The organism is Dorea sp. YH-dor226 (assembly GCF_039832105.1).
Lineage (GTDB): Bacteria > Bacillota > Clostridia > Lachnospirales > Lachnospiraceae > Dorea_A.
Genome location: NZ_JBDOHS010000002.1, coordinates 57,672 through 173,014, shown reverse-complemented (window position 1 = coordinate 173,014; position 115,343 = coordinate 57,672). Strand labels below are relative to the sequence as shown.

Annotated in this window: 113 protein-coding genes, 2 pseudogenes and 1 other annotated feature (1 of these 116 only partly in view); of the genes and pseudogenes, 110 read left to right on the top strand and 5 right to left on the bottom strand. The window is 42.6% G+C overall.

Annotation, left to right across the window (positions count from 1 at the left end; translation table 11 throughout):
- Together ABE547_RS02665 and ABE547_RS02660 are read left to right on the top strand one after the other, a co-directional pair.
- On the top strand, window positions 1–855 hold the 3' portion of the coding sequence (locus ABE547_RS02665; protein ID WP_347377319.1) for a DNA polymerase IV. It extends 354 nt beyond the left edge of the window; 855 of the gene's 1,209 nt are visible here — the last part of the coding sequence; its start codon lies beyond the left edge, outside the window; its stop codon occupies window positions 853–855.
- Window positions 856–985: 130 nt separating this feature from the next.
- Window positions 986–1,855 carry a YitT family protein gene (locus tag ABE547_RS02660; protein WP_347377318.1) on the top strand — a complete coding sequence of 290 codons (870 nt, stop codon included), beginning with the start codon at window positions 986–988 and terminating at the stop codon, window positions 1,853–1,855.
- A gap of 125 nt (window positions 1,856–1,980) precedes the next feature.
- On the opposite strand, the gene pepT is transcribed toward ABE547_RS02660, so the two are convergent.
- Window positions 1,981–3,198 carry a peptidase T gene (gene pepT, locus ABE547_RS02655; RefSeq protein ID WP_347377317.1) on the bottom strand — a complete coding sequence of 406 codons (1,218 nt, stop codon included), beginning with the start codon at window positions 3,196–3,198 and terminating at the stop codon, window positions 1,981–1,983.
- Between the two features lie 156 nt (window positions 3,199–3,354).
- Here pepT and ABE547_RS02650 point away from each other — a divergent pair, with 156 nt between their 5' ends.
- The 14 genes from ABE547_RS02650 (at window position 3,355) to lgt (ending at window position 18,762) form a co-directional block, all read left to right on the top strand.
- Window positions 3,355–4,821 (top strand): UDP-N-acetylmuramoyl-L-alanyl-D-glutamate--2,6-diaminopimelate ligase, encoded by a 1,467-nt coding sequence (locus ABE547_RS02650; RefSeq protein ID WP_347377316.1) that lies wholly within the window; start codon window positions 3,355–3,357, stop codon window positions 4,819–4,821.
- On the top strand, window positions 4,811–7,039 hold the full coding sequence (priA, locus tag ABE547_RS02645) for a primosomal protein N' (RefSeq protein WP_347377315.1): 2,229 nt from the start codon (window positions 4,811–4,813) through the stop codon (window positions 7,037–7,039). Before ABE547_RS02650 ends, priA begins: the two co-directional genes overlap by 11 nt.
- Before the next feature lie 17 nt (window positions 7,040–7,056).
- Entirely contained in the window at window positions 7,057–7,530 is a 474-nt protein-coding gene (gene def / locus ABE547_RS02640; RefSeq protein ID WP_347377314.1) for a peptide deformylase, read from the top strand.
- A gap of 1 nt (window position 7,531) precedes the next feature.
- Window positions 7,532–8,482, top strand: coding sequence for a methionyl-tRNA formyltransferase (gene fmt / locus ABE547_RS02635; RefSeq protein WP_347377313.1), 951 nt, complete (start codon window positions 7,532–7,534; stop codon window positions 8,480–8,482).
- An 83-nt stretch (window positions 8,483–8,565) separates the two neighbouring features.
- A complete protein-coding gene (locus ABE547_RS02630) occupies window positions 8,566–9,270 on the top strand; it encodes a zinc metallopeptidase (protein WP_347377312.1) in 705 nt (234 codons plus the stop codon).
- Between the two features lie 31 nt (window positions 9,271–9,301).
- A complete protein-coding gene (gene rsmB, locus ABE547_RS02625) occupies window positions 9,302–10,612 on the top strand; it encodes a 16S rRNA (cytosine(967)-C(5))-methyltransferase RsmB (RefSeq protein WP_347377311.1) in 1,311 nt (436 codons plus the stop codon).
- The gene (gene rlmN / locus ABE547_RS02620) at window positions 10,605–11,675 is read left to right on the top strand and encodes a 23S rRNA (adenine(2503)-C(2))-methyltransferase RlmN (RefSeq protein ID WP_347377310.1); all 1,071 of its coding nucleotides are present in this window, start codon (window positions 10,605–10,607) and stop codon (window positions 11,673–11,675) included. The genes rsmB and rlmN overlap by 8 nt, the downstream gene beginning before the upstream one ends.
- Window positions 11,653–12,396, top strand: coding sequence for a Stp1/IreP family PP2C-type Ser/Thr phosphatase (locus ABE547_RS02615; RefSeq protein ID WP_347377309.1), 744 nt, complete (start codon window positions 11,653–11,655; stop codon window positions 12,394–12,396). Before rlmN ends, ABE547_RS02615 begins: the two co-directional genes overlap by 23 nt.
- A complete protein-coding gene (gene pknB, locus ABE547_RS02610) occupies window positions 12,390–14,438 on the top strand; it encodes a Stk1 family PASTA domain-containing Ser/Thr kinase (protein ID WP_347377308.1) in 2,049 nt (682 codons plus the stop codon). The genes ABE547_RS02615 and pknB overlap by 7 nt, the downstream gene beginning before the upstream one ends.
- 32 nt (window positions 14,439–14,470) lie before the next feature.
- On the top strand, window positions 14,471–15,349 hold the full coding sequence (gene rsgA / locus ABE547_RS02605) for a ribosome small subunit-dependent GTPase A (RefSeq protein ID WP_347377307.1): 879 nt from the start codon (window positions 14,471–14,473) through the stop codon (window positions 15,347–15,349).
- A 2-nt stretch (window positions 15,350–15,351) separates the two neighbouring features.
- Window positions 15,352–16,014 (top strand): ribulose-phosphate 3-epimerase, encoded by a 663-nt coding sequence (rpe, locus tag ABE547_RS02600; protein ID WP_347377306.1) that lies wholly within the window; start codon window positions 15,352–15,354, stop codon window positions 16,012–16,014.
- Window positions 16,007–16,672, top strand: coding sequence for a thiamine diphosphokinase (locus ABE547_RS02595; protein WP_347377305.1), 666 nt, complete (start codon window positions 16,007–16,009; stop codon window positions 16,670–16,672). Before rpe ends, ABE547_RS02595 begins: the two co-directional genes overlap by 8 nt.
- A gap of 99 nt (window positions 16,673–16,771) precedes the next feature.
- A complete protein-coding gene (gene ychF / locus ABE547_RS02590) occupies window positions 16,772–17,872 on the top strand; it encodes a redox-regulated ATPase YchF (RefSeq protein WP_235248451.1) in 1,101 nt (366 codons plus the stop codon).
- Window positions 17,873–17,901: 29 nt separating this feature from the next.
- The gene (lgt, locus tag ABE547_RS02585) at window positions 17,902–18,762 is read left to right on the top strand and encodes a prolipoprotein diacylglyceryl transferase (RefSeq protein WP_347377304.1); all 861 of its coding nucleotides are present in this window, start codon (window positions 17,902–17,904) and stop codon (window positions 18,760–18,762) included.
- 88 nt (window positions 18,763–18,850) lie between these two features.
- On the opposite strand, the gene nagB is transcribed toward lgt, so the two are convergent.
- Window positions 18,851–19,585 (bottom strand): glucosamine-6-phosphate deaminase, encoded by a 735-nt coding sequence (gene nagB, locus ABE547_RS02580; RefSeq protein ID WP_347377303.1) that lies wholly within the window; start codon window positions 19,583–19,585, stop codon window positions 18,851–18,853.
- Window positions 19,586–19,882: 297 nt separating this feature from the next.
- Here nagB and ABE547_RS02575 point away from each other — a divergent pair.
- From ABE547_RS02575 to ABE547_RS02175, 81 genes and pseudogenes are all read left to right on the top strand, one after another.
- A pseudogene (locus ABE547_RS02575) lies at window positions 19,883–20,293 on the top strand (N-acetylmannosamine-6-phosphate 2-epimerase); the annotation flags it as partial.
- A 280-nt stretch (window positions 20,294–20,573) separates the two neighbouring features.
- Complete coding sequence (locus ABE547_RS02570) at window positions 20,574–20,885, top strand: SymE family type I addiction module toxin (RefSeq protein WP_347377302.1); 312 nt, start codon at window positions 20,574–20,576, stop codon at window positions 20,883–20,885.
- 29 nt (window positions 20,886–20,914) lie between these two features.
- On the top strand, window positions 20,915–21,700 hold the full coding sequence (locus tag ABE547_RS02565; protein WP_347377301.1) for a ParA family protein: 786 nt from the start codon (window positions 20,915–20,917) through the stop codon (window positions 21,698–21,700).
- Entirely contained in the window at window positions 21,690–22,679 is a 990-nt protein-coding gene (locus ABE547_RS02560) for a ParB/RepB/Spo0J family partition protein (RefSeq protein WP_347377300.1), read from the top strand. Before ABE547_RS02565 ends, ABE547_RS02560 begins: the two co-directional genes overlap by 11 nt.
- Window positions 22,672–22,947, top strand: a complete 276-nt coding sequence (locus ABE547_RS02555; protein ID WP_347377299.1) for a hypothetical protein — start codon at window positions 22,672–22,674, stop codon at window positions 22,945–22,947. The genes ABE547_RS02560 and ABE547_RS02555 overlap by 8 nt, the downstream gene beginning before the upstream one ends.
- A 207-nt stretch (window positions 22,948–23,154) precedes the next feature.
- Window positions 23,155–23,349, top strand: coding sequence for a helix-turn-helix domain-containing protein (locus ABE547_RS02550; RefSeq protein WP_347377298.1), 195 nt, complete (start codon window positions 23,155–23,157; stop codon window positions 23,347–23,349).
- Between the two features lie 24 nt (window positions 23,350–23,373).
- On the top strand, window positions 23,374–24,459 hold the full coding sequence (locus ABE547_RS02545) for a DNA cytosine methyltransferase (RefSeq protein WP_347377297.1): 1,086 nt from the start codon (window positions 23,374–23,376) through the stop codon (window positions 24,457–24,459).
- Between the two features lies 1 nt (window position 24,460).
- Window positions 24,461–25,678, top strand: a complete 1,218-nt coding sequence (locus ABE547_RS02540) for a DNA cytosine methyltransferase (protein ID WP_347377296.1) — start codon at window positions 24,461–24,463, stop codon at window positions 25,676–25,678.
- Between the two features lie 11 nt (window positions 25,679–25,689).
- Window positions 25,690–28,353 carry an AAA family ATPase gene (locus tag ABE547_RS02535; RefSeq protein ID WP_347377295.1) on the top strand — a complete coding sequence of 888 codons (2,664 nt, stop codon included), beginning with the start codon at window positions 25,690–25,692 and terminating at the stop codon, window positions 28,351–28,353.
- Window positions 28,354–28,367: 14 nt separating this feature from the next.
- Window positions 28,368–29,825, top strand: coding sequence for a hypothetical protein (locus ABE547_RS02530; protein ID WP_347377294.1), 1,458 nt, complete (start codon window positions 28,368–28,370; stop codon window positions 29,823–29,825).
- Between the two features lie 2 nt (window positions 29,826–29,827).
- Window positions 29,828–30,283 (top strand): very short patch repair endonuclease, encoded by a 456-nt coding sequence (locus ABE547_RS02525; protein ID WP_347377293.1) that lies wholly within the window; start codon window positions 29,828–29,830, stop codon window positions 30,281–30,283.
- Between the two features lie 2 nt (window positions 30,284–30,285).
- Window positions 30,286–32,172 (top strand): XRE family transcriptional regulator, encoded by a 1,887-nt coding sequence (locus ABE547_RS02520; RefSeq protein WP_347377292.1) that lies wholly within the window; start codon window positions 30,286–30,288, stop codon window positions 32,170–32,172.
- Between the two features lie 109 nt (window positions 32,173–32,281).
- Window positions 32,282–33,289: a helix-turn-helix transcriptional regulator gene (locus ABE547_RS02515; RefSeq protein ID WP_347377291.1), complete on the top strand. Its 1,008-nt coding sequence runs from the start codon at window positions 32,282–32,284 to the stop codon at window positions 33,287–33,289.
- Window positions 33,286–33,468, top strand: a complete 183-nt coding sequence (locus ABE547_RS02510) for a hypothetical protein (RefSeq protein ID WP_347377290.1) — start codon at window positions 33,286–33,288, stop codon at window positions 33,466–33,468. Before ABE547_RS02515 ends, ABE547_RS02510 begins: the two co-directional genes overlap by 4 nt.
- 192 nt (window positions 33,469–33,660) lie before the next feature.
- Window positions 33,661–33,795 (top strand): hypothetical protein, encoded by a 135-nt coding sequence (locus ABE547_RS02505; RefSeq protein WP_347377289.1) that lies wholly within the window; start codon window positions 33,661–33,663, stop codon window positions 33,793–33,795.
- Between the two features lie 262 nt (window positions 33,796–34,057).
- Window positions 34,058–34,225, top strand: a complete 168-nt coding sequence (locus ABE547_RS02500) for a hypothetical protein (protein ID WP_347377288.1) — start codon at window positions 34,058–34,060, stop codon at window positions 34,223–34,225.
- Window positions 34,226–34,377: 152 nt separating this feature from the next.
- Window positions 34,378–34,536 (top strand): hypothetical protein, encoded by a 159-nt coding sequence (locus ABE547_RS02495; protein WP_347377287.1) that lies wholly within the window; start codon window positions 34,378–34,380, stop codon window positions 34,534–34,536.
- A gap of 109 nt (window positions 34,537–34,645) precedes the next feature.
- Window positions 34,646–35,215, top strand: coding sequence for a sigma-70 family RNA polymerase sigma factor (locus ABE547_RS02490; RefSeq protein WP_347377286.1), 570 nt, complete (start codon window positions 34,646–34,648; stop codon window positions 35,213–35,215).
- A gap of 97 nt (window positions 35,216–35,312) precedes the next feature.
- Window positions 35,313–35,528, top strand: a complete 216-nt coding sequence (locus tag ABE547_RS02485) for a hypothetical protein (RefSeq protein WP_347377285.1) — start codon at window positions 35,313–35,315, stop codon at window positions 35,526–35,528.
- On the top strand, window positions 35,516–35,923 hold the full coding sequence (locus ABE547_RS02480) for an rRNA biogenesis protein rrp5 (RefSeq protein WP_347377284.1): 408 nt from the start codon (window positions 35,516–35,518) through the stop codon (window positions 35,921–35,923). The genes ABE547_RS02485 and ABE547_RS02480 overlap by 13 nt, the downstream gene beginning before the upstream one ends.
- A complete protein-coding gene (locus ABE547_RS02475) occupies window positions 35,923–37,044 on the top strand; it encodes a DUF2800 domain-containing protein (RefSeq protein WP_347377283.1) in 1,122 nt (373 codons plus the stop codon). The genes ABE547_RS02480 and ABE547_RS02475 overlap by 1 nt, the downstream gene beginning before the upstream one ends.
- Window positions 37,045–37,058: 14 nt before the next feature.
- The gene (locus ABE547_RS02470; RefSeq protein ID WP_347377282.1) at window positions 37,059–37,622 is read left to right on the top strand and encodes a DUF2815 family protein; all 564 of its coding nucleotides are present in this window, start codon (window positions 37,059–37,061) and stop codon (window positions 37,620–37,622) included.
- A gap of 66 nt (window positions 37,623–37,688) precedes the next feature.
- A complete protein-coding gene (locus ABE547_RS02465; protein WP_347377281.1) occupies window positions 37,689–37,898 on the top strand; it encodes a hypothetical protein in 210 nt (69 codons plus the stop codon).
- Between the two features lie 58 nt (window positions 37,899–37,956).
- Complete coding sequence (locus ABE547_RS02460) at window positions 37,957–39,939, top strand: DNA polymerase (RefSeq protein ID WP_347377280.1); 1,983 nt, start codon at window positions 37,957–37,959, stop codon at window positions 39,937–39,939.
- 111 nt (window positions 39,940–40,050) lie between these two features.
- A complete protein-coding gene (locus ABE547_RS02455; RefSeq protein ID WP_347377279.1) occupies window positions 40,051–41,142 on the top strand; it encodes an ATP-binding protein in 1,092 nt (363 codons plus the stop codon).
- A gap of 4 nt (window positions 41,143–41,146) precedes the next feature.
- On the top strand, window positions 41,147–43,435 hold the full coding sequence (locus tag ABE547_RS02450) for a S8 family peptidase (protein WP_347377278.1): 2,289 nt from the start codon (window positions 41,147–41,149) through the stop codon (window positions 43,433–43,435).
- 177 nt (window positions 43,436–43,612) lie between these two features.
- Window positions 43,613–44,395: a phage antirepressor KilAC domain-containing protein gene (locus ABE547_RS02445; RefSeq protein ID WP_347377277.1), complete on the top strand. Its 783-nt coding sequence runs from the start codon at window positions 43,613–43,615 to the stop codon at window positions 44,393–44,395.
- 2 nt (window positions 44,396–44,397) lie between these two features.
- Window positions 44,398–44,841 (top strand): DUF4406 domain-containing protein, encoded by a 444-nt coding sequence (locus tag ABE547_RS02440; protein ID WP_347377276.1) that lies wholly within the window; start codon window positions 44,398–44,400, stop codon window positions 44,839–44,841.
- The gene (locus ABE547_RS02435; protein ID WP_347377275.1) at window positions 44,822–47,152 is read left to right on the top strand and encodes a virulence-associated E family protein; all 2,331 of its coding nucleotides are present in this window, start codon (window positions 44,822–44,824) and stop codon (window positions 47,150–47,152) included. Before ABE547_RS02440 ends, ABE547_RS02435 begins: the two co-directional genes overlap by 20 nt.
- Window positions 47,153–47,380: 228 nt before the next feature.
- A complete protein-coding gene (locus ABE547_RS02430; protein WP_347377274.1) occupies window positions 47,381–47,662 on the top strand; it encodes a VRR-NUC domain-containing protein in 282 nt (93 codons plus the stop codon).
- Window positions 47,643–49,019, top strand: a complete 1,377-nt coding sequence (locus tag ABE547_RS02425; protein WP_347377273.1) for a DEAD/DEAH box helicase — start codon at window positions 47,643–47,645, stop codon at window positions 49,017–49,019. Before ABE547_RS02430 ends, ABE547_RS02425 begins: the two co-directional genes overlap by 20 nt.
- Entirely contained in the window at window positions 49,003–49,239 is a 237-nt protein-coding gene (locus ABE547_RS02420) for a hypothetical protein (protein WP_347377272.1), read from the top strand. Before ABE547_RS02425 ends, ABE547_RS02420 begins: the two co-directional genes overlap by 17 nt.
- A gap of 57 nt (window positions 49,240–49,296) precedes the next feature.
- Window positions 49,297–49,713 (top strand): hypothetical protein, encoded by a 417-nt coding sequence (locus ABE547_RS02415; protein WP_347377271.1) that lies wholly within the window; start codon window positions 49,297–49,299, stop codon window positions 49,711–49,713.
- Window positions 49,714–49,918: 205 nt separating this feature from the next.
- On the top strand, window positions 49,919–50,278 hold the full coding sequence (locus ABE547_RS02410) for an HNH endonuclease signature motif containing protein (protein ID WP_347377270.1): 360 nt from the start codon (window positions 49,919–49,921) through the stop codon (window positions 50,276–50,278).
- Between the two features lie 106 nt (window positions 50,279–50,384).
- Entirely contained in the window at window positions 50,385–50,855 is a 471-nt protein-coding gene (locus ABE547_RS02405; protein ID WP_347377269.1) for a phage terminase small subunit P27 family, read from the top strand.
- Window positions 50,855–52,483 carry a terminase TerL endonuclease subunit gene (locus ABE547_RS02400; RefSeq protein ID WP_347377268.1) on the top strand — a complete coding sequence of 543 codons (1,629 nt, stop codon included), beginning with the start codon at window positions 50,855–50,857 and terminating at the stop codon, window positions 52,481–52,483. Before ABE547_RS02405 ends, ABE547_RS02400 begins: the two co-directional genes overlap by 1 nt.
- Before the next feature lie 13 nt (window positions 52,484–52,496).
- Complete coding sequence (locus ABE547_RS02395; protein ID WP_347377267.1) at window positions 52,497–53,813, top strand: phage portal protein; 1,317 nt, start codon at window positions 52,497–52,499, stop codon at window positions 53,811–53,813.
- Window positions 53,813–54,559, top strand: coding sequence for a head maturation protease, ClpP-related (locus ABE547_RS02390; RefSeq protein WP_347377266.1), 747 nt, complete (start codon window positions 53,813–53,815; stop codon window positions 54,557–54,559). The genes ABE547_RS02395 and ABE547_RS02390 overlap by 1 nt, the downstream gene beginning before the upstream one ends.
- A gap of 77 nt (window positions 54,560–54,636) precedes the next feature.
- Window positions 54,637–55,857, top strand: coding sequence for a phage major capsid protein (locus tag ABE547_RS02385; protein WP_347377265.1), 1,221 nt, complete (start codon window positions 54,637–54,639; stop codon window positions 55,855–55,857).
- Between the two features lie 104 nt (window positions 55,858–55,961).
- On the top strand, window positions 55,962–56,240 hold the full coding sequence (locus ABE547_RS02380; RefSeq protein ID WP_347377264.1) for a head-tail connector protein: 279 nt from the start codon (window positions 55,962–55,964) through the stop codon (window positions 56,238–56,240).
- Between the two features lie 14 nt (window positions 56,241–56,254).
- Window positions 56,255–56,596: a phage head closure protein gene (locus ABE547_RS02375; RefSeq protein ID WP_347377263.1), complete on the top strand. Its 342-nt coding sequence runs from the start codon at window positions 56,255–56,257 to the stop codon at window positions 56,594–56,596.
- A gap of 1 nt (window position 56,597) precedes the next feature.
- A complete protein-coding gene (locus tag ABE547_RS02370) occupies window positions 56,598–56,978 on the top strand; it encodes an HK97 gp10 family phage protein (RefSeq protein WP_347377262.1) in 381 nt (126 codons plus the stop codon).
- A gap of 2 nt (window positions 56,979–56,980) precedes the next feature.
- On the top strand, window positions 56,981–57,304 hold the full coding sequence (locus ABE547_RS02365; RefSeq protein ID WP_347377435.1) for a hypothetical protein: 324 nt from the start codon (window positions 56,981–56,983) through the stop codon (window positions 57,302–57,304).
- A 14-nt stretch (window positions 57,305–57,318) separates the two neighbouring features.
- Window positions 57,319–57,903: a major tail protein gene (locus ABE547_RS02360; RefSeq protein ID WP_347377261.1), complete on the top strand. Its 585-nt coding sequence runs from the start codon at window positions 57,319–57,321 to the stop codon at window positions 57,901–57,903.
- A 63-nt stretch (window positions 57,904–57,966) separates the two neighbouring features.
- Window positions 57,967–58,344, top strand: coding sequence for a hypothetical protein (locus ABE547_RS02355; protein WP_347377260.1), 378 nt, complete (start codon window positions 57,967–57,969; stop codon window positions 58,342–58,344).
- The gene (locus ABE547_RS02350) at window positions 58,341–58,514 is read left to right on the top strand and encodes a hypothetical protein (RefSeq protein ID WP_347377259.1); all 174 of its coding nucleotides are present in this window, start codon (window positions 58,341–58,343) and stop codon (window positions 58,512–58,514) included. The genes ABE547_RS02355 and ABE547_RS02350 overlap by 4 nt, the downstream gene beginning before the upstream one ends.
- Before the next feature lie 14 nt (window positions 58,515–58,528).
- Window positions 58,529–61,360: a phage tail tape measure protein gene (locus tag ABE547_RS02345; protein WP_347377258.1), complete on the top strand. Its 2,832-nt coding sequence runs from the start codon at window positions 58,529–58,531 to the stop codon at window positions 61,358–61,360.
- 3 nt (window positions 61,361–61,363) lie between these two features.
- Window positions 61,364–61,726 carry a hypothetical protein gene (locus ABE547_RS02340; protein WP_347377257.1) on the top strand — a complete coding sequence of 121 codons (363 nt, stop codon included), beginning with the start codon at window positions 61,364–61,366 and terminating at the stop codon, window positions 61,724–61,726.
- A gap of 16 nt (window positions 61,727–61,742) precedes the next feature.
- Window positions 61,743–63,665 (top strand): hypothetical protein, encoded by a 1,923-nt coding sequence (locus ABE547_RS02335; protein WP_347377256.1) that lies wholly within the window; start codon window positions 61,743–61,745, stop codon window positions 63,663–63,665.
- A 6-nt stretch (window positions 63,666–63,671) separates the two neighbouring features.
- Window positions 63,672–65,072, top strand: a complete 1,401-nt coding sequence (locus ABE547_RS02330) for a hypothetical protein (protein WP_347377255.1) — start codon at window positions 63,672–63,674, stop codon at window positions 65,070–65,072.
- 84 nt (window positions 65,073–65,156) lie between these two features.
- Window positions 65,157–65,585: a phage holin family protein gene (locus tag ABE547_RS02325; RefSeq protein WP_347377254.1), complete on the top strand. Its 429-nt coding sequence runs from the start codon at window positions 65,157–65,159 to the stop codon at window positions 65,583–65,585.
- A gap of 2 nt (window positions 65,586–65,587) precedes the next feature.
- Window positions 65,588–67,000 (top strand): leucine-rich repeat protein, encoded by a 1,413-nt coding sequence (locus tag ABE547_RS02320; protein ID WP_347377253.1) that lies wholly within the window; start codon window positions 65,588–65,590, stop codon window positions 66,998–67,000.
- Window positions 67,001–67,067: 67 nt separating this feature from the next.
- Window positions 67,068–68,030, top strand: coding sequence for an N-acetylmuramoyl-L-alanine amidase (locus ABE547_RS02315; RefSeq protein WP_347377252.1), 963 nt, complete (start codon window positions 67,068–67,070; stop codon window positions 68,028–68,030).
- A 146-nt stretch (window positions 68,031–68,176) separates the two neighbouring features.
- Window positions 68,177–68,416: a DUF6870 family protein gene (locus tag ABE547_RS02310; RefSeq protein WP_347377251.1), complete on the top strand. Its 240-nt coding sequence runs from the start codon at window positions 68,177–68,179 to the stop codon at window positions 68,414–68,416.
- Between the two features lie 131 nt (window positions 68,417–68,547).
- Window positions 68,548–70,182, top strand: a complete 1,635-nt coding sequence (locus ABE547_RS02305) for a recombinase family protein (RefSeq protein ID WP_347377250.1) — start codon at window positions 68,548–68,550, stop codon at window positions 70,180–70,182.
- Between the two features lie 10 nt (window positions 70,183–70,192).
- Complete coding sequence (locus tag ABE547_RS02300) at window positions 70,193–71,908, top strand: recombinase family protein (protein WP_347377249.1); 1,716 nt, start codon at window positions 70,193–70,195, stop codon at window positions 71,906–71,908.
- Window positions 71,901–73,520: a recombinase family protein gene (locus tag ABE547_RS02295; RefSeq protein WP_347377248.1), complete on the top strand. Its 1,620-nt coding sequence runs from the start codon at window positions 71,901–71,903 to the stop codon at window positions 73,518–73,520. The genes ABE547_RS02300 and ABE547_RS02295 overlap by 8 nt, the downstream gene beginning before the upstream one ends.
- Before the next feature lie 120 nt (window positions 73,521–73,640).
- Window positions 73,641–73,850, top strand: coding sequence for a helix-turn-helix transcriptional regulator (locus ABE547_RS02290; RefSeq protein WP_347377247.1), 210 nt, complete (start codon window positions 73,641–73,643; stop codon window positions 73,848–73,850).
- A gap of 61 nt (window positions 73,851–73,911) precedes the next feature.
- Window positions 73,912–74,997: a hypothetical protein gene (locus ABE547_RS02285; protein WP_347377246.1), complete on the top strand. Its 1,086-nt coding sequence runs from the start codon at window positions 73,912–73,914 to the stop codon at window positions 74,995–74,997.
- Complete coding sequence (locus ABE547_RS02280) at window positions 74,990–75,190, top strand: hypothetical protein (protein ID WP_235249036.1); 201 nt, start codon at window positions 74,990–74,992, stop codon at window positions 75,188–75,190. Before ABE547_RS02285 ends, ABE547_RS02280 begins: the two co-directional genes overlap by 8 nt.
- 85 nt (window positions 75,191–75,275) lie before the next feature.
- The gene (locus ABE547_RS02275) at window positions 75,276–77,237 is read left to right on the top strand and encodes a DUF262 domain-containing protein (protein WP_347377245.1); all 1,962 of its coding nucleotides are present in this window, start codon (window positions 75,276–75,278) and stop codon (window positions 77,235–77,237) included.
- A gap of 1 nt (window position 77,238) precedes the next feature.
- A complete protein-coding gene (locus tag ABE547_RS02270) occupies window positions 77,239–79,575 on the top strand; it encodes a DUF262 domain-containing protein (RefSeq protein ID WP_347377244.1) in 2,337 nt (778 codons plus the stop codon).
- Window positions 79,576–79,670: 95 nt separating this feature from the next.
- Window positions 79,671–79,952 (top strand): annotated as a pseudogene (locus ABE547_RS02265) (N-acetylmannosamine-6-phosphate 2-epimerase); the annotation flags it as partial.
- Window positions 79,953–80,031: 79 nt separating this feature from the next.
- Complete coding sequence (locus ABE547_RS02260) at window positions 80,032–80,952, top strand: dihydrodipicolinate synthase family protein (RefSeq protein WP_347377243.1); 921 nt, start codon at window positions 80,032–80,034, stop codon at window positions 80,950–80,952.
- Between the two features lie 32 nt (window positions 80,953–80,984).
- Window positions 80,985–82,490, top strand: a complete 1,506-nt coding sequence (locus ABE547_RS02255; RefSeq protein ID WP_347377242.1) for a sodium:solute symporter — start codon at window positions 80,985–80,987, stop codon at window positions 82,488–82,490.
- A gap of 15 nt (window positions 82,491–82,505) precedes the next feature.
- Window positions 82,506–82,958, top strand: coding sequence for a YhcH/YjgK/YiaL family protein (locus ABE547_RS02250; RefSeq protein ID WP_347377241.1), 453 nt, complete (start codon window positions 82,506–82,508; stop codon window positions 82,956–82,958).
- Window positions 82,959–83,098: 140 nt separating this feature from the next.
- Complete coding sequence (locus ABE547_RS02245) at window positions 83,099–83,989, top strand: ROK family protein (protein WP_347377240.1); 891 nt, start codon at window positions 83,099–83,101, stop codon at window positions 83,987–83,989.
- Between the two features lie 13 nt (window positions 83,990–84,002).
- Entirely contained in the window at window positions 84,003–84,866 is an 864-nt protein-coding gene (locus ABE547_RS02240; protein WP_347377239.1) for a MurR/RpiR family transcriptional regulator, read from the top strand.
- A 26-nt stretch (window positions 84,867–84,892) separates the two neighbouring features.
- Complete coding sequence (nagA, locus tag ABE547_RS02235) at window positions 84,893–86,071, top strand: N-acetylglucosamine-6-phosphate deacetylase (protein ID WP_347377238.1); 1,179 nt, start codon at window positions 84,893–84,895, stop codon at window positions 86,069–86,071.
- A 117-nt stretch (window positions 86,072–86,188) separates the two neighbouring features.
- Entirely contained in the window at window positions 86,189–86,794 is a 606-nt protein-coding gene (locus ABE547_RS02230) for a GDSL-type esterase/lipase family protein (RefSeq protein ID WP_347377237.1), read from the top strand.
- Window positions 86,795–86,961: 167 nt separating this feature from the next.
- Window positions 86,962–87,255 (top strand) — a binding site (T-box leader).
- 143 nt (window positions 87,256–87,398) lie between these two features.
- The gene (locus tag ABE547_RS02225) at window positions 87,399–88,037 is read left to right on the top strand and encodes a DUF3267 domain-containing protein (protein WP_347377236.1); all 639 of its coding nucleotides are present in this window, start codon (window positions 87,399–87,401) and stop codon (window positions 88,035–88,037) included.
- 29 nt (window positions 88,038–88,066) lie between these two features.
- On the top strand, window positions 88,067–89,290 hold the full coding sequence (tyrS, locus tag ABE547_RS02220) for a tyrosine--tRNA ligase (RefSeq protein ID WP_347377235.1): 1,224 nt from the start codon (window positions 88,067–88,069) through the stop codon (window positions 89,288–89,290).
- 35 nt (window positions 89,291–89,325) lie between these two features.
- Window positions 89,326–90,834, top strand: coding sequence for a zinc-ribbon domain-containing protein (locus ABE547_RS02215; protein WP_347377234.1), 1,509 nt, complete (start codon window positions 89,326–89,328; stop codon window positions 90,832–90,834).
- A 225-nt stretch (window positions 90,835–91,059) separates the two neighbouring features.
- Window positions 91,060–92,982: a WG repeat-containing protein gene (locus ABE547_RS02210; RefSeq protein WP_347377233.1), complete on the top strand. Its 1,923-nt coding sequence runs from the start codon at window positions 91,060–91,062 to the stop codon at window positions 92,980–92,982.
- Window positions 92,983–92,992: 10 nt separating this feature from the next.
- Window positions 92,993–95,299, top strand: coding sequence for an FHA domain-containing protein (locus tag ABE547_RS02205; protein ID WP_347377232.1), 2,307 nt, complete (start codon window positions 92,993–92,995; stop codon window positions 95,297–95,299).
- A gap of 13 nt (window positions 95,300–95,312) precedes the next feature.
- Window positions 95,313–95,792 (top strand): FHA domain-containing protein, encoded by a 480-nt coding sequence (locus tag ABE547_RS02200; protein ID WP_347377231.1) that lies wholly within the window; start codon window positions 95,313–95,315, stop codon window positions 95,790–95,792.
- A gap of 4 nt (window positions 95,793–95,796) precedes the next feature.
- Window positions 95,797–97,800: a protein kinase gene (locus tag ABE547_RS02195; RefSeq protein WP_347377230.1), complete on the top strand. Its 2,004-nt coding sequence runs from the start codon at window positions 95,797–95,799 to the stop codon at window positions 97,798–97,800.
- Complete coding sequence (locus ABE547_RS02190) at window positions 97,800–97,925, top strand: hypothetical protein (RefSeq protein ID WP_268827686.1); 126 nt, start codon at window positions 97,800–97,802, stop codon at window positions 97,923–97,925. The genes ABE547_RS02195 and ABE547_RS02190 overlap by 1 nt, the downstream gene beginning before the upstream one ends.
- Window positions 97,926–97,938: 13 nt before the next feature.
- A complete protein-coding gene (locus tag ABE547_RS02185) occupies window positions 97,939–99,018 on the top strand; it encodes a hypothetical protein (RefSeq protein WP_347377229.1) in 1,080 nt (359 codons plus the stop codon).
- A gap of 18 nt (window positions 99,019–99,036) precedes the next feature.
- Window positions 99,037–99,300, top strand: a complete 264-nt coding sequence (locus ABE547_RS02180) for a zinc ribbon domain-containing protein (RefSeq protein ID WP_347377228.1) — start codon at window positions 99,037–99,039, stop codon at window positions 99,298–99,300.
- 23 nt (window positions 99,301–99,323) lie between these two features.
- The gene (locus tag ABE547_RS02175) at window positions 99,324–99,836 is read left to right on the top strand and encodes a flavin reductase family protein (protein ID WP_347377227.1); all 513 of its coding nucleotides are present in this window, start codon (window positions 99,324–99,326) and stop codon (window positions 99,834–99,836) included.
- A gap of 91 nt (window positions 99,837–99,927) precedes the next feature.
- Here the strand turns inward: ABE547_RS02175 and ABE547_RS02170 are convergent, their stop codons facing one another.
- Together ABE547_RS02170 and ABE547_RS02165 are read right to left on the bottom strand one after the other, a co-directional pair.
- Entirely contained in the window at window positions 99,928–101,238 is a 1,311-nt protein-coding gene (locus ABE547_RS02170) for an alpha-amylase family glycosyl hydrolase (protein ID WP_347377226.1), read from the bottom strand.
- Window positions 101,239–101,340: 102 nt separating this feature from the next.
- Window positions 101,341–102,705 (bottom strand): MATE family efflux transporter, encoded by a 1,365-nt coding sequence (locus tag ABE547_RS02165; RefSeq protein WP_347377225.1) that lies wholly within the window; start codon window positions 102,703–102,705, stop codon window positions 101,341–101,343.
- 317 nt (window positions 102,706–103,022) lie between these two features.
- On the opposite strand from ABE547_RS02165, the gene rplM reads away from it, so the two are divergent.
- The 7 genes from rplM to ABE547_RS02130 all read left to right on the top strand — a co-directional run bounded on the left by rplM (window position 103,023) and on the right by ABE547_RS02130 (window position 108,217).
- A complete protein-coding gene (rplM, locus tag ABE547_RS02160; RefSeq protein ID WP_347377224.1) occupies window positions 103,023–103,451 on the top strand; it encodes a 50S ribosomal protein L13 in 429 nt (142 codons plus the stop codon).
- Between the two features lie 27 nt (window positions 103,452–103,478).
- A complete protein-coding gene (gene rpsI, locus ABE547_RS02155) occupies window positions 103,479–103,871 on the top strand; it encodes a 30S ribosomal protein S9 (protein ID WP_347377223.1) in 393 nt (130 codons plus the stop codon).
- A gap of 760 nt (window positions 103,872–104,631) precedes the next feature.
- Window positions 104,632–105,135 (top strand): YkgJ family cysteine cluster protein, encoded by a 504-nt coding sequence (locus ABE547_RS02150; RefSeq protein ID WP_347377222.1) that lies wholly within the window; start codon window positions 104,632–104,634, stop codon window positions 105,133–105,135.
- Entirely contained in the window at window positions 105,132–106,853 is a 1,722-nt protein-coding gene (locus tag ABE547_RS02145) for an SWIM zinc finger family protein (protein WP_347377221.1), read from the top strand. The genes ABE547_RS02150 and ABE547_RS02145 overlap by 4 nt, the downstream gene beginning before the upstream one ends.
- Before the next feature lie 71 nt (window positions 106,854–106,924).
- A complete protein-coding gene (locus ABE547_RS02140; protein ID WP_347377220.1) occupies window positions 106,925–107,185 on the top strand; it encodes a DUF4160 domain-containing protein in 261 nt (86 codons plus the stop codon).
- A gap of 18 nt (window positions 107,186–107,203) precedes the next feature.
- A complete protein-coding gene (locus ABE547_RS02135) occupies window positions 107,204–107,479 on the top strand; it encodes a DUF2442 domain-containing protein (RefSeq protein WP_347377219.1) in 276 nt (91 codons plus the stop codon).
- 510 nt (window positions 107,480–107,989) lie between these two features.
- Window positions 107,990–108,217 carry a tautomerase family protein gene (locus tag ABE547_RS02130; protein WP_347377218.1) on the top strand — a complete coding sequence of 76 codons (228 nt, stop codon included), beginning with the start codon at window positions 107,990–107,992 and terminating at the stop codon, window positions 108,215–108,217.
- Between the two features lie 85 nt (window positions 108,218–108,302).
- Here ABE547_RS02130 and ABE547_RS02125 read toward each other — a convergent pair whose 3' ends face one another.
- Entirely contained in the window at window positions 108,303–109,436 is a 1,134-nt protein-coding gene (locus ABE547_RS02125) for an SLC13 family permease (RefSeq protein ID WP_347377217.1), read from the bottom strand.
- Window positions 109,437–109,858: 422 nt separating this feature from the next.
- Here ABE547_RS02125 and ABE547_RS02120 point away from each other — a divergent pair, with 422 nt between their 5' ends.
- The 6 genes from ABE547_RS02120 to ABE547_RS02095 all read left to right on the top strand — a co-directional run bounded on the left by ABE547_RS02120 (window position 109,859) and on the right by ABE547_RS02095 (window position 115,342).
- On the top strand, window positions 109,859–110,824 hold the full coding sequence (locus ABE547_RS02120) for a D-2-hydroxyacid dehydrogenase (protein ID WP_347377216.1): 966 nt from the start codon (window positions 109,859–109,861) through the stop codon (window positions 110,822–110,824).
- A 123-nt stretch (window positions 110,825–110,947) separates the two neighbouring features.
- Window positions 110,948–111,751, top strand: coding sequence for an SDR family NAD(P)-dependent oxidoreductase (locus ABE547_RS02115; protein WP_347377215.1), 804 nt, complete (start codon window positions 110,948–110,950; stop codon window positions 111,749–111,751).
- 33 nt (window positions 111,752–111,784) lie between these two features.
- Entirely contained in the window at window positions 111,785–112,354 is a 570-nt protein-coding gene (locus ABE547_RS02110) for a TetR/AcrR family transcriptional regulator C-terminal domain-containing protein (protein ID WP_347377214.1), read from the top strand.
- Between the two features lie 143 nt (window positions 112,355–112,497).
- Window positions 112,498–113,643, top strand: coding sequence for a lactaldehyde reductase (gene fucO, locus ABE547_RS02105; RefSeq protein WP_347377213.1), 1,146 nt, complete (start codon window positions 112,498–112,500; stop codon window positions 113,641–113,643).
- A 337-nt stretch (window positions 113,644–113,980) separates the two neighbouring features.
- The gene (locus ABE547_RS02100) at window positions 113,981–114,367 is read left to right on the top strand and encodes a hypothetical protein (protein ID WP_347377212.1); all 387 of its coding nucleotides are present in this window, start codon (window positions 113,981–113,983) and stop codon (window positions 114,365–114,367) included.
- An 87-nt stretch (window positions 114,368–114,454) separates the two neighbouring features.
- Window positions 114,455–115,342 (top strand): hypothetical protein, encoded by an 888-nt coding sequence (locus ABE547_RS02095; RefSeq protein WP_347377211.1) that lies wholly within the window; start codon window positions 114,455–114,457, stop codon window positions 115,340–115,342.
- Window position 115,343 lies beyond the last annotated feature (1 nt).

The window sequence follows — 115,343 nt, the reverse complement described above, 5'->3', positions numbered from 1 at the left end:
ATTGCTGGACGGTTTCATTCGCCTGTGGAAGGCGCACTGGAGATCAAGAATGAAGTGTATCGGAGATTTGGATTTACGGTAAATATCGGTATATCCTGTAATAAGCTTCTGGCGAAGATGGCATCTGATTTTGAAAAGCCGAATAAAGTACATACATTATTTCCGGAAGAAATTCCGGAAAAGATGTGGCCGCTTCCGATTGGGGAGCTCTATATGGCAGGCCGCTCCAGTGTAGAGACGCTGCAGAAGCTGGAGATTCTTACAATCGGGGATCTGGCCCATACGGATCCTGTGATACTGGAACTGCATCTGAAGAGCCATGGCAGAAAACTGTGGGAATTCGCCAATGGGATCGATCATTCGATGGTAGAGACGGAAAAGGCGGAGGCAAAAGGAATCGGTAATTCTACGACACTGCCAAAAGATGTGGTTACGGAAGAGGAAGCAAAAGCCGTATTGAAAGAACTGGCAGCCAGTGTGGGAGGCAGACTGAGAAAAGCAGGGCAGAAGGCGGGAATGTTAAGCGTTGAGATCAAGTATCATACATTTGACAGTGTTTCGCATCAAAAACAGATTGAACGTCCAACCAATCAGGATGCAGATATCTATGAAATATCAGTGGTACTTTTCCGGGAGTTGTGGAATCGGGAACCGATCCGACTTTTGGGGATCCGCAGTTCCAAACTTTCAGAAGAAGGAGAACCGGAACAGCTGAGTCTGTTTGACATGGAATTTGAGCCGGAAGAAAAACGAAAGAAAAAGCGGCAGTTGAATGCGGCACTGGAAAAGATCCGGGGAAAATACGGCACAGACATTGTGACGAAGGGCCCTGGAAAATCACCCCTTGACAAGTAAATTAATTGTAGCTATACTTAATCACATAAGAGCAGTTGCGGATTATATTATATATAGTTTGCGGCTGTTTTTTTGTGCATTGGGGAAAAAAGAGATTTGATAATCAGTCGGGTAAAGGAGTGGAATTGGTATGAAGACAATGAATTGGAAAGAGGTAATGATTGACATACTTGTAGATATTGGGGCAAGTATCCTGATTGCGGTAGGTGTATATAATTTTGCATTGCATGCGAACTTTCCGGTTGCAGGTTTTTCGGGGATCGCGATAATTTTGTATCACTTGTTTGGACTTCCGGTCGGTGCGGGAACAATTCTGTTGAATGTTCCGGTGTCGATCTTCTGCTATAAATTCCTGGGGAAACAGTTTTTCCTGAAGTCTGTAAAATCGATGATCATATCATCTTTCTTTATGGATTATGTAGCGCCTCTGTTTCCGGTCTATGAGGGAAGCCGGTTTCTGGCTGCACTCTGTATGGGGATACTGGCGGGCGCAGGCTACGCCATCATCTTTATGAGGGGCTCCTCCACCGGCGGTCAGGACTTTATCAGTGTTGCAATCAAAAAAGTGAAGCCACATATTACACTGGGAATTATTACATTTGGACTGGATATGTGTACGATTATCCTGGGAACCATATTGGTATTTAAAGATGTAGATGGACTGATATACGGTATTATCGTAACCTATCTGATGGCGATCGTTATGGACCGGATCATGTACGGAATTGATGAAGGAAAGATGACACTGATCGTGACGGAGCATGGAGAGGAAGTCGCAAAGCGGATTGATGAATATTCCGGAAGAGGTTCTACTATCCTGAAGGGAGTGGGAAGCTACTCGAAACAGCCAAAGGATGTAGTGATGTGCGCCTGCAATAACAAGCAGATGTATACCATCAAAAAAATGGTACATGAAATAGATCCGAAAGCATTTACAATCATTATGGAATCCAATGAAGTAGTGGGAGAAGGGTTCAAAGAAGAAATCTCGGAGATCTGATCACTGATCGGTCTGTGTGATTTTGGAAAATGTATACGTAATGAGGGACTGTCGCAGATGTAGAAAGCTCATAGGGAGTATTCTATATGTTGCAGCAGTCCCTTTGTTATGTAATAGAAATGATTTTATTCAGCGTATAATTTTACGAGTTCTGTAATAACGTCTACACTCTTATCCATGCCTTCAACGGTAATGTGCTCATATGGGCCATGGTAAGCGTGTCCGCCGGTTCCGAGATTCGGACAAGGAAGACCCTTGAAGCTTAACTGGCATCCGTCTGTGCCGCCACGGATTGGGATTACCAGCGGTGCAACATCGGCTTTTTCGCAGGCAGTTTTTGCATTGTCAACCAGATGCATGCAGTCTGCGATAATCTCTGCCATGTTCTTATACTGATCCGTAATGGTGAGAGTTACGGTGCCTTCGCCCCATTTCTCATTCATGTCTTTCTCGATCAGTCTGAGTGTGCGCTTTCTCGCTTCAAAGAAGTTCTTGTCATGATCTCTTACAATATAATTCAGAGTTGCTTCTCCAACTTCACCGTTCATACTTGTCAGATGATAGAAACCTTCGTAATCCTCGGTTCCGCGTGGTGTTTCCATACCCGGAAGCATAGAGTTGATCTCCATGGCAACAAGGCTTGCATTGATCATGGTATCCTTGGAAGTACCAGGATGAACATTGAATCCCTTGATGTGGAAATCTGCCTTGCAGGCATTGAAGTTCTCGTACTGAATCTCGCCCTCTGTACTTCCGTCCAGTGTGTATGCATAGTCAGCGTTGAAACGCTCTACATCAAAGTGAGATGCGCCGGTACCGATCTCTTCATCCGGAGTAAATGCAACACGCAGTGGACCGTGTGGGATATTTTCGTTCTGCAAACGCTCGATCATTGTAAGAATCTCGGCAATACCGGCCTTGTCATCGGCTCCAAGCACGGTGGTTCCGTCAGAAGTAATGAGTGTCTGTCCTTTCAGATCCTTCAGGTGAGCAAAGGTCTCCGGGCTTAAGCTGATTCCGCTGTCCCCAAGAGCCAGTTCTTCTCCGTCATAGTTTTCTGTGATGACTGGTTTGATGTCGTGATCACAGAAGTCGGATACGGTATCCATATGAGCAATAAATCCGATGACCGGTTTGTCTTCATAGCCTTCGGTTGCAGGAAGTTTTCCATACAGATAACACTGGTCGTCCAGGAAGACGTCTGTAAGTCCCAGTTCTTTCATCTCTGCTTCCAGGACTTTTGCCAGATCAAACTGGCATTGGGATGAAGGTACCGTATCACTGTTTTCATCACTTGGTGTACGGATGACTACATATTTTAGTAATCTTTCATAAGCTTTCATAGTAACATTCCCCTTTTCATGTATAATTGTTTTTCTCATAATACTATAGCACAATTTTTTCTTTGCTGCACAAAGAAATGATGATATACTGTAAAAAGAATATTGCGAAGTGTTACAGCGAAGCAAATGATTCGATAACGAAGGAGGCATGATGCGATGAAGTTAACTCAGTTGTTAGAACGTTTACAATATGAAGTAATACAGGGAAAGGATGATATTGAGATCACGGAGCTGATCAATGACTCACGGAAAGTGACAGACGGAAGTGTGTTTGTGTGTATCAGCGGAGCAGTGTCTGACGGACATGCTTATGTGCAGGAGGTCGCGGACAAAGGAGCAGCGGCAGTGATCGTGGAAAAGGATGTGGAGGCACCGGAAGATCTTACGGTGATCCGTGTGGAAGATACCCGTTATGCGCTTGCACTGATGTCGTGTGCATACTTCGGATATCCGGCAGAGAAGCTGAAAGTCATCGGAATTACGGGAACCAAGGGAAAGACGACGACAACTTATATGGTAAAGTCCATTCTTGAAGGAGTCGGACATAAAGTAGGACTGATCGGTACGATCGAAGCCATCATCGGAGATAAAACGATTCCGGCCAATAATACAACTCCGGAGTCCTATACGATCCAGAAGTATTTTGCACAGATGGTAGATGCCGGATGTGACAGCGTTGTAATGGAAGTGTCCTCGCAGGGACTGATGCTGCACAGAACAGCCGGAATCCCGTTTGAGATCGGAATCTTTACGAACCTTGGAGAAGATCATATCGGACCGAATGAACATAAAGATTTTGAGGATTATAAGCGTTGTAAAGGACTTCTGTTCAGACAATGCAGGATCGGAATTGCCAATGTGGATGATCCGTGGTATGAAGATGTGTTCCGGGGAGCCACCTGTCAGGTGGAGACCTTTGGATTCTCTGAAAAGGCAGATCTTCGTGCGACAAATGTAGAACACATTTCAAGACCGGGGTATCTGGGAGTAAAGTATCATGTAAATGGACTTATGGATTTTGATGTAGAGATTGACATACCCGGAGATTTCAGCGTGTATAATTCTCTGACCGCAATTGCAGTCTGCAGACATTTTGCAGTGCCGGAGGATCATATTCAGCAGGCACTGAAGGTGGCAAAAGTAAAAGGCAGGATCGAGATGATCAAGGTGTCTGATGATTTTACGCTGATGATCGATTATGCACACAATGCAATGGCTCTGGAGAGCCTTCTTCTGACACTCAGAGATTACCATCCGGAGAGAATCGTCACCGTATTCGGGTGCGGAGGTAACCGCTCGAAGACACGACGTTATGAGATGGGAGAAGTTGCCGGACGTCTGTCTGACTTTACGATCATCACATCGGATAATCCGAGATTTGAAGAGCCGCAGGCAATCATAGATGATATTATTATCGGAATGGAAAAGACGGATGGATCCTATATTGCGATCTGTGACAGAAAAGAAGCAATCAAGTATGCGATTGAACACGGGCAGCCGGGAGACGTCATTATCCTGGCCGGCAAAGGACACGAGACATATCAGGAGATCAAGGGAGTAAAATATGATATGGACGAAAGAGTCCTGATTCAGGAAGTATTAGAGGAGTTACATGTACGCTGATATTATTATCGATATTACGCACGAAAAATTAGATAAGATATTTCAATATCGCATCCCCTCTCAGTTGGAGGGGATGCTTAAGGTTGGTACGGAAGTTGTTGTTCCTTTTGGGAGAAGCAATAAAGAGACCAGAGGATACGTTGTGGGCTTTTCGGAAAGCACGGAGTATGACACTGCCAGAATGAAAGAGATCCTGAAGGTCGCTGAAAAGAGCGTTGCGATAGAAGCGAAACTGGTAGCCCTTGCTGCGTGGATGAAAGAGTATTATGGCGGAACGATGATTCAGGCATTGAAAACGGTGCTGCCAATTAAAAAAGAAGAAAAAGTCAGAGAAAAACGGCGTCTTCGGCTTCTTTTGGATGAGGAAGAGGGGAAAAGACAGCTGGATATTTATCTTCATAAGAATCAGAAAGCGAGAGCAAGACTTCTGGCAGCGCTTCTGGAACAGCCGGAACAGGATTATGATCTGATGATTCGGAAGTTGAATGTGACGAGATCCGTGGTAAGAGCACTGGAAGAGCAGAAGGTTCTGGCGTTGGAATCTGAAAAGACATACCGTAATCCGATTCATTACAGAAAAAGAGAACAGAAGAAATATGTCCATACAAAGGAACAGATCCATGCGATGGAGCGGTTCCGGGAAGACTATCGCGCGGGAGTCCGGGATACGTATCTTTTATACGGAGTAACCGGAAGCGGTAAGACAGAGGTCTATATGGAGATGATTGCTGAGGTGCTGAGGCAGGGAAAGCAGGTGATCGTTCTGATTCCGGAGATCGCGCTGACGTATCAGACAGTCATGCGTTTTTACAGTCGTTTCGGGGATCGTGTGTCTGTTCTCAATTCCAGGATGTCACAGGGAGAACGCTATGATCAGATCGAACGTGTGAAGGCAGAAGAGGTGGATGTGATGATCGGGCCAAGGTCAGCGCTATTTACACCATTTTCCAATCTGGGTCTGATCGTGATCGACGAGGAGCAGGAGGGTGCTTACAAAAGTGAGCAGGTGCCGAGGTATCATGCAAGGGAAACTGCGATCAGACGTGCCGAAATGGAAGGCGCAAGTGTAGTGCTTGGCTCAGCAACGCCTTCACTGGAAGCTTTCTATGCATGTCAGTGTGGAAAGTATCAGATGCTGAAACTGACGGAAAGAGCAGGAAATACACATTTGCCGCAGGTCTATATTACGGATATGAGAGAAGAACTGAAACGTGGGAACCGGTCGATACTGGGAGATCGTCTGAAGGAGATGATGCGTGAGAGGCTGCAGAAGAAGGAACAGATCATGCTGTTTTTGAACCGCAGAGGATATGCGGGGTTTGTTTCTTGCAGAGCCTGTGGATATGTAGTAAAATGTCCTCATTGTGATGTGTCTTTATCTGCACATCGGGGAGGAAAGATGGTATGCCATTATTGTGGATATGAGATGCCGTCTGTATCCAGGTGCCCCTCATGCGGATCTTCTTACATTGGTGGATTCCGGGCAGGAACACAGCAGATTGAAGATCTGGTGAAAAGGGAATTTCCGGAAGCGAGAGTGCTTCGTATGGATATGGACACCACCAGAACAAAGGAAGGACATGAACAGATACTGGAATCCTTTGCAAGTGAAGAAGCGGATGTTCTGATCGGAACACAGATGATCGTAAAAGGCCACGATTTTCCGAATGTTACGCTGGTTGGAATCCTTGCGGCGGATATGTCTTTGTACGCAGATGATTACCGGTCGGGAGAACGTACCTTTCAGCTTCTGACACAGGCGGCCGGAAGAGCCGGCAGGGGGAATCGGCCGGGAGAAGTGGTGATACAGTCGTATAATCCGGAGCATTACAGCATACAGATGGCAGCAAAGCAGGATTACGAAGGGTTCTATGAAGAAGAGATGCGGTACCGGGAACTGATGGGTTATCCGCCGGTCTCTCAGCTTCTGGCAGTATTAATGACAGGTGCAGATGAGGAACAGCTTGAGCTGGCGGCAGAGTACCTGAAAAAATATGTGAGTCATATTGACCGTAACCGGCAGATTCAGATCATCGGACCGGCAAGGCCTTATGTAGGCAGGGTAAATGATGTCTATCGTCTGGTACTCTATCTGAAGTGTGAAGAGTATCAGGTTCTTATGGAGACTAAGAATCAGATGGAGCGTTATATAGAGATTAATCGGGGATTTGCATCGCTGAGAATTCAGTTTGATTTTAACCCAATGAATATATTTTAGCAAAAGGAGAGAATAATATGGCAATTAGAACGATTCGAGAACTTGGAGATGAGGTTCTCACAAAAAAATGTAAGGAAGTTACCAAGATGACCCTTCGAACGAAGATTCTGATCAATGATATGCTGGATACCATGTATGAAGCGATGGGGGTAGGTCTTGCGGCACCACAGGTGGGTATCCTGAAACGCATCGTAGTGATTGATGTGGGAGATGGACCGATTGTTATGCTCAATCCACAGATCATAGAGCAGAGCGGAGAGCAGACAGGAGAAGAAGGATGCCTGAGTGTTCCTGGAAAAGCCGGAGTCGTGACTCGTCCGAACTATGTGAAAGTCAAAGCACTGAATGAAGAGATGGAAGAGATTGAGCTGGAAGGTGAAGGACTTCTTGCAAGGGCATTCTGTCATGAGATCGACCATCTGGAAGGAAAGATGTATGTAGAGCTTGCAGAGGGTGGAATCCATGATGTGAGTTACGGGGAGGAAGAATAGAATGAAAGTGATATTTATGGGAACTCCTGACTTTTCGGTGGGAACCCTGGAAGCACTGGTGGAAGCCGGGCATGAGGTGGTGCTTGCCGTGACGCAGCCGGACAAGCCCAAAGGGCGAGGCGGTAAAATGCAGTATACACCGGTGAAGGAAGCGGCAGTCCGTCATGGGATTCCGGTATTCCAGCCGAAAAAGGTGCGGGAACAGGCATGTATAGAAGAACTTCGAAGATATGAAGCAGATGTGATGGTAGTCATTGCTTTCGGGCAGATTCTTCCAAAAGAAATTCTGGAAATGACACCATATGGATGTATCAATGTACATGCATCACTTCTGCCGGCATATCGTGGAGCTGCTCCGATACAGTGGGCAGTGATCAACGGAGAAAAGGTATCCGGTGTAACAACCATGCAGATGGATGAAGGCCTGGATACCGGAGATATGATCATGAAGAAAGAGATTGTATTAGAGGAACATGAAACCGGAGGAAGTCTTCACGACAAGCTTGCGCAGGCAGGGGCAAGGCTCTGCGTGAAGACGCTGGAAGCACTTGAAAACAAAACGGCTGTCTGGGAAAAACAGGGAGAAAGCACAACGGAATATGCAAAAATGCTGGATAAAAAGCTGGGAGATATCGACTGGAGCAAGGATGCAGTGTCGATTGAGCGGCTGATCCGCGGACTGAATCCGTGGCCAAGTGCATATACAGACTGGAATGGAAAGGTAATGAAGATCTGGGAGGCAAAGGTCGTAAAAGAGCAGACATCCGAAGCCTGCGGCACGATCGTTCGCGTGGAAAAGGATGGATTCCTGGTACAGACAGGTGACGGACTGCTGAAAGTACTGGCTCTTCAGATACCGGGCAAGAAGCGTATGGAAGCAGATGCTTTTTTAAGAGGCTATCCGGTGGAAGCGGGGACCAGACTTTCTTCAGAAATCATTAAGAATTGTTAAAAAAGTATGAAAAGCAGTTTTTCTGCCAGTTTTTCATATATACTATAAGAAAGATATCAGATGAATGGTAAGGAGGCAGAAATATGTATTATCCAATGTATTTTGATCCGACATATATGCTTGTATTATTGGGTGTGGTTCTCTGCATGGCAGCTTCGGCAAAGATGAATTCGACCTTTAACAAGTATTCAAGAATAAGAAATCATTCCGGAATTACCGGAAGAGAAGCTGCAGAACAGATTCTTCACAGATCCGGTATCTATGATGTGAGAGTGGAGCATGTGTCCGGCAATCTGACAGATCATTACGATCCGAAGAATAAAGTGTTAAGATTGTCAGATGCAACATATAATTCCGTTTCTGTTGCTGCACTCGGAGTAGCGGCACATGAGTGCGGACATGCCGTACAGCATGCGACTGGTTATGCACCTTTAAAGATTCGCGGCAGTCTGGTGCCGGTGGCTAATTTCGGAAGTACGATCGCATGGCCGCTGATCATCCTCGGACTGTTTATTGGCGGCAATTCATCGTCGCTTCTGATCAACCTTGGAATACTGGCATTTTCTCTTGCTGTGTTATTCCAGATTGTGACACTTCCGGTAGAATTTAATGCATCCAGCCGTGCACTTCGGATCCTTGGAGGCAGCGGTCTGCTCTATGAGGATGAAGTGAAGGATACCAGAAAAGTTCTGACGGCAGCAGCGCTTACCTATGTAGCCGGTGCTGCTTCTGCAATCCTGCAGCTTTTACGTATTATATTGCTGACGGGCGGCAGAAGAAACGATTAGGCGAGAAGAGGAATGAGATGGAGGATAAGCTATGGCGTCGTCTGTGAATGAGCGGGAACTTGTGCTGGATACGCTGTTAATGATCACGAAGGATGGGGAATACAGTCACATTGTTCTGAAAAATGTTCTGGACCAATATCAATATCTTGAAAAAAAGGAGCGTGCGTTTATCACGAGAGTGGTAAATGGCACGCTTGAACGCATGATAGAAATCGATGCAGTCATCAATCAGTTTTCCAAAGTAAAAGTGAATAAGATGAAACCGGTGATAAGGACTATTCTGAGATTGTCAGTATATCAGATGCTGTATATGGACAGTGTGCCGGATTCTGCCGTATGCAATGAGGCGGTAAAGCTTGCACAGAAACGGGGATTCGTGAACCTGAAGGGATTCGTCAACGGTGTTCTTCGAAATATAGGAAGAAATAAGGACAGGATACAGTATCCGGATGAGAAGGATACGCTGGCATGGCTGTCGATGCGATATTCTCTGCCGGAATGGATTCTGAAAGAATGGCTTGCCGTATATGACAGGGAGACTGTGGAGCGTATGGCAGCGGAATTTCTGGAGGAAAAGCCATTGACAGTCAGATACAACGAAAGAAAGATCGGTCGGAAAGAATTCCTTCATAGACTGGAAAAGGAAGGTGTGACCGTGAGGGAGGATCCGGACGTCCCCTGTGCAATGTATCTGTCAGGATATGATCATCTGTCTGCACTTCCAAGCTTTCGGGAGGGACTTTTTCAGGTACAGGACTTAAGCTCCATGCAGGTTGCGCTGTGGGCAGATCCCGGAAAGGATGATTATGTCATAGATGTGTGTGCGGCTCCGGGGGGCAAAGCACTTCATATCGCAGAGCTTTTGGATGGTACCGGTCATGTGGAAGCCAGAGATCTGTCAGAGTACAAGACAGGGCTGATCCGGGACAATATCTTAAGAAGCGGACTTACGAATATCGAGGCGATCTGCAGGGATGCAACGGTGGATGATGCAGACGCTGCAGGAAAGGCTGATATCGTAATTGCGGATCTTCCGTGTTCGGGGCTTGGAGTTCTCGGAAAAAAGCCGGATCTGAAATATAAGATGACCGAACAGATGCAAAAAGATCTGGAGAAGCTTCAGCGTCGGATACTGTCTGTTGTACAGACATATGTTAAGCCCGGCGGGAAGCTGCTGTACAGCACCTGTACGATTAACAGAGGAGAGAACGAGGAGAACGCCTGCTGGTTTCAGGAGACATTTCCGGAATTCCGTCTGGTAAGAGAGAAGCAGATGCTCCCGGGAAACGATGCCGGTGACGGATTCTATATTGCAATGTTTCAGAGGAAAAACCATGAATAAAAAAGATATATGTTCCTATAATTATGAAGAATTAAAAGAAGAAATGTTAAGTATCGGTGAGAAGGCGTTTCGGAGCAAACAGATCTATGAGTGGCTTCATGTGAAGCTGGCCGACAGTTTTGAAGAGATGACCAATCTCTCGAAAGGCCTGCGGGAAAAACTGGATGCGCAATATGAGATCCGTAAGGTAAAGATGATCGATCATCAGATCTCGGAAGTAGATCCGACGGAAAAGTTTTTGTTTGAACTGAATGACGGCAATATGATCGAAAGTGTTTTAATGAAATATAATTATGGTAATTCCGTATGTATTTCTTCGCAGGCGGGATGCCGGATGGGATGCCGTTTCTGTGCATCCACGATTGGCGGTCTGGAGAGAAATCTGGAACCTTCCGAGATGCTCAGACAGATCTATCATATCCAGAAGGTATCCGGAGAGAGAGTATCGAACGTGGTGGTTATGGGAACGGGAGAACCACTGGATAATTATGAGAATTTTGTGAAATTTATCCATATGCTGAGCGATGAACATGGACTGAATATCGGGCAGCGTAATATTACGGCATCGACCTGCGGAATCGTACCAAATATGAAACGACTGGCAGAAGAGGGGCTTCAGATCACGCTTGCACTGTCACTTCATGGTTCCAGCCAGGAAAAACGAAAGAAGCTGATGCCGGTAGCTAATAAGTATCAACTGGAAGAGGTTCTGGAAGCCTGTGATTACTATTTTGAAAAAACAGGAAGAAGAATCACATTTGAATACAGTCTGGTCAAGGGTGTGAATGATCAGCCGGATGACGTCAGAGAACTGACGGCGATTCTGAAGAAAAGAAACTGTCATCTGAATCTGATTCCGGTCAATCCGATCAAAGAAAGAGATTTTAAGAAACCGGACAGGAAAAATGCCCTGGAATTCAAAAATAAACTTGAAAAAAACGGAATTAATGTTACTATAAGAAGGGAAAGAGGCTCTGATATTGACGGGGCCTGCGGACAGCTGCGGAGACGACATGCTGCCGCCGATAAAGGAGAAACAGATGAAATTATATGCAATGACTGATGTAGGAAGAAAACGCGAGGTCAATCAGGATTATGTATATGTGACGGATCAACCGATTGGTCCATTTCCCAACCTGCTTGCGGTTGCCGATGGAATGGGAGGCCACAAGGCGGGAGATTTTGCGTCCAAATATACAGTGAATGTGTTGAAAGAGGAACTTCAGCAGACGCCTCTGAATAAGCCTGAGGAGATCCTGCGCAATGTAGTCAGTGTTGCAAACCATAAGCTGATTGAAGCTGCGGCAACTGATATTAAACTGGAAGGAATGGGCACGACGCTGGTTGCTGCGACAATCGTTGGTAATACACTGTATTTCGCAAATGTGGGAGACAGCAGGCTATATCTGATCAATGATAAGATTCGTCAGCTTTCCAAGGATCATTCCCTTGTAGAGGAGATGGTTCGTCTCGGAGGAATCAAAGCTGAGGAGGCCAGAAACCATCCGGACAAGAATATTATTACACGGGCAATCGGAGTAAAAGAAGACGTAGAAGCAGATATCTATGAATATCGTCTGAAAAGGGGAGATACGATATTGATGTGTACAGATGGACTCAGCAATATGGTAGAAGACGAGGATATGTTTGACATTGTAAAGGGTGCCCGGGATGTAGTAGAAGCAGTGCAGATGTTGATTGAAAAGGCAAATAGCAATGGTGGGAGAGATAATATAGGGGTTATCATAGCAGAGCCACTTGCAGATGAGGTGAGTGTATGGTAAAAGATGGAATATTTCTGGGAAAACGATATGAAGTACTCAGCAAAATCGGTGCCGGCGGCATGGCAGATGTCTATAAAGGCAAAGATACCATGTTGAATCGTTACGTGGCGATCAAGGTATTAAAGAAAGAGTACAAAGAAGATGAGAATTTTGTGCGTAAATTCCGTTCTGAAGCACAGGCGGCAGCGGGGCTTATGCATCCGAATATTGTGAATGTATACGATGTTGGCGAAGACCGCGGCCTGAATTATATGGTCATGGAGCTGGTCGAGGGAATTACGTTAAAGGAATACATTGAAAGAAAAGGCAGATTGTCCCATAAAGAGACGATCAGTATTGCAATACAGATGTGTAGCGGTATTGGCGCGGCACATGCGGCAAATATCATTCACAGAGATATTAAGCCGCAGAATATTATTATATCCAGAGATGGAAAGGTAAAAGTAACGGACTTTGGAATTGCCAAGGCGACAACTTCCAATACGGTCAGTACCAATGCAATGGGTTCCGTTCATTATACCTCTCCGGAGCAGGCAAGAGGTGGATTCAGTGATCAGAAAAGTGACATCTATTCTATTGGTATTACACTCTTTGAGATGGTAACGGGACAGGTGCCATTTGATGGAGATTCTACCGTAGCGGTTGCGATGAAGCATCTTCAGCAGGAGATCACGCCGCCTTCCGATCTGGTTCCGGATATTCCGTACAGTCTGGAACAGATTATATTAAAATGTACGCAGAAAAATTCTGAACGCAGATATAAGAGTACCGGGGAACTGATTCAGGATCTGAAGCGTTCACTTGTAGATCCGGACGGCGACTTTGTAGTAATTCCGCCACTTCGGAATGCAGATACAGTCATTATCACGGATGATGAACTGGATAATATCCGCAGTTCATATGATGACGATGATGATTACGACGACGAATATGATGATGAGTATGATGATGACGATTACGACGATGATGACGATGATGATTACGACGATGATTATGTGCCAAGACGTGGGAAAAAAGGGAGATCTTCCGATGAAGTAAATCCACGTATGGGTAAGGTCATGAAGATTCTGACGATCGTTGTCGCTGTGATCATTGTATTCATACTGGTATTTACCATTGGTAAAGCAGCAGGTGTGTTCAAGTTTGGACCTTCACTCAGTTCTGAGGACACAGAAGAAAAGGTCAAAGTGCCAAACGTTGTGGGAATGACGGAAGAGGAGGCAAAAGAAACTCTGAATAAAAAGGGCCTTGGCTTCAAGGTGGATGAACGGAAAGAATCCAAAAAATATGAAGAAGGAACAGTATCCGAGCAGAAAACAGAGGCTGGAGAAAGAGTAGCGAAAAACACAACGATCCATGTGGTGATCAGCTCAGGTCTGGTCGGAGATAAGATTCCTGTTCCGGATGTAAGTGGAAAGAGTGAAGATGAGGCTCAGAAGGCATTGAAAAATGCGGGATTCAATAAGATATCTTCCGAGTTTGAATACAGTGACGATGTGGAAGAGGGAAAAGTGATTGGAACCACACCGTCAGCAGGAGCAGAAGCAACCAAGGAAACAGAGATCGTTATGAAGGTCAGCAAGGGAAGCGATAAGAAGACGGTTCCAAATCTTCTCGGAAAAGAAGATTCCGAAGCACAGAGTATGATCAAGAGTGCGGGACTGTCTGTCGGCAAAGTGACGTATGATTATAATGACAGTGTTCCTAAGGGACAGGTGGTATCACAGTCAGTGGAAGCGGGCTCTAAGGTCGCAGAAGGTACAGAGATTGACATTGTGGTAAGTAACGGAGCAAAACCGGAAGAGAAGATTCAGGTGCAGAGTTTTGTCGGAAAGGCGGAAAGCGAACTGAAAAACTGGGCTGCATCCAATGGTCTGTATACCAATGTATCCGGTTCACAGCACAGCGATACTTATCCAAAAGGATGTATCATCTCCCAGAGTCCACCGTCCGGAAGCGTATCCAAGGGTGAGACGATCAGTTATATCATCAGCCTTGGACCAAGCCAGTCCGGTGATTCGGAAGGAACAGATACGAATTAATAACAGAAAGAATAGTCAGACAGGATTATTTTATGCAGGGAAAGATTATAAAGGGTATTGCAGGATTCTACTACGTTCATGTAGTAGAATCCGCTGTTTATGAATGCAAAGCAAAAGGTGTGTTTCGAAAGGAAAAAGTAAAACCTCTGGTAGGTGATAATGTGGAGATAGAGGTGCTGGATGAGAACTCCAGGACCGGTAATATTGTAAAGCTTCTTCCGCGAAAGAACGAACTGATACGTCCGGCGGTAGCTAATATTGACCAGGCACTGGTTGTGTTTGCAATTGCCAAGCCGGATCCACACTTTAATCTTCTGGATCGTTTTCTGGTTATGATGGAGAGTAAGGAGATACCGGTTGTCCTTTGCTTTAATAAAGAGGATATTGCAGAGGAATCACAGGTGGAACAATTAAAGTCCGTGTATGGAAAATGTGGATGTCCTCTGCTTTTTGTCAGTGCGAAGGAAGAACGGAATATAGAACAGATCCGTCGTATGCTGCATGGAAAGACGACTGCAATTGCCGGTCCTTCCGGTGTGGGCAAATCTTCCATCATCAATCTGCTGCAGCCGGAAGCAAATATGGAGACCGGAGCAATCAGCAACAAGATCGACAGGGGCAGACATACCACAAGACATTCTGAGTTATTTGCAATTGATGAAAATTCATATATCATGGACACACCGGGATTCAGTTCGCTCTATGTAAACGATTTTGAAAAAGAGGAACTGAAGTACTGTTTTCCGGAGTTTATGGAATATGAAGGCATGTGCAGGTTTCAGGGATGTGACCATGTGCATGAACCGGACTGTGCAGTAAAACGGGCGGTAAATGAGGGAAAGATTCATAGGATCCGATATGAGGATTATCTTGAAATATATGAAGAAATGAAGAATAAGAGGAGGTATTAGCGGTGAAATATGTATTATCCCCGTCCATTCTTTCGGCAGACTTTAAAGTGCTGGGGGAAGAAATGAGGAAAACCGAAAAAAATGGCGCCGGATATATTCATTTTGATGTTATGGATGGATTATTTGTTCCGAGTATATCTTTTGGAATTCCGGTACTGGCTTCCATTCATAATGCGACGGAACAGGTGATGGATGTACATCTGATGATACAGGAGCCGATCCGTTATATTGAGGAATTTCACAAGGCAGGAGCAGACATTGTTACAATCCATCTGGAAGCCTGTGAAGATGTGAAAGCGACTCTGGATAAGATCCATGCGTGTGATATGAAAGCCGGATTATCCATCTGTCCGGAGACAGAGGCAGAAGCGATTGAACCTTATCTTGCAGATGTGGACATGATTCTGGTTATGAGTGTACATCCCGGTTTCGGCGGACAGAAGTTTATTCCGGAATCACTGGATAAGATCCGTAAAGTGAGGGGAATTCTGGAACAACAAGAACTTTCCGTGGATATACAGGTGGACGGAGGGGTTCATCTTGGTAATGTCCGGGAAGTTCTGGATGCAGGAGCAAATGTGATTGTTGCCGGGTCGGCAGTTTTTAAAGGCGATGCGGGACAGAATACAAAAGAGTTTATGGAGATTTTAAAGGATTATGAGTAAGAGGATTGTAATAATCAGCGGAGGGGAACTGAATGAGGAGTTTGTTCTTTCTGTTTTGAATCAGGAGGAAAATGACTGGATTATTGGTGTGGACAAAGGAATGGAATTCCTGTATCACCATAAGATCCTTCCGAATTATATAGTGGGAGATTTCGACAGTGTGAACGAGGAAATTGCAGATTATTATCGCAATGAAACCAGTGTTCCGATCAGGGAGTTTAATCCGGTGAAGGATGCATCTGATACTGAGATTGCAATACGGCTTGCCATGACGCTCGGCTGTAAAGAATTGATGATCCTTGGAGCTACCGGAGGACGAATCGATCATCTCTGGGCCAATGTGCAGAGTCTCAGCATTCCATTTAAGGCAGGAATCGATGCCGTGATTCTGGACAGTCAGAATCTGATCCGCCTGATCGGGGGCGGGAAGACCGTACTGAAAAAGGAAGAAGCGTATGGGCCGTATTTTTCAGTATTTCCGCTCGGAGAAGAGATTTTCAATTTCAGTATCACAGGGGCGAAATACCCGCTCAGTAACCATATACTGACGCCGTATAACAGTCTTTGTGTCAGCAATCAGATCGAGGGGGATGAGGTGACGATCAGTTTTCCGACCGGAACAGTGATTCTGATGCAGACACGGGATAAAGAAAAGTAGCAGAGATGTTATTCTGATTTATTCACAAAAAAGTCCGAATATGATATACTGATTATCGTTGTGTTTGGATTATCAGGCTTTGAGGAGGTAATATAGAAGATGAAATTAGGTATCGTTGGATTACCAAACGTGGGAAAAAGTACATTGTTTAATTCGCTGACAAAAGCGGGAGCGGAATCGGCCAACTATCCGTTCTGTACCATTGACCCGAATGTGGGTGTGGTTACAGTACCGGATGAGAGACTGAATGTCTTAGGAGAGATGTACCATACGAAAAAGATTATTCCGGCTGCAATTGAATTTGTTGATATTGCAGGTCTGGTAAAAGGCGCTTCCAAAGGTGAGGGTCTTGGAAACCAGTTTCTTGCCAATATTCGTGAAGTAGATGCCATTGTACATGTGGTAAGATGTTTTGAAGATACGAATATTGTGCATGTAGATGGAAGTATTAATCCGCTGAGAGACATTGAGACAATTAATTTTGAGCTTATTTTTTCTGATCTTGAGATATTGGAAAGAAGAATTGCCAAGACGGTCAAGGTTGCAAGAAATGATAAATCTGCAGCGAAAGAACTGGAACTGCTGAAAAAGATCAAAGAACATCTGGAAGAAGGAAAGCTTGCAAAAACATTTGACGGTGCAGAGGATGAGGACGAGCAGGCATGGTTGGAAAGCTATAATCTGCTGACATACAAACCGGTAATCTATGCAGCGAATGTAGCGGAAGATGATCTGGCTGATGACGGAGTATCCAATGCCGGCGTTCAGGCGGTAAGAGAATACGCTGCATCTGAAGAAAGTGAAGTATTTGTAGTGTGTGCACAGATTGAGCAGGAGATTGCAGAGCTGGATGATGATGAAAAGAAGATGTTTCTGGAAGATCTCGGACTTTCCGAGTCCGGACTTGAGAAGCTGATTAAAGCCAGTTATAAACTTCTCGGGCTGATCAGTTACCTGACAGCAGGTGAGCCGGAGGTTCGTGCATGGACGATTACCAGAGGAACAAAAGCACCTCAGGCAGCAGGAAAGATCCACTCTGATTTTGAGAGAGGGTTTATCCGTGCGGAAGTGGTATCCTATGATGATCTGATCGCCTGCGGAACTCATGCGGCGGCAAAGGAAAAGGGTCTGATCCGTCTGGAAGGAAAGGATTATGTTGTGCAGGATGGCGATATCATGCTGTTCAGGTTCAATGTATAAGAAATGAGTAAAAGGAAGTCGGTTAACAGATGCACAGAACAATAGATTTCCCGAATATCGGGATTCATTTAACATCCGTTGGAGATCATATCACTATCTTTGGCTTTGATATTGCATATTATGGAATCATTATAGGACTTGGAATTCTTGCGGGACTTCTGATCGCTGTTGCAGAAGCAAAAAGGAGCGGGCAGAATCCGGAGGTGTATTATGATTTGGTTATATATGCTGTTATTTTTTCTATCATAGGAGCCAGATTGTATTATGTGATCTTTTCATGGGATATGTATAAGGATGATTTGAAGAGCATTCTGAATATCAGGCAGGGGGGCCTCGCAATCTACGGAGGTGTGATTGCGGCAATTATTACGGTTTTTGTGTTTGCAAAAGTGAGAAAGCTGTCACCGTACCTGATCTTTGATACAGCCGGTCTGGGGCTGGTGGCCGGTCAGATGATCGGAAGATGGGGAAATTTCTTTAACAGAGAGGCATTTGGAGAATATACGGACAGTTTTCTTGCGATGCGGCTTCCGGAGGATGCGGTGCGACAGTCTGATATTACGGAACTGATGCGGCAGAATATGGAGACCATCAAGGGAGTGAATTATATACAGGTACATCCGACGTATCTGTATGAATCGTTGTGGTGTCTGATGGTATTGGTGATCATGCTGCTGTACCGTAAGCATAAAAAGTTTGACGGAGAAGTATTTCTGGTATATTTACTGGGATATGGACTGGGAAGAGTCTGGATTGAAGGTCTTCGAACGGATCAGCTGCTCCTTCCGAAGATTGGACTGCCGGTTTCACAGATGCTCGCTGGAGTGATCGTGATCGTTTCACTGGTGTTGATATTATATAATCGCAGAAAATGTAAAAAAGAAATATAGAGTAATCTCGCGGGAGAAAAAGCGGGTGTTTCAAAACTATGAAAATGGTAAATCATGGTTTTGAAACACCCGCTTTTTTATTTGAATTCTATAATCCGGAAAGTCTGGAAAGTGCTGCTTTGTCTGCAACGATGGTTACATCGTTGTGTAACTGGAGAATCGAAGCCGGGACAGCAGGAGTAATCGGACCGTGAAGAACCTCGTTCAGGATCTCAGCCTTGCTTTCACCACTTACAATCACAAGGATCTTTCTGGCCTGCATGATGCTTTTGATTCCCATGGTGTAAGCCTGCTTTGGAACATCATCTTCGGATTCAAAGAAGCGTTTATTTGCTTCTATTGTACTTTCTGTCAAATCTACACAATGTGTTTCCTTTTCGAATGCAGCACCAGGTTCATTGAATCCGATATGTCCATTATGTCCAAGACCAAGTAACTGGAGATCGATGCCTCCTTCGCGGGCAATGATCTGATTGTATTCCCTGCATGCCTTTTCTGAATCGGCTTCCAGTCCGTCCGGTACAAAAGTACGTGCTTTATCGATATTTACATGATTGAAAAGATTGGTGTTCATAAAGTAACGATAACTCTGATCATTGTCAGGCCCCAATCCTTTATATTCATCCAGGTTAATACTGGTTACGTGGGAAAAATCGAGGTCTCCTTTTTTATACCATTCGATCAGCTGCTGGTAGGTTCCTACAGGAGAAGAACCGGTTGCCAGACCAAGAACACAGTTTGGCTTCATAATAATTTGTGCAGAGATAATATTTGCGGCTTTGCGGCTCATGTCCTGATAATTTTCTGCCTGGTAAATTGTCATGTTTCTCATTTCCTTTCTTCATATATTGATTTTGAGAATGAATTGTAGAATAACGCAATGTGATTGCGTCAACAGTTTTAAAGTATACCAAGAAATGCAGTTATTTCAATACGTAAGGAAGATCTAGAAAGAAGGAACGTCTGATTGTGCAAAATATACAAAAGAAAAATATAAAAATTATGTAAATTGCAGTCTGTTTTTGAAAAACGTGAAAGCACTTTCAGAAGATGAAAGGGTACTTGAAAATAAAATCAACGCCGCTTATACTAAGTCCCAGAACGAAGGAGGTCAGGAAATATGAATGAGAAAGTGGAACAGTTAAAAGGAAAATTGATCGTATCCTGTCAGGCATTACCGAATGAGCCGCTTCATTCATCCTTTATTATGGGAAGAATGGCAGTAGCTGCAAAGATGGGAGGAGCATGCGGAATACGTGCCAATACAAAAGAAGATATTCAGGAGATTCAGTCTCAGGTAGATCTTCCGATCATCGGAATCGTAAAGAGAGATTACGATGACAGCCGGATCTATATTACACCGACAATGAGGGAAATAGAAGAACTGATGGAAGTAAAGCCGGAGATTATTGCAATGGATGCGACCATTTCTGAGAGACCGGGTCATAAGAGTCTGGACGAGTTTTTCCGAGAGGTGAAAGCCAGATATCCGGAACAGCTTTTTATGGCAGACTGCTCTACGGTAGATGAGTATGCAATAATAGGTCTAAGTCAAGAAGCCGCGTGAGCGAAAAGCTTTTCAGACTTAGTCCTATTTTTTTGACCAATTTTTACTGGCGGTTAAGATTAAGGACGGCGCCGAACTTAATTGAATAACCTACACGGATAAAGACAGAGGGAGTACCAGGCTCTCAGGACAACTGTTTTTATTGCTGCGTGCAAATTAATGGGACTTTACATCTTCGGATGTGGGTCCCTTTTTCGTGGTTCGTTCTGGAACCACACATTAAATCATATCGGAGGTAATGCTTATGGCAGTCAGAAAAGAATACAGAGATCTCACTGTAGGTGATATTTACAGAAATGGAAAGAGCGTTCCAATGCTCAGAGTCAGCGGATTGTGGTTAGAGGAACTTGGTTTCAAGACCGGTGACTTTGTCAGAATCAAGTGCGAAGATGGTCAGTTAATCATCAGCCTGAATGAAGAGAAGGCTCAGGAGAAAGCAGACGAAAAAATCTTTATGGAAGAAGAGATGAAGAAGCTGGAGAAGAGATTCCAGAAGGAAAAGAAAGAGATTCATGCCAGATTTGTGGCAGAGGGAAAGGTTGGGTACGGTGCATGAAGAAGGACATTTTGGCGAAGGAGGCAATCATGGGAAAGATTTATATGACAGCTTGTATGAAGGGCGGGTGTGCCAAGACAGTCACTACATACAATTTGGCTTATTCCTTACAGAAACTTGGCAAGAAGGTATTGGCGGTTGATTTTGACAGTCAGGCAAATCTGACAACGTGCTTTGGTGTGGAAGATCCGGCAGCAGTTCCGGTGACGATCGGTGATCTGATGATGGCACAGATTGAGGATGAAGAACTGCCTGCAGCAGAGGAATATATCATGAGCAGAAACGGAGTTGATTTCATCCCGTCATCAATGGTTCTGTCGGCAGTAGATGCAAAGCTTCGACTCGAAATGGGAGCAGAAAAGATGCTCTCAAGAATACTGGAAACGCTTAGGGACAGATATGATGCGATAATTATTGATACCGCTCCGACACTTGGAGCACTTAACATCAATGCGCTTGCGGCGGCAGATGAAGTCATTATTACGGTAAATCCACAGCTTCTGGCAATGATGGGATTGCAAGACTTCCTTAAGACTGTGAAGAAGATTAAGAGCCGTATCAATGAAAAGCTTGATGTGGCAGGCATTTTGCTTACCATGTGCGATGCCAGAACCAATCTCTGCAAGGTTATTACAGAGCAGGTGACAGATACTTTTGAAGGGCAGATTAGAATCTTTGACAGTAAGATCCCAAACACAGTAAAGGTTGGAGAGTCTGTTTATTATAGTGAGCCGCTTCTGGAATATGCTCCAGAGTGTAAGGCATGTGAGGCATATGAGAATTTGGCAAAGGAGTTGAGTGCTTATGAAGGCTAATGCAGGTAAGAGAAAAATATTTGATGCGGTGGATTTGCTGACTGAGGATACTTCGGCGCAGACCACAGAGGTTAAAGCAGAAAACGGTGTAGAGCAGATTAAGATTGATGATATCCAGGCATTTCATGACCATCCATTTCATCTGTATGAGGGTGAGAGGCTGCAGGATATGGTTCAGAGCATTAAGGAGCATGGAGTTCTGAATCCAGTCATCGTAAGAAAATTGGGTAAGGGATATGAAATGCTTTCCGGACATAACAGAGCCAATGCAGCAAAACTTGCAGGACTTACAGAGGTGCCTGCAATCGTAAAGGCTGATTTGCCTGATGAAGAGGCTTATTTGTATGTCATTGAGACGAATCTGATGCAGAGATCTTTTAATGACCTGATGCCATCGGAGAAAGCTGCAGTTATGGCGGCACACTATGACAAGGTGTGCTGCCAGGGCAAGAGAAATGATATCATACGTGAACTTAAGATTCTGAATGGAGAAGAGCCAGATGACACTTGTTGCCATAATGGCAATAAGTTAAAGAGCTTGGATGTGATTGCCTCGGAATATGGATTTTCAAGCAGAAATACTGCAAGGTATCTGAGACTTAATTATCTGATTCAGCCATTTAAGAATCTGATGGATGAAAACAAGATTGCTCTGTTGGCGGCAGTCGATGTGTCTTATCTTACAGAGGAAGAGCAACAGATGCTCTGGAACATTGTGGAACGTCAGGGATTAAAGGTTAAGCCTGTATATGCAGAGAGACTTCGTAAAGCATCCGGAGATCTGACAGAAGAGAAGATGGCAGAGATTCTTGAAGCCTTGCAGGTGAAACATACTGATGGGAATGCCGGTGTAAGCTTCAAACTTCCTAAGTCTATCTGTAGTAAGTATTTTGATGGAATGGATTCAAAGCAGATGGCAGCTGTTGTGGAGAAGGCTTTAGCTGCATGGTTTGAGGGAAAGGAGGCTGCGGTTGTTTAATACAGAAGACTTGAAGTGCCTTGGTCCGAAATACTTCTCAATCATTTCTGTAGATGATTATGATGTGACCATTATGTCCAGAAACACTGGGCATATATGGTATCTTCATAACCCAGAATATTCAGGGGAAGGCACGGTGATTATTTTTCATAAGCACAAGGCTTCACATCCGTATCATCAGCACGGAAGAGCGAGTACTTTGAGACAGGCGGTTAGAGGGATTAAAAGCCATGATAAGTGGCAGATGGGTGGGAGAAAAAAGGCGTAATTTTAGCGGACTTACAGGCAGATGCTTATAAGTCCGTTTTTTGGTACACCATATGAGTACAATGATAATTGAGATGGTAGTTAGATGCACCACGAAAACCAAAGAAAATATCAACAAATAACAGCAAATCAATTGAAACAAAAATGACTTTGTGATAATATGTAGAAGGAGAACTGTATTCGTTTATCAAAAGGCGTGGTGAAAGTAATGGTTGAAAATAATGTAAATGAGAAATGGATAAGTATAGATGACGCAGCAGAGTATCTGGGAGTAAAACCAGTCACTATTCGGGATTGGATTAGAAAAGGAAAAGATATTCCTGCACATAAGATAGGAAAACAATGGAAGTTTAAGTTTTCTGAACTGGATGCATGGGTTAAGAGCGGCCAGAGTGCTGAATAATAATGATAGAGTGAGGACAAGATTATGGCTTTTAAGGTATTGGATTTATTTTCAGGAGCTGGCGGACTTTCGAGAGGGTTCTATGATGCTGGGTATGATGTTGTATTAGGAGTTGATTTTGATGAGGCGGCTCTTAAGACTTTTAAAGCAAATCATGGTGGCGCTGAAGCTATGAAACTGGATTTGTTTGATCATGGAAACATAGATGTTATCATCGATTTTCTTGAAAAGAAAAAGATTAAATTAGATGTGCTTGTTGGTGGACCGCCTTGCCAGGGATTTTCTGTAGCGGGTCCTAGAGATATGAATGACAAAAGAAATACTCTTTACACTGCAATGGTAAAGCTGGCAGAACGTGTTAAACCGCAGGTTGTTGTGCTGGAGAATGTACCTGGAATGGTTCAGACCAATGGTGGAATAGGCGCAAAGCGTGTTGTGGAAGATTTTGCGAAAATTGGTTATCGAATGGTTCCTAAACTTTTGTTCGCACCTGATTACGGGATTCCTCAGATAAGAAAAAGGGTATTTTTCGTTGGATTACGTGATGGAGAGGAAGATTTCAAATTTCCAGAGCCAACAGTGGATAAGAAGAATTATGTAACGTGTGAGGATGCTATAGGAGATCTTCCATCTCTGCAAACTGCTGACGGGGAAATCATCTATGGAGAGGATATTCAGGACTATGTTTGCCCGGCTCAGAATGATTATCAAAGAAAGATGAGGGCACGCTCTGAAAAGGTTCAAAATCATATTGGAAGTATACCGATAGAGAAAACCAAGCATATGATATCGCTGGTTCCAGAGGGTAAAAATTATAAAGCTTTGCCAGAAGAATATCAGGGAATATATAAGTATCACGAAGCACTTACGAGGTACCATAGCAAAAAGCCTTCAAACACAATAAATACAGGTCATCGTTCACATTTTCATTACAAATGGAACAGGATACCAACAGTTAGGGAAAGTGCAAGACTGCAAAGCTTCCCTGATGATTTTATTTTCTATGGTAACAAATCTCAGCAGTACAGACAGGTGGGAAATGCAGTTCCCCCTATGCTGGGTCAGGTAGTAGCGGAAGCGTTGTTGCCATACTTAAAGGATGGAGAATAATATGGCTAAATACAAGTTCATTGATTTGTTTGCTGGATGCGGAGGCCTTGAGGATGGCTTCCTTCAGACAAATAAATATATTGATGTAGCTGCAGTAGAGTGGCTTAAGCCTCAGGTAAATACGTTGATACATCGGCTGAAAAATAAATGGGGCATAAAAGATGCTGCAGACAGAGTGATGCATTTTGACATTCAGAGAGAAGAGGAACTCTTTGGTGGCTGGAATGATGAAGAGTTTGGAAATGGAAAAGGCCTTGATCATTTTGTGAATGAAGCTGGTGGAATAGATGTAATTATTGGTGGTCCGCCATGCCAGGCATATTCAGTTGCCGGACGAGTACGTGATGAAAATGGAATGCGTGACGATTACAGAAATTATCTATTTGAACATTACCTGAATGTTGTAAACAGATATAGACCTAAAGTGTTTGTATTTGAGAATGTTCCGGGAATTTTGAGTGCGGCTCCGGATGGAACACCAATCACTGATTTAATTAGACAGGGATTCAGCAATATTGGATATGATATTATTGATGATTTGAGAATTGCCAAGGTAAATGCAAGTGATTTTGGTGTACCACAGAATCGTGAAAGAATGATTATTGTTGGTATCGATACCAAACGATATAAAGATACGCAAGCAATTCTTGGAAGATTTTATTCCGAAATACTGCCAAGTTTTAAAGAAAGCAAGAAAATTACGGTTCGTGAGGCAATAGGAGATTTACCTGAGTGTAATCCCTTTTATGATGAGGAACATCATAAAAAAAGAAAATCCCATAGTGAACCTGAATCAAGTGTTACATGGCACAAACCAAGATATCACAATCTGCGTGATATGGATACATTTAGGACACTTGCTCTTGATATCGAATCTGGAAGACGTGAGTATGATAGTAAAAAGATAAGTGAATTATATGAAGAAAAAGTTGGTTCAAAATCTCCGATTCATAGATACCATGTACTGGAACCGGATTTGCCAAGCACAACAATAATTGCACATTTGTATAAAGATGGTAATAGGTTTATTCATTATGATTCAAAGCAGAGCAGATCTATTACAGTTAGAGAAGCTGCACGTTTACAATCTTTTGATGATGACTTTGATTTTGTGGGTTCACAAGGAAATGCATATCAAATGATTGGAAATGCAGTACCACCCCAACTGGCAAAACGGGTTGCTCTTGCACTTAGTAAAATGCTAGACGAAATAGAATAAGGTGATGATTTATGACAGTGAAGACTAAAAAATTGCTGTCTGAAATGACTGAGGCACTTTATCAGAAAAAGGCAGTTTTGCTCACTGGTAACACTGGAGTGGGCAAAACATTCCTTGCCAAAAAAATTTCAGAACAGCTATCGAAAAGTGAATACAGCTGTTTCCCGTCAAGTGCAGATCAGGACGTAAATGTTGAGATTATATCATGTCACAATAGCGTTACATACGAAGATGTGGTTGGTGGAATAAACGCCGGTACTGAATCAGGCAAAATGGTTTTTGAATATAAGGATAAGATTCTTATTGAAACAATTTTTAAGGCTGCAGCTGATTATAAGACAAAGAAGGGAACAAAGTATGTCTTGATTATGGATGACTTACAGCGTAACGATGTTTCGACGCTTTTAGGCGATGCTATAAATGCAATTGGGTCAGAAGGAAATGAAGCAAGACTTAATTTGAACTCAGGGACAGTTGTTGAAATACCACCTAATTTTTATGTCATTGGCACATATAATGCAACAGAGACAGGGGCAATCGCTATTTCAGGAAATCTTATGAGTAAATTTTATGTCAGAGAGATATTGTCTGATATTGAATATATTACGGAAGATTCGGAAACAGAAAATGCTGTCTATTACGATCAAGTACGGAGTCTGGTACTTAATTATCTGGATATGCAATATAGGCTCAGTACATACGATCAGAATAGGTATGTTCTTGGTCATGGATATTTCAGTGGAGATGATGTTTCATTAAAAATTAGATACCAGCTGATTCCTATTTTGAAGCAATATATTTCTGAGGGCATACTTGACAGTGCCGCTGAAGAATCTGTTCGATTACTGGAAGCTGCATGCATTAAAAAGAAAACAACGTGGCCAAAAACTCCAAGGAAAAGCAGCTTTAGTGATTATAAAAACGGGATGACAGTAACACGATTCATTACAGAGGATTCTACAAGGCAGTGTAGTTCTGTGCCGATAGAAAATCTTGTCGGTAGAATTATCGACCAGAAACTGCTAACTGACGAACAGATAAAAAACGCAATTTTATTTAACAAAAAAGTATGTTACCGTGAGATGGAGGTTGGCGGAGTTACTTATTTGGCGATGCTGATTGCGAATAATATCCAACATAACAAGATTCGCAGAAGTGGAAAATCAGACGGTAGGTGTCTGTATAATGGTGGAACAATTCTTGTAGATGATTCGGAACATTATTTTACAGGTGGATTTCACCCGAAGGATTACGTAAAAGCTGCTTGCTGGGAAAATACAGATGGTTATAGGTTGGGCGAATCGTTTGGCGGAAATCTTGTTTTGTTTAGAATCGTCTGGCAATATTATCAGGCGTTGATAGATGCTTATTCTCAGTACTTAAAAAATAATCCATCAGATAATGATAAGCAGAAATTGCTCGATTATGTAAAAAAAGAGTGGGATTTATTTTTAAGTGATTTCAAGAAAATAGAGCCAAAGAGTGTAAATAAAGATGGTAGGGCAGATAAAGATTGGAAGCAAGAGGAAGCTGTATATAATCAGGAAGCAAATGAACTGGTCAGAAAACGCATAGCACAGCTTAGTGTACTATGGAGTAATCCTGGGGATGTAATTACAGCGGAAGATGGTTCTGAAATAACATTGGAAGGAGTAGATAATGAGATGAGTGATTCAATCTATAAGGAATATAAAGACGCAATGGAGACGCTTGGAATAAAGCAGATGATTCTTCAAGGACCTCCAGGAACATCCAAAACATATTCTGCAAAGGCTTTTTTGAAGTATATGGCACATAATTGTACCGATGAGGAATTAGCGGATCTTCAGATTGCTGATTATTCTGATGAGGATAAATATTGCGCAAAATTATTTAAAGGTAAAGAGGAACCTGAAGTTGCATGGGATATAGTACAGTTCCATCCATCATATGGGTACGAGGATTTTATCAGAGGAATTAAGGTATCTACTAAGCCTGGATCAGATACAATACTTTATGAAACTGTAAATAAAGTTTTGGGTAATATAGCTGAACTTGCCAAGAAACATAAAAAGACAAAATTTTTCTTGATTATTGACGAAATAAACCGCGCAAACCTTGCAACAGTATTTGGTGAACTGATTTATGGCCTTGAATATAGAACAGAACCAGTTGCTACGCCATACTCTGTAAACAATAACAATAGGATTAGTATGCCGGATAATCTCTATATAATCGGAACAATGAATACGGCAGATAAATCTATTGGCGGAATAGATTATGCTATCAGACGTAGATTTCTTTTCTTTGAGCAGTTGCCAGATGTGAAGGTTATCAGAGACTATAAAGTGGAAAGTGGAGCTGCACAAGTGGAGCTCAATGCTCAGGCAAGCAAGCTTTATGAGAATGTAGAAAAGATATTTGAAGAAGATTACCTCAGTCCTGAGTACAGAAAAGAGGATGTGCAGATTGGACATACCTATTTCCTTGTTGACAGTAAGGATAAGCTGATGAAGCGATTTGAGTATCAGATCATACCTATCTTAAAAGAATATTACAAGGATGGCATTATCAGTTTTGATGTTAGTGATGCTACAGATGGATTTAATGGATTCTTAAATTGTATCGCTGGAAAGATAAATATGACATCACAGAGAGAGGTTATAGAAAAAATATTTAGTGATCTTATAGCATAGGTGGGAGTGGTTATATGAATGGATGGCAGGAGCCAAAAGATGGAAAACGAATATACCTTATAACTGACAACACCAGAATGGATGGATTTACTGATTGTATCAAACCAGAGGACATTGAAAGACTATATGTTACATACAGTGAATCAAGAGTAAATCTTGGAATTCACTATTATCGAAACAGTCTGTATTCGTCAAACCTGGTTGGAATCTGTAGAATAAAATCCGTTGATGACGAGACTCTGTATGATGCTGAAGGGAATGAACTTTTGATAAAAGTTGTTCCTCGATTTAATGTTACTGTTGTGGAATTGCTGAATTATATACGTGATGACGATGAGTTTGATCGGTACATGGCACCGCAAACGATTAGTAACAGGCATAAAGAAAAGGATATCGAGGCAATTGACCGAAATGAAATTTTCTATTTCTTTGAAAATGAGAAGCCTCTAAAAGTAGATGATGGAATATCGGCAGAGAATAGCATCATTACTGTAACAGTATTCCTTACCTTACTTAGATTATTATGTAGAAGACCTCTTATGGGTAGAATGCTTAAAGAAGAGGAAAACCTTACAGGCAAAGTTAAAGGGAAAATTGTCATCGAGAAAAATATAAGGTCGAATACCATGCACGGTAGAAATGACAGGTTCTATTGCCAGTATTTACGTTTTTCGGATAATATTTTTGAAAATCAGATTTTAAAAGCTGCACTAAAAAAAGCAAAAAGATTTATTGTCGATTATTTTGGTGATTACAGCAAGGATAATAATAATTATGCCAGTATGATTTCATACTGTTCAAATGCGCTTAGACATATCTCTGATATTCAGTGCAGTGGAAGTGCTTGTAATGGTTTGAAATTTTCCGGATGCTACACATATTATAAACCTGTGATGGCAATGGCAAGAATGGTTCTGGATGATATTTCAGTTGAATCAAATGGTGAGATAAGCACGACTGGATATATTGTACCATATGCAATATCAATGGAGAAACTCTTTGAAGTTTATGTCCGTGCATATCTTAAGAAGAACGGAATTGAATCATACAGAAGTAAGAGTGATACGGGTATCAGACTGGAAAAATTCGATGACAAGACGGATGTATTTTTGGAAGAAGAGGGATTAGTTAATCCGGGAAAGTATATATCTGGTTCAATTAAGCCCGATTTAGTTCTTACAGACCGCGAAAGCGGCGAGACAGTTGTTTTTGATGTTAAGTATAAAGATTATACAAATGGTGATTCAAGAAATGACAGATTGCAACTGCTCGCATATAGCATGATGATGAATGCTAATAATGTCGGCATAATACTTCCCGCGCATACTGATGTTGAGATTTTTGATGCCAGAAGAATTAATTCGATGGAGAATCGAATTGTAAAATATCACCAGATGCTTTTGGGAATGATGAAGGATAATCCAACTATTGCTAATTATATTAAGGATCATACCTTTGAAAAGAAGGAATAGTTATGGCTGATGTATTAACTCCGGAGCAACGCCGGAAGAATATGCAGCATATCAAGGCTAATGACACTAAGATTGAGGTGTTGCTTCGTAAGGCATTGTGGAATAAAGGCTACCGATATAGAAAGAATTACAAGGCGCTTCCTGGTAAACCAGATATTGTTCTGACTAAATATAAGATTGCAATTTTCTGTGATGGAGAATTTTTTCATGGGAAGGATTGGGAAGTGCTAAAGCCGCGCTTGGAAAAAAGTAATAACAGTGACTTCTGGATAAGCAAAATATCGCGCAATATGGAGCGGGATGCTGAAATCAACAAGAAACTACTTTTTATGGGGTGGACGGTAATCCGTTTTTGGGGTGCTGAAATAAAGAAAAACACGGACGAGTGTGTTAGGGTTATTGAGGAGACCATCTTTGACTTGGAAATGGATGAAATGTATCAGGAAAGAGAGGAATAATTATGGCAGCAGGCCGTTCATTTGCAGAATATGTTAAAAATAAATGCTATAGCGGCTTGTATAAAGCTGCTGAGGAATATGTTGAGAATGAGTGGGAATCACTAAATCTACATACAAATAGAGTCCATCGAATTGGTGATGTGGAACTTATAGATGCCAATATCCAACGAGTATATGTAGAGGATCTTCCTGGAATGAAGGTAAAGTTTGATGTTGGCATAGAACTGGAACTTGATGTAAAAGAAGGTGATTACCATTATGATGAGACGGATCAGTGTTATCCATGGATTCGTATCACTTGCGAAGGTGATTTGGAGTGTGGATTAGATGATTGGGAGATTAAGAAAATTGCTCCTTATAATCCTCAAAATGCTCCGCTGAATTCTATGTCTGATTCATTGGTTCCATACATTGCTCCTGGTCAGCTGGAGGAAGTAGCAAAACAATTCCTGAAGGATTATTATCCGGAAGCTTTAAGGATTTCAAAACGTGATGAGCCACCTGTTTGGGTAGATCCGAAAGTATTGGCAGAAAGATTGGGCTTAACTATAGTAAGTCAGAGAATATCAAGAGATGCATCAATTTTTGGTCAGCTCTATATGGTTGATACAGATGCGGAAGTTTTTGAGGAAGATATCGAGGATACTGTAATTCGTCACATAGTAGGAAAAACTATTGTTGTGGATCCGATGAATTTTCTTCTACGTAACTTGGGATCACGTAATAATACAATTATTCATGAGTGTGTTCATTGGGTAAAGCATAGAAAAGTATTTGAACTGGAAAGACTCTTTAATTCTTCTGCAGCATGTATTAGTTGCGAGGTTGTAGGTGGAGCTGCAGCGTCAGTTGCTAAAAAAGCAACCGAAATGATGGAGAGACAGGCAAATGCTCTGGCACCAAGAATACAGATGCCAGCTGAACCATTTAAGGCAAAAGCAAATGAGTATATAGGAAAATTCATGTGTCTGATGGATGCGAAGTATACCGTAGACGTTATGGAAAATGTTATTACTGCACTTGAAACTGATTTTTGTGTATCAAGGCAAGCTGCGAAGATAAGACTTGTAGAGCTAGGATTTGAAGATGCTATAGGAACATATACCTTTTTGGATAATCACTATGTTAAGCCTCATGGCTTCAAAAAGGGAGCAATTACAGTTGATCAGACATTTTCTCTTTCTGCTCAGGATGCAGCAATCGCAAGGTTTCTTAGTCCGGAACTTAAGAAATTAACAGAAACCGGAGATTATCTGTTTATAGATAATCATTATGTGTACAATGCCCCTTTATATGTCCAGAAGGATACGTTGGGGAAACTTGAACTTACTGATTATGCCAGAGCACACATGGACGAATGTTGTCTGGTATTTGATATGAAGATTCTTACTTCCATAGAATCGACATATCATACGGCTTGCTTTTTGAACAGAGAGCCAAGCGATGTTACTTTTGAAATTAAGTTTCATAATGGATATCAGAATGCACCGCAAGAACGTCAGGTGGCCATGCGTAAAAAGCAGCAGGAAGAAGAACTTGAAATTAGAAGGAAGATGACAGATGATCCGGAACAATGTATGGAGTTGTTGTTGGAGTGGAGAGGTATGAAATATACTGATTTGGGTGATGAGATTGACCGTGATCCTAAGACAATCAGTCGAACTGTAAACGGAAAGACAAAACCATCTGTTGAAACACTGGCTCTGATCTGCTTTGGCCTTCATCTTCCGCCGACTATAAGTTCAAAGCTATTTGAGGTGTTTGACGTTAAGCTTAATCCGCTTAGAGATCCTTCACATCAATGGATAAATGAGGCACTATATATTAAATATCCAGAACCTGTATGGGTCATAAGAGAGTATCTTGAACCATATGGGGTAGAAATTTAAAATTTTTTTTATAAAAACTGGACATGTCGTGTCCGCTAAAAACAGGCTCACAAGGTCTGTTTTTTTTACCCCCACATATATTGTACCAATGGAAATAATATTTGTACCGTTGACATTTAATGGTTCAAATGATATTATTTGGTACAAAGGAGGCGGTAGTATGTCTAGACAGTTTGATGAATATATGGGAGGCAAGTTTGATTTATACGGAACAGAGTATGAACTTGTAGAACCAGTTACAGTAGAAGAATTAGTTAAAGCTTTAGAAGTTAAAGTTGCTCTTGAAACACATATAAGCGGATTAATGCACGATGAAGACTCCAGTGGATATGAGAACCTTTTGCAGGAGCAAGAGGATTATATTACAGAGTATTGTGAACGCCTTGGAGAGTTTGATAATACGATACTTGCAAATAATATTGTGTTTCTGGCAAAGAAGGCGGGCATGAGAGTCGGTGATTTGGAAAATGCTTTGGGTATCAGCTCAGGATACATTTCGCGTACTCTGGGGGAAAAGGCTAAAAAGAAAATCAGTATCGATATTGTCTGGAAAATAGCAAGAATGTTTGATACCGATATCAGAACATTGACAGAGAAAGAAATGTGGGTATCACATAGCAATACAGACCTTTTGGAAAAGTTTTTAGACCGTTTGTATATGGACACTAAGGATAATTATTTTTCTTGGAACTATGATGGTGGTGTGATGACAGTGCTGAACGAAAGGTACAAAACCATAGGCCTTGTACATGAAGAGGCGGATGAAACCGCAGTATATCATCCGTTTGAGCATCTAAACTCAGAAGTGAAGTGGATTCTGCATAAGGATATAGTGTATTTGGAGTGCTTCGATAAGATTAAGGATCTTGCTATTATTCCATATAAGTCAGCAGATTCTGATAATCTTATAGGATACGATTTTATTCTGATTTGGGAAGTGGAAGGAACTGTTTCCTGGGAAAAGGTATTCTATACTTCAGATGATCCGTTTGGAACATTGAAAGAGAAAGCAGATATTTTGTATGATTTGATTGAACAGTCAGAATTTGATGCAAAGCTTACACCGAAGATGCATCAATTTATTTCTCAGTATGTGGAGGGGGGTAGACCAGAGTGATTAAAAAACCTATCAGGAATCTTCATATCGATAAGCCGACACCACCACGGTTCTGTGATGTGATAATCGAGGATAATAAGGTTTATCTTGAGCAGAAAAGAGATAAAAACAAATATGAAAAAATACCATGGGAGGATGTAGTGTACCAGGTTGAGGCTGCAAAAGCAGCTAATAAGTAGAAGTTACTGCAAATTGCCCCGTAACCAATCGAGGAGCAGACAGTGGAGCTATCTATAGTGATCTTTAGGTCGTTATGGATAGCTCCTTTTTTGTGCTTTTATGGGCAGAGTTAAGAGGACATGGCGTGTCCATTTTTGAAAAAAATATCGTGCTATAAAGGTTATATCAACCAAAAGAAAGGTGGTGAAAACATGAACAGGAAGCAGACTTCAAAGTCAGTTGCTATAAAGGCATCTCAGATTCTTAGAGATGGAAGATATGGTAGCAAGGCAAAATCGGTAGCTGGCTCAGCTCTGGCACAGACCAAGACCGGAAAGAAGAAATAATACTTTCCAAACAAAAGGCAGCGACGGATCTTTACTGATCAACCTGCCTGTTCCCTCTGGGGAACAACAACAGAATAGTTTCGTCAGGACTTTTCGGATACAATCGAAATAAATTGACAACAGAACAAATGTTCGATATAATAATTGCATCGCTACATTAGGTCTAAGCTACGGAACAGTGCAAAGGAATCATTGATGTATAATATCAACGGTCAGTTTGACAATCCCTTTTGACTGGCCTCTTACAGGAGGCGAAAAATGAATGCAGGAAGTGCATGTGGCTTGTCCGTGTTGTAAAAATAAAAGATTGTTTGACGCAGACCCAGCTGCAGTAGAAGGCATTATTAAGATTAAGTGCCCTATCTGCAAGGCGGTTGTCGCAGTCAGCTTTCACCAGAAAAAAGTTCGTACTGAGCGAATCGGCGCATAGGCAACTATAGCGACCAAGGCCTGACGAAGTTTAGAGGTAAAACTCTAATCTTTGTCAGGCCTTTTTGTTGTTTTTCGGAGTTTGAAATATTGTTTTCTTTTCACCGGAAAACTTCGTGATAATCCCGCTTAGGAAAGAGGGATGAATTGGTTATGGATCAGAACTTACATCTTCGGATGCAGGCTCTGATGGGTATCCAAGAGGATATTCAAAATAAAAATTCATATCGGCCACATGTGCGCAGTGAGGCAGGATACGACATAACGCAGACAACAGTTGTGATAAAGACAACTGCTGAAAGCGGAATGTAGGTACCCTTGTTTTCCTGCGCATTTTTGTTTGGTCACTGGGTACTTCGGGTCCAGATTTTATACCGGGTATCTTGCTCTCACTGCCTCCAGGTCAGCTAAGGAGGCAATTATGAGAGTCAAGAAAACAAAGCAGTCAGACAGAGGTGTGTACCGTTATCCTGTACAGGTTGAGGACGGACGAGGTGGTTACAGAACCGCCTATAACGTAATCAAGCCTGGAGAGGATGGAATTACAGAGGTAATGATCAAGTCACTCCATGCTATGGATGATCATGAGGTTTATCTCAACGTAAAGAATGGACATCCGCCTATGACTGCAGAGCAGAAGGCGGCTAAGAAAGAGTGGGAAGAGGCTCATCCCGGAGAGAAGTACACCATGAACTGGAATCTTTCATTAAATTATATCGCTAGCGAGGACGATGAAGAGGTGGATAAGAGCCATGTACTTGCAGGTGCTTCTTATGATCCATTTTATGAAGAAGAGGTATCACCTGAAATCCAGAGATTAAGGGATGTGGTATCAACCATGACGGACAGACAGAAGCAAGTGTATCAGTTGGTGCTTCTGGCAGAGTACAGCTTCACGGATGCAGCCAAGATTATGGAATGCTCACCTGCCAATGTGAAGCAGATTTGCAATAAGGTAATCGCTCTTATCAAAGCTGGTGTCAAAAAATAGATTGAAATATTTTGCTGGGAGGTTAAAAACTCCCAGATTTTTTTTGCCTGTGACATGTAAGGAAGACAAGTTCCTACAGAAAGCGAGGTAAGAAGCGATGGCAATTAAACACAAGATAGTCATCAACGTTTCTGATCCACAGGGTAAGACCGCAAATGTGCTTAAGGGTGCAAATGTGAAGCTTCCAACAAGACTTATCAAGTTCTTATTCGGAGATTTCACTCAGGTGTATCTGTTAGCACCCGGTCAGACAGTGGAATCGGTGGACATCCATGAAGTGAAGAAAGGAGAGTGTGCAGAATGTCAAAGGTAAACATTTCAAAAATCATTGAAGGTGTAGGTACCTGCAGTGAGAACCTGATTGGAATCTCTGAGAATCTGATCAGCATTTCCGAGAAGGTGTCGGTTATTTCAAAGGTGATTGTGGAGATTATATCTGAATTCCAGACGGATACTGATAAAACTGCAATCGAAGCTAAAGCTAAGAAGTCGGCTCCAAAGCAGATAGAAGCAAAGGCAGAACCGGTAAAGGAAGCGGCCAAGGAATATACCTTTACAGAGGTAAGAACCATCCTGGCCGAAAAATCCAGAGCCGGTCATACGGCTGATATTAAGAAGATTCTGGTGAGTCACGGTGCAGAGAAGCTTTCGGAGATTGATCCTTCTGAGTATGCGGCAATCGTTGCTGAGGCGGAGGTACTTGAATAATGGCTAAACATGCTTTTTTATCGGCATCGGCCTCTCACAGATGGCTGGAATGCCCGCCTTCAGCGAAGTTGTGTTCAGAGCAGGATGAAAGAGCAAGTCCCTATGCACAACAAGGTACGGACTGTCATGAACTGTGTGCCTATCTGGTCGAAAAGGAACTGGGCAGGGATGTAGCTGATCCGACAGATAACCTTACCTATTATGACCAGGAGATGCAGGACTGTGCTGAAAGCTACTGTAGTTTCGTAATGGAACAGATTGAGGAAGCAAAGAAGCACTGTCTGGATCCGCAGATTTTGATAGAGCAGAGGCTTGATTTCTCCAGATGGGTTGAGAATGGGTTTGGTACCGGTGACTGTGTGATAGTTGCTGATGATGTACTTCAGATTATTGATTACAAGCATGGTCTTGGCGTGCTGGTATCAGCTGAAAAGAATCCACAGATGATGTGCTATGCGTTAGGTGCTCTGGAACTGTTTGACGGTATCTATGATATCAATTCCATTCAGATGACCATATTCCAGCCAAGACGTGAGAATGTCAGCACCTGCAATATCACAAAAGAGGAACTGCTTTCCTGGGCGGATGGGGTATTAAAGCCTACAGCTGAACTTGCCTATGAAGGTAAGGGAGATTTCAAGGCTGGAGATCATTGTCAGTTTTGCAAGGTGAAAGCAACATGCCGTAAGCGTGCTGAATATAATCTGGAACTTGCACAGTATGATTTCGAGATGCCGCCTACTCTGGAAGAAACAGAGGTTGCAGCTATCCTTCCTAAGATTGACAGTCTGATTTCATGGGCTGCGGACATCAAGGAATATGCACTTCAGCAGGCTTTATCTGGTACTCACTATGACGGATTTAAGGTCGTGGAAGGCAGAGCAAACAGGAAGTACACCGATGATGATGCAGTTGCTTTTGCAGCAAAGGATGCAGGATTTGATCCTTATGAGAAGAAGCTGCTTGGCATCACCGCAATGACTGCCCTTATGGGTAAGAAGAAGTTTGAAGAAGTGCTTGGCAAATATATTACGAAGCCTCAGGGCAAGCCTGCACTTGTGCCGGAATCTGATAAAAGACCGGCAATCAATACAGCATATGAAGATTTTAGTGAAAATTAAGGAGGAAATTCACAATGGCTAAGTTTATTAATCCAACAAAGGTAATCACAGGAGTAAATACAAGATGGAGCTATGTTAATGCATGGGAGCCTAAGTCTATCAACGGCGGGGCACCTAAGTATTCCGTATCTCTCATTATTCCTAAGTCTGATACAAAGACAATCGAGAAGATCCAGGCAGCTATTCAGGCGGCTTATGATGAAGGACAGGGCAAGCTAAAGGGTAACGGAAAGTCCGTGCCTGCACTGTCAGTTCTAAAGACACCGCTTCGTGATGGTGATGCAGAGAGACCTGATGATGAGGCTTATGCTGATTCATATTTCATCAACGCAAACAGCGGTACCGCTCCGGGAATCGTGGACGCTGACCGTCAGCCTATCTTAGACCACAGCGAGGTTTACAGTGGCGTGTATGGAAGAGCAAGTATCAATTTCTACGCTTTTAACAGCAATGGCAACAAGGGTATTGCATGTGGTCTTAACAATCTCCAGAAGATTAAGGACGGTGAGCCTCTTGGCGGCAAGTCCAGAGCAGAGGATGATTTTGATACTGAGGAAGAGGACGATTTTCTTTCATAAGAAGTAATAACTGACAATAAGTGTGTAAGGGCGGTGGCATAGGTCACCGTCCGGAAAGGAAATATTATGTGTGAATTAATTGCAAATGTTGAAGTAGTAATCTTACTGGCACTTTTTTGTACTTTATGTATGGCATCGCTAGTATGTCTGATTGTTGATCGAATCAAAGAACATAAGAAAGAAAAGACCGAGAAGGTTGCCTGGTATGATTACAGTGACCTTAAGCGAGAGGTTGCTGATCTCAAAAGAGAAGTTGAGAAGCTTCAGGGTAAATAAGATTTAAGAGGGCGGGCATCGGCTTATGGCTGGTGTCCGTTCTTGGATTGGAGGATTTATGAATTCTATCAGTATTGATATTGAAACTTTTTCTAGCAATGACCTTGGTAAGTGCGGTGTGTACAAATACATGGAAGCACCTGACTTTGACATCCTGCTGTTTGGATATGCGGTTGATGGCGGTGAGGTTGTTGTGGTGGATCTGGCAGCAGGGGAAGAAATACCAGAAGATGTATTGGCGGCTCTTGCCGATGAAAAAATAACCAAGTGGGCATTCAACAGTAATTTTGAGAGAGTATGTCTGTCAGAATGGCTCAGGAGAAATAGACCTGAATACTTTGATTCTTACAGTGCGGATGGTGATACAGTAGGAAACTATCTGAATCCGAGAGGATGGAAGTGTTCCATGATATGGTCTGCTTTTATGGGATTACCTTTATCTCTGGCAGGTGTTGGAGCAGTGCTTGGTCTTGAAGAACAGAAGCTGAAAGAAGGCAAGGATTTGATTAGATATTTCTGTGTGCCTTGCAAACCTACTAAGAGTAATGGCGGCAGGACACGAAATCTTCCTGAACACGATATCGAAAAATGGAATCTTTTTAAGTTTTATAATCAGAGGGATGTTGAGGTGGAGCAGTCCATTCAGAAGAAGCTTGTGAAATATCCGGTGCCTGATTTTGTATGGGAGGAGTTCTGGCTTGATCAGGAGATAAATGACAGAGGCATTCAGCTTGATCTGACTATGGTGGAGAATGCAATTTCTTTGGATGAGGTATCAAAAGAAAAACTCGGGGTAGCGATGAGAGAAATTACAGATCTTGATAATCCCAATAGTGTAGCACAGATGAAGGTCTGGCTTTCTGATCAGGGTATTGAAGTTGAATCACTTGGGAAAAAGGATGTAGCAAAGCTTATGGATGCGGTGGATGGTGATGTGAAGGATGCCCTGCAGCTTAGGCAGCAGCTGGCAAAATCATCCGTGAAGAAATACCAGGCAATGCAGAATGCGGTTTGTGCTGATGGAAGAGCCAGAGGTATGTTCCAGTTTTATGGTGCCAACAGATCCGGAAGATGGGCGGGGCGTATCATTCAGCTGCAGAATCTTCCACAGAATCATATGGAAGATCTGGAACAGGCCAGAGCCCTTGTAAGAAATGGGGATTATGAAGCGCTTTCCATGTTATATGATTCGGTTCCTAATGTATTATCGGAACTTATCAGAACTGCATTTGTAGCAAGAGATGGCAATAAATTTGCAGTGGCGGATTTCTCTGCGATTGAAGCAAGAGTCTTATCCTGGCTTGCAGGTGAAGCATGGAGAACAGAAGTATTTGCTAATAACGGAGATATTTACTGTGCATCAGCATCCGCTATGTTTGGAGTGCCGGTGGAAAAGCATGGACAGAATGCTCATTTAAGACAGAAGGGCAAGATTGCGGAATTGGCACTTGGTTATGGCGGCTCAGTTGGAGCATTGAAATCTATGGGTGCTATTGAGATGGGGCTTGCAGAAGAGGAACTGCAGCCACTGGTGGATTCATGGAGAACTGCTAATCCTAATATCGTGAAATTCTGGTGGAATGTTGACCGTGCGGTTAAAACTGCAGTAAAGCAGAAAAAGCAAGCTGATGTAAATGGTATTAGGTTTTTCTGTCAGAGTGGGATGTTATTCATTCAGCTTCCTTCGGGAAGAAGGCTTGCCTATGTGAAACCGAGAATGGGATTGAACAGATTTGATTTTGAGTCGGTTACCTATGAAGGAGTTGGCGGTGCTAAGAAGTGGGAGCGTATTGAAAGCTATGGCCCGAAGTTCGTGGAGAATATCGTTCAGGCTATTTCAAGGGATATTCTTTGTTATGCTATGAAGACATTATCTAACTGTATGATTTGTGCTCATGTGCATGATGAATTGATTATTGAGTGCAGGGAAGATGTATCACTTGATGCAATCTGTGAACAGATGGGAAGAACACCGCCCTGGGCTGAGGGATTAGTGTTGAGGGCTGATGGGTATTGTACACGATTTTACAAGAAGGAATAGCTATCCCAAAATAAAAGAAATAGAATAATGTGGGATAAATATTGACAAAAAGCCTTAGAACACATAATATAGTATATATCCCAAAATAAAAATAGATAGGAATGATGGTATATGACATATGAATATGTGCCGAAACTTATTCGAGCAGCACTAAATAATGATAGGAAGAATATTGAGGCGATAGCCTTAATGCTGGGAAGAAAACTAAAAAAGGAAGATCCTGTTACGTCAGCAGAAATTATGCGTATCCTTGCTTGTACCAATTCAGGAACTGATGTTATGAGAAGTATGGATCTTTCGCCAGTGCCTGTGGATAGAGAAACAAGGAATCGTTTAGTAAATTTGGAAGAACCTGTGTTTGTAGAAAATCCAATTCTTGTAGAAGCTGAAATGGAGGAATTGAACCAATTTATTCAAGAAAGAAGTTTGCTGAATAAATTCTTGGAAGAGGATATTGTTCCTCCAAATAGTATTTTGCTTCATGGAAAGCCTGGTGTTGGCAAGACATATATATCCAAATGGCTGTCGTACAAATTGAATATGCCAATAGTAACCTTAGATTTGGCAAATTCTATATCCAGTTATCTTGGAAGAAGTGGTCAAAATATAAAGAGCATATTTCAGTATGCTAAAGAACAAAATGTGATATTGTTTTTAGACGAAATAGATGCAATTGCAAAAAGAAGAGATGACGCTACAGATTTAGGCGAGCTAAAGAGACTCGTAAATGTTTTATTGAAAGAACTGGAATCCTGCCCGGTGACATGCATCGTGATTGGGGCAACAAATCATCCAGAACTTTTGGACAAAGCAATATGGAGAAGATTTGATAGAAACATTGAAATATCCCTTCCGGAGAAAGAACAACGTCTGATGTTGATTAAACGCGGGATGGGGAAGAGATACGAAGAAATCGACAATGGAATTATTCAGCTTATCGTAGATGGAACAGAACAAATGTCAGCTGCCGATCTGTGCAAAATGTGTGAGCATATTAAAAGAAGAATCATTATTAATCCTGAATACACAATAACCTCTTGTGTACTAAGAGAATATTGTGAGTTTGTAGGAGTGCGAACTAAGGAACAGAAGGTTACGATATGTAAAGCATTAAAGGATAACTGCAAAAAGATATCTGTGAAAAAGATATCTGAATTGACAGGAATACCTACATCGTCAGTTGATAGATATTTGAAGGAGTGATTTTATGGGAAATAATGGAAAACATCCAATAATTGCAAATGGGCAATATTATATCGAACCCTTGACAAAAAGAAATGGAGGCGGCTCTCCAACTTTTCCACATGAATATGGGGAAGCTAAGGTTAGATTATGTTCAGATATAAGCAGAATACAGGATTCTATTAGGGATAGTGAAGAAGTATTTCTTGATGAAAAGATTGTTTGTATTCGTCTAGAACCCAAATATGAGGCAAAGTCATATACGCCTAGTTCTCTTGTTGCTGAATCAGGTATGAAATTAGTAGGTGGAAGAAAATATTCTTTAGATTCTAAAGATAGTTCCAAGGCAAAAATGTATTTTGTACGCACGAAGGATAGTGAACTAGCCGAATTGAAAAGTAAATTCGAAACAGGGAAAAAAGATCATGTTAAAAAATGGAAAGATCAAGTATGCACAATAAAAAGTATTGATCTATTAAGACCTGAAGAAAAAGCAATGGGATTTTCAGATTCATGGGAAGAGGGAACTGTTGAGGTAGTAATCCATCCTTTAGGAGAAGATTACGGTAAGGTAGTTGATGGGTTTTTTGATGTTGTTAAGATTAAAAAATCGGATGCTGTAGTCAGAACTTATGATGATGGATTAACGTTTGTTTGTATGCATATGGATAGAGAATCTATGGCATTGGCTCAAAAGTATAATCCGTTAAGAAGTATTAAGCCGATGAGGGATGACTGGGAGGAGCAAATCCGAGTGAGTTCAATGGTTGCTCCAGCGCCTAAACTGCCAGATACCATTATGAAATCAAGTATTAAGGTTGGAGTTTTTGATGGCGGTGTACAGAGTGGAACAAAATTACTGGATCCATATGTAGATAACTATGATATGGTCAAAGCTGAACCAACAGAAGCAAGTCTAGATCATGGAGCTAATGTTTGTGGAGCTGTATTATATGGTATGGGCTTGGTAGGAAAAATGGAAACAGATATAGTAGATAATCCTGTGGTTTCGGTAGAATCATTTAGAGTGTTTCCTGCTGCAAAAACTGATAATCCAGAAGCAGACTATCAGATGTATACAACGATTGATATTATTGAAAAAGTAGTGACTGAAAGACCAGATATTAAAGTATATAATTTATCGTTTGGTCCCAGGGGAGCAATAATTGATGATGAGATTAATAGGTTTACTTATGTATGCGATCGATTGACATATGCTATTGATGAAGGAGAGATAAATCCATTATTTTGTATTGCTGCTGGAAATGATGGTACTTTAGATAGCCCATTCAATAGAGTTCAATCTCCGGCAGATATGGTAAATGGATTGGCTGTAGGGGCATATACATTATCTCCGCTTAATGATAAATATAGGGCACCATATAGTTGTGTTGGACCTGGAAGAGAAGGTGCCAAGATCAAACCAGATATACTTGAATTTGGAGGGTATACTGATAGACCGTTTATTACTACTAAATCAGGCAATCAGGTTATGGGTACTGCGGGAACAAGTTTAGCAGCTCCAGTAGTGGCCGGTAAGATAGGACGATTAATGGCCGCATCTGATCAGATTGTTCCCCATCTGGGCAGGGCTTTATTGATTCATTCAGCAGAATCGGAAGGATTGGAAGGAACTGTTGAGAACGGTTTTGGATTTTGCTTGGATGGTGTAGAAGATATATTAAACTGTTCTGACAACAAGGTCACAATATTATACGAGGGAGAAATTACTTCATCAGCAACAGTTAAGCTACCTATATTTGCACCGGGGATTAGTGAAATTCATGGAAATGCTGATATTAAGTGGACAATTTGTACAGTTGTAAATCCAAACATAAATGATCCTGATGCATATACAAATAACTGTATAGAAGATACATTTTATCCAAATGATATGAGATTTCCTTTTAGAAAGGGTACAACAGAGAAAAAGTTGAATCTTTTGAAAGATGCTGATATTGTTGTAGCTCGTGAATTAATAAAAGAAGGATATATTAAGTCAGAATTACCTGTTTCCAAGCCGGCAAAAAAACATTTTGCAGAAGCTGATTTAAGAAATAGTGATTTTAAATGGGACACTATCATTCGCAAAGATGTAAGAATGAGATGCAGTTCACTGCTGAACCCATTTATTTCTTTGCATGCAATCGGTCGAGATGAATATGAACATGAAAAAATTAAATATTTCGTTGTGATAACGATTGATATTCCCAATTTTAAGGGTAGTCTTTATGATCAGATTTTGCAAACTTATGATAATCTTCTACCTATTCAGATTCAGAATGTAAACCGTATTATGACAAAAATAAATTAAGTAAGTGTGATAGTTCTATGAAAAATGGAACTGTCACACTTTTTTTGTTGTAATTTGGAATTTTACACATATCAATTTATAAATAAAAGTTTTCGGGGAGGTTAAAAACTCCCTGATTTTTTTTGCCTGTGACTTGAGGAAATACCTCACAAATATTTTTTCAAGGAGGGTAATTCAATGGAATTACAGATTTTTCAGAATGCGGAGTTTGGCTCAGTCCGCAGCACAATGATCAATGGGGAGCCATTTTTTGTAGGTAAGGATGTTGCAGAGATTCTTGGATATGCAGATCCGAACAAAGCGATTGCTATGCATGTCGATGAGGAAGACAAACTCAACGACAAAACAGCGTCGAGTTTAGGTCAGCGTGGAGGATGGCTTATCAACGAATCAGGTCTTTACAGTCTTATCTTATCCAGCAAGCTTCCAGCAGCAAAGAGATTCAAGAGATGGGTTACATCGGAGGTTCTTCCTGCAATCAGAAGACACGGGTTGTATGCAGTTGATGACATGCTGAATAATCCGGATGCTCTGATCGAAGCACTTCAGGCTTATAAGACCGAGCGTATGCAGAGAATGGCACTGGAAGCAGAGAATGCGGTGCAGAAACAGCAGCTTATCGAGATGCAGCCTAAGGCAAGTTACTACGATGTGGTTCTTAACAGTCCGGACCTTGTATCTATCACTGAGATTTCAAAGGACTATGGCTGGAGTGCTCAGAAGATGAATGAGTATCTTCACAGACAGGGGATTCAGTTCAAGCAGGGCGGCAGAATCTGGATTCTTTATCAGAAGTATGCGGAAAAAGGTTATACCAGCACAAAGACACATACTTATCCTGCCACAGACGGGAGCATTCATACCAAGGTGCATACCTACTGGACTCAGAAGGGCAGACTTTTCATCTACGACTTATTAAAGGCAGACGGGATTTTGCCTCTTATTGAACAGGAGGATTAAATATGTCGGTCAGTAAATTCAACAACGAAGGTTATTACGATCCTGTTGTATATGAAGCACTGACCAAGGTGGAGGCGGAGGAGCGTGCAACCAGAGCGGCTGCCGCTTACCGCCCTTTGGTCTATATATGCTCACCGTATGCAGGAGATACCCAAAAGAATACTTACAGAGCCAGGGCATTTTCAAGATTTGCAGTGGAGAAGAACTGTATTCCAATGGCACCGCATTTATTATTTCCACAGTTTATGGATGAAGCTACGGAAAGATGGCTTGGTCTGAAAATGGGGATCGTGCTTTTAAGCAAATGCGAGCAGGTCTGGGTATTCGGAGATGTTATTTCAGAAGGTATGGTTGCAGAGATTGAAAAAGCAAAGAAGCAGCATAAAAGGATTCGCTATTTTACAGAGGATTTGAAGGAGGTAGGTCATGAAGATAGCTTATGGTAATTCCAGAATGGAGAAAAAGTGGAAAAACAATGAGATATCTTGGGAGGATTTCTGTAAAAGGGTAAGTACTACGCAGACTACTACGGAAACAGTGGATGAGTACAGAAAAATGTCAAAGCCTCAGCAGGATTCCATTAAGGATGTGGGCGGTTTTGTTGCAGGACACTTAAAGGCAGGCAGACGAAAAAACGGTACAGTGCTTTGCCGTTCCATGCTCACTCTTGATATGGATCATGGCAGTGCAGATATTCTGGATGAACTGGATATGTTTAATTCCCACAAGATGTGTATTTATTCTACCCACAAGCACACACCGGAAGCACCGAGACTCCGTCTGATCATGCCGCTGAAAAGAGATGTATCAGAAGATGAATACCCGGCAGTTGCACGTAAGGTGGCACAGGAAATCGGCATGGATATGTTTGATGATACAACCTACCAGCCGCACCGACTGATGTACTGGCCCTCGACTTCTTCAAATGGGGAATACATTTACCGTGTTATGGACGGGGATATTGTAGATCCGGATTATTATCTTGGACTTTACGATGACTGGCGTGATGTTTCTACCTGGCCTGTATCTTCAAGAGAATCGGAAGCTGTAAAGAAAACTGCATCGCAGCAGGCGGATCCTTTAACTAAGGACGGGGTGGTTGGAGCATTTTGCCGTACCTATTCTATCAGGGATGCGATTGATAAATTTCTTGGAGATGTGTATGAGCCATCTGCAATGGAAGGCAGATATGATTATATTCCTGCAGACAGTAGTGCTGGTGTAACCATTATTGATGACAAGTTTTCCTACAGTTTTCATGCGACAGACCCTGCATGTGGTCAGCTTCTGAATGCTTTTGATGTGGTGAGAGTCCATAAGTTTCCTGATGATGATCCGAAAAAGTCATTCAAGGCAATGGCTAAATTTGCAAGTTCAGATGAAGAGGTAAAGCTTCTTATCTTCAAAGAAAAACAGGAAAGTGCAGCTGAAGATTTTGATGAAGAGGATCCGGATGCATGGAAGAAGAAACTGGAGTATGAAGATAAGTCATTACAGCTTAGAAATACACTTCGTAATCTGACTCTTATATTGGAGAACGATCCGAATCTCATGGATATTGTGTTTAACCAGCACCTTGATGGTATGGAGATAAAAGGTGATGTTCCATGGAAACATCCGTCAAAGTTCTGGAGAGATGCAGATGATGCCCAGCTGATCAGTTATGTAGATGAGAATTACGGCACCTTCTCACAGAGGAATTATGATATTGCGGTTGCAAAGGTCACAGATGACCGCTCTTATCATCCGATCCGTGAGTTTTTGCAGGCACTTCCTGAGTGGGACAAGGTTGAGAGAGTGGATACGCTTCTGATTGATTATCTGGGAGCAGCTGACAATAAATATGTCCGTGCGGTCACAAGAAAGACTTTATGTGCTGCGGCATGTCGTGTGTTAAATCCAGGCTGTAAGTTTGATACCATGCTTGTCCTTAATGGAAGTCAGGGAATTGGTAAGAGTACACTGATTGCCAAGCTTGGCGGTGAGTGGTTTTCAGATTCACTTTCCTTAAATGATACCAAGGATAAAACAGCAGCAGAAAAGCTTCAGGGTTACTGGATTCTTGAAATCGGTGAGTTAGCAGGACTTCGTAAGGCTGAGGTGGAAACACTTCGTTCCTTCTTATCCAGACAGAATGACATTTACCGTGCGTCTTTTGGAAAACGCACCACACCGCATCCAAGACAGTGTGTATTCTTCGGTACCACAAATGCTGAGAGCGGATATTTAAGAGATACCACAGGCAACAGACGTTTCTGGCCGGTTAAGACTCCTGGCGGCGGCAGCAAGCGTTCGTGGGATGTAACACAGGAAGATGTTCTGCAGATCTGGGCAGAGGTTATGCATTATGTGAAAGCCGGGGAAAAGCTTTATCTGGATCCTGAGGTTGAGGCACTTGCAAAGGCTGAACAGAGGGAAGCTATGGAGTCTGATGAACGTGAAGGTCTTGTACGTGAGTACCTGGAAGCACTTCTGCCTGATAACTGGGATGATATGGATACCTTTGAGAGAAGGAATTTCCTTGATGGTACCGGTGAGGCTGATATTGGCAAGAAGGGGACGGTCAGACGTACACAGGTCTGCAATATGGAAATCTGGTGTGAATGCTTTGGCAAAGAGCGTTCCAATCTAAAGCGTGCAGATTCTAATGAACTGTCAGGCATTCTGGTGAAGCTTGGATGGGTGAGACTTGATAGAAAAGAGCGTGTAGCGAACTACGGTCCTCAGTTCATCTTTGTTCCCAAAGAGCGTAACTAAAAAAATATCTGGAACATAGGACTGTTCCGGGAACACTCATTTGTTCCATGAAAGGATGTCAGGCACATTTTTGGGAACAGACCAAATGTGGGCGGCGGATGCCAACTTTACTACTTTTGTTCCTATGTTCCCAATATTTTCTATAAATATGAAAGTATAAAAAAGATGCCCTATAGATACCATAATACACATTTTTTATATATAGGGGATTTTTGAGGTAATAAGAACATGAGAGAAAAAACAGTAGAACAGAAGCTGGTTCAGGCGGTGAGAGCCGAAGGTGGTATCTGCCCGAAATTCACATCGCCTGGATTCGATGGGATGCCAGACCGTATCTGCCTTATGAAAAATGGGAGGATGGCATTCATAGAGGTTAAGGCTCCGGGTAAAAAGCCAAGACCACTGCAGATGGCAAGACATAAGATGCTAAGGTCGCTTGGGTTTAAGGTTTTTGTACTTGATAAGCCGGAGCAGATTGGAGGGATTATCGATGAAATACGAACCACATGAATATCAGTCCTTTGCGACAGAGTATATCGAGAATCATCCGGTGGCAGCAGTCTTACTTGGGTGTGGTTTAGGAAAAACTTCCATCACACTGACTGCAATAAGCAATCTGATGTTTGACAGCTTCGATGTGAGGAAGGTTCTGGTAATAGCACCGATAAGAGTTGCCAAATTATCATGGCCGGATGAAATCCAAAAATGGGATCACATTTCAGATTTGAAATATAGTGTGGCAGTTGGCACTGAGGCTGAAAGAATAAAAGCATTGAAAGCGGATGCTGATATTTATCTGATCAACAGGGAAAATGTGCAGTGGCTGATTGAAAAGAGCGGACTTCCTTTTGATTACGATATGGTGGTTGTGGATGAACTGTCATCTTTCAAGAATCATCAGTCAAAAAGATTCAAGGCTTTGATGAAGGTAAGACCAAAGGTACATCGCATCGTAGGTCTGACCGGTACACCGTCAAGCAATGGTCTTATGGATCTGTTTGCGGAATACAAACTTCTGGACAAGGGAGAAAGACTTGGCAGGTTTATCGGTCAGTACAGGGAAAGATATTTTAAGCCGGATAAAGCAAATGGTCCGATAGTTTACAGTTACAAGCTTCTGCCGGGTGCAGAGAAAGCCATATATGACAGGATTTCAGATATCACAATTTCCATGAAGTCAGCTGATCACTTGAAAATGCCGGAACTGGTGAATTCCAGATATACCGTGCATCTGGATAAAAAGGAACTGCTTAAATATGTGAGGATGAAACAGGACTTACTGTTAAAGCTTCCAAAGGGAGAAGTTACTGCAGCAAATGCAGCGGCTCTTTCAGGAAAACTGGTTCAGATGGCAAATGGTGCTGTGTATATGGATGATGGAAGCATAGAGGAAATCCATAGCAGAAAGCTGGATGCACTGGAAGATATTATTGAGTCAGCCTGTGGAAATCCAGTGCTGGTAGCTTACTGGTATCAGCATGATCTGGACAGGATTGTTTCAAGACTTGAAGAAATCGGTATTGATTACTGCAGACTGGATAAGGATGCCAATATACGAAGATGGAATGCAGGAGAAGTATCGGTGGGACTTATCCATCCAGCATCAGCGGGGCATGGTCTTAATCTTCAAAGTGGTGGAAATATCCTTGTCTGGTTTGGTCTTACTTGGAGCCTTGAATTATATCAGCAGACAGTAGCAAGACTCTGGAGGCAGGGGCAGAAGAATACAGTGTCTGTAATTCATATTATGACAGCAAAGACCATTGATGATCAGATTATGAATGCTTTGGAAACAAAAGACCATACACAGTCGGCACTTATCGATGCCGTGAAAGCAGAGGTGGTGATGGATGGCAAAAACAAATAATGGAGATCCATATGAGAATCTGGCCAATGCGATTGTTCTATCTGCTGTTGAAGATTACAGAAAAGCTCTTAAGAAGTATTCCAGAAATCTGAACAGCAAATCGGCAAAAGCAGAGGTTGATTCTCTGGAGAGATTTTTCAGATCTCAGTGGTATTCCGTGCTGACTTCTGTTGAGGGAGAATTCCTGATACAGAAGCTTCGTGCAGAATACAATTTATGACAATCAGAGTAAACATACGTCAATCCGAGTGAAACAAATTATTTTCGGAGGTGGCTTATGACAGCTAAAGAATATTTGAAGCAGGCATATCTTTTGGATAAGCAGATACAGGTGGAAGTAAAGGAACTGGAACAGCTTCGTGATATGAGGGGTACTATCCAGGGCTGCAGCTATAGCGAGAGAATTGGAAGCAATCCAAACCGCAATCTGGAAGCACCTTTTATCAAGACCATTGAAAAGATATGGGAATATGAGCAGAAGATTGATGCCAAGATAAACAGACTTGTGGATCTTCGTGCAGAGATCAATGCAGCTATTGAGAGCATGGAAGTTGCAGAGGAAAGACTTCTTCTTAAGTATCGTTACCTGAAAAATGAAAGCTGGGAAGATATTGCCTGTGAATTAAATGTATCATACAGAACGGTTCACCGTATTCATGCATCAGCACTCAGCAATTTTGTAGTACCTGAATAAGTTGGCACACTTTGTCCCAACGTGGCAGAAGTATATATAGTATTATGATATTGTCAAAAGTGTATGACAAAGCACAGCCTTGAGGAAGAAATTCTTTAGGGCTTTATTTTCGCGAGTAGCGATGAAAATGCCGTGCTTGCACGAACATTTGAGGAGCACCGCGGCAACGAGAAAACTTGTTTTCGAGTGGTATGGAGGTGTAACAGTGCCAAGCAAACCAAAGAAACCGTGTGCTTATCCAGGCTGTCCTGCATTAGTGACTGGGCGGTACTGTGAAGAGCATGCAAGAAAAACAAACAGCGACTATGAAAAGTTCAGCAGAGATAAGAATACCAAACGCCGTTATGGACGTGCATGGAAAAGAATCCGTGACAAGTATGCTGCAGAGCATCCGTTCTGTGAGAAGTGTTACGAGCATGGAGTTCTGGTTCCAGTGGAGGAAATCCATCACAAGCTTCCTTTGAGTGAAGGTGGCACACATGATCGGAGCAATCTGATTGCGTTGTGCAAGTCGTGTCATTCACAGATACATGCGAAGCGTGGGGATCGCTGGCATGACCGGTAGGGGGTATCAAAATCTCTGCAGACCTATCTCCTATAGAACGGCGGGTGGGTCTTGCGTGTGCAGTCGCAAAATGAAAAGTGAAAAATAGGGGAAGGAGGGATACCCGATGGCAGGTAGAAAACCAAAGCCTACAGCAGTAAAAAAGCTGGAAGGTAATCCGGGAAAAAGAAAACTGAATGACAAAGAACCGATGCCGGTTAAGGGAATGCCCACATGCCCGGCATGGCTGATGCCAGAAGCCCAAACTGAGTGGAAGCGTCTTGCAAAGATATTGTCAGAAATGGGAGTTTTGACAGAGGTGGATAGAACTGCCTTTGCCGCTTACTGTCAGTCTTACGCAAGGTGGAAGGAAGCACAGGAGCATATCAACGCTGAAGGTGCAACCTATGAAACTGAAAATGGTATGCAAAGACCTAATCCATATGTGGCTATCTGTAACACAGAACAGAGACTGATGCTGTCTGCTGCTTCTGAGTTTGGACTGACACCATCTGCCAGATCCAGAATCATGGCAGCTTCCGGTGTGAATAAGGATGAGGTTGATGAGATGGAGGCATTACTTGGGGGTGATTCTTAATGGCAAAGGAAACAAGGCCTAAGGATTATCCAAAGCTGAAGAATTATCAGCCGACAAGGTTTATGCTTCCGACTTCTCATTATGATAAGAAGAAAGCAGACAGAGCGGTAACCTTTATCGAAAATCTTTGCCACACCAAAGGCAAGTGGGCTGGCAAGAGATTCTGGCTGTTACCGTGGCAGGAGCAGTTAATAAGAGATATCTTTGGAATTGTAAAGCCTGATGGGAACAGACAATTTAGAACAGCCTTCGTTGAGATTTGTAAGAAGGTAGGTAAGAGCGAACTGGCAGCAGCTATCGCTCTTTATTTATTGTATGCGGATAATGAGCCGAGTGCAGAAGTGTATGGTGCAGCGGCAGACCGGCAGCAGGCATCTATTGTTTTTGATGTTGCACGTCAGATGGTTGAAATGTCACCTGCTCTGATGAAGAGAAGCAAGCTGATGTCAGCCACTAAGCGAATTGTCAATTATGGTAATGCAGGCTTCTATCAGGTACTGTCAGCGGAAGTTGGAAGTAAGCATGGTTTTTCGATTTCGGGACTTGTGTTCGATGAAATTCATACACAGCCGAATCGCCAGCTATACGACGTATTAACCAAGTATAGTTCTGATGCTCGTCAGAATCCGCTTCACTTCATTATCACTACTGCCGGTAATGACAGACATTCGATTGCCTTTGAGTTACACACCAAGGCGATTGATATTCTGGAGGGCAGACGTGTGGATCCGACATTTTATCCGGTGGTCTATGGACTGAAGGATGATGAGGACTGGGAGGATGAAGCAAACTGGTACAAGGTTAATCCTTCTCTTGGATACACCGTTGATATTGAAAGGCTTAGGGATGCTTACAGAGAAGCAAAGCAGAATCCGGCTGATGAGATTACATTCAAATGGCTTCGAATGAATATGTGGGTATCCAGTACAACATCCTGGATTCCGGATGCAATCTTTATGAAAGGCAATGAACCTATTGATATGAGATTATTGGAGGGAAGAGATTGCTATGCTGGTCTTGACCTTTCAAGTACTGGAGATATTACTGCTCTGGTACTTATATTTCCCCCGAGAAATTCGGATGAGAAATATATTCTGGTGCCGTACTTCTGGGTGCCGGAAGAAACCATTCCTCAGAGGGTGAAGGCGAATTCAGTTCCTTATGATGTGTGGGAGAAACAGGGGTATCTGTTGGCGACAGAAGGGAATGTGATTCACTATGATTTCATTGAGAAGTTCATCTGCGATCTGGGTGAGAAATATCACATTCTGGAAATTGCAGTGGACAGATGGAACGCCACACATATGATTCAGAATCTGGAAGATGCCGGATTTACGATGGTGCCCTTTGGACAGGGCTTTGCGAGTATGAGTACGCCGACCAAGGAATTCTACAGACTTCTGATGGAAGGTCAGATCATTCATGCTGGACATCCGGTGCTTCGCTGGATGGCTGGTAATGTGGTGATTGAGACCGATGCTGCGGAGAATATCAAGGTTACCAAAGCGAAGTCAAAAGAGAAGATTGATGGAATTGTGGCTTCCATTATGGCTCTGGACAGATGCCTGAGAAATCAGGGTGAGCCACAGGGAAGCGTTTACGATGAGAGAGGATTGTTGGTGTTTTAGATAAGGAGGCTTTATGGGATTTTTCAGCAGCATATTTCGTGGAAGGGATGCTCCCACAGACAGGACTTCAGGTAGTGCATATTCGTTCTTTATGGGTGGTTCTACTTCCGGAAAGAGAGTAAATGAAAGAACAGCGATGCAGATGACGGCGGTGTACTCCTGTGTGAGGATACTGTCGGAGGCGGTGGCTGGACTTCCATTACAGTTTTACAGATATACCAAGGATGGCGGGAAAGAGAAGGCGGTGGATCATCCGCTTTATTTTTTGCTCCATGATGAACCGAATTCGGAAATGACAAGCTTTGTATTCCGTGAGACCTTGATGACGCATTTGCTTCTTTGGGGGAATGCGTACAGTCAGATTATCCGGAATGCGAGGGGCGAGATTATTGCACTTTATCCGCTGATGCCGGACAGGATGACGGTAAATCGGGATGGGGATGGACAGCTTTATTACGAGTATAACATGAGTACGGATGATGCTCATACTTTGAAGGGGTCTACGGTGAGGCTGCAGCCACACGATGTACTTCATATTCCGGGACTGGGATTTGATGGTCTTGTGGGGTACAGCCCGATAGCGATGGCGAAGAATGCCATTGGTATGGCGATTGCCTGTGAGGAGTATGGAGCGAAGTTCTTTGCAAATGGTGCAGCTCCTTCGGGTGTGTTGGAGCATCCGGGAACCATTAAGGATCCTTCCAGGGTGCGTGAGAGCTGGCAGTCAACCTTTGGTGGTTCTGCCAATGCCAATAAGGTTGCGGTTCTGGAAGAGGGAATGAAGTACACGCCGATTTCTATTAGTCCGAATGAAGCACAGTTTTTGGAAACCAGAAAATTTCAGATTGATGAGATAGCTCGAATCTTTAGGGTGCCGCCGCATATGGTTGGTGACCTGGAGAAGTCGAGCTTTTCTAATATTGAGCAGCAGTCACTGGAGTTTGTGAAGTACACTTTGGATCCCTGGGTGGCAAGATGGGAGCAGGCAATGGTCAGAGCCCTTCTTACACCGGAAGAGAAGAAGACTTACTTCTTTAAGTTCAATGTGGACGGCTTGCTCAGAGGCGATTACCAGAGCCGAATGAATGGTTATGCAACAGCAAGGCAGAATGGCTGGATGTCTGCAAATGATATCCGGGAGCTGGAAAATCTTGACCGCATTCCGGAAGAGGCCGGTGGCGATTTGTACCTCATCAATGGAAATATGACAAAGCTTGCGGATGCAGGAATATTTGCTTCAGGTGCATCTGAATCTACTGCTTCGGAGCCGGAAGATACCGGGCAGAGCAGGGATAAGCCACCTGATCAGAGAAAGAGAGGATACAGTTAATGAAGAGGAAATTTTGGAACTGGATAAAGAACCAGGATGAGGGCGAACTCGAAACGAGGACGCTCTTTTTGAATGGAGAAATCTCAGATGAGACCTGGTATGGCGATGAGGTTACTCCAAAGCTTTTCAAGGATGAGCTTGGTGCAGGAAAGGGTCCTATTACGGTCTGGATCAACAGTCCCGGTGGGGATGTGTTTGCTGCAGCTCAGATTTACAACATGCTGATGGATTATCCCTACGATGTGACAGTCAAGATTGACGGTCTTGCGGCTTCGGCTGCTTCGGTTATTGCGATGGCCGGAACTACGGTGGAAATGAGTCCTGTTGCTATGATGATGATTCACAATCCGGCGACCATCGCAATCGGAGACTCGGAGGAAATGAAGAAAGCGGTGAAGATGCTGGATGAAGTGAAGGAATCCATTATGAATGCTTATGAGATCAAGACCGGGCTTGCCAGGGATAAGATTTCAAAGCTGATGGATGCAGAGAGCTGGTTCAATGCGAAAAAAGCAGTGGAACTGGGCTTTGCAGATAAAATCCTGTTCTCTGACGGACAGGGTGGTGAAACAGAAGGGGCTGGTGAAGGAATGGTGGTAAGCGATGAGATGAGTGCTCCTGTGATGTTTTCCAGACAGGCAGTAACCAATTCCATGCTTTCCAAACTGATTCCACCTAAGAAACCAGCAGAAAAGAGAACTCCGGTGGATCAGCTGGAGAAAAGATTATCGCTGTTATCGCACTGATAATAGCAGGAAACAAATTGACACAGGCGGTTGCAGAGATGCAGCCGTTTCATTTTATCCAAATGGAGGAAAAGACGATGAGTAAGCTTTTAGAACTGAGAGAGAAAAGAGCAAAGGCATGGGACGCTACAAAGCAGTTTCTTGATGCCAAGAGAGGTGCAGACGGTATGCTCTCCGAGGAAGACACTGCAACCTACGACAAGATGGAACAGGACGTGATGAATCTTGGGAAAGAGATTGAGCGTCTGGAGAGACAGGCTGCCATTGATGCAGAGCTTTCCAAGGCTACAAGCACTCCTCTTACCGGTAAGCCCGGTGCCAGGATGGGGAAGGATGAGAAGGAAAAGACCGGTCGTGCTTCTGATGAGTATAAGTGTTCCTTCTGGAATGCCATGAGAGTAAAGGCTCCGATGCCTTCTGTGCTGAATGCACTTCAGGAGGGGACTGATTCTGAAGGCGGTTATCTTGTTCCTGATGAGTTTGAGAGAACTCTGGTGGAAGCACTTGAGGAAGAGAATGTATTCCGTACGCTTGCCCATGTGATTCGTACTTCCAGCGGTGACCGCAAGATTCCGGTTGTGGCATCCAAGGGGTCTGCGAACTGGGTGGATGAAGAGGGTGCTTATCAGGAATCTGATGATGCATTCAGCCAGGTATCTATCGGTGCATACAAGCTTGGTACCATGATCAAGGTTTCTGAGGAACTCCTTGCTGACAGTGTCTTTGACCTTGAAGCATATATCTCCAGGGAGTTTGCAAGACGTATCGGTGCAAGAGAGGAAGAGTCCTTCTTCAATGGCGATGGTAAAGGCAAGCCTCTTGGTATTCTTGCAGCTGCCGGTGGTGCTGAGGTTGGTGTGACTGCCGCTTCTGCAACTGCCATTACTGCTGATGAGGTAATTGACCTTTTCTACAGCTTAAAGGCTCCTTACCGTAAGAATGCGGTCTGGTTACTGAACGATGCGACTGTGAAGCAGATCCGCAAGCTTAAGGATTCTACCGGCCAGTATTTATGGCAGCCTTCCCTGGTTGCAGGTACTCCGGACACGATCCTTGGCAGACCTGTGAAGACTTCTGCGTTTATGCCTACTGCGGCAGCCGGTGCAAAGACGATCGCCTTCGGTGATTTCAAGTATTACTGGATTGCAGACCGTCAGGGCAGAACTTTTAAGAAGCTTTCCGAGCTTTTTGCAGCTACCGGTCAGGTCGGTTTCATGGGAATCCAGAGAGTGGATGGCAAGCTTATCCTTCCTGAAGCAATCAAGGTTCTTCAGCAGAAGAGTGGTTCTGCATCCTAAGGAAATGTAAATAACTGAGCCCCTGGAAATCTTCGGATGCCCATGAAAGCTTACTCTTTGCGGAGAATGTGAGAAAGGCAATGGTTTATGTGAGGTGATGTTTGATGGCAGTAGTTACATTGGAAGAAATGAAGAATTATCTGCGGGTGGACTTTGATGACGATGATGCACTGCTTGAGAGCATCATTGTACAGAGCCAGCAGATATGTATGGATGTGGCGAGGTTTACAGACCTGGAAGATTTTGAAAAACAGCCTGTGAGTAAGATTGCGGTCATGTATGCGGTGGCTTATCTGTATGAGCATCGCGAGGATGCAGACCACAGAGCACTTACTGTTGGACTTAGAGCTTTGCTTTTTGGAATCAGAGAGCCTGGATTTTGATGGGAGGGATTGCTTTGAAAATATCTTTGATGAATGAAAAAGTGACCTTTCAGAAAAATGTGGTGGTGGCGGATGCCGTCGGCAATCATAAGAATGTCTGGGAAGATTTCTATACCTGTCACGCTACGATTGGTGGCGAGGGTATGGCAAGTTCAAAGGAAAAGGAAGCGGCAGGAAGTATTGTGGAAGATGTGGGAATGACAGTGACGGTTCGTTATTGCAGGAAGGCATCCGAGATAGGTTCCACAACTCACAGGATTATTTTCAGGGATGAGATCTATGATATCACGAACGTGGATCATATGAATTTCAAGAAGAGGAGTCTGAAATTCAGCTGCAGGAAAGTGAGGCGGTAACATGAGGCAAAGCAAGATTAAGGTAGATGAGCTTGCAAAGGAAATCATGGACGGGCTTCAGGAGTATGCTGACCTTGCAACAGAGGATATGAAAAAGGCTGTGAGGAAATCCGGGAATGTAGCGAAGAAGGATATTGCCGAGAATGCTCCAAAGAGAACAGGAAAGTATGGAAAAAGCTGGAATGTGAAAACAACCTTGGAGACTTCAACTGCCATGACGGTTACGGTGCATTCCAAGACGCAGTATCAGCTGGCGCATCTGTTGGAATTTGGGCATGCACTGAGGCAGGGCGGTAGGACAAGGGCATTTCCTCATATTGAGCCTGCGGAGCAGAGAGCGGCAGAAATGCTGGAAAGAGAAGTGGAGGCGGCACTCAAATGACAATGGAAGAACTTGTGGCGATGCTGCAGAAGATGGGCATTCCCTTTGCTTATGACCATTTCGCAGAGGGAGAGAGTCCTGATCCACCGTTTATCTGTTATCTCCTGCCGGGCAGTAATAACTTTGCTGCAGATGGAAAGGTGTATTTTAAGATAAATCAGGTGAGGATTGAGCTTTACACAGACAGTAAGGATTTGGCTGTGGAGCGAAAAGTGGAAATGGTACTGGATGATTCCGGTATTTTTTATAACAAGAGTGAAGTTTGGATCCAGAGTGAGAAGCTTTATGAGGTACTTTATTCATTCGAGGTTCCTGCTACAGATTAAGGAGGATTTTGATTATGGCTAAGAATAAGGTCAAATACAATCTTAAGAATGCTCACTATGCGATGCTTAAGGTGGATGAAGAGGGTGTGGTTTCCTTCGATAAGCCTGTGGCATTGCCTGGTGCAGTTTCGATTTCTCTGGATGCCAATGGAGAACCGGAGAATTTCTATGCGGATGGTACCGCATACTACGTAATCAATAACAACATGGGTTATGACGGTGATCTGGAGCTTGCGATGATTCCGGAGGATTTCAGAGTATCTGCTCTGAATGAGACTCTGGATGACAACAAGGTTCTGATTGAGGATGCGAATTCTGAGTTGAACAGATTTGCACTTCTTTTCGAGTTTGATGGCGATGTGAAGCACATCCGTCATGTACTTTATAACTGTTCTGCTTCCAGACCTGGTATCGAGGGTAAGACAAACGAAGAGAGCAGAGAGGTTCAGACGGAAACGCTTACCATCAAGGCGACACCGCTTGCAAGTGGTGTGGTAAAAGCCAAGACCGGTAATGAGACAGACAGTACGGTTTATGCCGATTGGTACAAGGCGGTTTACATGCCGACCATTACCGGTGTGAATACAAGTGAAGAGTAATAGGTTATGGTGCCCTGGGATTTGTAAGTCTCAGGGCATTTTAATCAGATTGGAGGAAATGCTATGAGCATGGTTAAGAATATCGAAATTGACGGAAAACAGGTGCCTTTCAGAGCAAGTGCTGCGATTCCGAGAATATACAGAATGAAGTTCCAGAGGGATATCTATAAGGATCTGGCTTCTTTGGAGAAAGCAATTGACAGCAACAGCGAAGAGGTGAGCAACCTGGATTTGTTCTCTCTGGAGATGTTTGAAAACATTGCCTATGTAATGGCAAAGCATGCAGACCCAGGCATTCCTGATACACCGGAGGAGTGGCTGGATGCTTTCAATACATTCAGTATTTATCAGGTGCTTCCAAAGATCATCGAGCTTTGGGGATTGAATGTGAGAACGGATGCAGAGGCTAAAAAAAACTTCGTGCAACAGACCGTCAGATGACAACGCCATTGTTTCTGCTTCGATGCGTTCAGCTTGGAATCTCTATCAGGGATTTGGATTTGCTGACAATAGGAATGGTGAATGACATGTATGTGGAGAGCGGGAACGATCAGGATGCTGACAAGCATTACAGTGTGCTTGCAACGCAGTCTGATTTTGACCGTTTTTAGAAGGGAGGTTCGGTATGGCTGCATCGAGAATTAAAGGTATTATCATCGAAATCGGCGGCGATACCACGAAACTTCAGACAGCATTAAAGGGTGTTAATACTGAGATAAGAAATACCCAGGCTCAGCTTAAGGATGTTGAGAAGCTTCTTAAGCTGGATCCTGGTAATACAGAGCTTCTGGCGCAGAAGCATAAACTGCTTGGGGATGCGGTTAAGGAAACTAAGGAAAAACTGGAGACCTTAAAGACGGCTGCGGAACAGGCAGAGAAAGCTTTGAATGACGGTACGATTTCCAAGGATCAGTATGATGCTCTGCAAAGAGAGATTATTGAAACGGAGAATGAGTTAAAGAGACTGGAAGAGCAGGCGAACCAGTCTGCAACTGCCTTGCAGAAGATTTCCGCTACTGGTGAAAAGTTAAAGGATGTGGGTAGTAACATTGAAGGGGCGGGAAAGAAGCTTCTGCCGGTTACTGCTACGGTAACGGCTCTTGGTACGGCATCGGTTAAGACAGCGGCAGATTTTGAAGCTGCCATGAGTAAGGTGGCGGCGGTATCGGGAGCAACCGGAAGTGACCTTGAGGCTCTTTCGAAGAAAGCCAGAGAGATGGGAAGCAAGACAAAATTCTCTGCATCGGAGGCGGCTGAGGCGATGAGCTACATGGCAATGGCTGGCTGGAAGACAGAGGACATGCTTTCCGGTATTGAAGGTGTCATGAATCTGGCGGCTGCATCTGGGGAAGACCTTGCAACGACTTCTGATATCGTAACCGATGCTTTGACTGCTTTTGGATTGTCGGCTCAGGATTCCGGGCACTTTGCAGATGTGTTAGCGGCGGCAAGTTCCAATGCAAATACGAATGTGTCTATGATGGGTGAGACCTTCAAGTACTGTGCACCGATTGCCGGTGCTTTGGGGTTCTCAGTGGAAGATACTGCAGAAGCTATTGGTCTGATGGCAAATGCCGGTATCAAGTCCACTCAGGCAGGTACTTCCCTTCGAACCATTATGACGAATCTTTCCGGAGAGGTTAAGATTTGTGGGGAGAATATTGGTGAGGTGACAGTTGCCACCACCAATGCAGATGGTTCCATGAGGGATTTGTCGGATATTCTGGCTGACTGTAGAACTGCTTTTTCTGGATTATCTGAATCGGAGAAGGCTGCGGCTGCAGAATCACTTGTTGGTAAGAATGCAATGTCTGGATTCCTTGCACTTATGAATGCAGGAGAAGGGGATATAGCAAAGCTCTCAGGAGCGATAGATAACTGTAACGGTGCTGCCCAGAGTATGGCAGACACTATGAATAATAACCTGGAAGGTCAGCTTACCATACTGAAATCTCAGTTGCAGGAGCTGGCCATTTCTTTTGGTGAGATTCTGTTACCAGCGGTGAAGAGCATTGTTTCGTTTCTGCAGGGATTTATCAATGTATTGAACAGTATGCCGGAAGGTATGAAACAGACCATTGTGACGATTGCTCTTGTGGCGGCGGCTCTGGGTCCGGTACTGATTATAATAGGTAAAGTGATATCTGCTGTAGGTACGATAATGACGATTGTGCCCAAGGTGGCAGGTGTCATTAAGACAGTCCAGGGAGCCTTTGCAGCACTGAATGCTACGATGCTTGCTAATCCGATTGTGCTGATCATAGCAGCGATTGCGGCTCTGGTTGCAGCCTTCATTTATCTTTGGAATACCAATGAGGAGTTCAGACAGTTCTGGATTGATCTCTGGGAGGATATCAAAGAGATTGCAGTTGCAGTGTGGGAGAGCTTAAAAGAGTTCTTTTCTGTAGCATGGGAAGCAATCAGGGCTACGGCTGAAACGGTATGGAATGCGATTGCTGGATTCTTTACCGGGCTATGGGAAGGAATCAAGAATACGTTTACTACTGTTGTGAATGCGATTTCCTCTTTCCTGAGCACTGCCTGGAATACGATCCAGACGGTTGCAACTACGGTTTGGACAGCGATTTCCACATTTTTCAGTACGATATGGAATGGTATAAAGACGGTGGTGACTACAGTGGTTACGGCAATCAGTGCGTTCCTGGCAACAGCCTGGAACACCATCAAGACAGTGATTACGACTGTATTGAATGCCATCAAGACGGTGTTCTCTACCGTATGGAATGCGATCAAAAATGTGGTTACTACGGTAGTAAATGGCATTAAGAATACCATTACGACGGTTTGGAATGGTATCAAGAATACAGTAACTACCGTTGTGAATGCCATTAAGACGGCGGTGTCTACTGCTTTCAGTTCCATGTGGAATGGCATTAAGAATACTATTTCCGGAATCTACAATACCATTAAGGATGGCTTTACAAATGCGATGAATTTCATTAAGAATCTTGCTTCCTCTGCGTTCAGCTGGGGAGCGGATATCATTAATGGAATTGTGAATGGTATCAAGTCCTGCATCAGTAAGGTGAAGGATGCAGTTTGCAGCGTGGCTGACACCATTAAATCCTTCCTGCATTTCTCTGTACCAGATGAAGGACCTCTGACAGAGTATGAGAGCTGGATGCCAGACTTTGTGTCCGGACTGGCGAAGGGAATTGAGAAGAGCAAGGGAATGGTAAAGGATGCAGTGAGCGGTCTGGCGGCAGATATGGTGGTAAATCCTCAGGTGAATGCAGGTCAGATGGCTATGGCAGGCGGTGGTTCTGTGGCAAGTGCAGATATGAGTAGTTTTGTATCGGCGATTAAGGATGCGGTTTCTTCTGTTAATGGTGGCAGTGGTGACATTGTAATTCCTGTGTACCTTGGAGGTACGATGCTGGATGAAGTGATTGTAAATGCTCAGCAGAGAGCAAATCTAAGAAGTGGAGGAAGATAAGTGATGGCATTTTTTCAGTATTTGAATTTTGACGGCGTGGATCTTCCTCTGCCGGATAATTATGAAGTGGATATGACGGATAAGGAAGCAGACAGTGGCGGCGAGACAGAGGCAGGAACCGTGCAGAGGGATGTGGTTCGTACCGGTGTGGTTACTATTACTGTTTCCTTTTCTGTTACCCAGAAGTGGCTAAGATTACTGACCGGGTATAAACAGCAGGAGAAGATTCGGGTTGGATTTTTTGACCCGGAGACTGCAAGTGTTAGACAGGCAGAGATGTATGTGGAAGGATTCAAGGCAAAGCTTAAGAAGGATACAAGCTATAAGGGGCTTTGGATTGTTTCATTTACTTTGAAGGAATTATAAGAAAGAGGGTGTTTTCGTGTATCCGGTGAGTGAAGCATTCCTGCAGGCGGTGCAGGAGAACACAAGAAGCTATTTTTGGTCGGGAAGGATTACGACAACGAAGGGTGTCACGTATAAGTTTGGAGCAGATGATATCGTAAAGGGAAGTGGCTATATTTCCAGTCAGTGCTGCGGTTCTACGGAGATTGAGCTTGGTACGGTGTATGCAGCGGAGATGGGGATCACGCTTTTATCTGATATTGACAGATATACTCTGGAAGATGCTCTGGTGGAATTGTTCTATCATCTGAGACTGTCGGATGGCAGCTTTGAAGAGGTTCCAATGGGAATCTTTGAGGTGTCGGAGGCTAATCGAAATATCAAGACTTTGGAGCTCAAAGCCTATGATTACATGCTTCGGTTTGATAAAAGCTTCAATGGTTTTGAAACCATTGGCACGGTGTTTGATTTTGTGAGTCTGTGTTGTAAGGCATGTAAGGTTGAGATGGCGCAGAGTAAGGCGGAATATGAGGCAATGCCCAATGGAACGGAGCTGCTTTCCATTTATACAGAGAATGATATTGAGACCTACCGGGATGTGCTCTACTATGTGGGGCAGGTGCTTGGTGGGTTTTTCTGTATCAACAGAGAGGGCAAGCTGGAACTGAGGAAGTATGGTAATGAGCCGGTGATGGAACTGGAAACAAAGCACCGCTTTACCAGCAGCTTTTCCGATTTTATTACAAGGTACACGGCGGTTTCTTCTACCAACATGAAAACGGAAACGGCAGAGTATTATCATCTGGATCCGGATGATGGACTGACGCTGAATCTTGGAGTGAATCCACTGTTACAGTTTGGACTTAAGGAAACAAGAGAGCAGCTGTGCATGAATATCCTGAATGACCTGGCAGTAGTGGATTATGTGCCTTTTGATTCCGATACCATTGGAAATCCTGCTTTGGATTTGGGAGATGTGATCCGGTTTAAGGGTGGACAGGCGGATGAAACCAGGATATCTGCTATTACTTCCATGCAGTGTAAGATTGGTGGGAAGCACACACTGAAGGGCGTGGGTAAGAATCCGAGACTGGCACATGCCAAGTCAAAGAATGATAAAAACATCAGCGGTCTGTTGAATCAGATCATCGATAACAAGGAAGCTGGCAAAATTGGTATTCATACCTTTACCAATGCCAGCTCTTTTACTGTAGGGGCGGATGATGTGAAGATTATTTCCATCGAGTTTGCACCGAACGAAGCTGTTATGGCACAGTTCTTTGGTTCTGTGATCGTGGGAGTGAATGCAGATCAGGTGGAGAGGTCTGTGGTTGCAAGAAGGGATGTGGTGATTCCTTCGGTGGAAGTTACAGAACCTGTAGAAAATACTGCAGGCGATGGTGGTGTTGTGGATGCTACGGATGAAACCAGTGGAAGTTCGGATAGTGCTGTTGCAGCAGAGGAGCCTGTTGTGATTGGCAACACAAAAGAACAGACGCTGTCTGTGGAATTACCTGTGGTCTGGAAGGAAGACGGACAGGTGGTAGTTCATTTCACCTTTGAGTTTAATGATAACATCATCGAGATCCATCAGCCGGAAGAGACCTGGCATTCCGGAAAGCATTCCATCATGCTGTATTATCCGATTGAAAATTTGGTGGCGAATTACAGAAACATTTTCAATGTGTATGCAAGGGCAACGGGTGGAACGGTTACGGTGGATACCGGTGATTGTCTTGCCGCAATTATGGGTCAGTCAATGGGTGCCGGGGAAGCCTGGGATGGTGAAATTAAACTTACGGAAACCATTAAGAAAGTAGAAATTGGTGGCGTGCTTCAGATGGCTGCTGTTGATGAAGATATCACCTGGAAGATTGATGAGCTTGTGAAGAGAACCTACAGTGATGTGGTTCATGGAAGAATTGGAATCGGCGCATTTGCTATGCCGGTGGAAAGGTAGGTAAGAATGAAGCTGAAAGGAAATATGGTCATCGAGATGATCGATGATGCCACCGGGGAAGTGGTGGAAAGGGTACAGGAAGAGAATATGGTGACGAATGCGGTAAATCATATCCTGGGATTGAATCCTATGGGTATTTTTTATTCTGTGGCAGGGGAGTATGATACCCATCTGCTCTGGAACGATAATCTTCTTCCCATCTGCCCTAACATGATCGGGGGCATACTGCTTTATTCGGAAGCTTTGACAGAGGATGCGGACAATATATATCCGTCGACAAATAAGCTCCCGGTGGCATATGCATCCAACGATGTAAATGCCACGGCGGATGTGGCAAGGGGAAGTATGAATCTGACGGAGAGTAAGCCGCTTGATAATGGTTATCGGTTTGTGTGGGAATTCACACCAAGCCAGGGAAACGGAACCATTGCTGCGGTGGCACTGACTTCCAAACAGGGTGGTGTGGCTGCTTATGGCAGTAAGGAGAACTCCAAGGATGCCTTTTATCAGATCATGGAGACCAGACTTGAGACACAGACCGTGGAGGAACTTGCAGAGCTGTTCAGCACGGTGGAGGTGGATTTTGATAATAATATCCTGATTAACATGCGTTTTCAGGACAGCTCCGTGATTATCCATAAGAGAAGGCTTCCGGTGTTTGCGCTGGGACTTAATGACAGGCTGAATGATACCACCAATGCTTTGCTTGAGGAAAAGGTAATTCCCTGCAGTACCTTTAAGTTCCTTGGAAGCTATACGCCTTATGGTGACTTTCTGGACGGACATGACGGATACTGGTATGGGTTTGCAAATCAGGCAAACTCTTCTGGGGATGCAACTATGTACTGGGTAAAGATCAAGAAGGATGATTACACCATGACAGAGGGGGTGTGGACACTGTCCAATGCCTGTCTGAAGGCGATTGGAAGCTTCAAGGTGGATACCTATGCCCAGAGATCTGTGAGAGGTGTTATCCGGAATGGCTATCTGTATCTGACAGCTTACAATGATGAGGGTATTTACAAGATCAATCTCAGTAATTCCACGGATGTGACACTGATTCCATTTGGATTTACGTCAGAGGGAAAATCGCAGACCGGTTCCGGTACCTGTGCGAATTATCTGTTTATGGTGAATGACCTGATTATCGGATGGGATTATCAGATTAAGCCGGATGATACGGTGGTGCAGACGGTTGGAAGTACAAGGCTTCTTAATCTGGGTACACCGGTGTTCCAGTACAAGGAATTCTGCTTTGGATGGGGCGGCAACTATGGTTCGGATTACAGGATGTGTTTTCTGCTGACACCGTATCTGGCCAGTATCAACAACTTGAGCACAGCGGTAGTGAAGACGACGGATAAAACGATGAAGATCACCTATGAGTTGACGGAAGAGGAAAGCTGACAAGGATAGCATTTTTTGATGAGGTAGTTGTTTTAGGAGGCAACTGCTTTTTCTATACAATTTTTTTTAGGAGGAACAGAGGATATGAAAGAGTTTTGGAGTATGGTGCAGCTTGTATTTACCGGGATCGGTGGCTGGCTTGGTTACTTTTTAGGAGGGTGTGACGGCTTGATTCTTGCATTGCTTTTGTTTGTGATCGTTGATTACATTACGGGCGTGATGTGTGCCATTGCCGACAGAAAGCTTTCCAGTGAGGTGGGCTTTAAGGGCATCTGCAGGAAGGTGCTGATTTTTCTGCTCGTGGGGATCGCAAATATTCTGGATGTCAATGTGATCGGAACGGGAAGTGTGCTAAGGACAGCCGTGATCTTTTTCTACATTTCCAATGAAGGTGTAAGCCTTCTGGAGAATGCAGCACATCTTGGTCTTCCGGTACCGGACAAAATGAAGGCCGTACTGGAGCAGCTGCATAAAAAGGGAGAAGATGGTGACGAAGGAAAGGATGGCGAGTAAGGATGATCGAGCTTATTTCTGTTACCAATAACAATGTGAAGCATTTTGCCGCAGTGGGGATCACTGTGGCAGAGCTTCCGGTGAAAGACCTGGGAACCGGCTCCACTTGTATGATGCTGGATACCGGAAAGAAATATATCTTTTTTGAAGGAAACGAAAGCTGGTATGAGGACAGCTCAGGAAGCGGAGGGGGCGGAGGCGGGGATGTGAAGGCGGTACTTTCCATCGATCCGGAGATGGTCAACTTTATCGACTATGACGGGACTGTCGTGGAGCAGTGGAGCCTTGATTCACTGCCGAAAAAGACAGAGCTTCCTGCATTTCCGGAGCATACAGGGCTTACTGCCCAGAACTGGAACTGGACACTGGAGGATATACAGGATTTCGGGAAACCGAATGTTGTCGGGATGCTCTATGTGACGGATGACGGATGGTCCAGATTTTATCTCGATATTGCTGAGAGAAAGGAAATCGTAGTGTCTGTAGGTGTTTCCGGGACGCAGGAGATAGAGATTGACTGGGGTGACGGAACAAAGGAAACTGTTACGGTCGAGTACAGCAGAGTATTAAAGCATGTGTATCCTTCTTCCAGGGAGTTCATCCTCCGTATGAATGGAAACGGCGTGAATTACAATATCAGCTATATCAGGTTTTATGATCCGGTTACAGGTGATGATATCAGGAATACCTATTACGGCATCGTAAGGAAGATAGAATCCGGACAGGGACTGGGCTTTTATTCGAGTGCTTTTTATTATGCAATCAGTCTTGAGACTGTCAGTTTTTCCGAGGGGCTTGTAATGCTGGGTGCCCAGGCATTTGCTGCGTCGGGACTTAAGGCTGCCGTGCTGCCAAAGGGGATCACAAATCTTTCAAATTCTGTTTTTAATGAAGCAAAATGGCTGGAAGCAGTTTCTCTTCCAAGGGAACTGGTAAAGATGGGAAGTAAGGCATTCTGTAAATGCCAGAATCTGGGATTTGCGGTGATTCCGGACAGGGTAACGATCATAGATGCGAGTGATTTTTCTGACTGCAGTATGTTGGAAGCAATTGTTCTGGGAGATACGATCAGTTCCGGTGGAGGGGCTCTCTTTAGTGCCTGTATGAATCTTAGGAGTGTAGTGCTTCCGGATGGTCTGACCCAGCTTCCGTCACAGATACTTTATTATTGTGCGAGTTTGCAGAAGGTAACCGTGGGAAGCAAAGTGACAGCTATATCCAATACTGCATTCTCCGCATGCAAAGTACTCAAAGAGATTATTTTTCTGGCAATGGATCCGCCTGTCGGGGCAAGCGGGATGTTCGGGGACGTTGCAGCCGGTTTTGTGATCCGTGTACCGAAGGGTTCCGGGGAAGCTTATAAAGCTGCTGAATTCTGGTCTGATTATGCAGACAACATCGTGGAAATGGAATAAACAATAGTGATCTTTACCGCAGTCATCCGATATGGCTGCGGTTTTTCAATGAAAGGAGAAAACGAATATGGGATATACAAACAGTTCATTAACAGAATATGTGAAATTGAGTCCGAATCATTCCGGGCAGAGAGTAAGGGCAATCGACAGGATCACGCCACACTGTGTTGTGGGGCAGTGTACTGCAGAAGGCCTGGGAGATTGGTTTGCTAAGACATCTACTCAGGCTTCTTCCAATTATGGGATCGACAGGGATGGCAGAGTCGGATTGTATGTAGAAGAGAAGAATCGATCCTGGTGTACGTCCAGCAATGCCAATGACCAGAGGGCGGTTACCATTGAGTGTGCCAGTGATACGTCAGAGCCATACTGGATGAATGAGAAAGTCTATGCGAAGCTGATTGAGCTTTGTACTGATATCTGCAGGAGGAATGGGAAGAAGAAACTCCTGTGGTTTGCAGACAAGAATAAGTCGTTGAATTATACTCCGAAAAGTGACGAGATGCTGCTTACGGTGCATCGCTGGTTTGCAAACAAGAGCTGTCCAGGGAACTGGCTGTATGCAAGGCTTGGTGACCTGGCTTCTAAGGTTACGGCAAAACTTGGAGGCGAAAATGATGGAACGACAGAGCCCGTACAGAAGAAGTACTACCGTGTGAGAAAGACCTGGGCAGATGCTGCTTCTCAGCTTGGTGCCTATACGGTTCTGGAGAATGCAAAGCAGATGGTGGATAAGAATCCGGGATATACAGTGTTTGACTGGAATGGGAAGCAGGTTTATCCTGAGGTGGCAGAAGGTGCTGCAAATGGGATGATGAATGCGGATTGTCCATTTATGGTGAAGGTGAGTGTTCCAGATCTTAATATCAGGAAGGGAGCTGGTACAGATACGGTTAAGACTGGAAAATATACCGGAGTTGGTTGCTTTACCATCATGGAAGTAAGAGAGGGTAAAGGCTCTAATGCTGGATGGGGCAAGCTGAAATCCGGGGCTGGATGGATTGCATTGGATTTCTGCCAGAGAGTGTAAGTGAATAAGGTAGAGAGAGTGAGCCTGGGGGGTGTCTGATTAATTTCAGACATCAGCAGGCTTTTTTCTGTTTGAAGTTAAAAATTGGCTTTTTTTCTTTGCCTGTGACTTGGGAAGAAGTCTTCTCAGGAAGGATGGGTTAGCCTATGACAGTTGAAGAAATGAAGGCAGTAGATATTAGAACTGTTGACAGAGAAACACTTGTTGATATAAGGGATGTGAAAATAGACAGATCATTGCCGCTTGAAGAACGTGTGAGAAGTTTTGTAGAGCAGATTAAGAATCCGTATTGCTTTAGATGCGGTGATGCAGTTGTGAAAACTTCTTTTCTGGATACAGATGTGACATTGGAGGATTGTATGGAAAGTTATCTTAGGAATCTGTGATTTGCCATATTTCAGATGTCATGGAAGTATAGATGCTCAGTGTGTTAAGATGAATTTGGTCAAATATTTAGGCACTAAGTGCTGAGAAGCCTTGCTTCTTGCTGAGCATATCAGGAAGGAGATTCAAGGTTATGAGTAATAAAATCTACAACGCTTGTATTTATGCAAGATTGTCACGTGATGACGGCGATAAGCTGGAAAGTGACAGTATTACAAATCAGAAAGCCCTGATCAGGGACTTTTTATCGAAACATCCGGAAATCCATGTGGTTTCAGAGAAAACAGATGATGGATATTCCGGTGTCAATTTTGACAGACCAGCATTCCAGGAGATGATGGATGAGATCCGATCCGGCAAGGTGAATTGCGTGGTTGTCAAAGATTTGTCCCGTTTTGGAAGAAATTATATTGAAGCCGGTAACTACATTGAGAGAGTATTTCCGTTTATGGGAGTGCGTTTTATAGCAATCAATGACAGTTACGACAGTCTGGATAAGAACCAGTCGGACTCTCTTATTATTCCTTTTAAGAATCTGATTAACGATGCCTATTGTAAGGATATTTCTGTGAAAATCAGATCCCAGCTGGAGATAAAAAGGAAAAAGGGGCAGTTCATTGGTGCTTTTGCCGTGTATGGATATCTGAAGGATGAAGAAGACCATAATAAACTTGTGGTGGATACTTATGCATCTGAGGTGGTAAGGGCAATCTTTAAGTGGAAGCTTGAAGGGATGAGCCAGGGGCGTATCGCAGACAAACTGAACATGCAGGGTGTTCTGTGTCCGATGGAATATAAGATTTCCCTTGGAATGAAAGTGCAGACCAATTTCAGGGTGCATAAAAAGGCTATGTGGTCACCTGTATCGGTCACAAGGATTCTTACAAATGAGATTTATACAGGAGTTCTTGTACAGGGTAAGAGCGGTACTCCGAACTACAAGATTAAAAAGGTTATGCCTAAGGATGTAGAGGAATGGATTCGTGTAGAAGATTCCCATCCGGCTATTGTTGCGAGGAGAAATTTTGATACCGTGCAGAAAATTATGCAGAGGGATATCCGCATTGCTCCGGCAGAGGAAAAAGTTTATCCGTTTTCAGGTTATTTGAAATGTGCTGACTGCGGACAGAACATGGTTCGCAAGCATTACACCGCCGGGGATAAGGAATACACATATTTTATCTGTTCTACACGAAAGGCTAAAAAGGGCTGCAGTACACACAACATAGATGAAGAAACTCTTATGGCCAGTGTACTAAATGCCATAAAAAGCCATATTGATATGGTGTTGGAGGCAGAGCAGCTTCTCGAAATGGTGGAATCACTGCCAGAGAATCAGCAGAATGTCTTTAATTATGATGCACAGATTGTAAAGCTGAAGGAAGAGATTGAGAGAAATAAGAACTTCAAGCTGAAATTATATGAGAATCTGCAGGAAGGCATGATTGGTCAGGATGAATATTTTCTGTTTAAGAAAAGCTATGCGATGAAAATACAGGAGGCTGAACATGCCATTGCTGCCATTAAGGCTGAACGTGAGCAGATGGTCAATAATAATCGGAAACAGCTGTCATGGACGGAAGTGTTTAAGCAGTACCAGAACATTACAGAGGTTACCAGAAATGTAGTAGTGGATCTGATAGACCATATTGAGATTATGGAAGGCAAAGGCATTCATGTAGTATTCAGATACCATGATAATTGGGATAAGCTGATAGCAGCTATTTCCAGTATTCCTGCAGATATGAAATCTCAGATGGCGGTGTAGGAGGTGCGGTATGGCAAGAAAGAGCAGAAAAAACACTGGTGCCGTAATCGAAACACCGGTACAGACAAGCAATTATTTTTCGACGGCGATTTATGTTCGCCTGTCCATTGAGAATAGCGGTAAAGATGATGACGGTGATTCTATTGCCAATCAGATCAGCTTTTGTAAAGCATATCTGGCAGAACATACAGATTTGAAACTTTACGACATCTATGAGGATAACGGTGAAAAGGGGACAAACTTTGACCGCCCAGAGTTCAAGAGAATGATGGATGATATTAGAGGCGGCAAAGTAAAATGTGTTCTTGTAAAAGATTTGAGCCGTTTCGGAAGGGATTATATTGAAGCTGGTAAATATCTGGAAAAGATATTTCCGTTCATGGGTATTAGATTTATTTCCATTACAGATGGTTATGACAGCCTGACCTGTGATGATGCTGAAGGTGCCTTGATGATACCGTTAAAAAATATGATTAACGATGTGTATGCCAAGGATATTTCAAGAAAAATTATCACATCCTTCAGGGCAAGACAGGAGAAAGGCGAGTTCCTTCCGGCATTTGCTCCTTATGGATATGTGAAATCCAAGGAAGTGGCATACAGATATGAGGTAGATCAGGAAACAGCACCTTATGTAAGGATGATATTTGAATGGAAGGCTGAGGGCGTTTCCCATAATGAAATCTGTAAAAGACTCAATGATATGGGAGCGGTAACGCCTGCCAGACGCAAGATTGACCTTGGCATCTGGAGAGCAGAGAAGTACAAGCACACGGTATGGCATGGACGTACCATTATCGATATTATGAAGAATCCTACCTATACCGGCTGTATTGTTTATGGCAGGATTCCGAAATCTTTATATGAAGGAATCAAGATGCATCGTGCTCCAGAGGAAGAATGGCGATATGTGCCGGATGCACATGAGCCGATTATCAGCCAGGAATTATTCGATAAGGTACAGAAGATGTTTGCTGACCGTGCGGAAAAATTTAAGGCAAAGATGGATGAGAATGCTCCGCTCAGGGAACTTGTGACAAATCATTTTAAAGGCAAGATTTATTGTGGTGACTGCGGAAAGAGAATGCGATTTGTTAAGCCTACAGATAAAAGATATCCTGTGGATCAGGATCATGCGGTGTATGTTTGTGGCGGCTATCTTGATAGTGGTTATTCAAGATGCTCAAGGCATTCCATCAGGTATCCGGTTGTGGCTGATGCGGTTCTGGCTGCAATTAACATGCAGTTGGAACTGGCATTGAAGCAGGAGCAGCTTATCCGACAGATGCGTGGTTCTGTAAAGGAAAAGAATCTGATTGATAAATATGTTGGACAGATAAACTATCTGTCGCAGAAACTGAAAAGGATTAACAGTAAGCGAGAGGATTTGTTTGAGAACTTTGCAGAGGGTATTCTGGATGAGGCAGAGTATCAGTTCTCCAAGAAGAAATATGATGATGAAGCTGAAGAAATCGAAAAGAAGCTTACTGTGGAGAAGGCAAAGAAGGTTCAACTGGACGACATTTTGTCTTTGAGTAATGAATGGCTTGTGGCGATTCATAAGGCAGAAAATGTTACAGAAATCGATGCTGGGTTGGTGAAACATCTGGTCAGCTCTGTAAAGATTTTTGATGATAATCGTGTCGAAGTGGAACTGAACTTTGGAGATCAGAGGAATATCTTTAACAGGATAATTGCTGAAATGGCAGGTGAAGCAAATGAGTAAATGGGTTATTGGTAAATATATTCGTCTGTCTCTGGCCGATCAGGATTTGATGAAAAAGGAGAACAAATCAGAGAGTGAGAGTATTTCCCACCAGAAGGCTCTGATTCAGAATTTTATCAACGGCAATTCAGAACTGAATGGTTCAGAACAGTATGAATTTTTTGATGATGGTTATTCCGGCACGAATTTCCAGCGGCCTTCTTTTGAGCGACTGCTGGAAAGAATAAAAAAGGGTGAGATTAACTGTGTTATCGTAAAAGACTTCTCTCGATTCGGAAGAGATTATATCGAACTGGGTGATTACCTGGAGCGTATCTTTCCATTTATGGGTGTAAGGTTTATTTCCATCAATGACCATTATGACAGTGCTGATTACAAAGGTACTACCGGCGGTCTTGATGTTGTTATGAAGAATATCGTTTACGATTATTATAGTAAGGATCTGTCGGTAAAAGTAAAAACTGCAAAGTACCAGAAGATGAAGCAGGGAAAATACCTTGGCGGTCATGTGCCTTATGGTCTTATGAAGGACCCAAAGGATAAGCATAAGCTGATAATTGATCCTGAGGCAGCAGCGGTTGTAAGAGAGATATTTGATATGGCTATTGCCAAGATGCGTCTGATTGATATGGCACGTACTCTGAATGAGAGAGGTGTTGAAACACCGGGGCAATATTACAGAAGAAAGCATCCAGGAACGAAGAAATTTGCAGATACTTCTGATATGGTTTGCTGGAATCATAATAATATCAGAAACATACTTCAACAGGAAATGTATTATGGTGCAATCGTTGGTCATAAAAGACAGGGACTTGGTGTGGGATGTAAGCATACAGCAACTGTGCCGAAGGAAGAACAGTTTATTGTGGAAGGCAGGCATGAAGGGATTGTTACAAAGGAAGAGTTCCTGAGAGCACAGGAGATATTTTGTAAGCAGCGAAAGACGAAGAAGGTCATACCAAAGACTTATCCGCTTTATCGGAAGGTTAAGTGTGGCACCTGCGGAAGGGCGATGACTTATAAGACGTATTCTTTCCGTGGAGAGGATTATAAGTATTTTGGATGCCCTCATGCCAAGGAACAGGTCGGTGATGACGGATGTTGCAAAAGATATATTACTGAGGATAATCTGAATGCTATTGTTTGGTCGGTGGTTAGACAACTTCTGGATATGACTGATGCATTTAAGAAAAAACTGGATAAGCAGAACAATATCAGCAGACAGGAGAATCTTCTTCTGGTGGAGAAACTTGCCGGGTTGCAGCAGGAAAAGGAAAAATGTGAGTCAGACAGATTTGCAAATGTAGATCAGTTTATGGCAGGTATGCTTGATAAGGAAGTGTACCAGAGAAGAAGAGCAGACTTTGGCAGACTTGCAGAAAAGCTTGAGGCTGATATTGCAGAACTGGAGCAGAAGCTTAAGGCAGCTGAAACTGCTAAGGATGACAGCCTATCACAGGCGCTTGGAGTGATGAAAAAATATTCCAAGGCAGATGAACTGACACAGGCAATGGTGCAGGAACTGATTGAAAAGGTTGTTGTTACGGATCCAGAGCATGTGGAGATTGTCTGGAAGTTCAAGGATGAGGTTTGGAAGTTTATAGGAATGTAAGAGTGAAGCCGGTTGGATGATGAGTCTGACTGGCCTCTTTTTTGATTGAAAAAATGGCAGTTTTGATGTACTATAAATTATACGAATAAGACAACTGATTTTTGGTTGAGGATTGGAATTATGGTAAAAAACAATATCGAAGTTGATGTAAAAGTAAAATGCATAGAGCAGGGAAAAACACAGGTGCAGATAGCCGAAGAGATTGACACTACAAAGGCCTATGTTAATCGTGTCATCAAGAAGCAGGATGGCGTTGTGAATAAGACTTTTGTGCAGATGATGGAAGCACTGGGGTATGATATTGAACTTACTTATGTGAAGCGAGAATGAGATTTCTTCGTGAAAAATACAAAGCCTTGTATAGGAAGAATAGAAAGGTTAGGTGTATTGTATGACAGAAGAGACAAAAGATATTGTACCTGTAGATAAAGAAAATTCATTAGAAATTCTTGTTACGGAAGAAGATAAGCATGGAACAGATATTGCACTCATGAGTGATTTTTTTGGATTGTATATAGAACAGCTCTCTACAGAATTGAGTATGCAAGTGGTTTCAGATGTGTTGGAAGAAATTCCTGTTGCAGATATGCAGATATTAGGGGAACTGGCTCAGGGTGCGGATGTGCTTTTGCAGGGGAAGTACGGATTTATTCCTGACTTTGATAATCTCCCAACGGATATAAAAACTAAGCTTAGAAAGGGCATCTATACACTTGGAGAATCGAGACAAGTTGAAGGTAATGTAAGGGCAGTTATTCTGGATGAAGATGGAACGAGAATAAAGGATATTACACTTAAGAAAGTTATTAATACACCAGATACGTTGGCAATGTCAAGAAGCATAACAAGTCAAATTCAAATGCGTCAAATATCTGCAAAATTAGATGCAATTGCTGAAGCACAAAGTTATCTTGTAGAAATGGAACGAAATAATAATATTGTAAAGCCATTTCTCAACGCACGTGATTTTATTCTAAGAGCCCAGAATGCTAAGACTGTAGATGCGCAAAAGAAATATATGATAGAGGCTTCGAAAGAATTGTCTAGTGCAATAAATGCATCAAGATTAGATCTAAAGACAAGTTCTGAACATTTGGCCAAACTGACTCGTTTTCCTGTTTTTAGGAGATTTGATCAGATAAAAACATATTTGGGTTATGTTGCACAGGATTTGCAATTAACAACAAAGTATGTTGGTGTGCAGATGAGAGTTCTTGATTATTTGGGAGACCGTGCAACATCGAAGGAACTATTAGGAAGTTATCAAATGATGCTTTCGGATTTTGTGGATAAACCGCTTAACAAAAGAAATCAATCAGCAGCTGTGCTGATGCAGAATAATTCGACCTATTCAGATGATACACAAGATTACTGGCTCAAGTTTAGAGAGGATATTCAGGAGACAATTAAATCAGGATTATTATTGAAGGAAAGGGAAATGCTTGTTGTTTCCATGGAGGATGCGAAAAATGAGTAATGATAAGAAATGTTGGGCTTGTGGTAAAACACTTACAGGTGGAGAAAAATTGGGTCTGTGCGATGGGTGTTTAAATAAATACGGGTCACCTGTAGCTGCAGCGGGTATTCTGGGACTGGCTGTTAGCGGTAAAATGTTATTGAAGAATAGTAGTAAGATTGTGAAAACTATAGCTAAGATAGTGAAACGATAGAATAATAGGGTTGTGTCATTAGTATTATGTCATTCTTTGATGTTTACGTGGAATCAAGAAGAAAAACTATAATGGAGGATGAAAAATGTCAGTAAGTAATAGTATGGGAACAAAAAAAGTTGAAGAACTTCTGGCTAATAAGTCAATGCCACAAGGAATGCAGTTCTTTGTTCCAAATTATCAGCGTGGATATAGATGGAAAGAATCGCAGGTTCAGCAGTTATTAAATGACCTTAGCGAGTTTGATTATGAAAAAGGTAATGAAAGCCGGTTTTATTGCCTTCAGCCGTTGGTTGTAAAGAAAGATAAAGAAAAAGGATGGATAGTAATAGATGGGCAGCAGAGGCTGACCACACTTTTTATTGTCCTAACTTGTATTGAGAAGATGCTCTATAAAGAGAAGGCCAAACTTTTTGTCATGAATTATCAGAATAAGACTCAGATGCATGACTGGCTAGAGTCTCTAGGGATTGTGAAACTCGATCCAAATTCGGGAGATGTCATAGACGAAGTTGCGCTAAATGAAGAAGACATCGATGCATATCATATCACAAATGCTTATTTAACGGTAAAGAAATGGCTTGAGGATACATATGATTACAAAGCAATCGGCGCTGAGATTCGTGAAAAAATTAGAACCTATACACGCTTTATCTGGTACGAAATCAATGGTGACGTAAAGCCGGAGATTATATTTACTAACATAAACATGGGCAAGATTAAGCTGACAAATGCTGAACTTATCAAGGCTCTTCTTCTTAAGAAAGATAACTATAAAGGGGAGTCAGAAAAAGAAATTACGGCCAGTCAGATTAAGATCAGTACTGCATGGGATAACATGGAAGCAACTTTGCAAAGAGAAGATATGTGGAGGTTCCTTACTGGTTCGGGAAAATTCAGTAGTATTGATACCCATATGGAATTGATTTTTCAAATAATGGCCAAAGAAATTATAAAGAGCCGAGTCGGGAAGTATCCAGAATTTTACGTTGAAAATGAGGAACAGTTAAATAGGGAGACCTATACATTTATAATTTTTAACCGTGAAATGGAATACATGAAGAGGGAGTATGTGGCTGCTGGTGACTATAAATATTCCAAAATGCTAGAGGATTTCTGGGGCAAGGTCGAAAGCTTTTATAACATGTTCATAGACTGGTATGAGGACAGAGAGTGGTATCATTTGATCGGTGTCTTACTTTCTAAGGATGAGAACCAGTCTGAGGAGTATTTTGAAAATTTATGTGATCTTTATCGAGGACATACCAAAACAGAATTTGTAATGGAGTTAAAGAAGAAAATAATCTCTGAGATTGAATTTGAGGATGCAGATAAGGATGATTTTGAATTCGGAGAAGAGGTTGTAAGAGAATATCTGAATTCATTGCAGTATTCTGGAAAGAAAGCAGAGAAGGACAAGATCAGAAATATCCTGTTGCTATTTAATGTAATTTCTATGCAGCAGAATACGGATTCCAATCCACGCTTCCCATTTGATGCCTATCAGAGACAAAAGTGGGATATCGAGCATATTCACTCTGTCACAACAGATAGGGCTCAGAATAAAAAAGAGCGCGAGGAGTGGCTTGAGGAAGCAAAACCTTATATAGATTCAGATGTTGGAATGCCGGAGGATCTTAAGGCTGAAATTGATAATATCTATACACAAAAATTATACGGAGATGAATCCGCACCTCAGTATGATGAAATGTATAATAAAGTTATTGCATTTTTCTCAGGAGAATCATCAGTAGAAGAAAAGCCAATTAATGAAATTTCAAATCTTACTCTGTTGGATCAGAGGACTAACCGCGGGTACGGAAACCATATCTTCCCGGTCAAGAGAAACAAAATCCTTGAAAAGAGCGGAATTGAAAGTTTTATTCCGTTATGCACGAAGAATGTCTTCCTGAAGTTCTATTCAAAGACGGTTTCCCAAATGTATTTGTGGGATAAACATGACAGGCAGGACTACTTCGATAAAATGGTACAGACTATAGTTAATTATCTGGCAGAAGATATAGAAGATGTGAAGGAGGAAAGCTAAAATGGAAGGAAATGAAAAAATAACATTTTGGGAACTCCTGGATGAGTATTCAATAGAAATACCGGTAATTCAGAGAGATTATGCACAAGGCAGAGAAAATGTCGAGGATATTCGAAACAATTTTCTGGAGAGCATAAAAAATGCGCTTGATACAAAGACGGATCTTGATTTGAACTTTGTTTATGGAAGCGCGAACGGAAAGCTTTTTACACCTATAGATGGACAGCAACGTCTGACAACCCTTTACCTACTTCATGTGTATCTTATGCTTGCGTTAGAGAAGAAGATGGACAAGGGCTCAAATAAACGTATTGCTAAGTTTACATACGAAACCCGAACAACATCGAGGGACTTCTGCAAGAATCTGACTAGCAAGCCGCTTACTATTAGGAAAGACAAAAAGCTTTCGGAGGTTAAGTCTGTAAGTGAAGAGATTACCAATAACAACTGGTTCAGTTCATCCTGGAAGAATGATCCTACCATCAAATCGATGCTGAATATGCTAGATTCTATTCATGCGCTGTTTAAGAATGCGAACCTATCAGAGTACTTTAACCTACTCTCTGGCAATGCTGATGATGACTGTCCACTGTACTTCTATTTCCTTGATCTTGGAGAGTACAATCTTGGAGATAGTATTTATATCAAGTTAAATGCACGTGGAAAGGATCTTACTTGCTATGAAAATTTTAAAGCAAAGTTGTCTAAGTATATTAATGATGAATTGGACACTCCAAAAGATGACTATATAGCAAAATTAGATGGAGAATGGTCTGATGTATTCTGGACATTTAGAGAGCCTGAGACGAGGTTGTATGATGACAAAATTATGAACTTGTTCATTAATTATCTGATTAATGAATATGCGGCTCATATGGTCTCGGTAGGTCGTGATGCTGTAAGACAGGAGTTAAAGGAAATCATAGGTTATAGTCAGCTTGAGTTTATAAATAGATTCCAAGGATATAATGCAAAATGGGATGGGCAGAAGGTAGCGAACAGCTTCGTAGATATTTTCGAATTGTTTGACCTTATAACAGATGGGAAGAAGCAGGTTATTTTTGCACCAAATAATAAATATTTTGACGAAGCCCAGATGTTTAAATGGATAATGGAAAGACACGACTCTGATTATGAAGGCAGAATTCAAGCAGATGCCTATTTTGGTTTTGTACTTACAAATAAGGCGTCTATTGCAGATTCAGATAAATTCGGTCAGCAGCTGAAAGACTGGATGAGAGTTATGACAACATTGAGTAGGGAAACCAACTACAATGGTGGTGATGATTATGCAAGGGCCATTAGCAAAGGGGTGCGTAGGCTACTTCCTTATAGTTCCGATATAATTAGTCATCTTGCAGGAATAACTGAACATTCAGGCTATGGCTTTGATTCAGACTGTTTTGAAGAAGAATGCCTAAAAGCAAAATTGATGAAGCGAGATGATGAGTGGAAGGAATTGATTCTTAATGCGGAAGATAATAAGTATTTCAACGGACAAATTGGATTCCTTCTTGAAGCTGCTGGTATTTTGTCAAAATATGAAAATGGTGAAATGGATGGTTGGACAGCAGAGGAAGATAAGAATAGCAAGGATGCCTTCAGAAAATATCTGAAGATATATGGATCTATATTTGGTGAATTTGAATATGGTTCCAAGAAAGAAAAATATGTGGGTATTAACAGGTTGTTTGCTAATAATCTGAGAAGAGCCTTGCTTTGTAAGGGAGATTATCATCTGGATGATAGTAGCAATTCAAGTTTCCTTGTAGACTTTGACAGAGATATTAGTTGGAAACGTTTGCTTAGAATTCAGAGCAATGAGAAGCATGGAACATATAAAACCAGACGAAAAATGTTAATGGATCTGATCAATGATCCTATGTTTGATATTAACGACATCTGCGCTGGACTGGTTAATATTTGTAATAGAGATATCGGTAAGATAACAGATTGGAGAAAATACTTCATAAGTGTACCGGGAGTGATGGATGCTTTGCATGATTATAGTTCTTATAAGCCAAAGGAAAGATATATAAGAATCGAAGGTGACAATATTTTCCTTATGGGAAGCACACGTCTTTATGGATACAATGAGGAATATTATTCATTTGCCCTTTGTTGTATGCTTGAGTGTCTGGGAAAATACAGTGTTAAATATGAGAAGGCTAAAGGGTGGGAAGATATCCATCATCAAATAGAGGTTACAGAAAAGAGCACTGGAGAAGTTTATGAGATAAAATATAGGCGTTCAGATAAGACATTTGCAATTTACAAGAAAGACGGAAGCACAACGGTATATGCAAACCTTGAAGATACCTTGAATGCATTGAAGTAACAAAATGGATGTATGTTAAGGTAGGTACTTTGGGTTAATTTACTGCCATCAAAACTATGGCAGAAAAATTTCTTAGACCTATCTTGACATACGCTGAGGAAGCACTCCACGCAGATGAACTTGGATTTGACTTTATCGGAACGACTATGGTCGGTTATACAGAGCAGAGTAAAAATGATAAGATCGAGGCCAATGACTTTGAGATATTAAGAAAGATCGTTGCCAATGCAAAGCACAGAGTGATCGCTGAGGGCAATATCAATACACCGGAGAAAGCAAGAAGGGTAATCGAACTTGGCGCATTCAGTGTGGTCGTTGGTTCTATCATTACAAGACCGCAGCTGATTACAAAATCATTTGCAGAGGCCCTTGAATAATACGGGCACATAAAAGCAGAGCTTAATATTTTAACATAAAACAAGAAAATCATTCAATTAAGAAAAGGAGAAAACCATCATGAGAAATCTTGACAAGTACAAGGGAGTCATTCCTGCATTTTACGCATGTTACGACAAAGAAGGTAACATCAGTCCGGAAGGAGTACAGGCATTAACAAAATACTTCGTTGAAAAGGGAGTAAAAGGTGTCTATGTAAACGGTTCTTCCGGAGAATGTATTTACCAGAGTGTAGAAGACAGAAAGATCGTTCTGGAAAACGTAATGAAAGCAGCACAGGGAAAACTTACGGTCATTGCCCACGTTGCATGTAACAATACCAAAGACAGTATGGAACTTGCGGCACATGCAGAAAGCCTTGGTGTAGATGCGATTGCAGCAATCCCGCCGATCTATTTCCATCTGCCGGAGTATGCAATTGCTCAGTACTGGAATGATATCAGTTCTGCTGCTCCGAACACAGATTTTGTCATCTACAACATTCCACAGCTTGCGGGGGTTGCATTGACACAGAATCTGTTTGCCGAGATGAGAAAGAATCCGAGAGTCATTGGTGTAAAGAATTCTTCCATGCCGGTTCAGGATATCCAGATGTTCAAACAGGCTGCCGGTGAAGATTACATTATCTTTAATGGTCCGGACGAGCAGTTCATAAGCGGACGTGTGATCGGTGCAGAAGGTGCGATCGGCGGAACATACGGAGCTATGCCGGAATTATTCCTGAAAATGGATGAGCTTGTAAAAGCAGGTGATATGGAACAGGCAAGAGAGATCCAGTATGCTGTTGATGCAATCATATATAAAATGTGTTCCGGACACGGCAATATGTATGCAGTGATCAAGGCGATCCTTAAGATCAATGAAGGACTGGAACTCGGCGGAGTAAGAAGACCACTGGCAGATCTGGTGGAGAGCGATACTGCAGTCGTAGAAGAAGCTGCAAAGATGATTCGCGATGCAAAAGCAAAATTTCTTGATTAAGAAAAGAGATGAGAGTTTTAGGAGGAAAAAACATGCAGGGCTTTACCGTTATTGATTTGATTATTTTAATTGTGTATCTGGCAGCAGTATTGATGGCCGGCCTTCATTTCGCAAAGAAAGAGATGAAGGGAAAAGAGTATTTCAAAGGAGACGGAACGATTCCGTGGTGGGTAACTTCCGTATCTATATTTGCGACATTGCTCAGTCCGATTTCATTCCTGTCACTGGCAGGAAATTCTTATGCAGGAACATGGATCATGTGGTTTGCTCAGCTCGGTATGCTGCTTGCGATCCCGCTGACGATCAGATTCTTTCTGCCGATCTACAGTAAGCTGGATATTGATACCGCATATCACTATCTGGAACTGAGATTCGGAAGCAAAGGACTTCGTGTTCTTGGCGCAGTTATGTTTATTATCTATCAGATCGGACGTATGTCCATTATTATGTATCTTCCGTGTATGGTACTTGGAAGCCTGACAGGAATCAATGTAAACCTGCTGATTATCATCATGGGTGTGATCGCGATTATATATTCATACACAGGTGGTCTGAAATCTGTACTCTGGACAGACTTTATTCAGGGATCTGTATTACTGATCGGTGTTACATTTTCACTGATCTTCCTGCTGACACATCTGGATGGAGGAATTGGTGCAATCTTCCATGCATTTGCAACAGAACACAAATTCCTGGCGGTAGATCAGCCGATCTTTAATCCGAATATTCTGAAAGACAGTGTATTCATCATGATCGTCGGTGCAGGATTCAACACCATGGGATCTTACGTATCCAGCCAGGATATTGTACAGCGTTTTACCACAACAACAGATACAAAGAAACTGAACAAGATGATGCTGACAAACGGTGCGTTATCTATCTTCATCGCAACCGTATTCTATCTGATCGGTACAGGCCTGTATGTATTCTATCAGCAGAATGCGCTTCCACCGGCAGCGGCACAGGATCAGATCTTTGCTTCTTACATTGCATTTGAACTTCCGGTTGGTGTAACGGGACTTCTTCTGGCAGCGATCTATGCAGCAGCACAGTCCACCTTATCTACCGGTCTGAACTCTGTGGCATCAAGCTGGACACTGGATATCCAGGCACGTCTGTCTAAGAAAGAGTTAAGCTTTGAAAAACAGACAAAGATTGGTCAGTATGTATCTCTGATCGTAGGTATCTTTGCAATCGCAGTTGCAATGGTTCTTGCAAACGGTGGTGTAAAATCCGCTTACGAATGGTTCAACGGATTCATGGGACTGGTACTTGGAATCCTGATCGGTTCCTTCATCCTGGGAGCATTTACGAAAGTTGCCAATACTTTTGGTACTACACTTGCATTTATTGCAGCATCTGCCGTTATGGTTTATATCAAATACTTTGTACCGGCTGAGAGCGTTTCCATCTGGTCTTACTCTATCATCTCCATCGCAGTGTCTCTGGTAGTAGGAATACCTGCAAGTTATATCTGGAGAAAAGTAAAAGGCGACACTTCTGTACCGGCACCACACACAACGGTATATAAAAACTAGGAAGGAACGGGAAATATGATATTTGGTAATATTAATAACCTGGAAGAGTTTTCGTATCTGGAGAAACAGATCATGGAATGTTTTGCGTATGCAAAGAGCCACGATCTGGCATCCTATGAAAAAGGAAGTCATGAGATTGACGGGGACAGACTTTTTGTAAATGTTGTGGAGTATACGACCACTACCCCGGAGGAACGTTTCTGGGAAGCACACAAAAATTATCTCGATGTACATGTGATGATTCATGGAACCGAACAGATCGATCTGAATTTTATCCGGAATATGGATGTAAAGGAATTTGTGGAAAAGGATGATTTTCTTCCGATGGAAGGGGAAAAGAACAGTTCCGTGATCTTAAGAGACGGAGATTTTCTGATCTGTTATCCGGGCGACGGACATCGTACAGCAGTGGCTGTAGATGGACCGGAGCAGATAAAAAAAGCGATCTTTAAAGTGCGTATAGCATAGAAGTGATGCAGCTTAGAGAGGCAAGTCGGAATCGGTGTTCCGGATTGCCTCTTTGGTGCGCCGTACAGCAAGAAGGTGCATGGGAATACATCGCTTAACAGGAAGCAGGCTTGAATACAGGAAAAGACAGAGGTATAATAATGAAAAAATATATAAGTATCGATATAGGCGGAACAGCGATAAAATATGGCGTGATCAATGAAAATGCAGAGATACTGTACCGCAGCGAAAGAGCAACGGAAGCGTATAAAGGCGGAGCGTCTGTTCTGGCGAAAGCAATGGATATCGCATCTGAACTGACTCAGATACATGAGATCAGCGGAATCTGCATCTCTACAGCGGGAATGGTGGATACCGGAAAAGGCGAGATCTTTTATTCAGCACCGTTGATTCCGGATTATGCCGGAACCAGATTTAAAGAGACAATGGAAAAAGAATATGGAATCCCATGTGAAGTGGAGAATGATGTCAATTGTGCAGGGCTTGCCGAGTATATGTCCGGTGCTGCAAAGGGAAGCAGTATTGCGCTTATACTGACCGTTGGAACCGGGATCGGAGGCTGTATCGTGGTTGACGGGAAGGTGTTTCATGGATTCAGCAACAGTGCCTGTGAAGTCGGCTATATGCATATGGATGACAGTGACTTTCAGACACTTGGCGCTGCAAGTATTCTGACCAGAAAAGTGGCCGAATGGAAGCAGGAGCCTGCAGAAAACTGGAATGGATACCACATTTTCGAGGAAGCAAAGAATGGGGACGAGATCTGTAACCGTGCAATTAATGATATGACAGATGTCCTGGGAAAAGGAATTGCCAATATCTGTTATGTGATCAATCCGGAGATCGTGGTTCTGGGCGGAGGAATTATGGCTCAGGAGGAATTCCTGAGAGACAAGATAGAGTCTGCACTGAAAAAGTATCTGGTTCCGAGTATTGCTGCGAATACCAGGATTGCATTTGCAAAGCATAAGAACGATGCGGGGATGTTGGGAGCATTTTATCATTTCATGGGGTGCCGCCAGGAAAGTTAAGGAATGAAAAGGCATGGAATATTATGTAAAATCCGTAGTACCGATCATTGAATCAAATTATGATAAATTTACGACTGTCGAAAAGAATATTGCGGACTTTTTTATACAGAATCGTAAGAAAGTGGATTTTTCTGCAAAAGCAGTGGCAGAAAGACTGTTTGTATCAGAAGCTTCTTTATCAAGATTTGCAAAAAAATGTGGATACCGCGGATATCGGGAATTTGTCTATCAGTATGAAGAGACGTTTGTAGAAAGGCAGGAATCTATCACCGGCAATACAAGGATGGTCTTAAATGCATATCAGGAGCTTCTGAATAAAACCTACAGTCTGGTGGATGAAGCACAGATTGCGAGGATCAGCAGATATCTGAATCAGGCAGAACGGGTATTTGTGTGTGGAAAAGGAAGCTCCGGACTTGCGGCAAGCGAGATGGAGATCCGGTTTATGCGAATCGGTGTAGACATTGATTCTGTTCTCGATACAGATCTGATCCGGATGCAGGCGGTGTTTCAGGACAAACGAAGTCTCGTGTTCGGAATCAGTATCAGCGGAGAAAAAGAAGAGATTCTTTTCCTGTTGAAAGAGGCACATCGAAGAGGTGCCAAAACAGTGCTTCTTACGGCCAATAACAAAGAAGAATATGAAAAGTTCTGTACAGAAGTGATTCTGCTGCCTTCGCTTCGACATCTGAATCATGGCAATGTGATCTCACCACAATTTCCGATACTGATTATGCTGGATATTATATACTCTTATTATGTGGAGCAGGATAAATATAAAAAAGAATCACTGCATGACAATACGCTGCGGGCGCTGGAAGAGGGCACTCAGAAAAGGCGCCGTGTAATAGACCGGACAATGGAAGATCTTATATAAATAATGATTATCGGGAGGGAAAAAAGATGCTCATTAAAAATGTGAAAGTGTACACAGAAGACTGGAGATTTGAAGAAGGAGAAATCGTCATTCGAGACGGTATCTTTGAGCGGGTAAACTTCAAAACAGACAAAGAAGAAGCAGAGGGAAATGGAGAAAACGTGCCAGACGTGGCAGAGGATGTCATAGTGGACGGAGAGGGTTGCTTTGCGATTCCCGGACTGATCGATCTGCATTTTCACGGGTGTATGGGAGACGATTTCTGCGATGGGACAAAAGAAGCCATTGAAAGAATTGCCGCATATGAAGCATCTATTGGTGTCACAGCAATTGCTCCGGCAACGATGACACTTCCTGTGGAAGAACTGGTGGACATATTGAAAGTTGCCGCAGAATATAAAAAAGAAGCGACAAAGGGCGCTGACCTGATCGGTATTAATATGGAAGGACCATTTATCAGCCCCGCAAAGAAGGGTGCACAGGATGAGAGGAATATCATTCCGTGCGACGCAGAAGTATGCCGGAGGTTTCTGGATGCATCTGAAGGACTGGTCAAATTCGTCGGAATTGCACCGGAGGAAAGCGAAAAGTCAATTGAATTTATTGAACAGATGAAAGACAAAGTAAATATTTCTCTTGCGCATACCAATGCTGACTATGATACGGCAAAAGCAGCATTTGATGCAGGAGCCAACCACGCGGTGCATCTTTATAATGCCATGCCGGCATTCACACATCGTGCACCTGGAGTTGTGGGGGCTGTTGCTGACTGCGAACATGTGATGGCAGAGATTATCTGTGATGGCGTGCATATTCATCCCGCTGCGGTCAGAGCAACCTTCCGGATGATGGGAGAAGAACGCATGATCCTGATCAGCGACAGTATGCGGGCAACCGGAATGCCTGACGGACAGTATACACTTGGCGGTCTGGATGTAAACGTGGTCGGCAATCGTGCAACACTTGTGTCTGATGGGGCCCTGGCCGGATCGGCGACAAACCTTATGGATTGTATGAGAACAGCAGTCAAAAAGATGGGAATTCCATTCGAGACGGCTGTCGCATGCGCAACAATGAACCCTGCAAAGAGCCTGGGCGAATATGAGAATTATGGCTCCATCACAGAAGGAAAAAAAGCAAATGTGGTGTTGCTTGACGATGAATTGAACTTAAAAATGGTAATCAAAGACGGGAAAACGTTATAAGTTCAAAGGGGACGGAGGATTTTTAAAAATCCCCCGTCCCCTTTGATTAAGTCAATCACCAGAGAAATCCACAATAAATATCCACAATCGGTGGAAAAATTGTTATCAGGGGGATATATGAGAATAGTTTTTTTAGGGGACAGTATTACGGATGCAAATCATATTTTTTTGAATAATGGATTAGGAAACGGGTATGTATATCAGATTTCGGAAAAGTTGAAAAAAAGAGGGGGGGATTTCTGTATTCTGAATCGAGGTCATGACGGTGCAACAGTACAGAGTCTCAGAAGAACACTTGTGTCAGACTGTCTTATTAAGAAACCTGACATTGTCAGCATTTTGATAGGATGCAATGATGTAGGAATAGTGATGAATACGGGAAAGACATTGGAAAAACAGGAGTTTGCGGAAAATTATGAGAAGCTTTTAGGGGAGATAAAACAAGAAACGACTGCACAGATCCTATGTGCGGGTCCGTTTATTTTTCCGGAGCCGTTGGAATACATAAACTGGTTTCCGGTAATCGATGAAGCAGAGAGAATACAGGTTGATGTTGCGAAGAGACAACAGGTGAAATATCTACCGCTGCAGAAGAAGATGCAGAAATATGGAGAACAATATGGTTATTCGGCAATTACAACAGATGGAATCCATCTGACAAAAAGAGGGAGTGAGCTGTTGGCAGAAGAATGGATCAAAGCAGCGGCTCAGATAATCACATAGATGTGTAAAATGTGGAAAACACAGTGGGATTGCGTGGATAAATACGCGAAAATATGTTGCGTTAAAGCGATAAAGGCGGGACGGGGGTTTTTTAAAAATCCCCCGTCCCGCCTTGACAAAGTTCTGCAAATACGGTACTCTTTTGTTTGTGAATATGTTTTGATATGTGAAAGGCTTTGAAAAGAAGAAGTAATGATCTGTACACCCATACAGAAAGCTGCCGGTGGATGAGAGGCGCATGAAGGAATGGATCATGAATACATCTTGGAGCTGCACACCGAAAACAGACGGTTCTGTCTGCGGAGCAAAACCTGCCGCAGACGGCTTATCTCTGTTGAGTAGGCTGTGACGTAAGGCACACGTTACTGTGCGGGGGTTTGTGAATACGCAGACTTAGTGAGGCTGGCAGTGTAAGCTGTTGGCGAAGCAAGGTGGTACCACGGGTAATTTCCGTCCTTATCGTATGATAAGGGCGTTTTTTTGTATCAGCGACGAGCCAAAGTCCAAGCTTGCTTGTGACCTTGGCGACCGCTTACAATCTCAGAACGTGCCCTTAGGCACTTCTGATGATTGTGCTTTGATTTATTTTGCTTGAGAGGTATGTATGAAAAAAGAGAAAAAGCCAAACATGGCAAAACAGAAGATTATTGAAAATTACGAAAGGCAAAAGCAGCAATATCTGGAAGCCGGATATGAGGAACGGCAGGAAACGATTTCGATAGTGAGGGCCAATGTCATGGCATTTGTGACTGCCGGACCGTTTGTGGTGCTGGGATTGATCCTGTGGTTCTGTATCAGACCTCTGTCGAAAGAAGGAAATTTCGTACTGGGGAACCAGGCAGTATGTTTTTTGGTTTTGTTCCTGGTATGTATCTTCGTTCATGAACTGCTCCACGGTGTGGGATGGGTTTTCTGGACGCAGAACAAATGGAAGAGCATCTATCTGGGAATGATGTGGGAATATCTGACACCTTACTGTCACTGCAAGGAGCCTCTTGGACCCGGGCAGTATCTGGTGGGCGGACTGGCACCGTTTGCAGTGCTGGGAATCGGAATGTATCTGGCTGCGCTCGTGAGCAGCAGTATACTTCTGCTGTCACTGAGTCTTTTCAATATCCTTGCAGCCGGTGGCGATACGACAATCGCCTGCATGCTGTTTCGGTATTTAAAGTACGACAAGTGCTGCTATATCCTGGATCACCCGACGGACTGCGGTTTTGTTGCCTTTGTAAAACAGAATTAATGAAGCAATAAGAAAAGGAGAGATATGATATGGGAATTTATGAAGAACTGATTGCGCGCGGACTGATCGCGCAGGTAACAGATGAAGATGACATCAGAGAACTGATTAATAATGGAAAGGCTACATTTTATATCGGTTTCGACCCGACGGCTGACAGCCTTCATGTAGGACACTTCATGGCGCTCTGCCTGATGAAACGTCTGCAGGAAGCAGGAAATAAGCCGATTGCGCTGATCGGCGGCGGTACTGCAATGATCGGTGACCCATCCGGAAGAACGGATATGCGTCAGATGATGACAAAAGAAACTATTCAGCACAACTGTGACTGCTTCAAGGAGCAGATGAGCCGTTTCATTGATTTCTCAGAAGGAAAAGCTTTGATGGTAAACAATGCTGACTGGCTTCTGGATCTGAATTATGTAGATGTTCTCCGTGAAGTAGGTGCGCATTTTTCTGTAAACCGTATGCTTGCGGCTGAATGTTATAAGCAGAGAATGGAGAGAGGATTAAGTTTCCTTGAATTCAATTACATGATCATGCAGAGCTATGATTTCTATATGTTATTCCAGAAATATGGATGTAACATGCAGTTCGGCGGGGATGATCAGTGGAGCAACATGCTTGGCGGAACAGAACTGATCCGTCGTAAGCTTGGAAAAAATGCATGTGCGATGACGATCACGCTGCTTCTGAATTCAGAAGGCAAGAAGATGGGCAAGACCCAGAGCGGCGCTGTATGGCTGGATCCTAATAAAACCTCTCCGTTCGAATTCTACCAGTACTGGAGAAATGTTGCAGATGCGGATGTTCTGAAATGTATCCGAATGCTGACATTCCTTCCGCTGGAAGAGATTGATAAGATGGATTCCTGGGAAGGTGCTCAGTTAAATACAGCAAAAGAGATTCTGGCATTTGAGCTGACCAAGCTGGTACATGGAGAAGAAGAAGCACAGAAAGCTCAGGAAGCTGCAAAGGCACTTTTCAGTAAAGGTGCAGCAGCAGACATGCCAAAGACAGAGCTTACACAGGAAGATCTGACAGATGGCAATATTGATATCCTTACCATGTTGGTAAAAGCAGGACTGACGGCTTCCAAGTCAGAGGCCCGCAGAGCTGTACAGCAGGGTGGTGTAACTGTAGACGGAGAAAAGATCACAGATATCTATCATACATTTGCCGGAGAAGCGCTGGATGGAGAAGGTATCGTTCTGAAAAAAGGAAAGAAAAATTTCAGGAAAATTGTGATGAAGTAATTGCCGGTGAGGCAGACAGATGAGGAAAGAGAACGATGTATTGCAGTAAATGTGGTACCCAAAATAAAGATACTGCCCGCTTTTGTAAAAACTGTGGAGAGCCGCTGGATGTCCCGGTGGTCTCACAGCCGGTGAAAAACGCAGATTCTGCCGGAGCAGAAGGTCCGGAAAAATCAGGAAGACGGGCAGGGGAAGCGCCCGGGAAAAAAGCATCCGGTATCAACCGGAGTAATATTAAATGGATCTGCATAGCAGTCGGAATTCTGATAATTGCTGCTGTCATAGCGTTCAGTTTTATGTCGAAGGATAAAAAAGAGAAGGAAAGATATGATAATTATCTTACTTCTGCGGATAAATATCTGGAAGAAATGGATTATGAAAATGCAGAAGATGCCTATCTGAATGCGATTAAGATTGATCCGAAAAAGGAAGAACCGTATCTGGGACTGGCAGATCTGTATGCACTGCAGGGAGATTATAAAAAGGCAGATAAGATACTGTTAAAAGCAGAAGAGGTAATCTACGGGAATACAGATGACGAATCTACCGGAGACACCGTATCCGAGTGGTCCGGACTCAGTGAAAAGAGGAAGGAACTTGCGGATAAGGCTGCTGCCCAGGCGTATTATGATCTGCTGATGGAATATCAGGATACTTACGGAAACGCAAGAAAAGTTACCATAGACACCTACTGGAAATATCTTGAGGGTCTGGCATTTGCGAAACTCATCGATTTTGATGGAGACGGACGGGATGAACTGGTGGTCGCTTATGCAGATCCTGCAAAAGAACTGGACTTTATTGCACGTTATTCGATTGAAGTATGGCAGTACAAAGATTATGAATTGCAGAATATGTTCTCCGGGGAAGGATATGGAAATGATGGAGCAACAACGACTCTTTATATTACCAGTGTGGAAGATCAATATTATCTGATCGAGGGTTCTGCAGATGATTTCGAATATGATTATTTCTGGGGCTTTCAGGATGGTGATTTCAAGCAGGTACGTTCCCTGGAGATTGATTACGGGCTGTATCCGGAGATTAACGCAAGAATTGACGGTGAGATGGTGTCGGAAGCAGAATTCAATGCGGAGCAGGGAAAATGGTGGGCGAACTGTCAGACATATGGCCTGTCCAGAGTTGAGGAAGATGAGGATGTAAGCCTGGCTGAATTACAGAACACACTGGACATATTACGAGAGATTCTGGGAATCCAAAATGCTGATGAGGAACCTGCAAAAAAGCAGACTGAAGATAAAGTAAAAGATATTACGCCGGAAGAGATGGCGACCAGTATTACAGATCATTATAATGAACTGGCAGATAACGATGGAACGTATGTGGTATTTATGGAAGAATCTGTAGAGAGTGATCTTGAATATCAGGTATGTCTTCGTTATCAGATGTCAGATGAAGAAGCAGAGGAGATTCTGGCAAGAGGAGGTACACCTTCTGCAAATAAGCTGGTTGGAATGGTCACTGTCAATAAGGTTACCGGGGAGGTAACTACAGACTGGGGAGACACATGGAATATGTGGTGAAAGGAATAAGATAGAACGACACTGTGAAAGAATGCGCCTGCATCCGGAGCAGTGAAAAGATATGCCGTACAGGGAGGATAACTGCCATCCTGTACGGCATTTGCCTTTTGATACAACTGAAGGGGTTTTCAATTGACAAGCTTTTAGAACGTGCTAAAATTAAAAAAGGCACATTTTTGTTATTTTTGAAATAAAAAAATCAGGAATAAAGAAGGATTGAGAAGGATGTATTGTGGAAATTGTGGAACGAAGAATAAGGATGGAGCAAGATTCTGCAAAGAATGTGGGGAAACTTTGCAGGCACCGGAGACGTCTCAGTTTCAGGCACAGGCACCTGGAGAAGGAGCTTCCGTGGCGGCGAAAAAGCCTGATCGGAGAAAATGGATACTGGCAGCAGCAGGTGTGCTTGTTTTGGCTGTAATCATAGCGGGGAGTCTCAGCTTTAAGAATAAGCAGGAAAAGAAAAAATATGACAACTATATGACTCAGGCGGAAAAATATATGGAAGATATGGACTATGAAAAAGCCAAAGATTCCTATCTTCGGGCACTGGCAATCGATCCGAAAGAAAAAGATGCATATCTGGGCCTTTATGACCTGTATGTTACACAGGGAGATTTTGACAGAGCGGAAGAAATATTAAGGGAAGCGCAGAAGAATGTTCCGGGAGTATCAAAAGGAGAGCATGAGGAAAAAGAAGCCGATAATGGCAGGAATATTGTTGAGGAAAGTGATGAGGTAGATCAGCTGTTGAACAGTGGAGTAAAATTTGAATGGGTGATGAAACCGAGAATAGAAGCTGATAGTATCTACTATGTGTCAAGTGCGGATTATGAAGAGAACTCAATCAATGATATCCAGCGGCAGAAGATGTCCCCCTATGCGGTGATAGAGACAGAAGAGGGACTGGGTCTGATCGATATGGAAGGCAATCTGGTGACAGAGATGATATATTCTGATATCTATACCGTATGGATGGATGCGGAGGATCAGTATATGCTGACACGCAGTGAGCCGCAGTATGAAGCAGAATGGGACTGTGACTGGGATATGTACTGCCTTCAGAATGGCGAGGTCGTTCCTACGATGTTTGGGGATGCGGGTATGCCGTTCAGTTATTATATTTATCGAAATGAACTCCATAATACAATGGAAGATGCCGAATGGGATATGGAGCTGAAATACAGTGTTCCCCAAAATGCAATTCCGATTCAGCAGCTGGATCAGCTGTTGGGCGTATATGAGTATCATTCCAGCTGGCCGCTGGATGCGGATGCTCCGTTCGCAGTGTATGCAGATGGAAAACTGGTTACTGATTTTAGCTATGATGCATGTGGTTCCTGTGTAGAAGGGCTGCTCGCGGTTCAGAAAGACGGAAAATGGGGCTATATCAATGAACAGGGAGAAGAAGTCATTCCGATCGAGTATGACGCTTCCTGGAAAAAATATACGCCGCTTGTGAACGCTGCAGGATCCGACAAATATCAGGAATTCTGTTATGCGGCTTCCGATGGCTATGTTGTTCTTCGCAAGGACGATGTATGGGAACTTCGGGACGTATCGGGAAATATTGCAATTCGTCCGGGAATGTTTGAGGAGATCTGTCCGGTCTATGAGAATAAATGCTGGGTAAAAAAGAATGGAAAATGGGGTATCATTGAATTAAAGACGGAAGATTCCAAAGAGGATCAGGCAGGAAATGAGAAGGTGACATCTCAGGAATATCAGGATATCTATGGACTGATTCTGGATCAGATACTGGAAGAATATGGAGAATATAATGGATATTATCTGTATGATATCGATAAGGATGGCGTAAAGGAGCTTCTGGCACAGGAAGGTGACTGTGAGGCGGCTTATATGTATCAGGTCTATACCATTAAGGATCATGCAAGTGTTTATCTGGGAGAGATTACCGGATGGCATTCGATGTTTTATGCAGATGAAAGTGGAGGAAAAGAAGCATACATTATCCGACATTGTGCACAAATGGGACATGAACAGTTATATCGTGTCAGCATACGGAACGGCAGCGTAACTGAGACAGAGATATCGGAGAGGGATCTGGAAAGTTATGATGATGAATATTATTCCAATCCATATCCACTGGAATATATATATGTAACGGAACGTGCACCGTTACAGTAAGGAAGAGAAGATGAGTGAGAGAAGATTAACAATTATTGATACCGGAAGCCGATTGACAGAAGTAAATCTGGATGCGTACGGAAAGCAGGAACTGAAGATCGGAAGAAAGAAAGAACGGTGTGACATTGTGATCCCGGATGAGATCATATCCGGATTACACGGTATATTCCGACTGCAGGGGGACAAGATCTATTATATGGATCAGGATAGCAGTAATGGGACTTTTGTCGGCAATTCAGGGCAAAAGAAACTTTTGGATGCAAAAGCGGGATATGTAGAGCTGTTTGACAAATCTGTGCTTCGCATCGGCAATATTCATGCGCCGGATAAAATGGTCCTTCTGCTTCTCCAGGTGGTGGCAGAAGATGAAGTGTGGAAAACAAAATCACTGGATTGTGCAAGCATTACGATCGGACGTTCCAGAGAGAACCAGATTGTTTTAAGGCATCCCGGGATTTCAAAGGTGCATTGCGAGATCCGGAAGCAGAACGGCTGCTTTGTTCTGTACGATTGTGACAGTGCCAATGGAACGATGCTCAATGGGGATAACGTATCCGAGCCGGTAATATTGAAGGATAAGGATCTGATACAGATCCTGGATTATCAGCTGTTCTTTTCCAATGAATGTATTTATTATAAGAGTGTTGAAAAAGGTATTTCTCTGCGTGCAGAGGGAATTAACAAGTTTGTCGGTTCAAAGAATAAGAGAAAACAGATTCTGAGAAATGTCAACTGTGAGATTCGTCCAAATGAGTTCGTTGCGATCATTGGCGGTTCCGGAGCAGGAAAGACGACACTGATGAATGCAATCAGTGGTTTTGAACCGGATTTTGAAGGAAAGGTATACTGTAATGGAATTGACCTGATCGAACAATTCCAGAATCTCAAGAATATCATTGGCTTTGTACCGCAGCAGGATATTATCTATGAGAATCTGACGCTTCACAGAATGCTGTATTATACGGCAAAGATGAAGATGCCGAAAGATACACAGCCACAGGAAATCACACAGAGAATTCAGGAAGTCCTTGAGATGGTGGATCTGAAGGCACATCAGAATACTTTCATCCGAAAGCTTTCAGGAGGACAGAAAAAAAGAGCAAGTATAGCGGTGGAACTTCTGGCAGATCCGAAGCTGTTCTTTCTGGATGAGCCAACCTCCGGTCTGGATCCGGGAACAGAGAAGAATCTGATGATTACTCTGAACAAGCTTGCAAAGACACAGAATAAGACCATTATCATGGTTACGCATACAACACAGAATCTGCATCTGTGTGACAAAGTAATCTTTATGGGACCGGGCGGAAGATTATGCTTCTGTGGCAATGTTGAAGCTGCAAAGGAGTTCTATGGAACGGATGATCTGGTAAATATTTATAACATGATTGCGGAGAATCCGGAAGGATGGGCGGAAAAATATGCGGTATACAGTAGTAATACCGGAATCAGAAAACGTTCCTCAGGAAGAACAGATCTGGTAAAACCAAGAAAAGAATCTGCCTTTCGGCAATTCCTGATCCTGACACAGCGATATGCGGAATTGATGGTCAATGATAAGCCGCGTCTGCTTCTTCTGTTGATACAGCCGCTGTTGATTGCGATTCTGCTTAATATTGTGGCGGATAATAAAGTATTTAAGATATATGAAAGCACGAAGTCCATGCTGTTTGCTCTGAGCTGTTCGGGAATCTGGATCGGACTGTTTGATGCGATCCAGGAGATCTGTAAAGAAAGAGTCATCCTGAAACGAGAGTATATGGCGAACCTGAAGCTGCCCGGATATATATTCTCCAAGTTTGTTCTTCAGGCGGTGTTGGGCCTGATACAGGCGATGATTCTGACACTGGTATTCCTGGGGCTGATAGGAAAGGATAAGCAGGGAATCTTTCTGGATCATTTTGCGCCGGAGATACTCCTGACTATGTGGCTTACGATTCTTGCTTCTATCACGATGGGATTTGTAATATCATCCATGGTAAAAACCGGCGATAAAGCTATGGCGGCTGCTCCGTTTGTGCTGATCGTTCAGTTGCTTTTCAGCGGAATCCTCTTCACCTTAAAAGGAGCAGGAGAAATCATTTCCTACTGCACCGTGAGCCGATGGTCCGTAGAAGCACTGGGAAGTATTGCCAAATTAAACAGACTGGACCTGAAGCTGCAGAAAGATTTCCCGATGCTGGAACATGAGGCAGAAAGCTTTTTCAAAGCATCAAAGATGCATGTGGCACAGTCATGGATGATTCTGGCAGGAATGACGATACTGTTGTTGATCGTAAGTATGCTGTTATTAAGAAATATTTCGAAAGACCGCAGGTAGAAAGGAAGAGAAAATGGTAGATTATTTAGAAGGCTGGAAGGATCTGTATGAGGTACAGATCCCTTTGGTGGAACATCCGGGATTTAAAGAAGATATTCTGATTCGAAAAAAAATAGATCCGATTGAGCCGGAAGAACCTGCGATACAGGAGGTATATACGGGAGAAGATCCTACCGTTCCTCTGGACCAGCCGCAGACATGTCATGTTTATATCAGACGATTGAGTGAGACATCGAATCATGAGATTACAAAGAGTCCGTTTGTGATTGGAAAATCGGCAGATTGTGATTATGTGATCCGGGGCAATACGACTGTCAGCAGACATCACGCACAGATCCTGACGACAGAGGAAGGATATATGATAAAGGATCTGGGATCGTTAAATCATACATATATTGATCAGAATCAGATAACCGGTCCGGAAAGACTTGCTGATGGCATGGTGTTTCAGATATCTGATGTGGAATTTCAATTTGTTGTGGAGATGAAGTAGGATCATGATGGAGACAATATCAGATACATATGTGATACTGGAAAAGCTTGGAGAAGGAAGCGGCGGTATCGTATACAAAGCGTATCACAAAAGGCTGGAAAAAGAGGTAGTCATAAAAAGGCTGCGGAAAAAAAGTGTGAATATGGAGATCAACCGTCAGGAGGTAGATATTCTGAAGAATCTTCATCATACATATCTTCCGCAGGTTCTGGACTTCCTGAGTGCAGACGGAGAGATCTATACAGTGATGAGCTATATCCCGGGAAAATCTTTCAAGCAGTTGATGGAAGAAAAATACCCGTTTACACAGAATGAGTTGATCCGTTGGGGAATGCAGCTGTGCAGTGCGTTGAATTACCTGCATAATCAGAATCCTCCGATTATTCACGGAGATATCAAACCGGCGAACATCATGCTGACACCGGACGGCAATATCTGTCTGATAGATTTTAATATCTCTTTTTATCTGGATGGAACGACAATCCTTGGATATACAGATGGATACACTTCTCCGGAGCAGTATATTATTGCGCTGGATCAGGAGTCTGCTTCCAGCCTGTCCAATTATACAAGTATTAATGAAAAAAGCGATATATACAGTGTCGGTGCTACATTTTACCATCTGGTGACGGGAAAGAAAGCCGGAAATTATCGGGAACGCCCGGACGCTTCTGCCCTTGAAGGCAGGGTCAGTGAATCATTTGCCGGTATTATTCTGAAGGCGATGCAGATTGATCCGGATGACCGGTTTCAGAGTGCATTTGAGATGTTTCAGGCGCTGCAGGGGGTTACCAGAAAGGATCAGAGATATCAGGCGCTTCTGAAAAGGCAGATGGCAATCCGGATGGGACTTGTGGGACTGATGGCAGGATTTATTGTGCTTGGAGGATACGGAATTCATAATATAAAATTGGAAAAAGTTGAAAAATATAATTCGCTGGTAGATAAGCAGACGGAATATCGTGAGAATTGTGATTATGAGAAAGAGGAAAAGATCTATCAGGAAGCGATAAAGGTGATGCCTTCTGCTCTGGAAAGCTATTATCAGAATGCGAGCTCTCTGTATGAACAGCAGAAGTATGAGGAATGCCTCGAATTTATTGATTATGACATTCTGGAAAATGAAAAGCTGGATATGCGGGATGAGCGAGGCGCAGATCTCTACCACCTGAAAGCGGAATGCTGTATGCAGATGGAACAGTATGAGGATGCTGTGAGTGCCTTTGATCAGGTATTTCAGTATGGCGGATATAATTGTGAATATTACAGAGATTACGCAATTGCACTGGCATATGATGCAGATACTTCCAAAGCGCAGGAAGTGCTGGATGAGGCAATTGATCATGGTCTTGAGGAAGATTCCATCTATTATACAAAAGGAGAGATTGAAAAGTCCACAAGACAGCTTGATCTTGCAGCGGAAGAATTCCGTAAGTGTATTGAGATATCGGACAATGATGAGCTGAAGGCAAGAGCGTATGTCATGCTCAGCAAGATCTATGAAGAACAGAACCTTCGATCCAAAGAAAGAGATATACTCAATGAAGCAAGAAAGAATGTTTCCATCGATCATCAGATGCTGATTCTGGAACGCCTGATACAGGCAGACATTGATCTCGCAGAAAATGCCTCTGACAGACAGTACCGCGACGAGGCAATTGCTGTGTTGCAGGAAGTGATCGAACAGGGCTGGGATAGCTATGATACATATAATAATCTCGTGATCCTGAATGAAAAACAGGGGTATCTGGATAATGCCAGAAGTGCGCTGGCGGAGATGGAGAAGCTGTTTGGAGAAGATTATAATATCTACAAGAGATATGCGTTTCTGGAAATTGATATACAGGCATTAAAAAATAATTCGCAGAGAGATTATCGTACATTTGAAAAGTATTATCAGAAAGCAGTGAGCATGTATCAGGGCCAGATGAAGGATAATAATACGGATGCAGAGATGGGACTTCTGGATAATGTATATCAGCAGGTGAAGGCAGGAGGTTGGCTGTAATGGGAATGATACTTGTAGGAATCAGTGTACTTGGAATTGTGGGATGTTGTGTGGCACTTCTGATGACCGGACGGATATTTAAAAAGCAAAAAGAGCAGCTGTTGGAAGAGATTGAGAAAGAATAGCAGGGAGGAACAGATGAAGAAAATATTGAAATACGTAATTGCAGTGGTGATGTTCTTAACTGTAGGAATCGGATTCATGCCGATCCTGTCACTTGGTGTTGTGGAACTATCGGTAGCTGATATTATTAAAATCGGATTCGGTGGCAGATCGGATGGATCGATTGTTGAGGAAGTACAGACACTACTCAGAGAATATGTCAGTGATTATTCTTATTATCTGCTGATATTAATGCTTGGTATCCTGTTCGCCGCAGCCATGACGGCGGCATTGTCCAATAAAAATGCGTATCGGGCCTCGTTGATCTGTCAGGTGGTGATCAATCTGTTTGCCGGTATTATGTTTTTTCAGATGACGGACAAAATCAGATCTATCCGGGATGTGATTGACTTTTTTGGAATGGGAGATTACATCTATGTAATCAGTACTCCGGCGATCATATGGGTGGTTGTATACGTGATCATCTTATTCCTGACATCATATGGACTCCTTCTGAAGGAGGACGATACAGCTCCGGCTCCGGGAGATATTATTGAGGAAAGTTTTCATCATGTACGCAATCCGAGGGAAAATACTCCACAGCAAAAGAGTAAAGAGCAGATGTATCTGGATCGCATTCAGGAACTGGAGGCACAGAAATCCAGGAAGCCGAAGCGACAGGCTATGATTGATAAGGCTCCGGAGAATCCTGTGAGAGAGGAGGATACTGTTGCGGATACCGTTGCGGATACTGCAAGGCTGGTCATGCCCGGCAAAGTTCCAAAAGCAGCAGAAAAACCAAATCCGGATTTTCAGGGAGCTATCGTTGGAAAAAATGGCATATATCAATCAAAAGCATATATGTTGAAGGATCGCATTCCGGTATATTTCTGTGGGCAGAAACAGCCGGTTGTTACAACAAGAAGTACAGGCGGAGAAGGTCTGGCGAAGGTATATTATGTTGCAGAATATCAGGAATACTGTGTAATACCGATGGGAATGAAAAAAGTATTTCTGGAAAGTGGACAGCCTTTGGGAGCAACACGTGAGTATTATCTGCCGAGAGGTACAGAGATCTATCTGGAAGATAACAGATTCCGGTTTTTACTGGCATAAGCATAGGAGGTAGTCGATATGAGTAACGATGATAAAACTGTATTTGTAAATTATGACAAAATAATTTCAAATTCAACGCTGGACCAGGCGTATATGGAACTTGGAAAAGCATATTATGAGGGCAAATTCGAAGATCCATTGCCGCAGCTTCTTCCGCTTTTTGATAAGATCACGAGAATCAAAAATGAAGAAGTGGGAGACTATATCGTGTGCCCGGAATGTGGTAAACGCTTAAGTAAGACTGCAGCATTTTGCGGACAGTGCGGCTGCAGGATAAGATAACAAGATAAAGGAGGAACAAAAATATGGCATTTCAGGAAATTGCAATTGAAAGCCTTGTATGCAATCCATTTACGAAAATATCTAAGGAATGGATGCTGATTACAGCAGGAGATGAGGAAAGAAGTAATACGATGACGGCAAGCTGGGGAGGCCTTGGAATTATGTGGGGCAAGAACATTGCTACTGTATATATCCGTCCGCAGCGGTATACGAAGGAATTCGTAGATGCAAATGGTACATTTACGATCTCATTTCTCTCGGAGGAATACAGAAAGGCATTGAATGTATGTGGTACGGTGTCAGGAAAAGATGTAGAAGACAAATGGCAGGAAGCAGGTCTTCATCCATATCCGGTCGATGGCACCGCAGCTGTAGCAGAGGCAGATCTGGTGCTGGTATGTAAGACACAATATCATCAGGAAATGAAGCCGGAGTGTTTTGATGTTACTGAAAATGATGAGAAATGGTATCCGCAGAAAGATTACCATATCATGTATATGGCAGAGATCGTAAAGGTATTGAAAAAGAGTGAATAAAAGTGAATAAAAGAGACTGCTGCAAAATATAGATATACACTCAGGGTGATATCTCTATATTCTGCAGCAGCCCTTTTTTAATTCGTATCTGCTATCTGCTTTGCAGGTATTGTATACTGTATGGAGGCAGTTCCAGCTGACCGGTCATATGGACTTCTTTGTCGGACAGAAGGTCAATGAAAGCTCCGTTCAGGTCCTGATGATATGCGGTGTATGGAGCATCGGATGCATTGACTGCGACCAGAACACGTTCTTGCTCAGAAGCGCGTTCGAAGATCAGCTGATGGTTCTGAATGACTACATTTTTATAAGAACCATTGCACAGAGCCTTACTGTTCTGGCGAAGTGCAATGAGCTTTTTGATATATTCGGTCAGGTCATTCGGTTTTGGTTCGTCAAAGCATGGCCTTAATGCATAGTCATTATCCGGTGCTTTTTCGCCCGGCTCTCCCCATTCGCTTCCGTAATACAGGCAGGGGATACCCGGCATGCCAAGCAGAAGTCCATAAGCAAGTGGGATATGGCTCTTGTTGGTCAATATGCTGGAAAGTCTTGTGACATCGTGATTATCAGCAAATGTCATCAGATGCTTGCCGCGGTAGATGCACCACTGGTCACTGCCAAATTGTCTGTGCAGAGAATGTGCGATCTCAAACAGATTCATGGAATTGAAGCTTGAAAATAATCCTTTGTAGCATTCGTAATTGGTACAGCTGTGAAGCATTTCATCGTTAACGATCTGATTGTAATCTCCGAACAGTACCTCGCCGATCAATGCAAATTCCGGTTTCAATTCCTGCGTAAAGGAGCGAAGACGACGCATGAAGTTCCGGTCCAGACAGTAGGCAACGTCCAGCCGCAATCCGTCAATATCAAAGGTATCCACCCAGAATTTTACGCAGTCCAGGAGATAATCAACGACAGCAGGATTCTGAAGGTTCAGTTTTACCAGTTCATAATGCCCTTCCCAGCCTTCATACCAGAAACCGTCATTATAGGCACTGTTGCCGTCAAAGTGAATACAGAACCAGTCTTTGTATGGGGAATCCCATTTTTTCTCCTGTACGTCTTTAAAAGCCCAGAAACCACGTCCGACATGATTGAATACTCCATCCAGAACGACCTTAATTCCGTGTGCATGCAGATCTTTGCATACCTCTTGAAAGTCTTCGTTTGTTCCCAGTCTTACATCAATCGTTCTAAAATCTCTGGTATCATATCCATGGTTGTCAGATTCAAAAATCGGATTCAACAGAATGGAATTGATGCCAAGATCCTTCAGATAATCAGACCAGTCCAGCAGTTTTCGGATGCGCGGAACACATTCCCCATCATTGTGTACCGGAGCGCCGCAGAAACCAATCGGATAGATCTGATAAAAAACACTGTTATAAGCCCACATATTTTATGCCCTCGCTTTCTTGTATTTATTATAGGTCAGGGCCACGATCAAAGTGACATCCATTACTATACCAAAATATAACAGAATATTCCATGTATATGGTTATTCAATTCTGCTGAGACGAATCTCCATTTCTTTTTTCTGAAAAATGATGTACCACAGAAACAGAAAGACTCCCTTAAAGATACTGGAAATCGTAATGCTCCACCAGATTCCGTTCAGTCCGAGTTCCGTCTGTGTAAGTAAAAGTGCCAGAGGAATCCTTGCAGCGGTAAAGGAGATACTGATAACGGATGGCGGAATGGTCTTTCCATATCCCGAAAATGCACCTGCGGTCGTGATCTCAACACTCATGAATAACTGAGAGACACCAAGAATCACCAGATAGTCAATTCCGAGAGGGATGATGTCTGCTTCCGTAATAAAGATTCTGAAAATCGGCGTTGGAAAGAAAATTAAAAGTATCGTGCAGAAGATACCCCAGAGCAGAACGATTCCCATAGCTGACCAATATCCGGATCGAATCCGGTCTTTTTTCCCGGCTCCATGATTTTGTGCAATAAATGAATTCACGGCAGCAGCAAATCCGTCTGCGGTCATCCAGGAGATGGATTCAATCTGGGAGCCTACTTTTTGTACTGCAACAGCAGCGTCTCCGTAACCGGCTACCATTCTGGCGATGATCATGGAGATACTGGTGAAAAGCATGTTCTGTATGGAAGTTGGAAAACCGATTCTCAGGATGGAGAGTATACACGCCGGATTCGGGCGCCGGAATACATGTACATCCTGGAAAATACTGGAATCCTTTGCTGCGTAATAAAGAAACAGGATGGTAACGATGATCTGAGCGAAAATGGTTGCAATCGCAGCACCGATCACACGAAGTTCCGGAAATGGACCTATCCCGAAGATTAACAGTGGATCCAGGATAATATTAAAAATCAGCCCGGCTGTGGTAGCCAAGAAAGCCGCCCGGCTGTTACCGATTGCAGTAAATATACCGGTAAATGTCTGGTTTAAGAAGGAAAAGACCACAAGGCCACAGGTGATTTTAAGATAGCATCCGGCATCCGCAATGACCTGGGAACTGTTCAGATGGAAAAAGCCGATCAGCGGTGAGGCGAAGACGGCACAGATCATACCGTAGATCAATCCGAAAAAGCCGGTAAGCTGCAAAGCATTGTCGGCGTATTCGGATGCTTCATCATTGCGGCCTGAACCGAGAGAGTATCCGACATTGACTTGTCCTCCCATCTTTGCGAGGGCAGCAAGTCCATTGGAGAGCCACATGTACATTCCGGCAGCACCGACAGAAGCGACGGCATCACTTCCGATTCTTCCGATCCAGATCATATCAGTCAGATTATAGGCCATCTGGATCAAAGAGGTTGCCATAATCGGAATGGCAAGTTTCGTTAAAGATGAAAGGACGGGTCCATCCGTCAGATTAATGTTCTTTTGCATTTTAATATCCCCCAAGAAAAATGTTTGTATTTTCAAAAAAATGTATTGTATTATAATAATGTAAATGATATGGCAGAAATGCTCATTTTTATTAAAAAGCAGTGGAATTGACACATGCAGACATATTATATCACAGAAGAAAAAAACGGGAAACCTTCTTTAAAAAAATGCGAAAAATAGTTGACACGCGTGGAACCGTATAATATAATGAACAAGTATGACAAAAGGAGAAACAGTAAGAAACCAAAGCCCCGGAGTCTTGCTGATTTCGATATAATTATCATGAATAATGTTAATGATTCACAGGAGGTAAACCGATGAAAACTTATATGGCTAATCCAGATAAGATTGAAAGAAAATGGTATGTAGTTGACGCTTCTGAATATACTTTGGGACGTCTCGCATCAGAAGTAGCTAAGGTTTTAAGAGGAAAGAACAAGCCGGAATTCACACCGCACGTTGATACAGGCGATTATGTAATCGTTGTAAATGCAGAAAAAGTAAATGTTACAGGTAAGAAACTGAACCAGAAAATTTATTACAATCACTCTGAATATGTAGGTGGAATGAAAGAGACTACATTAGCAGAGATGATGAATAAGAAACCTGAAAAAGTAATCGAACTTGCTGTAAAAGGAATGCTTCCAAAGGGACCTTTAGGAAGATCTATGATGAAGAAGCTTCATGTATATGCTGGACCAGAACATGAGCAGCAGGCTCAGAAACCAGTTGAGCTGAAATTCTAAGGAAAGGTTTGAAAGGAGGACATTACAGTGGCTAGTGCAAGATTCTACGGAACAGGAAGAAGAAAAAAATCAATTGCAAGAGTATATTTAGTACCAGGAACAGGTAAGATCACAATAAATAAAAGAGATATCGATGAGTATTTTGGTCTTGAGACATTAAAGGTTGTAGTTCGTCAGCCGTTAGTAGCAACAGAGACAGAAGGAAAATTCGATGTTATCGTTAATGTAAAAGGCGGCGGATATACAGGACAGGCTGGAGCAATCCGTCACGGTGTTGCAAGAGCACTTCTTGAGGCAGATGCTGATTACAGACCGGTACTTAAGAAAGCTGGCTTCTTAACACGTGATCCACGTATGAAAGAACGTAAGAAATACGGTCTCAAAGCAGCTCGTCGCGCACCACAGTTCAGCAAACGTTAATTTGGAGCGAAGCGACAACAAGAGAAAACGAAGTTTTCTCGAGTATATTTCGAAGATATCAAAAAGATTTTGTCCCGGAAGCAATTTTGTTTCCGGGATTTCTTCATACATGGCCAGGAATTGACCGTGGATTCAATTATTCTTTATACAGGTCACCCAATTGTGGTCAGTAGATGACCGTAAATCTAACAAATCAAAATCCAGTCCCCCCGAACAGCGGTGTAGGATGACCGCAAATCTAGCAAATTAAAATCCAGTCCCCCAAAACAGCGGTGTAGGATGACCGCAAATCTAGCAAATCAAAATCCAGTCACCTCGGACAGCATTGTGAGGTAACTGCAATCCCCGTAATAAAAAACAAAGTCATTAAAGTGAGGTAAGGAATATGCAAGATCTAAGGAATATGCAAGATCTGCGGTGCGAAAAATAGAATCCTATCAAAAGAACAAAATCTATCCGGGCGATCGCTTGATTCTTACTTTCGAAACAGAGCAAAGTGTTTTGAATTCAAATGTGATAGAAGAGTTGGTAAACCAATATTTGTAATTATTAAAATAAAGAGCGATTGTTTTATCACTTGAGTCGTATTAGTGATGCTTATCATACAGGAACAATTGAATCTTCCTGATGATTATGTCATTATACTTCACGGGATATTTGTTTTGGGAAGTTTTTTGGTTTATCAGAAGTGAGAACTGTGATAGAATCTAATCGGGTTCATATGTAAAAATATTTTCAGAAGAAAGAGGATAGAAATACAATGCTGGCGCCAAGGGAAGTGAAATTTGAAGCTCAGAAAAGAGAAAGGGAAAATCTGGAATTTCGTACATTTTTGAAGTGTCATGCGGATGAAAAAGAACTGGATGAGCAGTTTTTTAAATTGCATGATGAGTTGTTTGCACAATATGATTGTAATAGATGTAGAAATTGTTGCAAGATGTATCATGGAAGTATTCCGGAGGAGGATGTTGAGAAAGATGCGATGTATTTAGGAGTAACCGCTACAGATTTTGCTGAACAATATTTAGGCGGAAAAGATTCTGAGGGGAATTACAAGACAAAGCATAAACCATGTGATTTTTTGATGGAAGACAGGAGTTGTAAATTGGGAGATTGCAAGCCCGAAAGCTGTAAAAAATATCCGTACACGAATCAACCAGAACGTCTGTGGAGCTTATATAGTGTGTTGGATACTGTGTCTGTTTGTCCGGTGGCTTTTGAAATCTATGAAAGACTGAAGAAAGAATATGGGTTCAAAAAATGAAATGGTATACATTATTTAGACAACACATTTTAGACAGAGGGATTGAATATTATGAAGATGGTCATGTCGTAGATTTTAGCTATTCTGATGACGAAATTATAGCACAGGTAGATGGAACGGATGTATATGATGTTCAAATTACGTTGGATGGGGAAGACGTAATAGATATGTACTGTTCCTGTCCATATGCAGCGGATGGAAGAAATTGCAAACACATGGCAGCGGTTTTGTTTAAGTTTGAGGAAATGCTGGATGGAAAGGATGCTGAAATAGAAGATAACGATACAGAAGAAGAGGTTTCATTACTAAAAGAGGACTTTTTCCAAAGACATCAAAGGGAGAAAGAAGAAGTAACAGAGCTCATTTCAAAAATACCGGAAGACAAAGTAAGAGAATTGCTGGTCGGATTTGTTCTGGCAGATGAAGGATTAAAGCATAGACTGAAGATGCAATATGAATTTAAAATGAATAGTAAGTTAATGCTGGAACTTCGAACAGAAATAGATCACATTATATATCGAAATAGCAGAGGAGGGTATGTGGATTGGTATCATGCTTCTGAATTTACATCCGAGTTAAGCGGTTTTTTGCATACAAAGGTAATGCTGTTAATTGAAAAAAATTGCTTAAAACAAGCGTTTGAGTTGACAAATCTGGTATTTCATTGTATTGGAAATATCGATATGGATGATTCAGATGGAAGTTCTTCTTGGGTTGCGAATGCCTGCTATGAATGTTGGAAGCAAATTATTGAAAAAAGTGATGAGATATATAGAAATGAGATGAAATCATGGTTCGAAACGCATCGGGATGGGTACGTAATTGATATTTATGAAGAATATATGGAAGAAATCTTGTTTGAATTTTTTGCAACAGAAGAAATGATAACAGAAAAGATTAAAAACCTGGATAGTCTTATCAATAAACGTTCGGGAGCAGATTGCGGAACAATATATTCGGTTCATTACGGATTCGAAAATCCAGTCATAAAGAGAATAGAATATATGAAAAAATTGAACTATACTGCTGAGCAAATCAAGGAGTATAAACAGGCAAACCGCAGATTTTTTGTAATTCGAGAGTTGGAAATCTCAGAAGCAATCGAGAATAATGATTATGATACAGCTATAAAGGTGCTGTTAGAAAGCAAAGAACGTGATGCTGGCAATACCGAGCAGTTGGAAAAATATAGCGAGCAATTAATAGAAATATACGACAAATTAGGGAAAACAGAGGAATATATTGAGGAACTTATACGGTATGTTACATCTTTTTGGCAATATGACTTAACCTATGTTAAGATGTTGAAAGCATGTATTGTGAACCCGGATCAATGGAGTAAGATGGTTGACGATATCGTGATGAAAAGCCGTTATGAAGATTTTGTATGTCAGTTACTCTATGAAGAAAAACGATATGATGAGTTGATGAGTAAGATTGAACAGAGTTCCAATAAAGTTAGTCTGCTGGATTCATATGATAAAATTTTGCGTAAAATAATGCCGGAACGAGTAATAAAAATATATTCTGCTTATTTAAAACAGGCGGCTGAAATGGCGAATGAAAGGAAAAAATATAAATATCTCATGCCATATCTTAAGAAGATATCTAAATGTGATGGAGGAAAAGCCGTAGCAGAAGATATTGCGGCTACATGGAGACGAGAATATAAACGTAGAACTGCAATGATGGATGAACTGCGAAAGGCAGGTTTTTAAATCTGTTAAAAGAATTGTTTTGCAAAATCTTTAGGTGTGGTAATATAAAAATAGTTACGGAGGTGTTAGATATGCCAGAAATTTCTTTGTTTTATGGTATTCTTGTTACAATGTATTATGAAGATCGTAATCCACCACACTTCCACGCAGAATATAATGGAAATAAAGCACTTATAGATATAGTAGAAGCCAGAGTACTGAAAGGTGCATTGCCATCAAGACAATTAAAACTGATTTTAGCCTGGTGTGTGATTCATCAGGATGAATTGATGCAAAACTGGGAGCTTTCCAAAGATGGACTTCCATTAAATCGAATTAATCCTTTGGTTTAATATGAGAGGGGGATGTATATGTTTCCAAGAGTAGTACAGGTAATCCCATATAGAGACTATAAAGTAGATGTGTATTTTGAGGATGGAAAAATAGTTTGTTATGATGCAAGTCATCTCTTAGAAAAAAAGGTTTTTGAGCGATTAAAGGATATAGATTTTTTTATGAATGCATGCACAATATTAAATGATTCATTGGCTTGGGATGTTACAGGAACCAGAGATGAAAGCAAATGTTTAGATTTGGATCCGGATATGCTATATGAGTTAGAAAATGTAAAGGAAAAAATTGCTTAAATATTTGTCCGAATACTTTTTCAAAAAGCCGGATACCATCTCTGATACCTGACCATGAAGAGAAGTGCTAAGTTGTGATAAGATGCTGTGGGTTTGCAGCAAGTATGCAGCACATATATCCGCAAAGCCTTATTTTACAGGTTTCCACAGTTTCGCAAACGTTAATTTGGAGCGCGAGTCTATTTCGAAGATATCAAAAAGATTTTGTCCCGGGAGTAATTTTGTTTCCGGGATTTCTTCATACATGGTCAGAAATTGACCGTGGATTCAATTGTTCTTTATTCAGGTCATCCCAATTTTGGTCATTAGATGACTGCAAATCTGACAAATCAAAATCCAGTCCCCCTGAACAGCGGTGTAGGATGACCGCAATCCCCATAATAAAAAACAAAGTCATTAAAGTATATCTAAAATGGTGCCCAAAAGAAGTTTGAAAGAGTGAAAAAGACTGTACAGATGCAGAAAGAATCTGTAGAATAAGTATCAGGAAAGAAAAAGGAGGGAACGGATATGCCACATATCGGTGTAAAATTATATCCTGGAAAAAGTGAAGAATTGAAAGAGAAGCTTGCAAAGGCTTTGAGAAAAACGCTGGCGGAAGAGTCGGGAGTATGGAAAGAAAGTGATATCTCCGTATCGATGGAAGAGTATGCGCCGGACGAATTCGAAAAAGCAACAAAGTCAAGCTTCCGTCAGGAAGAACTTCTGCTGGATTCAGACTATATTAATTTTAAGTAGATGTTTAAGTGAAGAGAAGGCCATGTAGTAACAGCCGTAAGGAGTGATTCCAATCGTCTGTTACTACATGGCTTTTCCTGATCTTTTATTGTATTTTTAAGAGCAGATAACCTGCGAATCCGATCAGAAGCAGAAATACCAGATTATAAAAGGTGAAGGTCCGGAAATACTTTCCCTTTTTGGCCCCCTTCAGATTGACATAATAACGGTAGGAGATCAGACTTGCCAGAGAAGCAATCAAAGTTCCAAGCCCTCCGATATTAACACCGTATAACAATGGAATCGCCTGATCGGTAAAGCCTGACAAAAGGATGGCTGCGGGTACATTACTGATACACTGACTTGCCAGAATCCCGAGGAACAATTCTCTGTGCCGGATCAGGTCGCGCAGCAGCATGGCAATGGCCGGAATCCGTTCCATATTTCCGATGAATAAAAAAAAGCAGACAAAAGTCAGTAACAGAAAATAGTCTGCATCTTTGAAAAGAGAACGGTCAACGAGAAAGATGCAGATCGTAACGATCAGTATCATCCACGGAAATGTAATCAGATGTATGACACATGCAAGACAGACCAGAAAAAGCGCAAGATAGACCAGCAGTTTTTTTCTGGAAAGCTGTGCTTTTGTGCCGGAAAGTGTCTGAAGAGAGAGTTCCTCATTTGGAAGCAGAAAAGCAGCTGCAGCCAGAAGAATCAAAGACAACAGGGTCAGAGGCAGCATAGCCAGTAAAAAATCTGCAATCGGGATGGAATAAGCAGAATACAGATACAGATTCTGTGGATTCCCGACGGGGGTAAACATGCTTCCCAGGTTTGCTGCAATGGTCTGCAGCACGATGACCGGAATCAGAAGGTTATCCTGATCGGCCATATGGAGAATCATGATTGCAAACGGAACAAACGTAATCAGAGATACATCGTTGGTGATGAGCATACTGGAAAAAAAGCAAAGACCTGTCAGCAATAACACGAGCTGACGGGTATTTTTGGTTCCGGATAATAGTGTTGTTCCAAGCATCTGAAAGACACCGATGCTCTGCAGGCCGGCAACCACCAGCATCAGACAGAACAAAAGCGATAAGACCCGAAAATCCAGATATTCCAGATAATGGAGAGACGGGGGAACGAAGAAAGCAGAACACAGAGCCAGAAGAGCGGCGATGCACAGTACCGTTTCTTTTTTGATAAAACAGATACAAGTTTGGATTGATTTTTTCATATGAATCTCCTGTGATAGTATTTGACGGGATATTATTGATTAAATTCCGTTTTTTCGTATGATATTGTTATAACGCAACTTATTTTTTATGTCAACAATTGTTTGGATAATAGATTGCGAGAAAGCTTCCTGTTTGTCTATTGACAGTTGCATGTGGCATTTATAGCAATGACCTGCGTTGCTGTCATCATGATCCTGATTGTACAGACATGCATTAAATTTGTATGTAAAGAAAGAGAGCAAGTAGAGATAAAATATTGTTAACAAACAGGAAAAAGAATGATTGGAATGACTGGATAAATAGATTATACTATATTTTATAAGGATAATCTATTTAGACTCAAGATTATGCTGAATGATATGATTTTAGGACGAAAACATGGCCGTATTATTTGAAAAATGCAAAAAAGGATAAGACAACTATGAAAAAAATAATCATAATGTTTGAGGAAGCGGGAAAATACCGGGAGCAGATAGAAAAACTCTGCCGGGACAGATGGGAGGTTCTGTATCTTTCCGGGGAGTGCTCGGAAGAAGAATTCAGAGAATATGCCCGGGATGCGGAGATCATATTCGGTGATGTGGATCCAAAATGGCTTCGGGAATGCCGGAATCTGAAGTGGATTCAGATCTCCTGGGCAGGAGTCGGTCCGTACATGAATAAAGAGTATCTGCAGCATATCGTGCTTACCAATGCTTCCGGGGCGTATGGAGCGGTGATCGCCGAGCATGTAATGGGGCTACTTTTGTCTCTGGCAAGGCGTATTCCGGAGTATGTACATCATGCGAAGACCGGATGCTGGAAAGATTGTGGCGCGGAGTGGAGAATTCAGGGAAAAAAAGCATTGATCCTTGGCGCCGGAGATATAGGAACTGCAGTGGCGGATCGGGCAGCAGCATTTGGAATGGAGGTAACGGGATTCTGCCGTCATATGCGGAAACCGGAAGGTTCATTTACACGCATGATCATGGCAGAACAGCTGGATCATGCAATCAAAGAAGCAGATTTTATCTGTGGCTGTCTTCCGGAAACACCGGAGACAATGCACCTGCTGGATGCGCGTCGGCTGGCAATGTCAAAAAAGGATGCGATTCTTGTGAATGTAGGGCGCGGTAGTCTGATTGATACAGACAGTCTGGTAAGAATGATTATGCAGGGGCATTTCTATGGAGTCGGTCTGGATGTCACGGATCCGGAACCGTTGCCAAAGGATCACCCGTTGTGGAAATTGCACAATGTAATTATCACGCCACATGTTGCGGGGATCGGTTTTGGGCACCATAACAGTGCGGAAGAGGCAATCTGGAAACTGAGTCTTGAGAATCTGGAACGTTTCAGAAATGGGGAGACGCTTAAGAATCTGGTAGATTATAAGAGAGGATATTAATAGACTGAGAATTGACGGATTTATTGTTGATTTGTTTCGTTAAAAGGTATATAGTTATGCTAACGAGAAAAAACAGAAGCATTTTGCAGTGGGGCAAAATGTACTATTAAGGAGGTAATTATCATGGACAGATTAAAAGGAAAGGTTGCAATCGTAACAGGCTCTACCAGCGGAATCGGAATCGGTATTGCAAAGTTATTTGCAGCTGAAGGTGCAAAAGTAGTGATCTGCGGACGTAGAGAAGCAAAAGGACAGGCTGTTGTGGATGAGATCGTGGCAGCAGGAGGGGAAGCTTCTTATCACTTTATGGATATCACAGATGTGGCTACAACAGAGAAACTGATTGCTGATACTGCAGAGAAATACGGAAAGATCGATATTCTCGTAAATAATGCTGCAAACGTAGCTCTGAAAGACGGACGTGTAGATGAGCTTACATTGGAAATGTGGGATGCCATCTTCGAGAGTGATATGCGCGGCACATTCTACGCAGTGAAGAGTGTAATTCCATATATGCAGAAAAATGAAAAAGGTGGTTCTATCATCAACATTGGATCCATGGCTTCCTGCGGCGGTGACCTTGGATCTACCGCTTATGCATGTGCAAAAGCAGGTGTTGATATGCTGACTAAGTATACAGCTCTTCAGTATGGAAAACAGAACATCCGCTGCAACTGTGTTCGTCCGGGTCTGATCGTTACACCACAGAACGAAGCACACGTTCCACAGGCACTGAAAGACATTTTCACAAGCAATATCTGTGTAAATCGTTATGGATGTCCGGAAGATATCGGACATATGTGCGTATATCTTGCATCTGACGAGAGCGAGTATTTCACAGGACAGGTTGTGACAGTAGACGGTGGTCTGAATTCTCATGTATCAACCGTTGCTCAGTTCAAGGAATTAAGCTCCCGTACATGGTAAGAAGATCAAGAATTGTTTGCCAGAGGTAGTTGAATGGGAACAGAAGAAAATAAGCAGGACAGAATGAAGTACCGTCTTGCAGATGCGATGAAAATCTGCATGAAGAAGATGCCGGTGGAAAAGATTACGGTAAAAGAAATTGTGGCTGAGTGTGGTACGACAAGGCAGACGTTTTATCGGAATTTCCAGGATAAATATGATTTGATCAACTGGTATTTTGACCGGATTCTGTTGGAATCTTTTCGCCATATGGGGGAAGGTGAGACGGTATATGAAGGGCTTGTGAACAAATTCCATTATATTGAGGAAGAAAAACTATTTTTCAAAGCCGCTTTTCGAACGGATGAACAGAATTGCCTGAAGGATCATGATTTTCAGCTGATTTTGAGATTCTATACGAAAAGGATTGAAGAAAAAACAAAAAAGCCTGTTCCAGAACATTTAAAATTTCTGCTGGAAATGTATTGTCAGGGATCTGTCTATATGACCGTTCGATGGCTTCTTGGAAATATGAAGCAGACGCCGGAGGAGATGGCAAAAAATCTGGTGGATGCCATGCCGTTAGAACTGATGAAAGCATTTCAGGAGATTCATCTGGTGTAAAATTGTATAGTATGTGATGAAAAAAAGCCAGTCTTTCATGTAAAGTGACAGATTGGCTTTTTTGTAACTTTCTTTTGATAAGAAAGATTGTTAAAATATAAACATATAATACAGGAATCAAGAAGAAAAGGAGATTGATAACGATGGCAAACAGAATCATGTTAAATCAGACTTCCTATCATGGGGCAGGAGCAATTCAGGAGATTGCAACAGAAGCAAAGGCAAGAGGATTCAAAAAGGCGTTTGTGTGTTCCGATCCGGATCTGATCAAATTTGAAGTAACAACAAAGGTTACAAAAGTACTGGAAGATGCAGGGCTTGAATATGCTGTATACTCAGATATCAAAGCAAATCCGACGATTGAAAATGTACAGCATGGCGTAGAAGAATTCAAAAAGTCTGAAGCTGACTATATTGTTGCAATCGGTGGAGGATCTTCCATGGATACAGCAAAGGCAATCGGAATCATCATTGCAAATCCGGAATTTGAGGATGTAAGAAGTCTGGAGGGAGTTGCCCCAACGACACAGCCATGTGTTCCGATCATTGCGGTACCTACAACAGCCGGAACTGCAGCAGAAGTAACTATCAACTATGTAATTACAGATGTTGAGAGAAAGAGAAAGTTTGTATGTGTAGATCCACACGATATGCCGATCATTGCAGTGGTAGATCCGGATATGATGTCCTCTATGCCAAAGGGGCTGACCGCATCTACAGGAATGGATGCATTGACACATGCAATTGAAGGATATACCACGAAAGGCGCGTGGGAGATGACAGATATGTTCCACCTTAAAGCAATCGAAATTATTTCTAAGTCTTTAAGAGGAGCTGTTGCAAATGAAAAAGAGGGCCGTGAGGGAATGGCACTCGGACAGTATATCGCAGGTATGGGATTCTCCAATGTTGGACTTGGAATTGCACATTCTATGGCTCATACGCTGGGAGCTGTATATGATACACCACATGGAGTTGCGTGCGCAATGATGCTTCCGATTGTTATGGAATACAATGCAGAATGCACCGGAGAAAAGTACAAAGAAATCGCAAAAGCAATGGGTGTAGAAGGCGTGGATAGCATGTCAGTAGAAGAATATAGAAAAGCAGCTGTGGATGCAGTAAGACAGCTGTCTGTAGACGTTGGAATTCCTACGAAACTGGATGCATTAAAAGAAGAAGATCTGCAGTTCCTGGCAGAGTCTGCTCATGCAGATGCATGTGCACCGGGAAATCCGAAAGATGCAAGCGTAGAAGATCTGAAAGACTTGTTCAGAAAATTAATGTAAATAAATGTCGTTGGAACGATGTCCGAATGAGCGAAAAGCTGTCGGACATCGTTCTTTTTTTGTTAATAATAGAACTTGATTTCTTTGAAAATCCAGTGAAATATACATAGCCTGCTATGTTATTGTAGCGGAGTTCCTGAGTGGAAGGATTCATAGTTACCTATGCGATTGGAAACAGATATTACCCCATATCAAAAAGCCTGTAGAAAATCCAATTTTTGCAAGAGGATGAAGAATTTTGACATTTACATCGTTCACTTATTGTGGACTGTATAATAAAAAGAAGAGTATAAAGTCGGATGATATAAATCAAACGAGATTGGAGGGCAGGGGCAGAATGTGGAAGAATATGATAAAAGCTGCAATAGTGGTTATTTCAACAGGTTGCGCCGGGTATCTGATAGCCGCAGGATTGTTTGTGACAGAATCGAAAGAAGAGGCCCTGCAGGCATTCCGTTACGAGAAGGATGGAGAAGTAGACTATACTTCAAGAACAGAACCGGAACATATTCGAACAGACGGAGCCACTCCAAGTGCATATGCAGACAATGAATTGATTGTGCAGCTGGCGGAGGGGACATCCGAGAGAGAGGCAAAGAGTATTGCGGGGGAGAATCAGGCGGAATTGGTGGGATTTATCAGTATTACGGATAAAGATATTAACATTACAAAGCCGGTGTTAGATCTTGAGAATTCAATGAAACAAGCCAAAAGGTATGTATAGGAACATCCGGAAAAACGGACAGAAGCGGATGTAAAATCTGATGAAAAGGAGATTCCGGAGGAGTCAGAAGATGATTCGGAAAAATTCATGAAATACCTGAAGGAAGAATTGATTCCAGAGTACGGTGTTATGCCGGTTGATGAGATATGTAAAACAAGCAATGGAATGGATGCGTGGCTGGAGCCGACAGATCTTCAGGGAATATTGGCAATTGAGATTGATGATTATGACGGAGACGGAAAACATGAAATGCTTCTGATAAGAGGAACCTGTGAGGGCATGGATAAACAGGAGCTGTTCAGTTCAGACGATCAGGGCGGCGGCGCCAGGATTAATATGGAAATGTATGAGTGTGACGGAAGCGTGAAGCTTGCGGATTCCAGGGAACTGATTCCCAGCGGTAAATACCGGGTTACTTATCAGGAAGTTCAGACCGGCTTCTTCACCTATAGTAACGACGGCACAGTGTATATAGGAATAGATAGCAATTTTATTATGAATGAGACGATTACAACGCTTGCACTATACCAGTATCGGGACGAAGCTTTTCAATATGTAAAAGGCTTCTGCAGGCGGCGTCAGGGAAGCTGTTATGAGGCGGTACTTACAGCAGATTCGGAGCCGGAACAGACAAACATTACATTTGCACCGACATTTACGGAAGACAGCGGGGGATGGTCGATTCTGGAGGACTATGATGATGAGCAGGCATCTGATTCGGAATTAGAAGAAAATGCACTCAGATTAAATGAGATTTATTATGAACAGCTAAAAACATACGGACTGAACGGTAAGGATGTAAGATTGCTTTGGGGAGAACGGCAGTGGGATGCAAGAACCGCCGATATCTATACATCCGGTGAAGGTAATCTGAAAGTGATGGCTTCCATTGCGGAATGCTATGAATATAGCACATCTACGGAGTGTCATCTGTTTCGAGAGGATCCTGCGGGCAGTCTGGATGCCTACCGATAAG

What these genes read in the sequence shown, in the direction of transcription:
- ABE547_RS02660 (WP_347377318.1), top strand. Translation starts at nt 986, where the DNA reads ATGAAGACAATGAATTGGAAAGAGGTAATGATTGACATACTTGTAGAT.
- pepT (WP_347377317.1), bottom strand. Translation starts at nt 3,198, where the DNA reads ATGAAAGCTTATGAAAGATTACTAAAATATGTAGTCATCCGTACACCA.
- ABE547_RS02650 (WP_347377316.1), top strand. Translation starts at nt 3,355, where the DNA reads ATGAAGTTAACTCAGTTGTTAGAACGTTTACAATATGAAGTAATACAG.
- priA (WP_347377315.1), top strand. Translation starts at nt 4,811, where the DNA reads ATGTACGCTGATATTATTATCGATATTACGCACGAAAAATTAGATAAG.
- def (WP_347377314.1), top strand. Translation starts at nt 7,057, where the DNA reads ATGGCAATTAGAACGATTCGAGAACTTGGAGATGAGGTTCTCACAAAA.
- fmt (WP_347377313.1), top strand. Translation starts at nt 7,532, where the DNA reads ATGAAAGTGATATTTATGGGAACTCCTGACTTTTCGGTGGGAACCCTG.
- ABE547_RS02630 (WP_347377312.1), top strand. Translation starts at nt 8,566, where the DNA reads ATGTATTATCCAATGTATTTTGATCCGACATATATGCTTGTATTATTG.
- rsmB (WP_347377311.1), top strand. Translation starts at nt 9,302, where the DNA reads ATGGCGTCGTCTGTGAATGAGCGGGAACTTGTGCTGGATACGCTGTTA.
- rlmN (WP_347377310.1), top strand. Translation starts at nt 10,605, where the DNA reads ATGAATAAAAAAGATATATGTTCCTATAATTATGAAGAATTAAAAGAA.
- ABE547_RS02615 (WP_347377309.1), top strand. Translation starts at nt 11,653, where the DNA reads ATGAAATTATATGCAATGACTGATGTAGGAAGAAAACGCGAGGTCAAT.
- pknB (WP_347377308.1), top strand. Translation starts at nt 12,390, where the DNA reads ATGGTAAAAGATGGAATATTTCTGGGAAAACGATATGAAGTACTCAGC.
- rsgA (WP_347377307.1), top strand. Translation starts at nt 14,471, where the DNA reads ATGCAGGGAAAGATTATAAAGGGTATTGCAGGATTCTACTACGTTCAT.
- ABE547_RS02595 (WP_347377305.1), top strand. Translation starts at nt 16,007, where the DNA reads ATGAGTAAGAGGATTGTAATAATCAGCGGAGGGGAACTGAATGAGGAG.
- ychF (WP_235248451.1), top strand. Translation starts at nt 16,772, where the DNA reads ATGAAATTAGGTATCGTTGGATTACCAAACGTGGGAAAAAGTACATTG.
- lgt (WP_347377304.1), top strand. Translation starts at nt 17,902, where the DNA reads ATGCACAGAACAATAGATTTCCCGAATATCGGGATTCATTTAACATCC.
- nagB (WP_347377303.1), bottom strand. Translation starts at nt 19,585, where the DNA reads ATGACAATTTACCAGGCAGAAAATTATCAGGACATGAGCCGCAAAGCC.
- ABE547_RS02570 (WP_347377302.1), top strand. Translation starts at nt 20,574, where the DNA reads ATGGCAGTCAGAAAAGAATACAGAGATCTCACTGTAGGTGATATTTAC.
- ABE547_RS02565 (WP_347377301.1), top strand. Translation starts at nt 20,915, where the DNA reads ATGGGAAAGATTTATATGACAGCTTGTATGAAGGGCGGGTGTGCCAAG.
- ABE547_RS02560 (WP_347377300.1), top strand. Translation starts at nt 21,690, where the DNA reads ATGAAGGCTAATGCAGGTAAGAGAAAAATATTTGATGCGGTGGATTTG.
- ABE547_RS02550 (WP_347377298.1), top strand. Translation starts at nt 23,155, where the DNA reads ATGGTTGAAAATAATGTAAATGAGAAATGGATAAGTATAGATGACGCA.
- ABE547_RS02545 (WP_347377297.1), top strand. Translation starts at nt 23,374, where the DNA reads ATGGCTTTTAAGGTATTGGATTTATTTTCAGGAGCTGGCGGACTTTCG.
- ABE547_RS02540 (WP_347377296.1), top strand. Translation starts at nt 24,461, where the DNA reads ATGGCTAAATACAAGTTCATTGATTTGTTTGCTGGATGCGGAGGCCTT.
- ABE547_RS02535 (WP_347377295.1), top strand. Translation starts at nt 25,690, where the DNA reads ATGACAGTGAAGACTAAAAAATTGCTGTCTGAAATGACTGAGGCACTT.
- ABE547_RS02530 (WP_347377294.1), top strand. Translation starts at nt 28,368, where the DNA reads ATGAATGGATGGCAGGAGCCAAAAGATGGAAAACGAATATACCTTATA.
- ABE547_RS02525 (WP_347377293.1), top strand. Translation starts at nt 29,828, where the DNA reads ATGGCTGATGTATTAACTCCGGAGCAACGCCGGAAGAATATGCAGCAT.
- ABE547_RS02520 (WP_347377292.1), top strand. Translation starts at nt 30,286, where the DNA reads ATGGCAGCAGGCCGTTCATTTGCAGAATATGTTAAAAATAAATGCTAT.
- ABE547_RS02505 (WP_347377289.1), top strand. Translation starts at nt 33,661, where the DNA reads ATGAACAGGAAGCAGACTTCAAAGTCAGTTGCTATAAAGGCATCTCAG.
- ABE547_RS02500 (WP_347377288.1), top strand. Translation starts at nt 34,058, where the DNA reads ATGCAGGAAGTGCATGTGGCTTGTCCGTGTTGTAAAAATAAAAGATTG.
- ABE547_RS02495 (WP_347377287.1), top strand. Translation starts at nt 34,378, where the DNA reads ATGGATCAGAACTTACATCTTCGGATGCAGGCTCTGATGGGTATCCAA.
- ABE547_RS02490 (WP_347377286.1), top strand. Translation starts at nt 34,646, where the DNA reads ATGAGAGTCAAGAAAACAAAGCAGTCAGACAGAGGTGTGTACCGTTAT.
- ABE547_RS02485 (WP_347377285.1), top strand. Translation starts at nt 35,313, where the DNA reads ATGGCAATTAAACACAAGATAGTCATCAACGTTTCTGATCCACAGGGT.
- ABE547_RS02480 (WP_347377284.1), top strand. Translation starts at nt 35,516, where the DNA reads ATGTCAAAGGTAAACATTTCAAAAATCATTGAAGGTGTAGGTACCTGC.
- ABE547_RS02475 (WP_347377283.1), top strand. Translation starts at nt 35,923, where the DNA reads ATGGCTAAACATGCTTTTTTATCGGCATCGGCCTCTCACAGATGGCTG.
- ABE547_RS02470 (WP_347377282.1), top strand. Translation starts at nt 37,059, where the DNA reads ATGGCTAAGTTTATTAATCCAACAAAGGTAATCACAGGAGTAAATACA.
- ABE547_RS02465 (WP_347377281.1), top strand. Translation starts at nt 37,689, where the DNA reads ATGTGTGAATTAATTGCAAATGTTGAAGTAGTAATCTTACTGGCACTT.
- ABE547_RS02460 (WP_347377280.1), top strand. Translation starts at nt 37,957, where the DNA reads ATGAATTCTATCAGTATTGATATTGAAACTTTTTCTAGCAATGACCTT.
- ABE547_RS02455 (WP_347377279.1), top strand. Translation starts at nt 40,051, where the DNA reads ATGACATATGAATATGTGCCGAAACTTATTCGAGCAGCACTAAATAAT.
- ABE547_RS02450 (WP_347377278.1), top strand. Translation starts at nt 41,147, where the DNA reads ATGGGAAATAATGGAAAACATCCAATAATTGCAAATGGGCAATATTAT.
- ABE547_RS02445 (WP_347377277.1), top strand. Translation starts at nt 43,613, where the DNA reads ATGGAATTACAGATTTTTCAGAATGCGGAGTTTGGCTCAGTCCGCAGC.
- ABE547_RS02440 (WP_347377276.1), top strand. Translation starts at nt 44,398, where the DNA reads ATGTCGGTCAGTAAATTCAACAACGAAGGTTATTACGATCCTGTTGTA.
- ABE547_RS02435 (WP_347377275.1), top strand. Translation starts at nt 44,822, where the DNA reads ATGAAGATAGCTTATGGTAATTCCAGAATGGAGAAAAAGTGGAAAAAC.
- ABE547_RS02430 (WP_347377274.1), top strand. Translation starts at nt 47,381, where the DNA reads ATGAGAGAAAAAACAGTAGAACAGAAGCTGGTTCAGGCGGTGAGAGCC.
- ABE547_RS02425 (WP_347377273.1), top strand. Translation starts at nt 47,643, where the DNA reads ATGAAATACGAACCACATGAATATCAGTCCTTTGCGACAGAGTATATC.
- ABE547_RS02420 (WP_347377272.1), top strand. Translation starts at nt 49,003, where the DNA reads ATGGCAAAAACAAATAATGGAGATCCATATGAGAATCTGGCCAATGCG.
- ABE547_RS02415 (WP_347377271.1), top strand. Translation starts at nt 49,297, where the DNA reads ATGACAGCTAAAGAATATTTGAAGCAGGCATATCTTTTGGATAAGCAG.
- ABE547_RS02405 (WP_347377269.1), top strand. Translation starts at nt 50,385, where the DNA reads ATGGCAGGTAGAAAACCAAAGCCTACAGCAGTAAAAAAGCTGGAAGGT.
- ABE547_RS02400 (WP_347377268.1), top strand. Translation starts at nt 50,855, where the DNA reads ATGGCAAAGGAAACAAGGCCTAAGGATTATCCAAAGCTGAAGAATTAT.
- ABE547_RS02395 (WP_347377267.1), top strand. Translation starts at nt 52,497, where the DNA reads ATGGGATTTTTCAGCAGCATATTTCGTGGAAGGGATGCTCCCACAGAC.
- ABE547_RS02390 (WP_347377266.1), top strand. Translation starts at nt 53,813, where the DNA reads ATGAAGAGGAAATTTTGGAACTGGATAAAGAACCAGGATGAGGGCGAA.
- ABE547_RS02385 (WP_347377265.1), top strand. Translation starts at nt 54,637, where the DNA reads ATGAGTAAGCTTTTAGAACTGAGAGAGAAAAGAGCAAAGGCATGGGAC.
- ABE547_RS02380 (WP_347377264.1), top strand. Translation starts at nt 55,962, where the DNA reads ATGGCAGTAGTTACATTGGAAGAAATGAAGAATTATCTGCGGGTGGAC.
- ABE547_RS02370 (WP_347377262.1), top strand. Translation starts at nt 56,598, where the DNA reads ATGAGGCAAAGCAAGATTAAGGTAGATGAGCTTGCAAAGGAAATCATG.
- ABE547_RS02365 (WP_347377435.1), top strand. Translation starts at nt 56,981, where the DNA reads ATGGAAGAACTTGTGGCGATGCTGCAGAAGATGGGCATTCCCTTTGCT.
- ABE547_RS02360 (WP_347377261.1), top strand. Translation starts at nt 57,319, where the DNA reads ATGGCTAAGAATAAGGTCAAATACAATCTTAAGAATGCTCACTATGCG.
- ABE547_RS02355 (WP_347377260.1), top strand. Translation starts at nt 57,967, where the DNA reads ATGAGCATGGTTAAGAATATCGAAATTGACGGAAAACAGGTGCCTTTC.
- ABE547_RS02350 (WP_347377259.1), top strand. Translation starts at nt 58,341, where the DNA reads ATGACAACGCCATTGTTTCTGCTTCGATGCGTTCAGCTTGGAATCTCT.
- ABE547_RS02345 (WP_347377258.1), top strand. Translation starts at nt 58,529, where the DNA reads ATGGCTGCATCGAGAATTAAAGGTATTATCATCGAAATCGGCGGCGAT.
- ABE547_RS02340 (WP_347377257.1), top strand. Translation starts at nt 61,364, where the DNA reads ATGGCATTTTTTCAGTATTTGAATTTTGACGGCGTGGATCTTCCTCTG.
- ABE547_RS02330 (WP_347377255.1), top strand. Translation starts at nt 63,672, where the DNA reads ATGAAGCTGAAAGGAAATATGGTCATCGAGATGATCGATGATGCCACC.
- ABE547_RS02325 (WP_347377254.1), top strand. Translation starts at nt 65,157, where the DNA reads ATGAAAGAGTTTTGGAGTATGGTGCAGCTTGTATTTACCGGGATCGGT.
- ABE547_RS02320 (WP_347377253.1), top strand. Translation starts at nt 65,588, where the DNA reads ATGATCGAGCTTATTTCTGTTACCAATAACAATGTGAAGCATTTTGCC.
- ABE547_RS02315 (WP_347377252.1), top strand. Translation starts at nt 67,068, where the DNA reads ATGGGATATACAAACAGTTCATTAACAGAATATGTGAAATTGAGTCCG.
- ABE547_RS02310 (WP_347377251.1), top strand. Translation starts at nt 68,177, where the DNA reads ATGACAGTTGAAGAAATGAAGGCAGTAGATATTAGAACTGTTGACAGA.
- ABE547_RS02305 (WP_347377250.1), top strand. Translation starts at nt 68,548, where the DNA reads ATGAGTAATAAAATCTACAACGCTTGTATTTATGCAAGATTGTCACGT.
- ABE547_RS02300 (WP_347377249.1), top strand. Translation starts at nt 70,193, where the DNA reads ATGGCAAGAAAGAGCAGAAAAAACACTGGTGCCGTAATCGAAACACCG.
- ABE547_RS02295 (WP_347377248.1), top strand. Translation starts at nt 71,901, where the DNA reads ATGAGTAAATGGGTTATTGGTAAATATATTCGTCTGTCTCTGGCCGAT.
- ABE547_RS02290 (WP_347377247.1), top strand. Translation starts at nt 73,641, where the DNA reads ATGGTAAAAAACAATATCGAAGTTGATGTAAAAGTAAAATGCATAGAG.
- ABE547_RS02285 (WP_347377246.1), top strand. Translation starts at nt 73,912, where the DNA reads ATGACAGAAGAGACAAAAGATATTGTACCTGTAGATAAAGAAAATTCA.
- ABE547_RS02280 (WP_235249036.1), top strand. Translation starts at nt 74,990, where the DNA reads ATGAGTAATGATAAGAAATGTTGGGCTTGTGGTAAAACACTTACAGGT.
- ABE547_RS02275 (WP_347377245.1), top strand. Translation starts at nt 75,276, where the DNA reads ATGTCAGTAAGTAATAGTATGGGAACAAAAAAAGTTGAAGAACTTCTG.
- ABE547_RS02270 (WP_347377244.1), top strand. Translation starts at nt 77,239, where the DNA reads ATGGAAGGAAATGAAAAAATAACATTTTGGGAACTCCTGGATGAGTAT.
- ABE547_RS02260 (WP_347377243.1), top strand. Translation starts at nt 80,032, where the DNA reads ATGAGAAATCTTGACAAGTACAAGGGAGTCATTCCTGCATTTTACGCA.
- ABE547_RS02255 (WP_347377242.1), top strand. Translation starts at nt 80,985, where the DNA reads ATGCAGGGCTTTACCGTTATTGATTTGATTATTTTAATTGTGTATCTG.
- ABE547_RS02250 (WP_347377241.1), top strand. Translation starts at nt 82,506, where the DNA reads ATGATATTTGGTAATATTAATAACCTGGAAGAGTTTTCGTATCTGGAG.
- ABE547_RS02245 (WP_347377240.1), top strand. Translation starts at nt 83,099, where the DNA reads ATGAAAAAATATATAAGTATCGATATAGGCGGAACAGCGATAAAATAT.
- ABE547_RS02240 (WP_347377239.1), top strand. Translation starts at nt 84,003, where the DNA reads ATGGAATATTATGTAAAATCCGTAGTACCGATCATTGAATCAAATTAT.
- nagA (WP_347377238.1), top strand. Translation starts at nt 84,893, where the DNA reads ATGCTCATTAAAAATGTGAAAGTGTACACAGAAGACTGGAGATTTGAA.
- ABE547_RS02230 (WP_347377237.1), top strand. Translation starts at nt 86,189, where the DNA reads ATGAGAATAGTTTTTTTAGGGGACAGTATTACGGATGCAAATCATATT.
- ABE547_RS02225 (WP_347377236.1), top strand. Translation starts at nt 87,399, where the DNA reads ATGAAAAAAGAGAAAAAGCCAAACATGGCAAAACAGAAGATTATTGAA.
- tyrS (WP_347377235.1), top strand. Translation starts at nt 88,067, where the DNA reads ATGGGAATTTATGAAGAACTGATTGCGCGCGGACTGATCGCGCAGGTA.
- ABE547_RS02215 (WP_347377234.1), top strand. Translation starts at nt 89,326, where the DNA reads ATGTATTGCAGTAAATGTGGTACCCAAAATAAAGATACTGCCCGCTTT.
- ABE547_RS02210 (WP_347377233.1), top strand. Translation starts at nt 91,060, where the DNA reads ATGTATTGTGGAAATTGTGGAACGAAGAATAAGGATGGAGCAAGATTC.
- ABE547_RS02205 (WP_347377232.1), top strand. Translation starts at nt 92,993, where the DNA reads ATGAGTGAGAGAAGATTAACAATTATTGATACCGGAAGCCGATTGACA.
- ABE547_RS02200 (WP_347377231.1), top strand. Translation starts at nt 95,313, where the DNA reads ATGGTAGATTATTTAGAAGGCTGGAAGGATCTGTATGAGGTACAGATC.
- ABE547_RS02195 (WP_347377230.1), top strand. Translation starts at nt 95,797, where the DNA reads ATGATGGAGACAATATCAGATACATATGTGATACTGGAAAAGCTTGGA.
- ABE547_RS02190 (WP_268827686.1), top strand. Translation starts at nt 97,800, where the DNA reads ATGGGAATGATACTTGTAGGAATCAGTGTACTTGGAATTGTGGGATGT.
- ABE547_RS02185 (WP_347377229.1), top strand. Translation starts at nt 97,939, where the DNA reads ATGAAGAAAATATTGAAATACGTAATTGCAGTGGTGATGTTCTTAACT.
- ABE547_RS02180 (WP_347377228.1), top strand. Translation starts at nt 99,037, where the DNA reads ATGAGTAACGATGATAAAACTGTATTTGTAAATTATGACAAAATAATT.
- ABE547_RS02175 (WP_347377227.1), top strand. Translation starts at nt 99,324, where the DNA reads ATGGCATTTCAGGAAATTGCAATTGAAAGCCTTGTATGCAATCCATTT.
- ABE547_RS02170 (WP_347377226.1), bottom strand. Translation starts at nt 101,238, where the DNA reads ATGTGGGCTTATAACAGTGTTTTTTATCAGATCTATCCGATTGGTTTC.
- ABE547_RS02165 (WP_347377225.1), bottom strand. Translation starts at nt 102,705, where the DNA reads ATGCAAAAGAACATTAATCTGACGGATGGACCCGTCCTTTCATCTTTA.
- rplM (WP_347377224.1), top strand. Translation starts at nt 103,023, where the DNA reads ATGAAAACTTATATGGCTAATCCAGATAAGATTGAAAGAAAATGGTAT.
- ABE547_RS02150 (WP_347377222.1), top strand. Translation starts at nt 104,632, where the DNA reads ATGCTGGCGCCAAGGGAAGTGAAATTTGAAGCTCAGAAAAGAGAAAGG.
- ABE547_RS02145 (WP_347377221.1), top strand. Translation starts at nt 105,132, where the DNA reads ATGAAATGGTATACATTATTTAGACAACACATTTTAGACAGAGGGATT.
- ABE547_RS02140 (WP_347377220.1), top strand. Translation starts at nt 106,925, where the DNA reads ATGCCAGAAATTTCTTTGTTTTATGGTATTCTTGTTACAATGTATTAT.
- ABE547_RS02135 (WP_347377219.1), top strand. Translation starts at nt 107,204, where the DNA reads ATGTTTCCAAGAGTAGTACAGGTAATCCCATATAGAGACTATAAAGTA.
- ABE547_RS02130 (WP_347377218.1), top strand. Translation starts at nt 107,990, where the DNA reads ATGCCACATATCGGTGTAAAATTATATCCTGGAAAAAGTGAAGAATTG.
- ABE547_RS02125 (WP_347377217.1), bottom strand. Translation starts at nt 109,436, where the DNA reads ATGAAAAAATCAATCCAAACTTGTATCTGTTTTATCAAAAAAGAAACG.
- ABE547_RS02120 (WP_347377216.1), top strand. Translation starts at nt 109,859, where the DNA reads ATGAAAAAAATAATCATAATGTTTGAGGAAGCGGGAAAATACCGGGAG.
- ABE547_RS02115 (WP_347377215.1), top strand. Translation starts at nt 110,948, where the DNA reads ATGGACAGATTAAAAGGAAAGGTTGCAATCGTAACAGGCTCTACCAGC.
- ABE547_RS02110 (WP_347377214.1), top strand. Translation starts at nt 111,785, where the DNA reads ATGGGAACAGAAGAAAATAAGCAGGACAGAATGAAGTACCGTCTTGCA.
- fucO (WP_347377213.1), top strand. Translation starts at nt 112,498, where the DNA reads ATGGCAAACAGAATCATGTTAAATCAGACTTCCTATCATGGGGCAGGA.
- ABE547_RS02100 (WP_347377212.1), top strand. Translation starts at nt 113,981, where the DNA reads ATGTGGAAGAATATGATAAAAGCTGCAATAGTGGTTATTTCAACAGGT.
- ABE547_RS02095 (WP_347377211.1), top strand. Translation starts at nt 114,455, where the DNA reads ATGAAATACCTGAAGGAAGAATTGATTCCAGAGTACGGTGTTATGCCG.